Annotated in this window: 108 protein-coding genes, 1 tRNA gene and 2 pseudogenes (2 of these 111 only partly in view); 30 read left to right on the top strand and 81 right to left on the bottom strand. The window is 45.4% G+C overall.

Annotated features, from left to right (window positions below; all coding sequences use genetic code 11):
- Both NQ518_RS12580 and NQ518_RS12575 read left to right on the top strand, forming a co-directional pair.
- Positions 1–705, top strand: the 3' end of a protein-coding gene (locus NQ518_RS12580) for a T9SS type A sorting domain-containing protein (RefSeq protein WP_227961603.1). The gene continues 1,248 nt to the left of window position 1, outside the view; only the last 705 of its 1,953 coding nucleotides appear in the window; the start codon falls outside the window, past its left edge; the stop codon is at positions 703–705.
- A 268-nt stretch (positions 706–973) separates the two neighbouring features.
- Positions 974–4,279 (top strand): DUF2961 domain-containing protein, encoded by a 3,306-nt coding sequence (locus NQ518_RS12575; RefSeq protein ID WP_227961605.1) that lies wholly within the window; start codon positions 974–976, stop codon positions 4,277–4,279.
- 122 nt (positions 4,280–4,401) lie between these two features.
- On the opposite strand, the gene gpmI is transcribed toward NQ518_RS12575, so the two are convergent.
- From gpmI to NQ518_RS12555, 4 genes are all read right to left on the bottom strand, one after another.
- Positions 4,402–5,919 (bottom strand): 2,3-bisphosphoglycerate-independent phosphoglycerate mutase, encoded by a 1,518-nt coding sequence (gene gpmI / locus NQ518_RS12570; protein ID WP_227961607.1) that lies wholly within the window; start codon positions 5,917–5,919, stop codon positions 4,402–4,404.
- Between the two features lie 179 nt (positions 5,920–6,098).
- The gene (locus tag NQ518_RS12565) at positions 6,099–6,530 is read right to left on the bottom strand and encodes an Hsp20/alpha crystallin family protein (protein ID WP_004349309.1); all 432 of its coding nucleotides are present in this window, start codon (positions 6,528–6,530) and stop codon (positions 6,099–6,101) included.
- A 192-nt stretch (positions 6,531–6,722) separates the two neighbouring features.
- On the bottom strand, positions 6,723–7,175 hold the full coding sequence (locus NQ518_RS12560) for an energy transducer TonB (protein ID WP_227961609.1): 453 nt from the start codon (positions 7,173–7,175) through the stop codon (positions 6,723–6,725).
- A 2-nt stretch (positions 7,176–7,177) separates the two neighbouring features.
- A complete protein-coding gene (locus tag NQ518_RS12555; protein WP_227961610.1) occupies positions 7,178–7,633 on the bottom strand; it encodes a hypothetical protein in 456 nt (151 codons plus the stop codon).
- Positions 7,634–7,936: 303 nt separating this feature from the next.
- Here NQ518_RS12555 and NQ518_RS12550 point away from each other — a divergent pair, with 303 nt between their 5' ends.
- Positions 7,937–9,427: an emp24/gp25L/p24 family protein gene (locus NQ518_RS12550; RefSeq protein ID WP_227961612.1), complete on the top strand. Its 1,491-nt coding sequence runs from the start codon at positions 7,937–7,939 to the stop codon at positions 9,425–9,427.
- 476 nt (positions 9,428–9,903) lie between these two features.
- On the opposite strand, the gene NQ518_RS12545 is transcribed toward NQ518_RS12550, so the two are convergent.
- Positions 9,904–10,293 (bottom strand): hypothetical protein, encoded by a 390-nt coding sequence (locus NQ518_RS12545; RefSeq protein ID WP_227961614.1) that lies wholly within the window; start codon positions 10,291–10,293, stop codon positions 9,904–9,906.
- 315 nt (positions 10,294–10,608) lie between these two features.
- Between NQ518_RS12545 and NQ518_RS12540 the strand changes: the two genes are divergently transcribed.
- The 7 genes from NQ518_RS12540 (at position 10,609) to NQ518_RS12510 (ending at position 22,318) form a co-directional block, all read left to right on the top strand.
- Positions 10,609–12,060: a lipopolysaccharide biosynthesis protein gene (locus NQ518_RS12540; RefSeq protein ID WP_227961616.1), complete on the top strand. Its 1,452-nt coding sequence runs from the start codon at positions 10,609–10,611 to the stop codon at positions 12,058–12,060.
- Positions 12,061–12,130: 70 nt separating this feature from the next.
- Positions 12,131–13,957 carry an aminotransferase class I/II-fold pyridoxal phosphate-dependent enzyme gene (locus NQ518_RS12535; protein ID WP_227961617.1) on the top strand — a complete coding sequence of 609 codons (1,827 nt, stop codon included), beginning with the start codon at positions 12,131–12,133 and terminating at the stop codon, positions 13,955–13,957.
- Complete coding sequence (locus tag NQ518_RS12530) at positions 13,958–14,968, top strand: NAD/NADP octopine/nopaline dehydrogenase family protein (protein WP_227961619.1); 1,011 nt, start codon at positions 13,958–13,960, stop codon at positions 14,966–14,968.
- A 10-nt stretch (positions 14,969–14,978) separates the two neighbouring features.
- The gene (locus NQ518_RS12525; protein ID WP_227961621.1) at positions 14,979–15,812 is read left to right on the top strand and encodes a LicD family protein; all 834 of its coding nucleotides are present in this window, start codon (positions 14,979–14,981) and stop codon (positions 15,810–15,812) included.
- Positions 15,813–15,818: 6 nt separating this feature from the next.
- The gene (locus NQ518_RS12520) at positions 15,819–16,844 is read left to right on the top strand and encodes a hemolysin activation protein (RefSeq protein ID WP_227208160.1); all 1,026 of its coding nucleotides are present in this window, start codon (positions 15,819–15,821) and stop codon (positions 16,842–16,844) included.
- A gap of 48 nt (positions 16,845–16,892) precedes the next feature.
- Positions 16,893–20,099 carry a S41 family peptidase gene (locus NQ518_RS12515; RefSeq protein ID WP_227961623.1) on the top strand — a complete coding sequence of 1,069 codons (3,207 nt, stop codon included), beginning with the start codon at positions 16,893–16,895 and terminating at the stop codon, positions 20,097–20,099.
- Between the two features lie 275 nt (positions 20,100–20,374).
- Complete coding sequence (locus NQ518_RS12510) at positions 20,375–22,318, top strand: PKD domain-containing protein (protein ID WP_227208165.1); 1,944 nt, start codon at positions 20,375–20,377, stop codon at positions 22,316–22,318.
- A gap of 160 nt (positions 22,319–22,478) precedes the next feature.
- On the opposite strand, the gene NQ518_RS12505 is transcribed toward NQ518_RS12510, so the two are convergent.
- Together NQ518_RS12505 and NQ518_RS12500 are read right to left on the bottom strand one after the other, a co-directional pair.
- Positions 22,479–23,141 carry a SprT-like domain-containing protein gene (locus NQ518_RS12505; protein ID WP_227208167.1) on the bottom strand — a complete coding sequence of 221 codons (663 nt, stop codon included), beginning with the start codon at positions 23,139–23,141 and terminating at the stop codon, positions 22,479–22,481.
- Between the two features lie 7 nt (positions 23,142–23,148).
- Positions 23,149–24,252 carry a metallophosphoesterase gene (locus tag NQ518_RS12500; RefSeq protein ID WP_227208169.1) on the bottom strand — a complete coding sequence of 368 codons (1,104 nt, stop codon included), beginning with the start codon at positions 24,250–24,252 and terminating at the stop codon, positions 23,149–23,151.
- Positions 24,253–24,952: 700 nt separating this feature from the next.
- Between NQ518_RS12500 and NQ518_RS12495 the strand changes: the two genes are divergently transcribed.
- The 3 genes from NQ518_RS12495 to NQ518_RS12485 all read left to right on the top strand — a co-directional run bounded on the left by NQ518_RS12495 (position 24,953) and on the right by NQ518_RS12485 (position 31,206).
- A complete protein-coding gene (locus NQ518_RS12495) occupies positions 24,953–27,118 on the top strand; it encodes a helix-turn-helix domain-containing protein (protein ID WP_227205563.1) in 2,166 nt (721 codons plus the stop codon).
- Between the two features lie 183 nt (positions 27,119–27,301).
- The gene (locus NQ518_RS12490) at positions 27,302–28,219 is read left to right on the top strand and encodes an endonuclease/exonuclease/phosphatase family protein (protein ID WP_227205561.1); all 918 of its coding nucleotides are present in this window, start codon (positions 27,302–27,304) and stop codon (positions 28,217–28,219) included.
- 143 nt (positions 28,220–28,362) lie between these two features.
- Positions 28,363–31,206: a beta-glucosidase gene (locus tag NQ518_RS12485; RefSeq protein ID WP_374211121.1), complete on the top strand. Its 2,844-nt coding sequence runs from the start codon at positions 28,363–28,365 to the stop codon at positions 31,204–31,206.
- A 170-nt stretch (positions 31,207–31,376) separates the two neighbouring features.
- Here NQ518_RS12485 and NQ518_RS12480 read toward each other — a convergent pair whose 3' ends face one another.
- The 4 genes from NQ518_RS12480 to NQ518_RS12465 all read right to left on the bottom strand — a co-directional run bounded on the left by NQ518_RS12480 (position 31,377) and on the right by NQ518_RS12465 (position 35,892).
- On the bottom strand, positions 31,377–33,101 hold the full coding sequence (locus NQ518_RS12480) for an acyl-CoA dehydrogenase family protein (protein WP_227961625.1): 1,725 nt from the start codon (positions 33,099–33,101) through the stop codon (positions 31,377–31,379).
- Positions 33,102–33,232: 131 nt separating this feature from the next.
- A complete protein-coding gene (locus tag NQ518_RS12475; protein ID WP_227961626.1) occupies positions 33,233–33,628 on the bottom strand; it encodes an endonuclease domain-containing protein in 396 nt (131 codons plus the stop codon).
- 139 nt (positions 33,629–33,767) lie between these two features.
- Positions 33,768–34,790 carry an electron transfer flavoprotein subunit alpha/FixB family protein gene (locus tag NQ518_RS12470; protein WP_227961628.1) on the bottom strand — a complete coding sequence of 341 codons (1,023 nt, stop codon included), beginning with the start codon at positions 34,788–34,790 and terminating at the stop codon, positions 33,768–33,770.
- 232 nt (positions 34,791–35,022) lie between these two features.
- Positions 35,023–35,892: an electron transfer flavoprotein subunit beta/FixA family protein gene (locus NQ518_RS12465; RefSeq protein WP_227961630.1), complete on the bottom strand. Its 870-nt coding sequence runs from the start codon at positions 35,890–35,892 to the stop codon at positions 35,023–35,025.
- A 585-nt stretch (positions 35,893–36,477) separates the two neighbouring features.
- On the opposite strand from NQ518_RS12465, the gene dnaG reads away from it, so the two are divergent.
- The gene (gene dnaG / locus NQ518_RS12460; protein WP_227205569.1) at positions 36,478–38,457 is read left to right on the top strand and encodes a DNA primase; all 1,980 of its coding nucleotides are present in this window, start codon (positions 36,478–36,480) and stop codon (positions 38,455–38,457) included.
- A gap of 80 nt (positions 38,458–38,537) precedes the next feature.
- Positions 38,538–39,962 (top strand): cardiolipin synthase, encoded by a 1,425-nt coding sequence (gene cls, locus NQ518_RS12455; RefSeq protein WP_227962355.1) that lies wholly within the window; start codon positions 38,538–38,540, stop codon positions 39,960–39,962.
- A gap of 22 nt (positions 39,963–39,984) precedes the next feature.
- On the opposite strand, the gene rsmD is transcribed toward cls, so the two are convergent.
- From rsmD to NQ518_RS12440, 3 genes are read right to left on the bottom strand one after another with little or no spacing between them, the layout of a single operon-like run.
- On the bottom strand, positions 39,985–40,527 hold the full coding sequence (rsmD, locus tag NQ518_RS12450; protein ID WP_227961632.1) for a 16S rRNA (guanine(966)-N(2))-methyltransferase RsmD: 543 nt from the start codon (positions 40,525–40,527) through the stop codon (positions 39,985–39,987).
- Positions 40,527–41,345, bottom strand: a complete 819-nt coding sequence (locus NQ518_RS12445; RefSeq protein WP_227961634.1) for a DUF3822 family protein — start codon at positions 41,343–41,345, stop codon at positions 40,527–40,529. Before NQ518_RS12445 ends, rsmD begins: the two co-directional genes overlap by 1 nt.
- The gene (locus NQ518_RS12440) at positions 41,326–41,808 is read right to left on the bottom strand and encodes a hypothetical protein (protein ID WP_227961636.1); all 483 of its coding nucleotides are present in this window, start codon (positions 41,806–41,808) and stop codon (positions 41,326–41,328) included. Before NQ518_RS12440 ends, NQ518_RS12445 begins: the two co-directional genes overlap by 20 nt.
- 120 nt (positions 41,809–41,928) lie before the next feature.
- Between NQ518_RS12440 and NQ518_RS12435 the strand changes: the two genes are divergently transcribed.
- The 3 genes from NQ518_RS12435 to mutY all read left to right on the top strand — a co-directional run bounded on the left by NQ518_RS12435 (position 41,929) and on the right by mutY (position 45,397).
- Entirely contained in the window at positions 41,929–43,449 is a 1,521-nt protein-coding gene (locus tag NQ518_RS12435) for an ATP-dependent DNA helicase (RefSeq protein ID WP_227961638.1), read from the top strand.
- A gap of 302 nt (positions 43,450–43,751) precedes the next feature.
- Positions 43,752–44,237 carry a ferritin gene (locus NQ518_RS12430; protein WP_227205545.1) on the top strand — a complete coding sequence of 162 codons (486 nt, stop codon included), beginning with the start codon at positions 43,752–43,754 and terminating at the stop codon, positions 44,235–44,237.
- Positions 44,238–44,365: 128 nt separating this feature from the next.
- Entirely contained in the window at positions 44,366–45,397 is a 1,032-nt protein-coding gene (mutY, locus tag NQ518_RS12425) for an A/G-specific adenine glycosylase (RefSeq protein ID WP_227205543.1), read from the top strand.
- On the opposite strand, the gene NQ518_RS12420 is transcribed toward mutY, so the two are convergent.
- From NQ518_RS12420 to NQ518_RS12395, 6 genes are all read right to left on the bottom strand, one after another.
- Positions 45,398–45,808 (bottom strand): hypothetical protein, encoded by a 411-nt coding sequence (locus NQ518_RS12420; RefSeq protein WP_227205541.1) that lies wholly within the window; start codon positions 45,806–45,808, stop codon positions 45,398–45,400. It abuts the gene before it with no gap.
- A 125-nt stretch (positions 45,809–45,933) separates the two neighbouring features.
- The gene (locus NQ518_RS12415) at positions 45,934–46,857 is read right to left on the bottom strand and encodes a sugar phosphate isomerase/epimerase family protein (RefSeq protein WP_227205540.1); all 924 of its coding nucleotides are present in this window, start codon (positions 46,855–46,857) and stop codon (positions 45,934–45,936) included.
- Between the two features lie 12 nt (positions 46,858–46,869).
- The gene (locus NQ518_RS12410; protein WP_374211149.1) at positions 46,870–47,754 is read right to left on the bottom strand and encodes a 3-keto-disaccharide hydrolase; all 885 of its coding nucleotides are present in this window, start codon (positions 47,752–47,754) and stop codon (positions 46,870–46,872) included.
- A 22-nt stretch (positions 47,755–47,776) separates the two neighbouring features.
- Positions 47,777–48,619, bottom strand: coding sequence for a 3-keto-disaccharide hydrolase (locus tag NQ518_RS12405; protein WP_227205536.1), 843 nt, complete (start codon positions 48,617–48,619; stop codon positions 47,777–47,779).
- Between the two features lie 17 nt (positions 48,620–48,636).
- A complete protein-coding gene (locus tag NQ518_RS12400) occupies positions 48,637–50,121 on the bottom strand; it encodes a Gfo/Idh/MocA family oxidoreductase (RefSeq protein ID WP_227205534.1) in 1,485 nt (494 codons plus the stop codon).
- A gap of 42 nt (positions 50,122–50,163) precedes the next feature.
- Positions 50,164–51,240, bottom strand: coding sequence for a Gfo/Idh/MocA family protein (locus NQ518_RS12395; RefSeq protein ID WP_227205532.1), 1,077 nt, complete (start codon positions 51,238–51,240; stop codon positions 50,164–50,166).
- Positions 51,241–51,573: 333 nt separating this feature from the next.
- Here NQ518_RS12395 and rsmA point away from each other — a divergent pair, with 333 nt between their 5' ends.
- The 3 genes from rsmA (at position 51,574) to rsgA (ending at position 54,292) form a co-directional block, all read left to right on the top strand.
- The gene (gene rsmA, locus NQ518_RS12390; RefSeq protein WP_227205530.1) at positions 51,574–52,386 is read left to right on the top strand and encodes a 16S rRNA (adenine(1518)-N(6)/adenine(1519)-N(6))-dimethyltransferase RsmA; all 813 of its coding nucleotides are present in this window, start codon (positions 51,574–51,576) and stop codon (positions 52,384–52,386) included.
- 172 nt (positions 52,387–52,558) lie between these two features.
- On the top strand, positions 52,559–53,119 hold the full coding sequence (gene frr / locus NQ518_RS12385) for a ribosome recycling factor (RefSeq protein WP_227205528.1): 561 nt from the start codon (positions 52,559–52,561) through the stop codon (positions 53,117–53,119).
- A gap of 240 nt (positions 53,120–53,359) precedes the next feature.
- A complete protein-coding gene (gene rsgA, locus NQ518_RS12380; protein WP_227205526.1) occupies positions 53,360–54,292 on the top strand; it encodes a ribosome small subunit-dependent GTPase A in 933 nt (310 codons plus the stop codon).
- Positions 54,293–54,468: 176 nt separating this feature from the next.
- Here the strand turns inward: rsgA and ahpF are convergent, their stop codons facing one another.
- The 8 genes from ahpF to mnmA all read right to left on the bottom strand — a co-directional run bounded on the left by ahpF (position 54,469) and on the right by mnmA (position 68,179).
- A complete protein-coding gene (gene ahpF, locus NQ518_RS12375; RefSeq protein WP_227205524.1) occupies positions 54,469–56,028 on the bottom strand; it encodes an alkyl hydroperoxide reductase subunit F in 1,560 nt (519 codons plus the stop codon).
- Positions 56,029–56,184: 156 nt separating this feature from the next.
- The gene (gene ahpC, locus NQ518_RS12370) at positions 56,185–56,751 is read right to left on the bottom strand and encodes an alkyl hydroperoxide reductase subunit C (RefSeq protein WP_004349256.1); all 567 of its coding nucleotides are present in this window, start codon (positions 56,749–56,751) and stop codon (positions 56,185–56,187) included.
- A 953-nt stretch (positions 56,752–57,704) separates the two neighbouring features.
- Positions 57,705–59,018: a BACON domain-containing protein gene (locus tag NQ518_RS12365; protein WP_227205522.1), complete on the bottom strand. Its 1,314-nt coding sequence runs from the start codon at positions 59,016–59,018 to the stop codon at positions 57,705–57,707.
- Positions 59,019–59,028: 10 nt separating this feature from the next.
- Positions 59,029–60,639: a DUF4302 domain-containing protein gene (locus NQ518_RS12360; protein ID WP_227205519.1), complete on the bottom strand. Its 1,611-nt coding sequence runs from the start codon at positions 60,637–60,639 to the stop codon at positions 59,029–59,031.
- A gap of 11 nt (positions 60,640–60,650) precedes the next feature.
- Positions 60,651–61,574, bottom strand: a complete 924-nt coding sequence (locus NQ518_RS12355) for a zinc-binding metallopeptidase (RefSeq protein ID WP_040562665.1) — start codon at positions 61,572–61,574, stop codon at positions 60,651–60,653.
- Positions 61,575–61,600: 26 nt separating this feature from the next.
- Positions 61,601–63,178 (bottom strand): RagB/SusD family nutrient uptake outer membrane protein, encoded by a 1,578-nt coding sequence (locus NQ518_RS12350; RefSeq protein ID WP_227205517.1) that lies wholly within the window; start codon positions 63,176–63,178, stop codon positions 61,601–61,603.
- A gap of 12 nt (positions 63,179–63,190) precedes the next feature.
- Positions 63,191–66,502, bottom strand: a complete 3,312-nt coding sequence (locus tag NQ518_RS12345; protein WP_227961640.1) for a SusC/RagA family TonB-linked outer membrane protein — start codon at positions 66,500–66,502, stop codon at positions 63,191–63,193.
- Between the two features lie 594 nt (positions 66,503–67,096).
- Positions 67,097–68,179 (bottom strand): tRNA 2-thiouridine(34) synthase MnmA, encoded by a 1,083-nt coding sequence (gene mnmA, locus NQ518_RS12340; protein WP_227961643.1) that lies wholly within the window; start codon positions 68,177–68,179, stop codon positions 67,097–67,099.
- Between the two features lie 158 nt (positions 68,180–68,337).
- Here mnmA and NQ518_RS12335 point away from each other — a divergent pair, with 158 nt between their 5' ends.
- Positions 68,338–68,778, top strand: coding sequence for a hypothetical protein (locus NQ518_RS12335; protein ID WP_227961645.1), 441 nt, complete (start codon positions 68,338–68,340; stop codon positions 68,776–68,778).
- Between the two features lie 159 nt (positions 68,779–68,937).
- On the opposite strand, the gene NQ518_RS12330 is transcribed toward NQ518_RS12335, so the two are convergent.
- Both NQ518_RS12330 and NQ518_RS12325 read right to left on the bottom strand, forming a co-directional pair.
- On the bottom strand, positions 68,938–69,162 hold the full coding sequence (locus NQ518_RS12330) for a type II toxin-antitoxin system antitoxin (RefSeq protein ID WP_227961647.1): 225 nt from the start codon (positions 69,160–69,162) through the stop codon (positions 68,938–68,940).
- Positions 69,163–69,168: 6 nt separating this feature from the next.
- Positions 69,169–70,113 carry an SPFH domain-containing protein gene (locus NQ518_RS12325; RefSeq protein ID WP_227961649.1) on the bottom strand — a complete coding sequence of 315 codons (945 nt, stop codon included), beginning with the start codon at positions 70,111–70,113 and terminating at the stop codon, positions 69,169–69,171.
- Positions 70,114–70,366: 253 nt separating this feature from the next.
- On the opposite strand from NQ518_RS12325, the gene NQ518_RS12320 reads away from it, so the two are divergent.
- The gene (locus tag NQ518_RS12320) at positions 70,367–71,590 is read left to right on the top strand and encodes an acyloxyacyl hydrolase (RefSeq protein WP_227961651.1); all 1,224 of its coding nucleotides are present in this window, start codon (positions 70,367–70,369) and stop codon (positions 71,588–71,590) included.
- Between the two features lie 136 nt (positions 71,591–71,726).
- Here NQ518_RS12320 and NQ518_RS12315 read toward each other — a convergent pair whose 3' ends face one another.
- Both NQ518_RS12315 and NQ518_RS12310 read right to left on the bottom strand, forming a co-directional pair.
- Complete coding sequence (locus tag NQ518_RS12315) at positions 71,727–72,578, bottom strand: glycine zipper domain-containing protein (protein WP_227961652.1); 852 nt, start codon at positions 72,576–72,578, stop codon at positions 71,727–71,729.
- 397 nt (positions 72,579–72,975) lie between these two features.
- Complete coding sequence (locus tag NQ518_RS12310) at positions 72,976–73,179, bottom strand: hypothetical protein (RefSeq protein ID WP_227961653.1); 204 nt, start codon at positions 73,177–73,179, stop codon at positions 72,976–72,978.
- A gap of 54 nt (positions 73,180–73,233) precedes the next feature.
- On the opposite strand from NQ518_RS12310, the gene NQ518_RS12305 reads away from it, so the two are divergent.
- The 5 genes from NQ518_RS12305 (at position 73,234) to NQ518_RS12285 (ending at position 81,345) form a co-directional block, all read left to right on the top strand.
- Positions 73,234–73,374, top strand: a complete 141-nt coding sequence (locus tag NQ518_RS12305) for a hypothetical protein (RefSeq protein WP_227961654.1) — start codon at positions 73,234–73,236, stop codon at positions 73,372–73,374.
- Between the two features lie 429 nt (positions 73,375–73,803).
- Complete coding sequence (locus NQ518_RS12300) at positions 73,804–77,031, top strand: SusC/RagA family TonB-linked outer membrane protein (RefSeq protein WP_227961655.1); 3,228 nt, start codon at positions 73,804–73,806, stop codon at positions 77,029–77,031.
- A gap of 17 nt (positions 77,032–77,048) precedes the next feature.
- Complete coding sequence (locus NQ518_RS12295; RefSeq protein WP_227961656.1) at positions 77,049–78,659, top strand: RagB/SusD family nutrient uptake outer membrane protein; 1,611 nt, start codon at positions 77,049–77,051, stop codon at positions 78,657–78,659.
- Positions 78,660–78,690: 31 nt separating this feature from the next.
- Positions 78,691–79,539 carry a hypothetical protein gene (locus NQ518_RS12290; protein WP_004350221.1) on the top strand — a complete coding sequence of 283 codons (849 nt, stop codon included), beginning with the start codon at positions 78,691–78,693 and terminating at the stop codon, positions 79,537–79,539.
- A gap of 126 nt (positions 79,540–79,665) precedes the next feature.
- Positions 79,666–81,345 (top strand): C10 family peptidase, encoded by a 1,680-nt coding sequence (locus NQ518_RS12285; RefSeq protein WP_227961657.1) that lies wholly within the window; start codon positions 79,666–79,668, stop codon positions 81,343–81,345.
- Between the two features lie 195 nt (positions 81,346–81,540).
- Here NQ518_RS12285 and NQ518_RS12280 read toward each other — a convergent pair whose 3' ends face one another.
- The 43 genes and pseudogenes from NQ518_RS12280 to NQ518_RS12070 all read right to left on the bottom strand — a co-directional run.
- Positions 81,541–82,179 carry a hypothetical protein gene (locus NQ518_RS12280; RefSeq protein WP_227961658.1) on the bottom strand — a complete coding sequence of 213 codons (639 nt, stop codon included), beginning with the start codon at positions 82,177–82,179 and terminating at the stop codon, positions 81,541–81,543.
- Between the two features lie 257 nt (positions 82,180–82,436).
- On the bottom strand, positions 82,437–82,787 hold the full coding sequence (locus NQ518_RS12275) for a VPDSG-CTERM exosortase interaction domain protein (protein ID WP_227961659.1): 351 nt from the start codon (positions 82,785–82,787) through the stop codon (positions 82,437–82,439).
- A 21-nt stretch (positions 82,788–82,808) separates the two neighbouring features.
- Complete coding sequence (locus NQ518_RS12270; protein ID WP_227961661.1) at positions 82,809–83,165, bottom strand: cobalamin-dependent protein; 357 nt, start codon at positions 83,163–83,165, stop codon at positions 82,809–82,811.
- Between the two features lie 139 nt (positions 83,166–83,304).
- Positions 83,305–84,360 (bottom strand): IS5 family transposase, encoded by a 1,056-nt coding sequence (locus tag NQ518_RS12265; RefSeq protein WP_227960536.1) that lies wholly within the window; start codon positions 84,358–84,360, stop codon positions 83,305–83,307.
- A gap of 299 nt (positions 84,361–84,659) precedes the next feature.
- Positions 84,660–85,265 (bottom strand): 50S ribosomal protein L17, encoded by a 606-nt coding sequence (rplQ, locus tag NQ518_RS12260; protein ID WP_227961663.1) that lies wholly within the window; start codon positions 85,263–85,265, stop codon positions 84,660–84,662.
- Between the two features lie 172 nt (positions 85,266–85,437).
- Positions 85,438–86,430 carry a DNA-directed RNA polymerase subunit alpha gene (locus tag NQ518_RS12255; protein WP_004350213.1) on the bottom strand — a complete coding sequence of 331 codons (993 nt, stop codon included), beginning with the start codon at positions 86,428–86,430 and terminating at the stop codon, positions 85,438–85,440.
- A 12-nt stretch (positions 86,431–86,442) separates the two neighbouring features.
- Positions 86,443–87,048, bottom strand: a complete 606-nt coding sequence (gene rpsD / locus NQ518_RS12250; RefSeq protein WP_227961665.1) for a 30S ribosomal protein S4 — start codon at positions 87,046–87,048, stop codon at positions 86,443–86,445.
- 74 nt (positions 87,049–87,122) lie between these two features.
- On the bottom strand, positions 87,123–87,512 hold the full coding sequence (gene rpsK / locus NQ518_RS12245) for a 30S ribosomal protein S11 (protein WP_004350208.1): 390 nt from the start codon (positions 87,510–87,512) through the stop codon (positions 87,123–87,125).
- Positions 87,513–87,596: 84 nt separating this feature from the next.
- The gene (gene rpsM, locus NQ518_RS12240; RefSeq protein WP_004350207.1) at positions 87,597–87,977 is read right to left on the bottom strand and encodes a 30S ribosomal protein S13; all 381 of its coding nucleotides are present in this window, start codon (positions 87,975–87,977) and stop codon (positions 87,597–87,599) included.
- Between the two features lie 92 nt (positions 87,978–88,069).
- Positions 88,070–88,186: a type B 50S ribosomal protein L36 gene (gene ykgO, locus NQ518_RS12235; RefSeq protein WP_004350205.1), complete on the bottom strand. Its 117-nt coding sequence runs from the start codon at positions 88,184–88,186 to the stop codon at positions 88,070–88,072.
- Positions 88,187–88,199: 13 nt separating this feature from the next.
- Positions 88,200–88,418, bottom strand: coding sequence for a translation initiation factor IF-1 (gene infA, locus NQ518_RS12230; protein WP_004350199.1), 219 nt, complete (start codon positions 88,416–88,418; stop codon positions 88,200–88,202).
- A gap of 2 nt (positions 88,419–88,420) precedes the next feature.
- Positions 88,421–88,792: a M24 family metallopeptidase gene (locus tag NQ518_RS12225; RefSeq protein WP_227205487.1), complete on the bottom strand. Its 372-nt coding sequence runs from the start codon at positions 88,790–88,792 to the stop codon at positions 88,421–88,423.
- A gap of 14 nt (positions 88,793–88,806) precedes the next feature.
- Positions 88,807–90,144: a preprotein translocase subunit SecY gene (gene secY, locus NQ518_RS12220; protein WP_004350197.1), complete on the bottom strand. Its 1,338-nt coding sequence runs from the start codon at positions 90,142–90,144 to the stop codon at positions 88,807–88,809.
- Positions 90,145–90,147: 3 nt separating this feature from the next.
- Positions 90,148–90,594, bottom strand: a complete 447-nt coding sequence (gene rplO, locus NQ518_RS12215) for a 50S ribosomal protein L15 (protein ID WP_004350195.1) — start codon at positions 90,592–90,594, stop codon at positions 90,148–90,150.
- A gap of 22 nt (positions 90,595–90,616) precedes the next feature.
- Positions 90,617–90,793 carry a 50S ribosomal protein L30 gene (rpmD, locus tag NQ518_RS12210; RefSeq protein ID WP_023057720.1) on the bottom strand — a complete coding sequence of 59 codons (177 nt, stop codon included), beginning with the start codon at positions 90,791–90,793 and terminating at the stop codon, positions 90,617–90,619.
- Between the two features lie 12 nt (positions 90,794–90,805).
- On the bottom strand, positions 90,806–91,318 hold the full coding sequence (gene rpsE, locus NQ518_RS12205) for a 30S ribosomal protein S5 (protein ID WP_227961667.1): 513 nt from the start codon (positions 91,316–91,318) through the stop codon (positions 90,806–90,808).
- 6 nt (positions 91,319–91,324) lie between these two features.
- Positions 91,325–91,669 carry a 50S ribosomal protein L18 gene (gene rplR, locus NQ518_RS12200; protein WP_023057632.1) on the bottom strand — a complete coding sequence of 115 codons (345 nt, stop codon included), beginning with the start codon at positions 91,667–91,669 and terminating at the stop codon, positions 91,325–91,327.
- Positions 91,670–91,687: 18 nt separating this feature from the next.
- Positions 91,688–92,260, bottom strand: coding sequence for a 50S ribosomal protein L6 (rplF, locus tag NQ518_RS12195; protein ID WP_102697971.1), 573 nt, complete (start codon positions 92,258–92,260; stop codon positions 91,688–91,690).
- 14 nt (positions 92,261–92,274) lie between these two features.
- Positions 92,275–92,670, bottom strand: coding sequence for a 30S ribosomal protein S8 (gene rpsH, locus NQ518_RS12190; protein WP_023057706.1), 396 nt, complete (start codon positions 92,668–92,670; stop codon positions 92,275–92,277).
- Positions 92,671–92,756: 86 nt separating this feature from the next.
- The gene (gene rpsN, locus NQ518_RS12185; RefSeq protein WP_004350185.1) at positions 92,757–93,059 is read right to left on the bottom strand and encodes a 30S ribosomal protein S14; all 303 of its coding nucleotides are present in this window, start codon (positions 93,057–93,059) and stop codon (positions 92,757–92,759) included.
- A 6-nt stretch (positions 93,060–93,065) separates the two neighbouring features.
- The gene (gene rplE, locus NQ518_RS12180) at positions 93,066–93,620 is read right to left on the bottom strand and encodes a 50S ribosomal protein L5 (protein ID WP_102697973.1); all 555 of its coding nucleotides are present in this window, start codon (positions 93,618–93,620) and stop codon (positions 93,066–93,068) included.
- Position 93,621: 1 nt separating this feature from the next.
- A complete protein-coding gene (gene rplX / locus NQ518_RS12175) occupies positions 93,622–93,939 on the bottom strand; it encodes a 50S ribosomal protein L24 (protein ID WP_227961668.1) in 318 nt (105 codons plus the stop codon).
- A gap of 19 nt (positions 93,940–93,958) precedes the next feature.
- A complete protein-coding gene (gene rplN / locus NQ518_RS12170; protein ID WP_004350179.1) occupies positions 93,959–94,324 on the bottom strand; it encodes a 50S ribosomal protein L14 in 366 nt (121 codons plus the stop codon).
- Positions 94,325–94,326: 2 nt separating this feature from the next.
- Entirely contained in the window at positions 94,327–94,593 is a 267-nt protein-coding gene (rpsQ, locus tag NQ518_RS12165; protein ID WP_272878318.1) for a 30S ribosomal protein S17, read from the bottom strand.
- A gap of 2 nt (positions 94,594–94,595) precedes the next feature.
- Positions 94,596–94,790 carry a 50S ribosomal protein L29 gene (rpmC, locus tag NQ518_RS12160; protein WP_004350176.1) on the bottom strand — a complete coding sequence of 65 codons (195 nt, stop codon included), beginning with the start codon at positions 94,788–94,790 and terminating at the stop codon, positions 94,596–94,598.
- Between the two features lie 3 nt (positions 94,791–94,793).
- On the bottom strand, positions 94,794–95,222 hold the full coding sequence (gene rplP, locus NQ518_RS12155) for a 50S ribosomal protein L16 (RefSeq protein ID WP_004350174.1): 429 nt from the start codon (positions 95,220–95,222) through the stop codon (positions 94,794–94,796).
- A 14-nt stretch (positions 95,223–95,236) separates the two neighbouring features.
- A complete protein-coding gene (gene rpsC, locus NQ518_RS12150; RefSeq protein WP_227961672.1) occupies positions 95,237–95,968 on the bottom strand; it encodes a 30S ribosomal protein S3 in 732 nt (243 codons plus the stop codon).
- 8 nt (positions 95,969–95,976) lie between these two features.
- Positions 95,977–96,381 carry a 50S ribosomal protein L22 gene (rplV, locus tag NQ518_RS12145; RefSeq protein ID WP_227961674.1) on the bottom strand — a complete coding sequence of 135 codons (405 nt, stop codon included), beginning with the start codon at positions 96,379–96,381 and terminating at the stop codon, positions 95,977–95,979.
- A 33-nt stretch (positions 96,382–96,414) separates the two neighbouring features.
- Complete coding sequence (rpsS, locus tag NQ518_RS12140) at positions 96,415–96,681, bottom strand: 30S ribosomal protein S19 (protein WP_023057705.1); 267 nt, start codon at positions 96,679–96,681, stop codon at positions 96,415–96,417.
- Between the two features lie 22 nt (positions 96,682–96,703).
- Positions 96,704–97,528, bottom strand: a complete 825-nt coding sequence (gene rplB, locus NQ518_RS12135) for a 50S ribosomal protein L2 (RefSeq protein ID WP_227961676.1) — start codon at positions 97,526–97,528, stop codon at positions 96,704–96,706.
- Positions 97,529–97,536: 8 nt separating this feature from the next.
- Positions 97,537–97,881: a 50S ribosomal protein L23 gene (rplW, locus tag NQ518_RS12130; protein ID WP_227961678.1), complete on the bottom strand. Its 345-nt coding sequence runs from the start codon at positions 97,879–97,881 to the stop codon at positions 97,537–97,539.
- 15 nt (positions 97,882–97,896) lie between these two features.
- Positions 97,897–98,526, bottom strand: coding sequence for a 50S ribosomal protein L4 (rplD, locus tag NQ518_RS12125; RefSeq protein WP_227961680.1), 630 nt, complete (start codon positions 98,524–98,526; stop codon positions 97,897–97,899).
- Positions 98,526–99,140, bottom strand: coding sequence for a 50S ribosomal protein L3 (rplC, locus tag NQ518_RS12120; protein ID WP_004350161.1), 615 nt, complete (start codon positions 99,138–99,140; stop codon positions 98,526–98,528). The genes rplD and rplC overlap by 1 nt, the downstream gene beginning before the upstream one ends.
- A gap of 348 nt (positions 99,141–99,488) precedes the next feature.
- Positions 99,489–99,794, bottom strand: coding sequence for a 30S ribosomal protein S10 (gene rpsJ / locus NQ518_RS12115; RefSeq protein WP_004350159.1), 306 nt, complete (start codon positions 99,792–99,794; stop codon positions 99,489–99,491).
- A 94-nt stretch (positions 99,795–99,888) separates the two neighbouring features.
- Entirely contained in the window at positions 99,889–102,003 is a 2,115-nt protein-coding gene (gene fusA / locus NQ518_RS12110) for an elongation factor G (RefSeq protein ID WP_227961682.1), read from the bottom strand.
- Between the two features lie 23 nt (positions 102,004–102,026).
- Positions 102,027–102,503: a 30S ribosomal protein S7 gene (gene rpsG / locus NQ518_RS12105; protein ID WP_023057662.1), complete on the bottom strand. Its 477-nt coding sequence runs from the start codon at positions 102,501–102,503 to the stop codon at positions 102,027–102,029.
- Positions 102,504–102,756: 253 nt separating this feature from the next.
- A complete protein-coding gene (rpsL, locus tag NQ518_RS12100; protein ID WP_004350155.1) occupies positions 102,757–103,140 on the bottom strand; it encodes a 30S ribosomal protein S12 in 384 nt (127 codons plus the stop codon).
- Between the two features lie 352 nt (positions 103,141–103,492).
- A pseudogene (locus NQ518_RS12095) lies at positions 103,493–103,642 on the bottom strand (IS982 family transposase); the annotation flags it as partial.
- Positions 103,643–103,741: 99 nt separating this feature from the next.
- The gene (locus NQ518_RS12090) at positions 103,742–104,230 is read right to left on the bottom strand and encodes a PKD domain-containing protein (RefSeq protein ID WP_227961684.1); all 489 of its coding nucleotides are present in this window, start codon (positions 104,228–104,230) and stop codon (positions 103,742–103,744) included.
- Positions 104,231–104,244: 14 nt separating this feature from the next.
- A complete protein-coding gene (locus NQ518_RS12085) occupies positions 104,245–105,282 on the bottom strand; it encodes a hypothetical protein (protein WP_004350150.1) in 1,038 nt (345 codons plus the stop codon).
- Between the two features lie 237 nt (positions 105,283–105,519).
- The gene (locus NQ518_RS12080; RefSeq protein ID WP_004350148.1) at positions 105,520–105,978 is read right to left on the bottom strand and encodes a hypothetical protein; all 459 of its coding nucleotides are present in this window, start codon (positions 105,976–105,978) and stop codon (positions 105,520–105,522) included.
- A gap of 7 nt (positions 105,979–105,985) precedes the next feature.
- Complete coding sequence (locus NQ518_RS12075) at positions 105,986–106,135, bottom strand: hypothetical protein (RefSeq protein WP_227205471.1); 150 nt, start codon at positions 106,133–106,135, stop codon at positions 105,986–105,988.
- A gap of 54 nt (positions 106,136–106,189) precedes the next feature.
- A pseudogene (locus NQ518_RS12070) lies at positions 106,190–106,795 on the bottom strand (IS30 family transposase); the annotation flags it as partial.
- A 643-nt stretch (positions 106,796–107,438) separates the two neighbouring features.
- On the opposite strand from NQ518_RS12070, the gene NQ518_RS12065 reads away from it, so the two are divergent.
- Positions 107,439–108,878, top strand: coding sequence for a C69 family dipeptidase (locus NQ518_RS12065; protein ID WP_227205469.1), 1,440 nt, complete (start codon positions 107,439–107,441; stop codon positions 108,876–108,878).
- 250 nt (positions 108,879–109,128) lie between these two features.
- Here the strand turns inward: NQ518_RS12065 and NQ518_RS12060 are convergent.
- From NQ518_RS12060 to NQ518_RS12035, 6 genes are all read right to left on the bottom strand, one after another.
- A tRNA-Leu gene (locus NQ518_RS12060) sits at positions 109,129–109,210 on the bottom strand.
- 94 nt (positions 109,211–109,304) lie between these two features.
- A complete protein-coding gene (locus NQ518_RS12055) occupies positions 109,305–109,592 on the bottom strand; it encodes a hypothetical protein (protein WP_227961686.1) in 288 nt (95 codons plus the stop codon).
- 2 nt (positions 109,593–109,594) lie between these two features.
- The gene (locus NQ518_RS12050) at positions 109,595–110,668 is read right to left on the bottom strand and encodes a S41 family peptidase (protein WP_227961688.1); all 1,074 of its coding nucleotides are present in this window, start codon (positions 110,666–110,668) and stop codon (positions 109,595–109,597) included.
- On the bottom strand, positions 110,665–111,504 hold the full coding sequence (locus NQ518_RS12045; RefSeq protein WP_227961690.1) for a DUF3316 domain-containing protein: 840 nt from the start codon (positions 111,502–111,504) through the stop codon (positions 110,665–110,667). The genes NQ518_RS12050 and NQ518_RS12045 overlap by 4 nt, the downstream gene beginning before the upstream one ends.
- Positions 111,488–114,223, bottom strand: coding sequence for a DNA gyrase/topoisomerase IV subunit A (locus tag NQ518_RS12040; RefSeq protein ID WP_227961692.1), 2,736 nt, complete (start codon positions 114,221–114,223; stop codon positions 111,488–111,490). Before NQ518_RS12040 ends, NQ518_RS12045 begins: the two co-directional genes overlap by 17 nt.
- A 133-nt stretch (positions 114,224–114,356) precedes the next feature.
- Positions 114,357–115,118 carry a YaaA family protein gene (locus tag NQ518_RS12035; protein WP_227961693.1) on the bottom strand — a complete coding sequence of 254 codons (762 nt, stop codon included), beginning with the start codon at positions 115,116–115,118 and terminating at the stop codon, positions 114,357–114,359.
- Between the two features lie 154 nt (positions 115,119–115,272).
- Here NQ518_RS12035 and NQ518_RS12030 point away from each other — a divergent pair, with 154 nt between their 5' ends.
- Positions 115,273–115,343 carry the start of a glycine--tRNA ligase gene (locus tag NQ518_RS12030; protein WP_227961695.1) on the top strand. Its footprint extends 1,471 nt past the window's final position, so the window shows 71 of its 1,542 coding nt (coding positions 1–71); the start codon lies at positions 115,273–115,275; its stop codon lies beyond the right edge, outside the window.

Here is a 115,343-nt window from a genome sequence, read left to right as displayed (position 1 = left end):
GATTATGTCTATATGGGATTTAAGGGAGGTAACAAGAACATGCCTCCAACGGATAAATTAGATGTGAACTTTGGCGGCTGGACTCCAGGCCTCAACGATCCAAATTTCGTAAAACCCTTCGTTAAATTGAACGCACCGAGCAACCTAACAGCCACACAAGTTGCAGATGGTGAACAAGTGAAAGTGACGTTTGCTTGGAGTGAACCAGACAACATTGGTACGAAGAAAAGTGTGACTTACAACCTTGCTTTACGCAACAAGACAACTGGTAAATGGCTGTACAACCCAATGGCCATCATCGGTGGAGAGAAAGACGGTTTCAGACAGGTGGTGAAGATGGGCAACACCTATCTCAACAAATCATGGACACTAACCCTACCCAAAGGCGAATACGAATGGACCGTACAAGCAATTGACCCTGCAAGATTTGGAGGTAGCTTCGCACCAATGCAAACTTTAAGTGTTGCCACCAATGTACAAGATGTTACAGTAGCCAAACCTGTCATCACTACAGGGAAGGGATACATAGGCATCACCAGTCAAACAGCAAACGCCATGCAAGCTAAAGTGTACAGCACAACTGGTATCGAAGTGGAAAATGCGCTATTTGAAAACAGCCTGCGCATCACCGTTCCTACTGGGTTGTACATCGTTGAGGTAAAGAACGGTGACCAAGTTCTGCACCAAAAGGTTACAGTAAAATAAGGAAGCCGTCTTTAACAAACCACACAATGGCAGTTTTCCTCTAATCAAAGTGAACGCTATCACTAAACAATCCAGTTGCAGGAAAAGAATTCTTGCAACTGGATTTTTGATAATAGTATAGGTAACAGCCCTTTATCTCCCCCAAAATTTGTTCTCCAGAATCACCAAGTCAATGAAACATCATCCAGCATTTAGACTCCTTGCACTCACCTTGTTCAGTTTATGTTGTTTAGCGTTACATGCACAAAAAACAACATTTAGCTCAGAAATGGCACAATTGAGCCAAATTAACCTGCTGCCATCCTATCGGTCTCATACGACCATTGAACAAGTTTCCAGTTATGATAGGACAGGCGGTAACGATGATGGATTCTCTGGAAAGTATTCATATATCAGAAAAGAAGGCGACAAGTTGGTGTTAGCCGACCTATCTGGGCCTGGAGTGATTAATCGGATATGGACTGCTACGCCGACCAACGATTCCATTTCATTCTATTTCGACGGCGAAAAGACGCCACGGATAGCCATGAAATTTTGTGAACTTTTCAATCAAACCAAAGACCCTTTCATGGCTCCACTGGCCGACCATATTCTTGGAGGATATTTCTCTTACATTCCCATTCCCTATCAGAAGTCCTGCAAAATACTGTTCCATGGGCGGAAAATACAGTTTATTCATATTCAATACCGCAAGATGCCCCAAGCTGATGTGGAGAGTTACAGGGACAACTTCTCAATCCAAGACAGAATGACACTTCACCATACCCAAAAAGTATGGACGACTACCCACCCCACTATCGACCTTTTTACCACGGGGCGATCATCCAATCCCAGCATACACACCGAGCATTTTATTTTGAATGCCGGCCAGGAAAAAGTTTTCTTTGATACAAAAACTGGTGGACGCATTGTTGGATTAGAGATAGATGGTGGCGAATTATTTGAAGGAATTCATAAAGACATCATTCTCTCTGCGCATTGGGACCATGAGAAATTCGCTGCCATCCATGCACCCATCGCTGATTTCATGGGCTATTCTTACGGTAAGAGAAGCATGCAATCCATCGTCCTCGGCACGGTTCAGTCTAAGAATTACTGTTACCTACCCATGCCTTTCGATGAATCGGCACAACTAAAACTTATCTATAAGAAGCGTGATGATGCCCAACAGCCTCCCCTCTCCATTTCTGTCAAGGTTTACTATAATGACGTAGTGCGTATCCCTGAAGAAGAAGGAAAGTTCTATGCAGTATGGAAAAGAATCATCAATCCACCTTCAGGATGCTACTATGATTTTCTAAAAACCAAAGGAAAAGGCCATTATGTAGGTACCATTTTGTCTGCACAAGGTCTCAGACCCGGCGTCACTCTATTCTTTGAAGGCGACGATATCACGGAAATAGATGGAAAAAGAACCATCAATGGGACTGGAACAGAAGATTATTTCAACGGCGGATGGTACAACCAAAAAGGAAGATGGGACAGAGCATACAGCACACCCATTCACGGTTCATTGGATTACAATGCCGCCTTGTACAGAACAGGAGGCTACCGACTGTTCCTCGCTGATAAGATGTCGTTCGAGAAAAGCATTCGACATGCCGTCGAACATGGACCGGTTGGTAACGAATTTCCCGTTGATTACACGTCGGTAGCTCTCTTCTACAACTCTGAACCATTAACAGAATTGATGGAACCAACTGCACTTTTACGAGAAGTATACCTTCCAGGCAATCCTTTTTTACAGCCCGATACAAGAGAGTTCAGCACAACCATGCGGCCACAACATGGGGATATCCTCGCCTTTGATTGTGATGACGACCACAACCTGGACGTATTGCTGGCCGGAGAGCAACGCGACGCTCCATTTTTATTTCAAGGAGGACTGTTCAAGAACGACGGCAAAGGCCATTTCACACAACATAGCTGCCCCATTACTCCTGGCAAGATGGCCACCATGAATGCTGCCGACATTGATGGAGATGGTGACATCGATGTGATTTTCAATGGAGGAACAAACACGGGATGCACGTTTTCGAATGGCATTGCGTTGAATAATGGACAGGGAATGTTTACGTTGGGACCTACCCATCAATATCCCATGCCCCCCGGAAAGATTACCGGCAACGGGTTTGCCGACTTCAACAACGACGGAAAGATGGACTATCTTTGTGCCGGCAGCTATCCCGATTCATATATCGCCATTTATGTTCAGCAAGCCAACGGACAGTTCATAGAAGATAAGACTGAATTTTCCAACTATCGATTCATCAACCCACAGGTTCAAATCATTGATTATAACAACGATGGAAAGATGGATGTTTTCATCATGGCCTATTCTCCCTCTACACCAGAAGGCATATCTTCCCAACCGTTCACAGGCGTTTTCATGAATGATGGAACAGGCAGATTCACCCTCAACCCTACATTCCACATCAAGCAAAAATGCTTTGGTTCAGCCGATTGGAACGACTTGGATGGCAATGGATGGCTCGACCTCATCATCCATGGTGAAGGAAAAGGCAGCAGCGAACCTAACGACTGGACGACTCGCATCTATCAAAATTACAATGAAAAGATGACTGAAATATTCAAGTACGAACGATGTCGACAATTTTCAATGGGAGGATCCACCATCTTGCAGGATATCGATAACGATGGAGATGTAGACTTTCTGTTTGGTGGATATTGTGACCGACTGCTACCCTCACGACGACAGAAAACATTTGTATTTATCAACAATAACCGGGATGGGACGCTAGAATATGAAGACTTTAACGAACAATATTTCTTGAGCAATCAATATCTCCCAGGCATGTCAGAACAAGACTTCGAGATAGCCGACGTGGATGGCGACATGAAACCCGACTTTATCTATCAAGGGTTTGCGGAAGGATACAAAGATAATCCTTACCATCCCAACCGAGTCATCGCCGGATGGTCACCCAGTCCCACTCATCAGTCGTTCAAAGCCCATGCATTTGTACCATTGGAAGCGCCTCAAAACCTGAACGCCACTACAACTTTACAAGGCCAAACCTACCAAGTAACCTTCAGTTGGGACACTCCAAACAACGTTACGCACGAGCAAGGAATCACCTACAATTTAGCTCTCAAAGATGTCAACACAGGCAAATGGCTGTATAACCCTATGGCCGTGATAGGCGGCGAACATGACGGATGGCGGAAAATCAACCAACTGGGCAACATGTTTCTAAACAAACAAATTACACTTTCACTGCCTCTTGGAACCTATGAGTGGACCGTACAGGCCATTGATGCGGCACGCTTTGGCGGCAAATTCGCGCCCATCAGAAGACTACAAGTTAGCACAGGCATCAAAAACCATACATACGAAGCTGCTCAAATTACTACATCAGGTCAAACGTTGCACATCCGTATGGCTAGTCCCAATCGCACAAAGGTCAGCATCTATCATGTCATGGGACAAAAAGTCGTTGAGCGTATGTTTTCCAAAAGCTTCCATCAACGGCTCATACCCGGACTGTATGTGTTGGAAATCACCTCGGATAAGCAAACCACTCGCTCAAAAATCATCATCAAACGTGATTAACTTCTTGTGAATGTCAAAACAGCAATGACCCTCGAACGCTGCATATCAGCTTTCGAGGGTCATCGCTGTATTGTTTTCTTCTCCCTAAAATTCTAGAAGATAGGGCAATTGCACAATCTGGTTTAATCCACTATCAGATTTTCACCCGTCATGACTTCCGGCTGCTCCAAGCCCATGATGTGCAATATAGACGGTGCCACGTCAGCCAATCTTCCGTCCTTCACGGTGGCGCTGTTGTTGTTTGTCACATAAATAAATGGTACAGGATTGAGCGAGTGTGCCGTATTGGGCGTACCATCCTCGTTAATTGCGTTATCCGCATTACCATGGTCGGCAATGATGATAGCCTCATAATCGTTGGCTTTGGCAGCCTCTATCACCTCTTTCACACAATGGTCGATGGCCCAAACCGCCTTGGCAATGGCGTTATAGACACCCGTATGTCCTACCATATCACCGTTGGCAAAGTTCACCACAATGAAATCGTACTGCTGTGTACCAATGGCATCCACCAGCTTGTCTTTCACTTCGTAGGCACTCATCTCGGGTTTTAAGTCGTAAGTAGCTACCTTGGGCGAGTTGACTAAGATGCGATCCTCCCCCTTGTAAGGCTCCTCACGTCCTCCATTGAAGAAGAATGTAACGTGTGCATACTTCTCTGTCTCCGCTGTATGCAACTGTTTTTTACCCAGACTGCTAAGATATTCGCCCAATGTCATCTCTACATTTTCCTTCGGGAACAGCACATGAACATTCTTAAAGTTAGCGTCATAGGGCGTCATCGTGTAATACTGCAAATCCTTGATGGTGTGCATTCCCTCATCGGGCATATCGGTTTGGGTCAAAACCTGTGTGAGTTCTTTGGCACGGTCGTTACGGAAGTTGAAGAAAATCACCACATCACCCTCTTCTATCTGTCCTTGAACAGTAGCGTTGGTGATGGGCTTGATAAATTCGTCGGTCACTTCTTCGGCATAACTCTCATGCATCGCCTGCACCATGTCCGTTGCTTTCTTACCCACACCACTTACCAACAAGTCGTAAGCCTCTTTCACTCGATTCCATCGCTTGTCGCGATCCATGGCATAAAAGCGCCCTATGATACTGGCAATGTGCGCATCGTTCGTTTCACAAACATGCTGCAAAGCCTCGATAAAGCCAACTCCACTCTTCGGGTCTGTGTCGCGTCCGTCCATGAAACAATGCACATACGTATTTTTGAGACCGTATTTCTTAGAGATGATCAACAACTGATACAGATGATCTAAAGAAGAGTGAACACCACCATCGCTGGTCAATCCCATTAAATGAAGCTTCTTCCCCGTTTTCTGTGCATACGTATAGGCAGAAACGATTTCAGGATTTTGCAGAATTGACCCATCTTTACAGGCTCTGTTAATCTTCACCAAATCCTGATACACCACGCGCCCTGCACCAATATTCAAGTGTCCTACCTCCGAGTTACCCATCTGTCCATCGGGCAATCCTACATTCTCACCCGAAGCCTGCAACTGCGAATGCGAACATGTAGCATTCAGATAATCCAAATAAGGTGTAGGCGTATTGTTAATCACATCACCTTTACCCGTGTTTCCTATTCCCCATCCATCGAGGATCATCAATAAAGCTTTCTTTGCCATAATTATTGTTACCTGTCTAATATATAATTTTCCTTTTGGCAAAGGTACTGCAATTTTCTGACTTACGCATCATCTACACCTTATAAATACAAGAATACTTCACTATTTTCATCCACGCAAAAGCCCCACAATCCGTTAGGATTGCAGGGCTGCGGTTATATAGACACCTAAGAGATTGATTACTCTACGGTGATTTGCTTGCCTAATGTCTGTACGATTTCCTCACGTTTCGGCAAGGTTACTGTCAAGACACCATCCGACATTTTTGCGCAAATTTTCTCTTTGTCTACGTCATCTGGCAAAATCAGTGTCTGCTCAAAGCTCGAGTAACTAAACTCTCTACGCAAGTAGTGAGCCTTCTTGTCCTCTTCCTTGTTCTCCACCTTCTTTTCCATCTTGATAGTCAAATTTCCATCGTTATCGATATTCACGACAAAATCATCTTTCTTCAAGCCAGGTGCAGCCAACTCTACTATATAATCACCATCATGAGCGATGACGTTGATGGCGGGTGCTGTACTGTTCAATCTTGGTGCAAGACCTGTATCAAAAAAGTCATCAAACACACTTGGTAACCAAGAATTTCTGTTTCTTACTGGTAACATAATCATTTCCTCCTATTTTTATATTGTTTATTTTTATTTGCTCTTTCGAGTTCACTTACCATTGTTGCAAGGAGCGTACCAGTGAAGAAATCGCGCCATTATGACACATATTCCACTATTTAGCCCAAAAACCAAGTCATTATGTCAGCTGTTTGAGACTTTTTATCCAACTCAGTATCAGCGTTACGGACATGCAGATCAAGGCTTTTCCATGCGCTTCACCCTACATGTTTGCTTCACCTGCATTCTAATTCTCACGTTATAACGCATACTGACTGGTCTACCCACTAACATGCCAGGTGTCCAACGTTTCATGTGTTTCATTTCTCTAATAATGATTTTATCAAACCTTGGGCCTTTCGAACGATACACTTTGAAATCTTTGCAACGACCTTTTTTATCGATAACAAAATTCACCATCATGGTTCCCGTTAACGTAGAGTCAGCCTTCATCAGCTTAGGAATCACCCTATCGCTCACAAATGCCATCAACGCTTTTTTCCCTCCGGGATAAACTGGCATCACCTCGGGATCGGAAAATATCTTTTCCGACGGTTCAACATACTTCGATGAGCCCACACACTGTGCCGACATTGCCGCCCAAACAGCCATCATAAGCCAAAATAACAATACACTTCTTCTCTTCATCATATTTATTCTTTAGTTTTGGAAACAGTATTTTTTTCATTCTCACGCTCCCTCTTAATCGTGATAGGAAAGCAAAATTTTACAGGCATAGCCTTGCCTTTGAACTTACCATGGGTCCACCTCCGCATCTTTTTCAGTCCGTTTAAAAATAAGGTATCAATCTCGGGAGCCACCGATTTTACCACTTTAAAACTGTCACAAGCGCCATTTTCCAGAACGACAAACGAGATCAACAACTTTCCTTCTGCCGAGCTTTTAATACTGTCCAGCCCGGGAGCCACAGAATCAATCATCCATTGGCGTAAGGCGACTGTTCCACCAGGATAAACAGGTATGTCGTCAATGACAGACCAACATATGTTTCCATCTGGTCGTGGCAAGCTTTTCTTGTGACTTTGCGACCACGTCATCTGAAAAACGACGAAGCAAAAAATAACCAACAAAATACCATATTTCTTCATATCTTATCTTTTTTAAACATTGTTCCATCCTTTCAAAAAGTACATCCGCACCGTCTATGACCGAGGAAACCAAAGACAGGTGCGAACTGTACTTCAGATTTGCATATAGCTTTCACTGACAAAGATACAACTTCAGACTGCCCTTGTCAATAGACCGACAGACATTGACACACGAAGAAAGCGCAAACATCTGACTACCAGGTATTTAAAATACCCACAACATCTCTTTTGACACATCAAAGAACGAATATGAATTGTTTTTTATATCTTTGCCCTGAACAAAAAAGACCAAAACACAACCGTATGCAAAAGATATTCGTGATGCTGCTTTCTGCCACACTTCTACTCGGCGCATGCAACCCGAGCAGCCAAAAAAGCGCCCTCCCCGCACCCGAGCAACAAGCCCGCACCTACATTGACAGCGCCCTGCAGTATATCGACCAACACAACTTAAAGGCTGCCATGGTGCAACTGAAGCAAGCCGAGCGACTGGTTCCCGCACTCGACAGTGCCAAAACCATCTTCCATATTTACCAGTACATCGGGTGGATCAACGAGAACAGCGGTGCCAACGAACTGGCCCTGCAATACCAAAACCGCGCCCTAAAATATGCCATGACGTATGGAAAGCCCGAACATATCGTCGACGTTCTGGTGAACAAGGCCAATACATTTTTCAATATGGAGCTGCCCGACAGCGCCCGCAACGCCACCAAAACAGCCATGCTGTATTATCACAAGGTTGGCAGAGGACAGCAGTCGGTCATCCAAAAGCACCTGGCTCATTACGACCTACTGCGCGATTCGCTTGCATCAGCCGAGCATCACGCCTACCAGGCTTTCATGCTGGCGCAAGACTCGTCAGCCCTTGGCAACGCACTCACGCTACTCAGCCAAATCTACACTCGGCAAGACCAACCCGAGAAGGTAAGGCTCGTCATGTCGATGATGTCGAAAAAAAACAACTCTACCATGGCGTACAACCGACTGCTCGCCGAAACGCACTTGCACGAGACACACGGTGACTACCGCAAGGCATACGAATCGATGCTGCGCCTCAAAGCACTCGACGACTCGCTTTACTCAGAGAAAACGCACACCGACATCATCAAAGTGCAAAACGATTATGACAACGCCGTGCTACAATTAGACCGTGCCCGCCAACGATACCGCTACTCGGTCGTCATCATCGCCCTTTTGCTGCTACTGTTTGTCCTCTCCTACTGGTACTACCGGCGCAACCACCTGCTATACAAGCGATTCCAAGAGCAAATAGCCGACATCAAGGACGAACTGCACACACGGCTTTCGGCCAAAAACCTCACGATAGAAGAGATGAAACAGGCGATGGACAGCCGACTAAAAGAATTGGAGCAGTTGAAACACAAGCTGCCCCCAGCCATGCAGGCAGACCGCAATTATGAGTCGGTGGCACAGATCAAGCTGGGCATCGACGTGCTTGATGCCATCCTACACAATGGCAACATCAGCCAGTTTGGGAAGAAAGAGCAGGTTGCCGTGGCCAGCATCATGCCCAATATCGATGCCGAACTGGCTGAACTGCTCAACAACCAGTCACTGGCACTGACACCCAAAGAAACATTTTTCTGCATCATGGAGCGCAACGGCATGGCCGACAGCGAGAAAGCAAAGGCATTCTGCTGCTCAGAACAAGCCGTAAGGTCTACCAAAAGTCGGCTCACTAAAAAACTGCGCACTATGCCCCAACTGCATGGCATGACACCAGTGGCACGACCAACAAGCCCAGTACAACCTGATATGGAGAACCAATGACAAGGTGTGAAGCACAAGTTTTGTCCGTTTTTCTTCCCTAATTTTAACACTTCTGGAACCTCACAAATAGAAAAAATATAGGGCATTTTTAGGGTGTTCTGAACCCTTAACAGGGCAACAAACATGACTTTGATTGGTTAACTCATTGAGTTAACTGGCCAATATCAATGCAATAAGATGCCTAACCCTTTGCTTTTCCGACGCAAAACCATGGTATTTGCGGCCATTTCGCACCGTTTTTTCGGCTAAATAATGCTCCTGTTTTTGTAATACGCTGATTATCAACTATTTCTATTTTTCGCGTATTTGCGAGCAAGTATCCATCTCGTTACAAATATGCCCGTATTTAGAGAGCGTTTGTCAACATATTTCAGATTTTTTAAGACAATTTTTCATCCCAAAAAACCAACGTTTTTAGGACATCCTAAATAAGCGGGCTCGCTAAAATTTATCAAGGAATCCTATTCTCTTTTTCATCACTTTTTTCTTATATTAGATAATTTGACAAAATGCAAGAAGGGTACCACATAATCATCTGGAACATTACCACAAGTGCGAAATGGTTTATCTATAAAAATATCTCCGCTAAAAATAACTTTTTTCCCAGTTTTTCTAAAACTTAAAGGTAGTGAGTTGTGTTGAGGGTAAATATTTACAATACCATAAGGAAACTTGCATACAATGCAATAAACATGATACTCGGTATTAAAAACCACTTCTCCAGGACTGTCAGTTACGGTGAACCAAACTGTATCATTTTTACATACTGGGTAATTTGACGATTCTAATTCTTTTGAATCATCAGAGCTACAGCCAACATTCAATATAAGAAATAACGGCAATAATAAAAATAGTACTTTCTTCATCTCTTCTTTTTTTATGGTTTACGGTATATAGAAAAAATATAAACTAATAAAGGTCATCCAAAGATTGGGAATGAATAGATAATTTATCATTCGCTGTCACAGTGTACTGCTGTGTGCAAATATATACATTTAAGGAATATCAAACAAGCGTATTATTCGTTTTTTTATAAAAAGTTGTTGATTCAAAGGCACTAAAGTTTTCCAATCGTTTTTCCGATCATTATAATCCTCAAAAATTAAGTGAAACGTATCACAGCTTAAAAAACTTGTACTTCTGCCTAAAAACAAGTATTTTTGTAACCAAATTCGCTGCGGATGACAGAGACACTCAAAGAGAAAACGACAAAAGGTATATTTTGGGGGGCGATGAGTAACATCACCCTGCAATTGGTAGGCGTGGTGTTTGGCATCATGCTGGGTCGTATCCTGTCCGACGAAGACTATGGCATGATGGCGATGATAGCCATTTTTCAGTTGGTTGCTATTGCCCTTCAAAACAGTGGGTTCACGGTAGCCATCACCAATATGAAATCCCCTACCCACGATGACTACAACGCTGTGTTTTGGTTCAACATCTTGGTTGGCGGCACCTTGTACATCGTTTTGTTCCTATCCGCTCCTCTGATAGCCTCTTTCTACGACACGCCAGCCCTGACATCCTTGTGCCGATACAGTTTTTTAGGCATCCTCTTCGCCTCGTTCGGCACCGCCCAATCGGCATGGCTGTTCAAGAATTTACACGCCAAGCAACAAGCCAAAGCCAACATCGTTGCCGTATTGCTGTCGAGCATCACGGGAGTACTGATGGCGTGGGGCGGTTTTCGTTATTGGTCATTAGCCACTCAGAGTTTGGTGTACATCCTGCTGTGTACCCTCCTCTATTGGCATTATTCGCCTTGGCGACCCTCCGTACACCACATTTCGTTTGCTCCCGTGAGACGAATGTTCAAGTTTTCATTCAAAATCCTACTCACCACGCTCATTACCCAAGTCAACAACAACGTGCTGAACATTCTGTTGGGCAGGTTATACACCAAACACGACGTGGGACAATACAACCAAGCCTACCAATGGGACAGCAAAGGATTTCAGTTGGTGCAAAGCATGGTGAACCAAGTAGCACAACCTGTACTCGTTGAACTAAAGAACGAGGCTGACCGACAGCTGCACGCTTTTCGCAAGATGATGCGCTTTTCGGCATTTCTCAGTTTCCCCCTCTTGTTGGGATTGGGACTGGTATCGCGCGAATTCATCGTGCTTACCATTACCGAGAAATGGCTTCCAAGTGCCCAACTCCTTCGGCTGTTGTGCGTGAGTGGGGCTGTTTTTCCCCTCATCACACTGATGTCGAACCTCATCATCAGCAAAGGGAAAGCCAATATCTACCTTGGTTGCACCGTTGCCTTGGGCGTATTGCAAATCGTCCTCATGCTATTGCTGTGGCCATACGGCATCCGCAACATGGTTATTGCCTATGTATGCCTCAACGTGAGTTGGCTTTTTGTGTGGTTCTACTTCGTGAGAAAGTCCACGGGATACACGCTTCCGCAGTTTTTTAAGGATGTGTTGCCCTTTGCAGTCAGTGCATCAGGGGTCATGATTGTGACCTACTATGCCACGCTGAGCATCACTCATCTGCTCCCATTATTAGTCGTCAGGGTGATAATGGCTGCTGTTTTGTATTACGTCATCATGCGCATTGCCAAAGCAGAGATACTTCGCGAATGCCAGACAGCCATTCTTTCTAAATGGAAGAAAAAGCGCTAAGGGCATCCCCTAAATCCATATTTTTATGTATATTTGCTCATTATTGAAAATCAAAGCAGAAATTTAACACATGCAAGCCATTATATTAGCCGCAGGAATGGGGCGTCGCTTAGGAAGCTACACCAAGGAAAACACCAAATGTATGGTACCCGTTAATGGGGTAAGGCTCATTGACCGCGTGCTTACGCAACTCTCCGCATTGCATCTAAAGCGTGTATTGATTGTGGTGGGCTATAAGGGAAAAGAACTCATCCACCACATCGGAGAGCGATATGCAGACGCTCTAAAGATAGAATATGTAGAAAATCCTATTTACGACCGCACCAATAATATTTATTCATTGTCGTTGGTAAAGGAGCAAATGCAAGAAGACGACACGCTCTTGATAGAGTCGGACCTCATCTTCTCTGACCGACTTTTCTCCATGATTCTTGCCGACGAGCGTCCCAACATCGCCCTCGTTGCCAAATATGAAACATGGATGGACGGTACCATGGTGCGCATTGACGGTGATGGCAACATCGTAAACTTTGTTCCCAAAAAGGCTTTCAACTATCAGGAGGTTGACTCGTATTATAAAACGGTGAACATTTACAAGTTTAGCAAAGCGTTTTCGCAAACACAGTACGTTCCTTTTCTCGATGCTTATTGTAAAGCTTTGGGAAATAACGAATATTACGAACAGGTGTTGCGCGTCATCACGTTGTTAGATAAAACCAACCTCAAAGCACTTGACATTGGTAATGAGAAGTGGTACGAGATAGACGATGTGCAAGATTTGGACATTGCAGAAACCATTTTCGCTAAAGACGATGAGATGCTCAAGCGGTATAACTATCGCTATGGTGGGCATTGGCGTTTTCCAAAGATGCTGGACTACTGCTATTTGGTAAACCCCTACTTTCCTTGTGAGCAGATGAAAGCCGAAATGAAAGCCAACTTTGACACCCTGTTGACCGAATATCCTTCGGGCATGTACGTTAACTCGCTGTTGGCAGGCAAGTGTTTTGGCATCAAACAAGAATACATGGTGGTGGGCAACGGTGCAGCAGAACTCATCAAAAGCCTCATGGAAAACGTTAAAGGGTATGTGGGCATGGTGTTCCCCACGTTCGAGGAATATCCGCATCGACTGCGAAAAGAGCAGATAGTATCGTTTGTTCCGTCCTTGGACACGCTGCGATATACCGCCAAAGACTTGATGAATTTCTACAAAGACAAGTCCATAGACATGCTGTTGCTCATCAATCCAGACAATCCCTCGGGTAACTTCATACCCAAAGCCGACGTTGTGAGACTGGCAGCATGGTGCAAGGAGCGAAATATACAGTTAGTGGTTGACGAGTCGTTTGTTGACTTTAGTGATGACTTTCTACACAACTCACTTCTCTGTGATGAGACATTGGAAGCCTATCCCAACCTGTTGGTCATGAAAAGTATTTCAAAATCGTATGGCGTCCCCGGACTTCGGTTGGGCATCTTGGCTACCTCACAACGAGAAACCATTGCTCGCATCAAGCAAGACGTGTCAATATGGAATATCAACTCGTTTGCCGAGTTCTTCATGCAGATATACAATAAATATCAAGCACAATACGAAAAGGCGTGTCAGCAATTTATTGACGAGCGCAATCGCTTTGCCCTACGCTTGAAGGAGATACATTTTTTGCGTGTTCTGCCAACCCAAGGCAACTACTTTTGTTGTGAGGTAAAACCACCCTATACCGCAGCCGAACTGACCAAACAGCTGTTGGCGCGCTTTGACATCATGATAAAAGATTGCAACAGCAAGACATCGCTCAAAGGATTAAACTATATTCGCATCTCTATCCGCAACCAAGCGGACAACGACCAACTGATTACAGCATTGCTCAACCTACAAAACGAAACCATATAAATGAAAATATGTATTTGCGGAGGAGGTAACTTAGGGCATGTAGTAGCTGGTTTTTTGGCTGCACAGCCCACTCATCAGGTGAGTTTGTTGACACGACATCCTGAACGGTGGACGCATCATTTGCTCATTGACACCCCCAATGGAGAGGTGTTGAAGGGAGAGTTATGCCACATCAGTACGCATGCCAAAGAAGTAATACCTTCTGCAGAGTTGGTTTTGCTGTGTCTCCCGGGATATGCACTGCACGACACACTGGAGCAAATAAGTAAGTACCTGTCGCCCCACGTACCTGTGGGAAGCATCGTGTCGAGTACGGGATTCTTCTTTGAAGCATTGGACATATTGCCCGAAACCACACCTCTCTTTGGCTTTCAGCGCGTACCTTTCATTGCCCGAACCACTCAATATGGACATCGAGCATCGCTGTTGGGCTATAAACCTCAACTTAATTTAGCAATTGAACGAGGTGGCGAGGCTACCGAAGCATTAAGGGAAACATTGCAAGAAATGTTGCATACCCCCATCAGTCTGTTAGATAACTATTACGAAGCGAGTTTGACAAATAGTAATCCGCTGTTGCACACCGCTCGTTTGTACGAGCTATGGCACACTTGGCACAAAGAGATTGTATATAAAGAGGTGCCGCTCTTCTACACCGATTGGACCGATGAAGCCGCACAATTATACATCCAAATGGATGAAGAACTTCAAAATCTATTGAGCAAGTTAAAGGTAAAGCAGGGCGCAATACCCACTGTTCTCGACTATTACGAGAGTACGGATGCACATAGTTTAAGCAAAAAACTGTCGTCCATTACTGCCTTTCAAGGCATACCTGCACCCATGAAAGCCGTTGAAGGAGGTTATCAACCCGACTTTTCCAGTAGGTATTTCACAGAAGACTTCCCCTATGGACTGGCTATCATTCACCGATTGGCACATCAACACGGTGTAGAGGTTCCCCATATTGACAAGGTTTATGAATGGGGGATGCGTCAATTGTCAAAATAAAACAGCACTCATGAACACACCACTCATACCACACGAGGAACTGCGCCAACGATATAATCCCGACGGCTCGTTGCTGCGCCGCCAACAGATGCGCATGCTGCACATCCTTGTTGAGGTTGACAAGATATGTCAACGCCACAACATTCGGTATTGGCTCAGCAGTGGAACATTGATAGGTGCCGTTCGGCATGGCGGCTTCATCCCTTGGGATGACGACTTGGACATTGAGATGATGCGCTCAGACTACGAGCGACTTTTGGAAATTCTGTCTCACGAACTACCTGAAGATTTGGCATTACAAGCCCATAGCACCGACTCAAATTATTGTTACCATTACGCAAAGGTGCGCGACCGCTGTTCCTATATCGAAGAGAAGCCCAACTACGACCGCTTTTTTAAGCACCGTGGCATCTATATAGACATCTTCCCTTTGGAGAAGCAACACATGTGGACACACAAACTCTCGGAACTTTCCTTTGGTCATGCGTATAAACTCATGCGTACTTACAAGGGAAGCGACGAGGAGTGCATGAAAAGAGTGAAACGACTGTATGCGTGGAATGTAAGATTTATCTATCCATTACTGCGCTTGGTGAATCGCATCACGGGCGCAAAGACGATCACCAGCGGACTTGGGATTCCGTTTCACAATCCCCGATACGAAGAGGATATATTCCCATTGACAACCATTGTGTTTGAAAATCGTCCCTTCATGGCTCCCCATGACAGCGACAGTATGTTGCGACACATTTATGGCGACTATATGAAGCTGCCCGATTTAAGCCAACTGAAGCCTCATACAGGCAGCATTGAAATATACAATAACGAAACCAACAAACATTGATAGGACATGAAACAGCCTGCAAAAACAGACGTGGCGGTACTGATACTCTTCTTTAACCGTCCCAAGGAACTGGGCAATCTGTTTGAACAAATCAAACTGGCTCGCCCCAGCAAGTTGTATCTGTATCAGGATGGACCACGCAACGACAGCGACTTGCCACGCATGGAAGCGTGCCGAAAGCTGCTCGATGATGAGCAGATTGACTGGGAATGTGAAGTGCATCGCAACTACCAAGAGGTAAACAGGGGCTGCGACCCTTCCGAATATCTCTCTCAAAAGTGGGCATTTAGCCATGAAGACAAGTGCATTGTCTTGGAAGATGATAACGTGCCTGCCCTCTCGTTCTTCCCTTTTTGCAAAGAATTGCTTGACAGATATGCACATGATGAGCGCATCGGCATGATTGCGGGCATGAACTACGATGAAGAAACACAGGGAATTCCCGATGATTATTTCTTCACCACCACCTTTAGCATTAGTGGTTGGGCATCGTGGAAACGGGTAGTTGACAAGTGGGACGCTACTTATTCGTTCCTTGATGACAAGTACAATCGGCAGCAGTTGGAAGCCCTTATTAAAGAAAGGAAATACCAAAGCGACTTTATCGAGTTTTGCGAGTATCACCGTTCGGTGGGGAAAGCTTATTACGAAACGATTTTTCATGCAGCCATCTTCTTCCATTCACAACTCTGCATCGTTCCCCGAGTGAACATGATCAGCAATGCTGGAGCTACCGAAGACGGAGTTCACCTCAGTGGAAGCAATGACGACTTGCCCAAAGCCATTCGAGGAATCTTCACCATGCAACGCCACGAGCTGTCGTTTCCGCTGAAACACCCACGATACATCATTGAAAATGTGGGCTACAAGCACCGCATGTTCCGCATCATGGGCTGGGGACATCCATGGCTAAAGATAGGACGATCGGTAGAAGAGCTGTTCATCAACTTGCGTAAAGGCAACTTCAAACGCATCAAAGTGGCGATGGTCAATCGGATGCGGAAACTCTGTGGCAAATCCAAATGGGACTAACAATAACTTAAAAGAGAAAACATCTAAAACAATAAAAAACCTACATTTATGAAAAAAACACTCATTCTGGCTGCCCTCACACTATCTCTATCCGTGGCAGCTCAATCCAATCCATTGTGGATGAGACACACTTCTATCTCTCCCGATGGGCAAACTATTGCGTTTTCGTACAAGGGCGACGTGTTCACCGTACCCGCTTCAGGCGGTCAGGCACGACAGCTCACCTCAAATGCAGCATACGATTCCTACCCCATTTGGAGTCCTGATGGCTCGAAAATCGCCTTCGCATCGAGCCGTGAAGGTAGCTTAGATATCTATGTAATGAACAAATTCGGTGGCGAACCCAAGCGATTGACCACCCGAAGCACCAACGAAACTCCCATTGCATGGCGTGACAACGAGCATATTCTGTTCAGTGCAGCTATCATGCCAACAGCAAAATCCATCTTTTTTGCCAGCAGCAGTTTCCCACAAGTGTACGAGGTAAACTTGAAAGGCGACCGCCCAAAGCTCTTCTCGGTAGTAACCATGGAGGACTTGAGCATCAACCAAAAGGGTGAGATATTGTATCATGACAAGAAAGGATACGAAGATCCCTTCCGTAAACATCACCAATCGCCTATCACAAGGGATATATGGCTCAATCAAAATGGCAAGTTTAACAAACTTACGACTTTCAATGGTGAGGATCGTACACCACGCTGGGCACCCGACGGTGCATCTTTTTTCTACCTAAGTGAGGAAGATGGAACCTTCAATGTGTACAAGCGAGGGGTGAAAAGCGCAGACAAGACACAAATTACTCACCACACCAAACACCCCGTGCGCTATCTTTCGGTGGCACAAAATGGGCGGATTTGTTACAGTTACGATGGTGAGATATACACCCAAATGGGGTCGGCTGCGCCGCAAAAAGTAAACGTGAGCATTACTGCCGACCGTAATGACATCGACTTGAATCGACAGATAAAGACATGGGGAGCGACAGAGATTGCTCTTTCACCCAACGGAAAGGAAATAGGATTCGTACTTCATGGTGACGTGTATGTAACCAACATCGAATACAAAACCACCAAACAGATTACCGATACACCCGAACAAGAGCGTTCAATTGAATTCTCACCCGATGGCTTGGCCATTGTCTACGCATCAGAACGAGAAGGGTTGTGGCAGATTTACCAAACCACCATGAAGAACAAAGCGGAGAAACAGTTTGCGTATGCCACCGACTTACAGGAAGAACGCCTTATCCATTCGGCTTATACCTCTTTTCAACCGCAATACAGTCCCGATGGGAAAAGCATTGCCTTCTTTGAGAACAGGGGTACGCTCAAGGTGCTTGATGTAAAGAGCAAGAAAGTAAGAACCGTGATGGACGGTAAATATGTTTACTCTTATAGCGACGGAGATATTTGGTTTGAATGGAGTCCAGACAGCAAATGGCTCATCTCCAATTATATCGGAACAGGAGGATGGAACAACCAAGACATCGCCTTGATTGACGCAGAAGGCAAAAAGCCCATTTACAACCTTACACAAAGTGGCTACAATGCAGGTAATGGAAAATGGGTATTAGGCGGAAAAGCCATCATCTTCCAAAGCGATCGGGCTGGCTATCGCAGTCATGGAAGTTGGGGAACCGAGGACGATGTGTACATCATGTTCTTCGACTTGGACGAATATGAGAAGTTCAAGATGACGAAAGAGGAAAAGGCCCTCCTCGCCGAAGCCGAGAAAGAGAAGAAGAAAGCCGAAGAACCAAAGACGGTAGACGTGACGGTGAAGAAGAAAGAAAAGAAGGAAGAGCCTATCAAACTCGACTTGGACAACTGCCGCGACCGTGTGCTTCGGCTCACTGTCAACTCATGCCGATTGGGAGATGCCGTGCTAAGCAACGACGGAAACGCTCTCTATTATCAGGCTGCCTTCGAAGGTGGTTACGACTTATGGAAACATGATCTACAAGATAAGAGCACCAAAATTGTGTTGAAAGGTGTTGGAGGCGGTGGCATGCTGGCCGACAAAGATTTCAAGAATCTGTACCTGTGCTCTGGAGGGGGTATCAAGAAGATAGATATCGGTAGCAACTCGTCGAAGAATGTCACCTTTGAGGCACGTTTCAACTACAAGCCTTATCAGGAAAGGGAGTACATGTTCAACCACATCTGGCAACAGGTGAAGGATAAATTTTATAAGGTAGACTTGCACGGTGTCGATTGGGACGGCTACAAAAAGAGTTATACACGGTTCTTACCTTATATCAATAACAACTATGACTTCAGTGAAATGCTGAGCGAAATATTGGGCGAACTGAACGCATCACACACAGGTGCGCGCTATTTTGGCGGTGGTGCCAACCTTAGCACTGCTACCTTGGGTTTGTTCTACGACCAAACGTACGATGGAGATGGACTGAAAGTCGAGGAAATTATCAATCGTGGACCTTTCTCAGTGAAGAAAACAGGGGTTACGAAAGGCTGCATCATTGAGAAGATAGACGGTGAACCGATATTGAAAGACAAAGACTACTACTATATGTTGGACGGAAAATCGGGTCGCAATGTCAGGGTATCGGTGTACAATCCCGCCACCAAAAAGCGTTTCGACGTAACGGTTAAGGCCATCAGTAAAGGCTACCAAGATGAATTGCTGTACAAGCGATGGGTGGACAGGAACCGCCAAACGGTAGATAGTCTGTCGCATGGACGGTTGGCATACGTACACGTCAAGGCCATGGATAGCGAGAGTTTCCGCACTGTATTCCATGAATTGCTGAGCGACAAGAACAGAAATCGCGAGGCTGTGATTGTAGATGAGCGTCACAATGGTGGCGGCTGGCTGCACGATGACTTGTGTACGCTACTCTCAGGCAAGCAATATCAGAGTTTTGTCCCACGTGGACAGTTCATTGGCAAAGACCCTTGGAACAAATGGACTAAGCCTTCGTGCGTCATGGTGTGCGAAGACGACTACAGCAATGGACATGGATTCCCGTTCGTGTACAAGGAGTTGGGCATTGGAAAACTGATTGGTACGCCTGTTGCTGGTACTATGACCGCCGTTTGGTGGGAGACACTCATTGACAATACCATGGTCTTTGGCATCCCACAGGTAGGTTGCCGAGACATGCGAGGCAACTTTGGAGAGAACACACAACTCAATCCTGACATCGAAGTTTACAACACTCCAGAGGATTATATCAATGGCAACGACCAACAATTGAAACGAGCTGTCGAGGAAATGTTAAGAAAATAAGTCAGGATTTGACATGCAATATCCATAAAAGGCTTCCACTCTTGGAGGCCTTTTTTGTTGCTCATTTATGCATAAAGACAACATTATCGCTGATCAAAATCATGCAACAAAAGATGTCACATCGTGACTAAACAAATCATTTTTACTCTCAATATTTCACAAAAACAAAGACAAAACAAACAAAACAGAAAGTTTTTACGCATATTAGTAATCATTTTGATTTATTTTGTTTACTTTTGTAACCCTATACATTTACACATCAAAATGACATATCTATGAGAAAATTATTACTTAGTTTGATGAGTTTATTCTCCCTATGTAGCTTTGCTCAAGACGTAAAAGCCTCTTTCATGGCTGATGAAGCAGTGAAACCCTACTACCAAATGGGCTGGGACTCGGTTGATGAAGCAAACACATGGAAGTACTTACGAGTAAACTCCGGTGCCACATGGACCTTAATAGCCAAACCTCGGGTAAAAGGTTTGCCTGATTTTACTGCCTTTGACCCCAAGAGCAAGTATTCCTTATTCATTCCAGACAGCAATGGTAATCAAAACGAAACCACCATTTCGCCCGAAATAGAGATACTCCCTAATAGCAAATGCCAGTTTTACAGCTGTTTCAGTGGCATTTTCTTGTTCAGTGCCAGATGGACTCTTTCTATCATTGACGTAGCCTCTTCCGAGTCAAAAACCTTGCTTGATGCCTTCATGTGGGCGCAGGAAATGAGGTATGATGGCCCCAACTGGCAGAAATTTGACATTGATTTATCCGAATATGCCGGCAAAAAAGTGCGCTTCAGTTTCAACTATAAAGGCACACAGGGTGAAGATGTCTTGATTGACGGATTCAAACTGATGCAAACTGACTCTTCAGAAACCTCCTCTGTAACGATTAACGAAGGTGAGAAGGTACACTTTCAAAACACCTCAGAAGGCAACATCCAGTCATACAAATGGACGTTCACAGGTGGAACTCCATCAGAGTCGACAGACAAAAATCCCACTGTTCGCTACGACCAGGCAGGCACCTATCCCGTAACACTCACCGTCAGTGATGGCAAATCCACCAACACTTATACGCGTAAGGAGTACATCCATGTGATTACGGTTGCACCCAAAGCATGGATTGGCCTACCAGAAGAAGGTTATCAATCACCCTATACCGCTTGCTTTGTACCAACGGATGTCCCCGTACAATTCAAGGATTTATCTGAAGGAAGGCCCACGGAATGGAATTGGACGTTCAATGGAACAAACATAGAGAGCAGCACTGAACAGAATCCGGTGGTGAAATACATCAAACAAGGCGTGTTCAGTGTAGCCCTTAGATCTTTCAATAGTGCAGGCGTGAACACCGATATCTTGCAAAAAGCCATACAGGCTGGTGGCGAACAGTATGTCTGGAACATCTCACCGGATGAAAGCGAGAACTTGAAGAAAATAGCTCTTGGATATTATGGCAACTATGCTGGCTCCAATTTCCTTGGTATGAGGAAATTTGCAGAACATTTCCATCAGCCCCTGGTCAAGTCAACCATCAAGGAGGTAGGCATCTTCTTTGTGTCAACAACCAGCATCTCTCCCGACTCCATCATCACTGTCAGCATTGCGAAAGCTGATGCCAAGGGCATGCCAGGCCAAGTCTTGGGAAAGAGTTCACTGAAGGTTTCCCAACTAGCCCTATTCACAAACGACAATCCTGTGGCAACAAAGTTCAAATTTGAAACACCAATCGAGATTAATGAAGAATTCTTTGTAGTCATCGAAGGCATTCCTGGCGTGGCTGATAATAATGGAGTTGACGACATAGCCATATTGGCTCTCAAGCGTGATGATAACGGTAAGTCGACCACCTACCACGAATTGGCCGAAGAAGATGAGAAATATCAATATACAGGGAGATATTTCTGGTACAAGAGTGATGATACAAAAGTATCGCTGGGTGTATGTCCTCTCCTGACCTACACGAGTGTTCCGACAGGAATAAAGGCAGTCACGACCGATGCGTCTACCACCGGTTTACGCTTTGACGGCACACAACTATATCTCGATAAGCAATTCGACCGATTGGATGTGTATACGCTCAGTGGTAACAGCGTGCTGTCCATTTCGAATCCTAACGCTCGCCTATCCCTCCAAGCACTGCCAGCGGGCATGTACATCGTAAGGGGGATGTGCGACAAGAGCCCTGCTGTGTTGAAGATTGTCAAGAGATAATCTCTCGTAACACATAGAACAGACCCATCCCTATCACCGAACAATCGGTGCGGGATGGGTCTGTTTTCTTATATTGAATGAAAGAACAACGAACCAAACACAACCACGGTGTGTGTTGCGAACTGCGTGAGTAACACAAAAAAGGAAACGACAAAACAAATCAAACATCCTTCAGAGGTGTGAGTTTGGGGATGAGTTCGTTTCGCATTTCCACCGTTATCTTCCTGCCCCGAAGGCTTCTTACCACCGGAAAACTGTTAAAATAAGCATCTGAAGACAGGTACCATGCGTGCTGTTTCACTTCTGCCAGCCGTTGTAGTTCGTGTTCCATCACAGACGCGTACTTGGGGTTGACCACCGAAACGAAATGCCCGCGTCCCTGCACCTCGAGCAAAAGGATGAGCCGTGGCGTGGCTGATGATTGCACAGAGGCAGGCTTTGCCTCACTCATCCGAGAGCTGACGCTGATTTCCCAACCATACCTTTCATTCAAGTTTTTCATCATCTGACGAAAAACCTTACCATGCGGCGACGTGTCCGCGATGCCTTTGTAGGCGATGTAATAATGAATCATCTCGTGCAACAGCACATTCTGATACTGCCGTTCGGTCTGATTATAATAGATACTGACGTGAATGGCATAATGATAAGACTTGTAACCTCTCCAGGTAAGCTTATGCTTGCACGACATGCTGCCGAGCCTTGTACGCGACTGCGATAACGAAAGTCGGGGACGAGGCAGCTCATTGTCAAAATACAAGCGATTGAAAGTGTCAAAAGACGCATGCAACCAGGCTTCATCAATCATTACTGTATCATTCATGTTGACATCAATTTACTGCAACCGTGGACGTCAAAGTTACCACGAGATATTCGGATTGGGTGCCAATTCTGAACTTTCCTCCCCAAATACCAAGACCACTTGTCACGAAATATTGTGTCTTGCCTTTCTGCAAAGGCCCGTAGGCATTCTCGTAAATGCCCTTTTCCACCCACGACACCGGCCACACCTGCCCATAGTGGGTGTGACCACTCAACTGGAAATCTACGCCAGCCTTCTCGGCCTGATCAAGATGAAAAGGCTGATGATCGAGCAAGATGGTGTACCGAGAGCCATCAACGCTCTGCATCAATTCAGGCAAAGACTTTCGATGAACATTGAACCTGTCGTCGCGTCCAACAACCTGAATCCCATTGACCACCGTGACACTGTCTATCAACAGATGGATTCCTGCGTCACGATAGAATTGCAGTGCTTCTTCGTATTGGCTGTAATATTCGTGATTACCCAAACATGCATAGATGGGAGCCTGTAGCTTTTTAAGCTCCTCGTGCATTCTCTCTTCCAGCAGCGGTCGCATGCTGCGGTCGATGATGTCGCCACCAATCAAAATCATGTCAGGCTTTTCGGCATTCATCAGGTTGACCCACCGAGCCAATTCAGCCCGACGGTTGTGGTAACCCAGATGCAAATCGCTGACCATCACCATCTTCAACGGCCGTTCAAGCTGTTTTTCGGTCTTCAAATCTATGGCGACTCGCACCTTATGACGATAGTTGAAATAACCATAAACGAAGATGCCTACCATGAACCCACACACGCTCAACGTGCCTACCACGCTGTGATGAGTAAACGATTGGGGGATGAGATGCACCCATCTTCCCACATCCAGCACCAAAAACACCATGAAGAGATAAAACAAAATGATGAGCCATGACGTGCTGACATGATAAACCGTGGTGGCCAACCACATGGGTAGCTTGTCGATGGTGCCGCTGAAAGTGACGTAAATCAGCATGAATGCCAAAGCCATGAGGAGAAGTATGACCGTTTTGGCAAGCGTACAGAATGGCATGAGCTGCCAAGTTCGCCAAAAAACATAGGCACTTCCCAGCAAGGGAACCACCAGAAAAAGAATGCCCCAGAGTTTCATGAATGAAAAATAATAGTGCGTAAGAAGAGGGTGATCAGGCACGTTGTCCTCCACCCTTATTCGTAAGTAGACGTGATTTGCACTACAAAGGTACACAAAAAACCATGAAGCGTGAACTATTTTACATGCTTTTGTGCATGCATGGCCAACCTATCCAGTTGAGCGATACGAGTAAAAAGTTACTTGTATCGTCGTGTATTTTTACCAAATATCGCCACAAAAACGGCACATAAAAACTTTCAATTTAGAAAAAAACGATAGGCAAACAGGGAGCAAGACAGGAATTTAGTTGGCAAGATAAGACGAATATTAGCTATAAAGCATTGACTTTGCACTGCTAAAAGCATCCCTTTGGCACGCAATGAACATGGGTTTGCTGCGCAATAGCATGCATATTGCACCCTTAACTCAATGCTTTTCACGAATAAAAGTAGCAAAAGTAGGCATGCAGTGAACATACATTAACGTAAGACCCTATACACTAACAACTTACAAATCATTCTCATTTTGAGCGTATTTGCGACAAGACGCCCTCTTGTTCGCAAATTCTTCAATTATGAAGAGGTTCGTTGTCAAGAAAATTCATACAAATCGGAGTCTATCGATATAGCGTCGTAGCGGTTTGTTACTCATCGATTTTTTGATTACCTTTGTATCGTTCGTTGGGATGTCAATCAGCTTAATCCACGACAATTACGATATGGAACAGAACAGAGAACTGGAACTTGCGTGGGAATTTGTGGAACATACCGCCCAGTGCATCTTCCTCACGGGAAAGGCGGGAACAGGTAAAACCACATTCTTGAAGAAGGTCAAGGAACACAGTAGCAAGCGCATGGTGGTGGTTGCACCCACGGGTGTGGCTGCCATCAATGCCGGAGGCGTCACCATCCACTCGTTCTTTCAGTTGCCGTTGTCGCCCTTTGTGCCCAATGCCGTAGTACAGAATCGATATGATTTCGGCCGGGAGAAGCGCAAGATTATCCGTACGCTCGACATGCTCGTCATTGATGAAATCAGTATGGTGCGCAGTGACCTGCTCGATGCCATTGACGCGGTGCTCAGAAGGTATCGTCATCGCGACCGACCGTTTGGTGGCGTGCAACTCTTGATGATTGGTGACCTGCAACAATTAACACCCGTTGTCACGCCTGCCGATGAGGAGTTGCTGCGTCCATACTATGACACGCCTTATTTCTTTGGCAGCCATGCCCTGCAACAAACACCCTATGTCACCCTGCAGTTGCAAAAGGTTTACCGACAGCAGGATTCGGCTTTCTTGGACATCCTCAACCATTTGCGCGACAATCAGTTGACACAGCGTGACCTCGACTTGCTCAACAGCCGCTATAACCCAACGTTCCGCCCCCAGCAAGAGGATGGGTACATTCGACTGACTACGCACAACAGCATGGCCGACAGCTACAACAACCGTGAGCTGAACAGCCTAACTACCAAAACTTATCAATACAAAGCCACCGTCGAAGGCAACTTCCCAGAGTACTCTTACCCCACCAGCGAGTTGCTCACGTTAAAAGTTGGCGCTCAGGTGATGTTCATCAAGAACGACAGTTCGTTGGAACGACTGTACTATAACGGCCGCATCGGTCGCGTTGTGTATCTGGATGACGACCATGTCGAAGTGCTCTGCCCAGGCGATGAGCAGTCTATCTTAGTGGAAAGGCAAACGTGGGAGAACACCACCTACCAAATCAATGAACAGACCAAGGAGATAGAACCCAAGGTGCAGGGCACCTTCAGCCAATATCCCCTGCGCCTGGCATGGGCCATCACCATCCACAAAAGCCAGGGACTCACCTTCGACCATGCCATCATCGATGCCGCATCGTCGTTCGCCTCGGGACAAGTGTACGTGGCTTTGAGCCGCTGTAGAAGTCTGGAAGGATTGATTTTGGCATCGCCCATCCCCGCACATGCGGTGATGAACGATGAGCGTGTCATGTCGTACATCCGTCAGCAGGAGGATGAGGCCCAACGAAGCATCGAGCAATTGCCCCAACTCAAGGATGAGTACGAGCGTCATCAGCTCATCGAACTCTTCAATTTTTTAGACCTTTGGCGGGCCGAAGACATGCTGTGCCGCCTGTTCATCGAGTTCTTCCATGCCTATCCCAAGCTCACGTTGATACACAAGTCTACCGTCAAGGCCTTGCAAGACAAGGTGAACGTCATTGCATACAAGTGGACTTCGCATATCGGCCGATTGACAACAGCGCAACTGAGTGACCCTCAGTTCTTGGAAAGAGTGGTGGCGGGAGCCGAATATTTTCGCAAGACGTTGAAGCAGTATCTGGGCGATGTTCTTGAGCAGTCGCAAGATGTCGCGTCGAACAACAAACTGGCTATGCGCCGTTTAGACACTTATCTCACTGATTTGCGCGAGCTGTATCTATCCAAAATCTTCTTACTCGGGTACATCGTTGAAAACGGGTATACTGTTCAAGGCTATCTCAAGGCCAAACAAGAAGCACTCTTGACGGCCATGGACGAGCTGACACCGCATGCCAAAAGTCGGTCGAAGGCGCAAAAGGCACCCAAAAAGAAGAAAGAGAAAACGAAAGACATCACCTTCAGGCTCTACAAAAGCGGGCTGTCGCCTGCTCAAATCGCCACCGAACGCCAATTGTCCGTCGGCACCATATACACGCATCTGGGCCATTTTGTCCAGCAAGGCGACATCCAGTTGCTGCAATTGATAGATGAGAAACACCTTCAAAACATCCGACAAGTCATCGAGAAAGTTGGTCTTGACAATGGCAAGACGGCCATCAAGGCCCTCTGTTCACCCGACGTGACGTTCGAAGAGATTAACTTAGTGACGGCTTCGCTCAGAAAGAAAACGTGAAAACTGGCTGTCATGCCAGTTTAGCGGCGACAAGACATAACTACGACAACGGCATGTTGAATACATTACTATGTTGTTATCTGGTTTGATTTTCGGGTGAAAAAGCGTTAAACGTCTTGCCGTTTCCATGAATAATCTCTATTTTTGTACCACTTAGAAAATCATCTTTTAAATACTCAATCAATGAAAAAGTACACACTCACACTCCTATTTCTGGCAGTAACGCTATGCGTTAGTTCACAAAATCTGTTTGTTGGAACCTACAACATTCGCAATGACAATTCGGATGACCGTAAGGAAGGTAACGCATGGCCCAAGCGATGCCAGGTGATATGCGATATGATGAATTTTGAGCAGCCCGATATTTTTGGCACACAAGAGGTGCTCGTGGGGCAACTTCGTGATTTGAAACAAGGACTGGACGGCTACGATTGCATCGGCGTGGGACGTGACGATGGCAAAGAGGCTGGTGAGTATTCGGCCATTTTCTACAAGAAAGACAAGCTCAAACGTCTGGACTATGGTAACTTCTGGTTGAATGAAACGCCCGACAAACCCGCTTTAGGCTGGGACGCGGCTTGCATTCGCATCTGCACCTGGGGAAAGTTTCAAGACGTAAAAACCAAGTTGAAGTTCTATTTCTTTAACCTTCACATGGATCATGTGGGTGTCGTGGCTCGTAGAGAGGCCGCCAAACTGGTTGTAAGGAAAATAAAAGAGATTGCAGGCAGCAATGCACCCGTCATTCTCACCGGCGACTTTAATGTTGATCAGCATGACGAGATTTATCAAATCTTCACCCAGTCGGGCCTCCTGAAAGATTCATATACCGCCGCCAAAATGCGCTTTGCCGAGAATGGAACGTTCCAAGGTTTCAAGTCTTCCTTGCTGACAGACAGTCGCATCGACCACGTTTTTGTTTCCAACAAGTTCCAAGTGAACCAATATGGCATCCTAACCAATGGCTATTGGACCGAAGGAACCAGTCGTGAGGTAAGCAAAGAAGGTGCTGCGCCACAGGAGCTGAACTTCCGCCAGTATGTACATCGCTTGCCTTCTGACCACTATCCAGTGATGGTCAAGTTGAACTATCAGAAGTAATAGCCGTCTGCTGGGGTGTATATCACTGTCCCGCACACGATGATACCCCAGCTTGACGTTGTAAATTATCACAACCGAAGATACGTTTTTGAACAGATATATTCATATATTTGTAGAAACGTTTTACACCATAACCGTTTAATATGATGAAACACATACTCATTGTTCTGTTAGGATTGGCCGCATCATGTGGGAATGTAGCTTGGGCGCAAAAGCCTAATCAGTATAGTGCCAAACTGAAATTCTATAACCTGCCGAAAAACAAAATCTACCACAAAGGCTGGATAGACTACAATAAGAATGGCAAAAAAGATGTCTATGAGGACCCTACGGCCGGAATTGATGAGCGCATTGACGATCTTATTAGTCAGATGACGCTTGAGGAGAAGACCTGCCAGATGGTGACTCTCTATGGTTATAAACGAGTGTTGCAAGACGATTTGCCCAACGAAAGTTGGAAACAAAAGTTGTGGAAAGATGGAATTGGTGCCATTGACGAACACCTTAATGGCTTTCAAGAATGGGGTTTGCCGCCTTCAGACAACCCGTGGGTGTGGCCTGCCTCAAAGCATGCATGGGCCATTAATGAGGTTCAGCGATTCTTTGTGGAGCAAACGCGTCTTGGGATTCCCGTTGATTTCACCAATGAGGGCATACGAGGAGTGGAGAGTTTCAAGGCAACCAACTTTCCTACACAGTTGGGATTGGGTACGACATGGAACCGGAAGCTCATTCATCAGGTAGGCTATATCACAGGACGTGAGGCTCGTTTGTTGGGCTATACCAATGTTTATGCTCCTATCTTAGACGTGGGACGCGACCAACGTTGGGGGCGTTATGAGGAGGTTTATGGGGAAAGTCCGTTTCTCGTAGCCGAACTTGGCATACAGATGACACGGGGGTTGCAAACCAATTACCAGGTAGCCTCTACAGGCAAGCACTTTGCTGCTTATAGTAATAACAAAGGAGCGCGTGAGGGTATGGCTCGTGTGGATCCACAGATGTCACCCCGCGAGGTGCAGAACATACACCTATACCCATGGGGCAGGGTGGTGAGAGAAGCGGGATTGTTGGGTGCGATGAGCTCGTACAACGATTATGATGGGGTACCTATACAGGGTAGCTTTCACTGGCTCACTGAGGTGTTGCGCCAACAGTTTGGCTTTAAAGGTTATGTGGTGTCCGACAGTGATGCGTTGGAATATCTCTTTTCCAAGCATCGCACCGCTGCTAACATGAAAGAAGCCGTGTACAAAGCTGTCATGGCGGGTTTGAATGTGCGGTGTACATTCCGCTCACCCGATTCATTTGTTTTGCCATTGCGTGAGCTGGTCAAAGAGGGACGCATCCCAATGAAGGTCATTGATGAGCGGTTGAGAGATATTCTTCGGGTGAAATTCATGGTGGGTATCTTTGATCGTCCGTATCAAATGAATCTGCAAGCAGCTGACAAGGAAGTGGATGGGGAGAGTCATCAGCAAGTGGCGTTGCAGGCATCACGTGAGAGCATTGTGTTATTGAAGAATCAAAACAACACGTTGCCCTTAACCAAGGCGTCCATTAAAAAGATAGCTGTATGTGGGCCTAATGCCAATGACGCAACGTATGCGCTTACCCATTATGGTCCGTTGGCTGTTGAGGTGACAACGGTTTTTGAAGGAATACGCAACAAGGTGGGAAGTGAGGTTGAGGTGACTTATACCAAAGGCTGTGATCTTGTGGATGCACATTGGCCCGAATCAGAGTTGGTAGATTATCCCATGACGGCCGATGAGCAGAACGAGATTGACAAAGCCGTGGAACAGGTGAGGCAGAGTGATGTGGCTGTGGTGGTACTTGGTGGCAATTCGCGTACTTGTGGCGAAAACAAGTCACGCTCTTCATTGGAGTTGCCAGGCAGACAATTGCAACTGTTAAAGGCCGTTCAGGCTACTGGAAAGACGGTGATATTGGTGTTGATTAATGGCCGGCCGCTGTCTGTTAACTGGGCTGATAAGTTCGTTCCGGCCATTGTTGAGGCATGGTATCCTGGTTCACAGGGCGGAACAGCTGTCGCTGACGTGCTGTTTGGCGACTATAATCCTGGTGGCAAACTTACCGTTACTTTTCCAAAGACAGTGGGTCAGATTCCTTTCAACTTCCCTTCTAAGCCGGCTGCCTTGGTAGATGGTGGAAACAAGTTGGGGTTGCATGGCAATGCTTCGCGCACAAATAGTGCCCTCTATTATTTCGGACATGGTTTGAGTTACACGACTTTCAAATATTCGAACCTACGTTTGTCTGCGCAAAACATCAGTCCTACCGACTCGGTTGTGGTGAGCTGTGACATCACGAACACAGGCAAACGTGCCGGAGATGAAGTGGTACAGCTTTATATTCAAGATGTGTTGAGCACGGTGACCACGTATGAGAAGAATCTCAGGGGCTTTGAACGAGTGCATCTCAAGCCTGGTGAAACACGCACTTTGTCGTTTGTCATCAAGCCAGAGCATTTGCAGCTCATCAATGAGCAGTATCAATATGTGGTTGAACCTGGTGATTTCAAGGTGATGATGGGTGCCTCGTCAGAGGATATACGATTGGAAGATACGTTTACGGTCATCGAATCTAACGCTTCAATAGTTGCCAAGAATCGTGCTCATCGCCTGGATGTGGTGGCAGTTCCGGCAACTCCAACCGCCCAATATGCGGTGGATGGAAACACTTCCACTTATTGGCAAGGACAGACAAACGCCTCTCTGACGGTATCTGTGCCAGCCTCTGAGAAATTAGGATGTCTTACTATTGTGTTTGCGAAAGGCTGTTCACCTGATGCAGAATTCACGATTCAGCTATCGTCAGGTGGTGGTCAGTTCTTGGATGTCTTCACTGGAAAGGTTTCGGGACACGAACAAAAGCTGCAAATCAATCGGTCTGGGGTTAGTGACATTAGGGTACTTTGTCAGCAAGGCACGCTGAATATAGCCGAAATCAAAGTGGATAAGTAGCACGAGTGTGGGCGGATTGTCTGTCGTGACCAATCGAACATGACCTGTGTTTCGTTGCAAGTTGTCCATACATCTAATGCAAGAACCGTCCATGACATGATTGATAAATAATAATGGCTGTTCGAAGTAGACTCGAACAGCCATTGTTTTCTTGCCATCAAGAACAGGTTTTACTCTGCTTCTTGCTCCAAGGAGCGATAGTTGCTCAAGTCTTCAGCGCGGAAGTTCTTGATGAACATGTAGTGCCCTGTATTTTCTTCTTCCGTGTGACGCATGTAGACGTGTGCGCTCTTGGCAAACAATTCGGGTAAACGTGATGCATCATCAATGAGCAATACCGACATCAAGAGATTGGCTGTCATGTTATATAGGCGACGAGCTAAGAAGTCTTGCATCTCCTGGTTGTCAGCCTCTTTCACTATGTTGACAGCTTCTTCGTACTGCTTGGCCAGCACTTTCAAGCGGTCGTGTAAAGGCTTCCATGCGTCTTCAACCTCTTTGTCGAGCATTTCTTTCATGATGTTGAGGTAGGCACCGTTCATGATGTAGCGTATGGCGGCTACCACCTGCAGCTGTGTCGTGCCCTCGTAGATGGAGAAGATGCGTGCGTCGCGGAACAAACGCTGGCACTTATAGGCCATGATGAAACCCGAACCACCATGTATGCTGATGGCATCATAGGCGTTTTGGTTGGCATATTCGGAGTTCATGCCTTTGGCCAATGGCGTGAAAGCGTCAGCCAATCGGTTGTATTTCTTCATCTCCGCACGCTCTTCAGCACTCAGTTTTCGGTCGCGTTGGATGTCTTCCAATGCTTTATAGAGGTCAACATAACGAGCTGTTTGATACAACAAGGAGCGACCTGCATCGAGTTTGGCCTTCATGCGCGACAGCATGTCGTACACGGCGGGGAACTCTATGATGGCTTGCCCAAACTGTTGACGCTCTTTGGCGTATGCCAAAGCTTCGTTGTATGCCTCTTGTTCAACACCAACCGACTGTGCAGCGATGCCCAGGCGGGCACCATTCATCAGCGCCATGACGTACTTGATCAGTCCCATGCGCGTGCTTCCGCACAGTTCGGCTTTGGCATTCTTGTACACCAGCTCACAGGTTGGCGAGCCATGGATACCCAGTTTATTCTCAATGTGGCGCACATCCACCCCGCCATTGCGTTTGTCGTAGATGAACATGGACAGTCCTCGGCCGTCTTTCGTACCCTCTTCCGACCGTGCCAGCACCAAATGGATGTCCGAGTCGCCGTTGGTGATGAAGCGTTTCACGCCGTTCAGCCGCCAGCAGTCTTCTTTTTCATCGTAGGTAGCCTTGAGCATCACACGCTGAAGGTCAGAGCCAGCGTCGGGTTCGGTCAGGTCCATCGACATGGTGGCACCCTCGCAAACGCGTGGGATATACTTTTCTCGCTGCTCGTCCGAGCCGAATTCATACAGCGTGTCGATGCACGATTGCAGCGACCAGATGTTCTGAAATCCTGCATCTGCTGCGGCTATCATCTCCGACATCATCGAAAAGGTGACGTTGGGCAGGTTCAGTCCGCCATAACATCGTGGCATCGATACGCCCCACAGGCCTGCCTGCTGGGTTGCTTTGATGTTGTCAAGCGTTTTGCTGGCATACTTCATGCGCCCATTCTCAAGATGCGGACCTTCTTTGTCCACGTCTTCCGAGTTGGGTTCGATGATGTTTGCCGCCACGTCGCCAGTGATTTCGAGAATGCGTTTGTAGTTCTCGATAGCATCATCGTAATTTACCGGAGCATCATCATGGTGCTCTTTGTCTTGGTAGTTGCGCTCCTTGAGCTCAACAATTCGCTTCATCAACGGATGATCTAAGTGAAATTCAATCTCCGGATGGTCAGTATAGTAATTGGACATAGTTTGATAATCAGCCTCTCCCCCTTACCCCTCCCCAAAAGGGAGGGGAGTGATTAGTATGGCTAACAGGGAGATTTAGAGACCATTTTGTTTATTCGTTATTATTGTAATATACCATATTCACTTGTGGCTTACTCATCTTGCTCATCTAAGATATCATAGATTTCATCTACAACCCTATCTACATCGGTTATAATCTCTTCGTTGGTAAACCTTACAACCGTGTATCCCATCTTGCTTAAAGCATCGGTTCGCGTATCATCTTCTATCTGCTGTTGAGGCATGTCATGATATTTTCCGTCTACCTCTATGATGAGATGAGCTGACAGACAAATAAAGTCGACAATAAAATCATTGATAGGATGTTGTCTCCTAAAATGATAACCATCAAGCTGTCTAAGCTCCTCCCACAAAATAGTTTCAGCTTCCGTCATGTTCTTTCTCAGCTGTTTGGCGTATTCTTTCAGCAGCTGATATCGGTCGGGTGCTGCCGTAGCATATCCAAAATTATGCTTTTTATTGTGCATCGTTACACTATTATAAAGATGATATTCAACCTCTGAGCAAGAAATGAAACCGTAAAGGAGCAAATCAGCATCCTCTGTCAAACATGCTATCTACTCCCCTCCCTTTTGGGGAGGGGTCGGGGGAGAGGCCGCTCGTGATTTATTTGCTGTTCTCCTTATAATATTTAATCATTTTGGGCACCACCTCTTCTATCGAGCCAGTGATGACATAATCGGCCAACTGGTTGATGGGGGCGTCGGCATCGGTATTGATGGCGATGATGATGCCCGCGTCTTGCATGCCAGCCACATGCTGAATCTGCCCGGAAATGCCGCAGGCGATGTACACCTTGGGATGCACCGTAACACCCGTTTGACCAATCTGGCGGTCGTTCTCTATCCAACCTGCGTCAACAGCCGCACGACTGGCACCCACCTCACCGTGTAACACGTCGGCTAATTCGTATAAAAGATGGAAAGCCTCTTTGCTTCCTACGCCATAGCCACCAGCCACAATGATGGGAGCACCCGTCAAGTTGTGTTTGGCTTCCTCTACATGTCGTTCGAGTACCTTGACGACATACGATTCTGGGCTGACGTATTCCGTTACCATGGGATACACCACCTCGCCTTTCGCCTCACCCTCATAGAGAGCTTTTTTCATCACTCCCGAACGCACAGTAGCCATTTGTGGACGATGGTCGGGGTTGACGATGGTGGCCACGATGTTGCCGCCAAAGGCCGGTCTGATTTGATAAAGCAAATTGTCATAGTGCTTTTGGGCTTTGCGGTCGTCGTAATCGCCAATCTCCAGTTGCGTACAATCAGCCGTCAGTCCACTGGTGAGCGATGACGACACGCGCGGTCCCAAGTCACGACCGATAACCGTCGCACCCATCAGGCATATCTGCGGTTGCTCTGTTTGGAACAGTTTAACCATGACATCCGTGTGTGGTGCCGACGTATAAGGGTACAATCCTTCTCCGTCGAAGACAAACAATTTATCGACGCCATAAGGCAATATCTGGTTCTCAACGTTGCCCTTGATGCCCGTGCCCACTGCCAGCGCATGCAGCTCAACACCCAGTTGGTTGGCCAGCTTGCGCCCTTTGGTGAGCAGTTCTTGAGATACCTCGGCAACGGTTGTGCCTTCTATCTCGCAATATACAAATACGTTGTTCATATACATTTTGGTGTTAAAAAGCCTCTCCCCCCAAAAAGCCTCTCCCCCTTACCCCTCCCCAAAAGGGAGGGGAGTGATTAGACTAGTTGGTTGTAGGTGATGAGGATTTTCTTACTTATAATTCCTTGTTTTAATAATTATTGATTAAGTCTCCCCAGTCAACCTCTCTGTTAAAAGAAGGTAACTACTCCCCTCCCCTTTGGGGAGGGGTCGGGGGAGAGGCTCCTTTTATTTACCCAATAATCTTTTCTTCAATCAACTCTTTCATCAGTGCTTTCACATCCTCATCAGATGAGGTAAGCGTTTTGCTCTCCTTGGCTTGGAACACGATGTTCTGCACCGACTTCACCTTCGTTGGCGAACCCGAAAGACCACACTGCGCAGGGTCGCCGTCCACATCGGCCACCGACCATTGATTCAATGTGAGGTAAGGACGCTGCTCGTAGAGTTCGGTCCATGGCTCATCGCCTTTCCGTTCCATCGGACAGGTGGCGTACTTGTACTTCATCACCAGTTTGGCATGGCAAGGACGGCATGGGGCCGCACTTCCATTCACCGTGACAACCACGGGCAACGGAGCCTCTACCGTCTCGACACCGCCATCAATCAAGCGGCGAATAGTAGCCTTACCATCTTCTATCTTCAATATTTCTTCAGCGTAGGTCACTTGGTTGAGCCCTAATTTCTGTGCAACTTGCGGACCTACTTGTGCCGTGTCGCCATCGATAGCCTGGCGGCCTCCAATCACCAAGTCTACATGCCCTATCTTCTTGATGGCCGTGGCCAGCGCGTAAGACGTGGCCAGCGTGTCGGCGCCGGCAAACAACCGGTCGGTCAGCAGCCATCCGGTGTCAGCGCCGCGGAACAAACCTTGGCGGATGATTTCAGCTGCACGCGGTGGTCCCATGGTCAACACACCTACGGTAGAACCTGGATTTTGCTCCTTAATTCGCAGTGCTTGTTCCAGGGCATTCAAGTCTTCGGGATTAAAAATGGCGGGCAGTGCGGCACGGTTCACCGTGCCTTGCTCGGTCATGGCATCCTTTCCGACGTTTCTTGTGTCAGGTACTTGTTTGGCAAGTACAACGATTTTCAGTTTCATAGAATATATTCTGTGTTATAATATAATGGTCGTTAACAGATTCCTTTTAGGACTTTTGTCTGCTCGCAAATGTACTAACTTTTTGGTTCTTACCAAAAAAAATGGGTGCATAAATGCACTATCAGGATTCGGTTTCACATTCCTTATGCATCAAGGGCGGAACGTGCTAAATCAAGCCGCTATTTGCATGATTTCCAATAGCAATGACTTTGTGTGCCAAACCCATTGACTTTGATGCCCAAACTCATTGACTTTGACTGCCAAAGTCAATGAGTTTGGATTGGAAAGTCACGGCCAAGGGGAATGTATCAAGCAGGAAAACAAGATAAGTACTTCATTATGAATAAGATAAAGACATAGAGCGGTATCGCAAACCGCTTTGTAAGGGTGCCCCACTTGCGTGTTTTCAAGAGGCGTGATGACATGGTTGCCGGCAGCTCTTCATGGCAAAGAAATGGGGCGCAGCAAGCCCAGGATGGGCCATGACGTATGAAATGAAACAGCGGCAGACGCAGATAAATATTCTGAAAAATAGCGAAGAGAATATTCGGCACTTCATATTTTATTCGTTAACTTTGCATGACTATGATAGACAGAGCCACCGTTGAACGGATAAAAGACACGGCCAACATCGTGGATGTGGTGAGTGAGTTTGTGACACTTCGCAAGAGTGGCGCCAACTACAAAGGTCTTTGTCCGTTTCATAACGAGAAAACACCCTCGTTCATCGTTTCACCTGCCCGCGGTACCTGCCATTGTTTCGGGTGCGGAAAGGGTGGAAACGCCATCGGGTTTATCATGGAACACGAGCAGATGAATTATCCCGAGGCCCTACGTTGGCTGGCTCGCAAGTATCATATTGAAATCCGTGAACGCGAGATGACGGATGAGGAACGGCGCGAACAGAGCGAGCGCGAGTCGATGTTCATCGTCAACGAGTGGGCAGCGGGCTATTTCAGCGACTTGTTGCACAACCACCCGGACGGACAAGCCATTGGCATGCAGTATTTTCGCAGCCGTGGTTTTCGCGACGACATCATCCGGAAGTTCCAGTTGGGGTACGACTTGCCTGACCGAACGCGGTTGGCCAGCACGGCTATCGGCAAGGGTTATCAGGAAGAGTTCTTACTGAAAACGGGCATTTGTTATAAAACCGACCGCGGTGATTTAATCGACCGGTACAGCGGGCGGGTTATCTTTCCGTGGATAGGACTCAACGGCAAGGTGGTAGGTTTTGGCGGTAGGGTGCTCGACTCGCGAACCAAGGGGGTTAATCAGAAATATGTCAACTCGCCGGCATCAGAGATTTACCAAAAAGACCGTGAGCTATACGGCATCTATCAGGCCAAGAAGGCCATCGCGAAAGAAGACTGGGTGTACATGGTGGAGGGCTATACCGACGTAATCTCCATGCACCAGTGCGGCGTAGAGAACGTGGTGGCCAACTCAGGAACGGCGCTCAGCATGCATCAGATTCACATTCTGCACCGATTCACGTCCAACATTACCTTATTATATGATGGTGACGCTGCCGGCATCCATGCGGCCTTCCGAGGAATGGACATGCTCTTGAGTGAGGGCATGAATGTGAAGATACTGCTTTTGCCTGACGGTGACGACCCTGACAGCTTTGCACGAAAACATTCGGCCGATGACTTCAAGGCATACATCGACAAGCATCAGGTTGACTTCATACAGTTCAAGACCGACATGCTGGTGAGCAACGTCGCCGACCCCTTCAAGCGTTCGGAGGGCATCAACTCCATCATCAGCAGCATTGCCGTGGTACCCAATCAGATTTTGCGTGATACTTATGTGCAGGATTGCGCGCGCAGAATCGGGATGAGTGAGCAGACTTTGATTAACACCATGAATCGTTACATCCGAGAAAATCGAGGTGCCAGAACCACAGAGCAGCAAAGAACGGCCATGCAGGCGGCGCAATCCGTGCCCGTTTCCCACCCCACACCGTCTGCAAAACCCATGGCACAGGCTTCGAAGGTAGAACTGATGCTCATCCAACTGGTGATTAGGAAGGGCGAACAGCTGATTTACGAGGGCGTGGAAGATGATAATCACAACGTCGTAAACTTCACCGTGGCTCAATATATCGACTACATCCTGAATGGTGACCAGCTGCAATTGGGCAACGAACTCTACAGGCGCATCCTGTCAGAGGCTGTCAGTCACAGCGGAGAAGAAGGCTTTGTGGCTGAACAATACTTCGTGCATCATGATGATATTGAAATCAGCAAACTGGCCAGCAGGTTGAGCATGGATGCTTATCAGGTGATGGAAACACAAAAACCAGCATCTGAAACGAAATACGTCGACGAGGAACAATTGGCGAGAGAGGCGCAAGAGGATCTCCGAAACCATACCATCCACTTGGTGAAGGACTACCGCATGGACTATGTTGAACAGCGGTTGAAAGACCTGATGCGCGAGATAGCTGAGGCGTCGAACGACGCTGAACGCATGCAACAGCTCATGCTGGAATATAAAGACATGCACCAAATACGCAATACCTTGGCCAAACAGTTGGGCAACAACATCATCGTGTAACACCGAAAATGACACGCTGGTGCGACTTTGTCGTGCCAACCGACCGACAAATCGGACTTGCCTGCAGCATAAACAATACTATGGTTTACCTTCATTGGACGCTTATCTTGATCTATTTGATCATCATTATCGCCACCATTGTCACCGTCTTGTTGGACAACCGACAGCCGTCGAAGACAATGGCGTGGTTGCTTGTGCTCATTTTCTTACCCATCGTGGGCATCATTCTTTATTTCTTCTTCGGCCAAAACACACGCAAGCAGCGTATGATGAGTCAGCGAAGCATCGACCAACTCACCAAGCGTTCGATGTTGGAGTTTGCCGAACAGAAAGATTTGATGCTACCCGAACGGTATCAACCGTTGATTCAGCTGTTCGCCAATCAAAACATGTCGTTGCCATTCAAGGACAACGAGGTGGAAATCTATACCGAAGGGGCCGACTTCTTCCTGGGGTTACTCAAGGCGATAGGCAGTGCCAAACATCACATACACATCGACACGTACATTATTGAAGACGACCCGCTGTCGCAGTTGATTGCCGATGCCTTGATAGATAAGGCGCGGGAGGGTGTTGAGGTGCGACTGATTTACGACTATGTGGGTTGTTGGAAGGTTCCCGGCAGGTACTTTGAGCGGCTTCGCAACGCTGGTGTTGATGTGCGTTCTTTCATGCCTGTGCACTTTCCGGCATTCACTGGCAAGGTAAACTACCGCAATCACCGCAAGCTGGCCGTCGTAGATGGGCAGATTGGTTTTATCGGTGGCATGAACATTGCCATGCGCTACATACGCGGTTCGGCCAAACAGCCATGGAGAGATACGCACATGAAGGTGCGCGGGGGAGCTGTGTACGCCATACAGCGTGCCTTTTTGGTAGATTGGTATTTCGTGGATAGGACGCTCATCAGCAGTCAAAAGTATTATCCACCCTTTGAACAACCCATCGTAAACAATTGTCTTGCGCAGGTTGTGACCAGCAGTCCTATCTCGCCTTGGCCTGAAATAATGCAGGGATATGTGCGCATCTTGCTCGAAGCCCGCCATTATGTCTACATGGAAACACCTTATTTTCTACCCACGGAGCCAGTGCTTTTCGCCATTCGCACAGCGGCCTTGACTGGTGTTGACGTGCGACTGATGCTGCCAAGGCATGGGGACGTGAAGTTAGTTGAATGGGCCAGCAGGTCGTATATCCCTATCATGATTGAGGCGGGCGTGAAGGTTTATTTCTACAAAGCGGGATTCAATCATTCTAAACTCTTGGTGGCTGATGACAGTTTGTGTACATGTGGATCCACTAACATCGACTTCCGTAGCTTTGAAAACAACTTCGAGGCTAACATTTTCTTTTATGATGAGGAGCTGGCTTTGCGCATGAAGCAGGTCTTTTTGACCGATCAGGAATCGTGTGTGCTTGTCGACAGGCTGACAGATTTCATGCGTAGGCCGTTCTTAAACAGGCTTTGGGAGTCGCTGGTACGTCTGCTTGCTCCGCTTCTATGATGGCGCTTCCCTTCGTCAGCGATTACATGTCTTTGGATTGGAATATGGTAAAGTTGACGCTGCCGTAGTGTCTGTGTTCGACATATTGCGGCAATGTGCTGAAATCATTCTTCTTTCCGTGTTCGAATACGAATACGCCGTTTGGCTTCAGCAGGTCATATTGCAGAACAAGTGAGGGTATCTTCTCCAGTTCGGGTAAGGTGTATGGAGGGTCAGCGAAGATGAAATCGAACTGTTGATGGCAATTTTTCAGGAAGCGAAACACATCCCCTCGAATCAAAACATTCTTCTCTGTTCCTAATTTCTGCATGCAATGGCGAATCAAGTTGGCGTGGTCGCGGTCGGCTTCCACGCTCACTACCTGCTCACACCCACGCGACAACAGTTCCATGGAGATGCTGCCAGTGCCAGCAAAGAGGTCTAAAGCCATGGCTCCTTCAAAGTCAATGTAGCCGTTCAGCACGTTGAAAATGCTCTCTTTAGCATAGTCTGTCGTGGGTCTGGCTTTGAACGTGTGGGGTATGTCGAAGTGTCTTCCCTTGTATAAGCCTGTGATGATGCGCATTATTTTCCTTTCAAAAAGAGGGTGATAAGGTCGAATGTGATTCCTTTAATGTTGATGATGGGGGCACGGTTGAACTCTGCTGCGGGATTGATGTAATACACTTTTTGCAAATAGCGGTGAAGGTTGTCGGTCAACCATTTGCGTTCGGGAACGTCGCCCGCTATATGCAGCTCGTCTTTCTCGGTGTCCAAAGCCAGCAACTTCCATGCGTACAGCAGGAAGTAGATGGCATCTTGCGCACTTGCCGCATTGAACGTGTTGCAAAACTTGAAGCGGTTGTGTTGAAAACAGAACACGTCTACCTTCTTATCATGAAAGTATGCGTACAGTTTTTGGTGCGCTCCCGTGAAACTTCGCTTATGTAGATAGCTCCAAACCGACTGCAACATGGGGTGGAAGCGCACGTCGTTGAAGTGGTCTGTGATAACCAATTTCAGGTCTTTGTTCATGGAGAACACGGCCACAGCATTGAGATTGGGCAGAATGGCGTGCAACACTGCGCTGTCGCCATGCCCGATGAAGGTGTGATGGTAAAGGATTTCGATGACACTTTCATCAAATTCGTCAATGGGAATCATCAGAACAGGCGAGTCGACCATCACCTGTGCCCGTTGGTAGCCATACGAGAGCAGGTCGCTTTCTTCAAAGGCTTCGCGTAAATTGGCAGCCAACGAAATGCCACTCTTGAGGATATAAGGCTCGAAAGCCAATTGGCTCTCCGTGGAATTGTCTATCACGGAGAAACTCAAGGAGTGCTGACTGACTCTGAAAGTCAGCCTTGCTCTCTTTCTTTGTATGTCATTCCCAGTTTCCGGCATTGTTGTTTGAAGTGTTAAGGTCACCGATTTTCAGTCCGGGAAAGCGTCCCGCTGCATTCTCGTCGTCTATCAGTTGTTGGATGGCTTGTTTGTCCAATCCCTGTAAAAAGTCAGCATAATAGGCCCTGCATTCCATCAATGGCAGCTGTCGCCCCGACTTAGTGAGTTGCATGGCTGTTTCTATCTCGAACTGCTTGTGGTTGGTATGCGGAACAAACCGCAGAGAGTCGGTCAGCAAGCCCCGACGTATCAGGGTGTCGAAGCTGGCGGTATAGCCTCCCGTGGCCATGCGGTATTTCTCTTCGGCCAAGCGTATTTGCACCAAATGGTGCTTCACTTCCGTTTCTCGCTCTGTCTGTTGCTGCTTGAAGCGGATGGGACCGTAGATGCTCAAGATGCACAAGATGGCCAGAATCAAGACGCAGCAGGTTAAAAGATAATTATGCTTTACTTTGACTTTCATGACCGATTTTTGTTGTATCTTTGTGCGTATGGCGAATCATCTTACACTTGCAAAAGTACAAAATAGTTTCCAATAAACCGTCAAATCGGTAAATTTCTCATTCTATCTCTTTCTGAACACATGCTCACAGACGAACTTATCTTCCAAATCAAACGACAATTCGCGTTGGAACCCACAGCCGAACAGGCCGACGCTCTGCGCACCTTTGCCTGTTTCATGATGGATGACGACCCCCATGCGGTGATGATTTTGCGGGGAAGCGCAGGCACCGGGAAGACCTCTTTGGCTGCGGCCATCGTGCGAACCATGGTGTCACTGGGTCAAAAGGTGATGCTCTTGGCTCCTACCGGACGCGCCGCAAAGGTGTTTGCCATGAACAGCACGCACCCTGCTTACACCATTCATCACCAGATATACCGACAGAAAACCTTTGAAAGCGATGGTGGCGTGTTCAATCTCAACTACAACCGCCATGCCGACACGCTGTTCTTGGTTGATGAATGTTCGATGATATCCAACCGCGGCATGCCCGACTCGTCGTTCGGAAGCGGGTGCCTGTTAGACGATTTGGTGCAGTTTGTCTATGGTGGGCGCAACTGTAGGATGGTGCTTATCGGTGATCAGGCGCAGTTGCCGCCTATCGGTGAGACCGAATCCCCGGCTCTGAACGCCGACTTCTTACAAGGGTATGGACTGAAAATCTACGAGTGTACGCTCAGCGAGGTGTTGCGACAGAGCCGACAGAGCGGCATACTGTACAATGCAACGCTCATCAGGCAGATGATCACCCGTGACGAGTTGACCGAATTACCCCAGATTCATTTCCATGGATTCGCTGACATCAAGATGGTGCCGGGCGATGAATTGATTGAGACGCTCAATGACAGTTACTCGGAAGTGGGCATGGACGAAACCATCGTCGTAACGAGAAGTAACAAGCGGGCCAACATCTATAACCGCGGTATCCGTAACACCATCCTGGACAGAGAGGAAGAATTAAGCTCCGGTGACTGGCTCATGGTGGTGCGGAACAATTATTTTTGGTTGCAACAAGCCACCGAATCGCAGGTGAACGATGCGCCGCTTGCGAATAATGCCGCTGTCTCTTCGGCCATGCGAGAGGAGGAGAAAGATGGAAACGGCACCAACGGAATCTCCTTTTTGGCCAACGGAGACCGTGCCTTGGTGCAGCGGGTGAGGAATGTGCGCGAAGTGTATGGCTTTCGTTTTGCTGATGTTTGGCTGCAATTCCCCGACTACGACCAATACGAATTGCAAGCAACGGTCGTGCTGGACAGTCTTAACACAGAAGCACCAGCGTTGACACCAGCGCAAAACGAACGGTTGTTTCAGGAGGTGATGGCCGACTATGCCGACATTCCCTTGAAGCGGGAACGGCTTAAAAAGATGAGGCAAGACAAGTTGTTGAATGCCATTCAGGTGAAATACGCATACGCCATCACCTGTCATAAGGCGCAAGGTGGGCAGTGGGCGCATGTCTATCTGGATCAAGGCTATATGACCGACGACATGCTCACGCCCGACTATGTGCATTGGTTGTACACCGCTTTCACCCGAGCCACCGAGCGTTTGTATTTGGTTAATTGGCCTAAAACGCAAACGTACGATGAGGATGATTGAGCGTGGGCGGCCATTAAAAACCACCCACAGCCCCGCTTATTGCCTTTTGTAGACCATGGCATCGACCTTGATGTTATCACTTCCTACCCTCATCTGTGTCATGAGGCCCATCTTGTCGTTCACCTTTAAAACGACAGCATACGCTCTTTGTCGGGCATCGTGATTTACAATACCGGCTTTTGATATGTTTAGGTTTGGAGATTCAGACCGAAAAAATATTAAAAATAATGACAAAGACACTCTTTTCTGCAATTTTATTAGTATATTTGCATATAGAATGTTTCACTAAATAATTAAAGAAAATGATTTCAAACACATTGCAAGAAGCTTTCAACAAGCAGATTGTTGAAGAGATTTTTTCAGCTAATTTATATCTTTCCATGTCTTTCTACTTAGAGAAAGAGGGTTTTGACGGTTTTTCAAACTGGATGAAAAGACAGTCGGAAGAGGAAATGGATCATGCCTATCAGATGGCAAGCTACATCATCAAGCGCGGCGGTGAGGCCATCATCAACCAGATTCCCGCTGTGAAGCAGACATGGACCAGCCCGCTGGATGCCTTCGAGGACGCTTACAAGCACGAGTGCCACATCAGCCACCTGATTGACAAGTTGCTCGCCAAGGCTATAGAAGAGAATGATAATGCTACCCAGGATTTCCTCTGGCAGTTTGTACGCGAGCAGGTAGAGGAAGAAGCTACCGCCAGCGGTATTGTGGACCGTATCAAGCGTATGGGCGACACGGCTATCTTCAACCTTGACCAGCAGTACGGCTCACGCGTGAAGTAGACTCTAAACATGTAATGTAACATAGAAGAGATTATCAGCCCTACAGGGGGAAGATAATCTCTTTTTCCGTTACTTGGCTGTGGATCATCAAACCAAACCAACAGCAGAAATACAAAAATCACCAACAAATGAAGAAAGAAAACGACATGGGAAGCAGCCCTTTCACACTGGCCTTGCTGCGCTGGTTCAGCGAGAACGGGCGCAGTATGCCATGGCGCGAGACAACCGACCCATATGCCATCTGGATTAGTGAGGTGATTTTGCAGCAGACACGCATACAGCAAGGTTGGGCCTACTGGGAGCGTTTCATGGCTCGTTTCCCGAAAGTAGAAGATTTGGCGGCGGCTTCTGAGGACGAAGTGCTGCGGCTATGGCAGGGACTGGGCTACTACAGCAGGGCGCGAAACCTACACCATGCAGCCAAACAAGTGGTGGAGTTGGGACATTTTCCCAACACGATGGATGGGCTAAAAGCCCTGAAAGGCGTAGGCGACTATACGGCCGCAGCTATTGGATCGATAGCCTTCGGACTACCGGTGGCGGTAGTTGACGGAAACGTGTATCGGGTGTTGGCGCGTCATTACGGCATCTCTACGCCCATCAACACCACCGAAGGAAAGAAAGAATTTGCCGCATTGGCACAATCGTTGTTGCCCGCAGCTGAGCCATCGGCCTACAACCAGGCCATCATGGACTTCGGAGCGATACAATGTACACCCACATCGCCTCGCTGCTTGATATGTCCCTTGACGGAAACCTGCGTGGCTTTGCGGACAGGTAAGGTTGAGGAACTGCCCATCAAACTGAAAACTTTAAAGATTAAGACGCGAAAATTGGTATATGTGTACGTGCGCTGGCAAGGAAAAACAGCCATTCATCGTCGGGCGGCCGGTGACATTTGGCAGGGCTTATGGGAACCGTTGCTCTATGAAAACGAAGAACTACCAGACTTCCCCGGACAGCTTTTGCTGCTGAAAAAAGGTGTGAAGCACGTGCTGACGCATCGCATCTTGCAGGCTGACTTTTATCTTTTGGAAGCCAATGAACAACCGGCATTGCCCGATGACTACATCTGGGTGGAAGAAAGTGATCTGGACCAGTATGCCTTGCCGCGCCTCATCGAACTACTGTTGGAATCTCTTCCAGACAACGACATCTAATCATGGAGCCGCAACAGCAGTATCCATCTTGATTTCTTCTACCTGCTTAACAAGTTTTGTACTGTCTTTTCCCATCACAAAAACAATGCGAACCACGCGCCCATAGTCTGCACTACCCATTACCTTCAAAGGCCGTTTCTTGCCAAAGAACATGGTGTCGCGTTGCGAAGGATAAGAGATGAGTTGTAGTTTGTCACGGGTTGAGCCTTCACCGATGATGAAGATGTCCACACTGTCTTTTGCTTTCGACATTTTTTCTTTTTGCTGTTGCTTCAAAACGGTTGTGTCGATTGGTTCAAAAACCTCGGCTGCAACAGTGTCGCCCAACTCTTGTGAAGGCGCAAACTTGCAAGAAGTGGAGAATCCTAAGATGAATAGGAAGATGGGAAAAAAGAGTAATAGTTTTTTCATTTGATAAGAATGTGCAGGATAGAACATGTTTCAGCACCCGCAAACAAGTACAAACGCAAAGATAAAAATAAAATCCCGGATTCTCCATCGGATCCGGGATTTTATTGAATACATAACCAATTTGGTTATTGCTTTGTATAAGTTCTCTTGACGAATGGGGCTTTTTGAATGTATCGAGCGCAAAGTCTGACACCTTCCATGATATTCATTCCGCCCTCTGTTCCTTCCATTTCGACAACGAAATTTTGTAAACCGGCCTTGTCTGCGTATTTAAAGATACCGTCAAAGCCTACCATGCCACTCTCTCCGAGTACATACTTGTCTTTGATGTGGAGCATCTTAAAACGTCCTGGATGTTTTCGGAACCACTCCGTAGGACTTTGCTGCGCCATCATAGCCCAATACACGTCCATTTGGAAGAACACATATTCGGGGTTGGTGTGGCTCACAAAGTACTCGTACCAGTTCTGTCCTTCCACCTTGGTGAACTCGTGTGAATGGCTGTGATAACCATAAAGAAGTCCTGCCGCCCTACACTTTTTACCAATTTCGTTGTGATAATCACAAAGTGTCTGAGCATCTTTGAGTGTTTTTGGAACAGAAGCCCAAGGTGTTACGATATACTTCATGCCCGCAGCCTTATGGGCTTTGATTGCCTCGTCCCACCACTTCAGCGCTGCTTTGAAATCATGATTCTTCAATTCTTGGTCACTCAATGCACGAGTAGCATGCGAAGAAATGGGCTTAAGTCCTGCTGCCTCAACATCTCTGCGATATTGTTCGGGAGACACACCATAGAACTTACCATCGCCATAGTTAGCTGCTTCAACGCCTGTATAACCCATAGCCTTAAGACGTTTGAATACGTCAACATGGTTTTTGGCATACTTAGCGGCGTCACCGAGTACCTCACGAATGGAATAAAGCTGTAAAGCCATTTCTTTCTGAGGCAACACTCGACGCTGCATTCGGCCACGACGTTGTGCGAAAGTGGTGGTACTGCCGAGGAGCATCAAGGCAATGAGCGATAAAACTAACTTGTTTTTCATGTCGCTCTTGATTTAGTCTGTAATTTTAATGCGTACATTACGATACCAAACATCGTCTCCGTGGTCTTGGAACCCGATATAACCTTCATGCTTGTCACCACCCATATTCTTCAATAGCTTGTAAGCAATGGGGAATTCACCATCCTCTTTGAACTTGCTGTTCTTCAACATTTCGTTCCATTTTGGTGTCCACAAGTGGTATTCCACTACGTTTTCTCCATTCTGAGCGTGGATGACTGTACCCTTGAAGACAGTGATTTTACCCTTATTCCACTCACCAAATGGTTTTGCATTCTGTGGTTTTGCAGGAATCATGTCGTACAAGGAAGCCGACTGACGGTTGCCATCGACACCAAGTTTGGCATCTTCGTGGTTGGCATTGTCAAGTACTTGATACTCTGAAGCTGACTGCCAGATAGGAAGATATTCGTCCTTGCCGTCAACATTCGTCGTAACTTCTTGTGCCAAATAGAATACGCCAGAGTTACCACCCTTTGATATTTTGTATTCAAACTCAAATTCAAAGTTCTTAAACTTATGTGCGAAGATGAGGTCTCCTCCACCTTCCATCTGAGCTTCACCTGTGCCTGAACCCACCAAGTGGATAGCACCGTCTTCTACATTCCAGCTTGCAGGAGCCGTATCCTTGCCATATCCGCGCCATCCATTTAAAGTTTTACCATCGAACAGCGTGATAAAACCATCCTTGTCTACAGGATATTTACTCAAATCGACGTTCTGCTTGTCAGCTACTTGAAAGTCTAAAGCACCGGCAGCGACAGCCGTGGAATCGGCTTTGCCACAGCATTGCTTACATTCACAATTACACTTTTTATTATTTCCACAAGATATGAATAGCAAAGAAGCTATTGCTAATGTTGATAATGTGTATTTCATCATTCTGTATTTTAATTGGTTATTATAATTCTTTCACACGAATGTTACGGAACCAAACATCGTTTCCGTGGTCTTGTATGCCAATCAATCCTTCACGGTTAGCACCTCCACAGTCGTTGAGGAACCTGAAAGCAATGGGCCATGCCTTCTCACTAAACTTGCTCTTCTGCAAGAGTTCGGTCCATTCGGGTGTCCACAATTTGTACTGTAACACCTGAACGCCGTTTTGGAAATGCGTAACTGTACCGTTCAATACACGGATTTTTACATGGTTCCACTGTCCATAAGGTTTGGCATTCTGTGGTTTAGCAGGAATCATGTCGTAAAGCGATGAAGATTTGCGATTGCCATCTACGCCCAATTTTGCGTCTGGATGGTTCTCATTATCGAGAACTTGGCACTCGGGACAGGAGATATAGATAGGTTGCAACTCACCCTTCTCATTGACAGTTTCTTGTGCCAAGTAGAAAATTCCAGAGTTAGCTCCCTTTCCAACCTTCCATTCCATGTCCAACTCAAAGTTCTTGAACTTGTGTGCAAACACCAAGTCGCCACCTTCTTTGCCTTTAGACTCTGGACTCTCGTTGCCGATAAAGTGAATGGCACCATTATCAACAACCCAGCGTGAAGGCACGTATGTCTTGCCATAGCCACGCCAACCCCTCAACGTTTTGCCGTCAAAGATGTTGATAAAGCCTTTTTTATCGACCTTGAAAGTATGCTTTTCCCACTTCTCGGGGCCTTGAAAGCCTTGTGAGAAATACAATGTAACCGCTCCTTTGTTGGCATAGTTTGATTTTGGTGTTGCCGCCGAAGCGTTCAACACCAAAAAGCAACATGCAACAATACATAACAAATGTTTCATGTTTGATTCTGTTTCTTTTATACGTTAGGCATTTCAGGAAGTTTCCAACCCTGGCGATATACTGGTTTGATGAGGCGCTCTGCCCATTCATTAGCATTAACCGGTTTGGTGTATGTACGGTCGAATGTAGGATGACCGTCATGAATTTCAAACTTATCCTCAATGACACTACGCAAAGTTGCATTTGCCGGGATATTGGTGAAGCGCATGTTCCTTGCATCATACTTCAGCCACTGGCCAAGATCTTGCAGACGAACAGCAGCGCAACCCAAGACAATCGCTTCGTTCATAGGAGCCGCAAACTTGAAATCTGACTCGCTAGGAATACGGTTCTCTGGACTTTCTTTACAAGCTCTAATCCAGTCTTGCTGGTGATTATCGTTCTTAACGATGCGGTTTAGTTCGGGTACGACCGGCTTTCTGCCAGACAACAAGTAAGGTTCATAGCCGTAACACTCTGCAACCAACGTATCTTTAGAACCGTAGAAGATACAGCAACCGTCTGTCTTCAGCTTCTTTCCTTGAGGCATTCCATCAGGATATTGTGGAATCAAACCACCATCATACCATGCCAACTCAACCTCTGGGAGAGACAATTTAGGCATATTGTCACGAGCAGCAAAACGATATGTAATCTTTTCTGCAGACGGACAAGAGTCGGTCATCAACATGGTTGAGCTGCCAATCAATTCAGCAGGGGCGCCAAGGTTCAACCCCTTGAAGGCAACCTGCAGGATATGGTTAGCCATATCACCTAATGCACCTGATCCAAAGTCCCACCATCCACGGAAGTTCCATGGTGTATAGGCTGCATTGAAATCACGGTATTTTGCCGGACCGATAAAGGCATCCCAGTTCATGGTCGAAGGAATAGCCATCTTCTCTGTAGGAGTTGGCATGCCTTGTGGCCAGATAGGACGGTTTGTAAAGGCCTCAATGCGCCTTACCTCACCAATTTCACCGTTCCAAAGCCAATTCAATGCCTGACGGGCACCACTACTGGAAGCACCTTGGTTACCCATCTGGGTTGCCACCTTATATTTCTTTGCAAGCGCAGCCAGCAAGCGCGATTCGTAAGGATAGAGTGTCATTGGCTTCTCCACATACACGTGTTTGCCTGCTGTAATGGCATCGGCGCAAATAATGGCGTGTGTATGGTCAGCCGTTGCACACATCACAGCATCTGCACTTTTAAGCATCTCGTCGAACATCTTACGATAATCGTTGTAGCGCTTTGCCTTAGGATACTTGTCAAAGACATGCTTAGCATACTTCCAGTCAACATCACAAAGGCCAATGATGTTCTCTGTTTCCATGGCACTGAGGTCAGCGGCACCACGTCCTCCGATACCAACACCGAGGATATTCAGTTTGTCACTTGGTGATTTTTTTCCGCGTGCCTTACCCAACACCGTGTTAGGTACGATGTTTGGAGCCACAATCATTCCCGCCAATGCGGCGCTTCCTCTCTTAAGGAAGTCTCTTCTTGAAATGTCTGCCATAATTGTTTAGTTTGGTTAATATAGATATACAATTTACGTTGATTAAACTTCTGAGTTATTAGGTAGTAGTCCATATCCATCGGTCATGTGCCTTCTGCGGTACCTGATTTGTTCCAATGTTTCTAAATTTCCGATGGCTGGAAGGTCGTGTTTGGCCGCATCGTCCAGACAATTCCATGCGAATTTGGATGCGATGGCCGAATCTTTGAAGGTGGGTAGATGCGAGTCACGCACCCCTGTTTCTATCGAGTTGGCCATGCGCTCAATGAGCACATCAATATTCTTACCACCAAAAGGTTTTTCAATATGCAGTGTTTCGTTCACACCTCGCACGTCAACAACTGCTGTTTGGAAGTCGTGCGTCATATGAGCAATACCTTTAGTTCCAATAATGTCTATATAAGAATTGTGTGTCTGATCCTTCGAAAGCTGTCCGTAGACAAAACCTTGCGTGATGTCAAACACGATGCCGTTTTCAAAGGTACCATGTACCTGCAACCACCAAGGATCCTTGTAATCCCACATTCGAATGCCTTGGGCATGATAGGTCTTGAATTCGCTGCCAGCATACCATCGCGCCACGTCCACATAGTGCATACCACAGTCGTGAAAGCACGGTCCTTCCGACTCATGCCCTTCACCCGGAGCCAAGCCTGGCGTCATGTGACAAATACGGAGAATAGCCAAATCACCTAATTCACCGCTACCCACGATATCCTTCAACTCGCTGTGATACCATGAATTACGCAAGTACATGTTCACCGTACAGATGCCATCGTAGTTTTCTGTCATCTGCACACAGGCTTCTTCTGCTTCTACAGTGTCAGCAATAGGCTTTTCGGCAATGATATGTTTTCCCTTGGCGACAGCTAAGGCAATACGATCTCTACGATCACTCGCAAATGCGCTTAAAACGACCAGCTGTACGTTAGGGTCATCGAAAACCACATCGCTGTTGGTGATAACTTTTGAGCTTGGAGACAATTCACGCGCCAATTTACAGCAGCCTTCATTAATATCACAAATATATACTACGTCATACCGGGTGCTCTTTTGAAACTCCTGGAGGTAGAACCTTCCCATTCGACCGAACCCGATAATCGCGACTTTTATTTTCATCCGAAAAAATTACCTAAAGAATTTTGAGTTATTAAAAATTTAACTGTTTGCAAATATAGCTAAAAAATAACAGGAATGGGCTGTACTTTTGTAAAAAAATAGTTAATATTTGATATAGCACAAAACAAAGAAGACAACAAACAATCATAGCTATTCCCCTGTGAGTGAACCAATACGACTAACGGGGGTTTTGTTCTTTTGGGTGATATTTTCACGGTCGCACCTATATAATTCATTTTTAATATCTATCTTTGTCCTACTAAAGAGACATGCATGACGGTTCAAACGCAGAGAGTTGTAGCGCCATACCTGCCTACTGAAAACAACTGACCTATGAAGATAGTAAAACCAAAAAAGAACTTAGGACAGCACTTCCTGACCGATTTGAGCATTGCCAAGCGCATTGCCGACACCGTGGACGCATGCCCCGACATCCCAATCTTGGAGATAGGCCCCGGCATGGGCGTGCTGACACAATATCTTGTTGAGAAGTCTCGAGAAGTAAAAGCGGTAGAGATAGACCGCGAGTCGGTGGCTTTTCTTAGGGAGAACTTTCCCAAACTGCGTGACAACATTATCGGACAGGATTTCCTGCGTATGGACCTTCAACAGGTATTCGACGGCCGGCAGTTTGTCTTGACGGGCAACTATCCGTATGACATCTCCTCGCAAATCTTTTTTAAGATGCTCGACTACAAAGATCTCATCCCCTGCTGCACCGGCATGATACAGCGCGAAGTGGCACAACGCATCGCTTCTGAACCAGGCAACAAGGCGTATGGCATCCTGTCGGTCTTGATACAAGCTTGGTATCATGTGGAATATCTGTTCACCGTAGACGAACATGTGTTCAACCCGCCACCCAAAGTAAAGAGTGCGGTTATACGCATGACGCGAAACGAGGTGCACAATCTGGGTTGTGACGAAATGTTCTTCAAGCGAGTTGTCAAAACAGTTTTCAACCAACGGCGCAAGATGTTGCGGGTAAGCCTACGACAGCTGTTCCCAGGTGAGGATGCGTCCGCCGAATTCTATGCAGGTGAACTGATGACCAAGCGGCCCGAACAGTTGTCCGTAGCACAGTTTGTTGCGTTGACAAACCAGGTGGAAGCCGAGCTGAAGCGCATCCAGCAACAAGAATCATGATGAGCCAAAAAACCTTCAAACAGGGATAAAACGCAGTTCTACGGGTTGAAGAAAAACCAACAACACCACACCTCTCCGGCCCCATAACGTAAAACAATTTCCAGCAAACAGTTGCTTATTTCCTGGTAATTGCGTATTTTTGTACAATACTAACTCTAATGCAAGAAAAGATATGATTGACGTAAAATCTACATTACAAAGCGCCGAAGAGCGCATGCAGATGGCTACCACATTTTTAGAAGAGCAATTGAACCGCATTCGTGCGGGACGCGCAAACGTAGCTATCTTGGACGGAGTGATGGTCAGTTCGTACGGATCCATGGTTCCTCTCAACCAAGTTGCCAATGTCTCTGTACCTGATGCGCGCACCATCGCCATCAAACCGTGGGACAAAAAGGCTATCCGGGACATCGAAAAGGCCATCATGGATTCTGACGTGGGCATCACACCAGAGAACAATGGCGAGATTATCCGTCTGGGTATCCCCCAACCTACCGAGGAACGTCGTCGTGATTTGGTGAAACAGTGCAACAAGATTGGTGAAAAATCGAAGATTGAAGTGCGCAACGTGCGCTCTGAAATTAAAGACAAACTCAAGAAAGCCATTAAAGACGGACTGTCTGAAGATGCGGGAAAGGACGCTGAGAACGAGTTGCAAAAGATTCACGACAAGTTCATCAAGCAGGTAGACAGTCTGCTGGAAGACAAGACAAAAGAAATTATGACGGTGTAGGGAATTTGATTTGATGAGTTTGTAAGTTCATGAGTTGATGAGTTTATAAGTTTGTGAGTATATGAGTTTGTAAGTTGTTCAGTTTATTGAGTCACAAACTACTCGTCGCTCAAAATTCCAACTCTTTTGTGAAGAATGATAAAAGAGAAAGTCGCAAGACTATCCAACCATATAAGAGTCTATCCACTCCCCTCTCTTTTGGAGAGGGGCAGGGGGTGAGGCATTAAATTCCATTCATCCATGCACGGTCTCATTATCAAGAACACAGGAAGCTGGTACACCGTCAAGACTGATGACGGGCGTATCGTAGAATGCAAGGTGAAGGGTAACTTTCGATTGAAAGGTATCCGCAGCACCAGTCCTGTGGCGGTGGGCGACTATGTTGATATCATCATGAATGCCGAGGGAACGGCACTAATCAGTGCCATAGACGACCGCAAGAACTACATCATACGCAAGGCGTCTAATCTCTCGAAGCAAAGCCAAATCATCGCAGCTAATCTCGACCAAGCTCTCCTCATCATCACCATCAAGCAACCAGAAACATCCACTACTTTCATCGACCGCTTCCTCGCCGGAGCTGAAGCCTATCGGGTACCTGTGGTCTTGGTGTTCAATAAGACCGACTTGCTCAACGATGACGAACGCCGCTACCAACAACAAATGATAGAACTGTACGAAACCATCGGCTATCCGTGTATTGAGATATCGGCCGAAACGGGCATGAGCATCAATCAGCTGCAAACACTCCTAAAACAAAAGGTTACGCTGGTCAGCGGAAACAGCGGCGTTGGCAAGTCAACGCTCATCAACGCCATCATCCCACACGCCGAACAACGTACGGCCGAAATCAGCAACGCACACGGCACAGGCATGCACACCACCACTTTCAGCGAGATGATAGAACTGGCAGAGGGTGGTTACCTGATTGACACACCGGGCATCAAAGGCTTCGGAACCTTTGACATCGAGCGAGAAGAACTGACAAGCTATTTCAAGGAAATCTTCGAATTTTCCAAAGATTGCAAATTCAACAATTGTACACACACCCACGAACCAGGGTGCGCAGTGTTGCAAGCTGTTGAGAACCATTACATCTCCGTCAGCCGCTATCAGAGTTATCTCAACATGTTGGAAGATAAAGATGACAGCAAATATCGCGCGGCCTATTAGCATAGAGCCATCAGGACAAAATCCTCACACACGACCTTATAGACCGAATGGCACTCGCATGGAGTGCCATCCTATCTACACATGAAAAGCAAAACAAGCTGCTTTATTTGTATGTTCTTTTTAATTTAATCACATTTTGTCCTAAGAAGCAACAACTTCAGGAAACAAACGACAAACTATATTACGCCCCTAATCCTGTCGTCAAAGGCTGAAAGGGCCGCCTTGGCACCTTCGCCCATAGCAATCATGATTTGTTTATAAGGTACGTTGGTCACATCTCCAGCGGCATAAACACCAGATACGGACGTTCTACAATAGTTGTCCACCTCTATCTCGTGACGTTGATTTAACGGAAGTGCTTCACGGAAAGGGTCGGCATTGGCCGCCAATCCTATCTGTACAAAGATACCGTCTACTGCTATGTCACGCTCTTCATCGTTGTTGCGGTTCTTCACACGAATGGCGGTTACGTTCTGTCCGTCGCCCACGATAGCCGTAGTTTGTGCCATGGTGTATATTTCCACGTTATCCAAGCTCTTCGCTTTTTCTTGTAAAACGGTGTCAGCTCGTAGGGTTTCACCAAATTCAAGTACGGTTACCTTTTTGCAGATGCCTGCCAAATCGATAGCCGCTTCTACGCCAGAGTTGCCTCCTCCGACCACTGCCACATGTTTGTTTTTATAGAAAGGACCGTCGCAGTGGGGACAGAAGTGTACGCCATGCCCCATATACTTTGCCTCATCTTGTACGTTGAGCTTTCTCCAACTTGCACCTGTGGCAATGATGACCGCAGGTGATATAAATATTTCACCGCCTTTTACATGTACTTTTTTTAGTTTCTCGTTGAAAAACGCCTTGTCAACCCTTCTGTTGTCAAACACATCAATAGGGTATTCCTTGAGGTGGGTAAGGAGATTGTCAGCCATCTTCGCTCCTGTTGTCTTGGGAACAGAGATGAAGTTTTCGATACCAACCGTATCTTTCATCTGTCCACCGATGTTATTTGCAATGACAGCTACATGCAAACCCTTGCGTGCAGAATAAATAGCTGCCGACGCTCCAGCAGGACCACCTCCCACAACTACAACATCGTAATTGCGTTCCACTGGTTCTTGGCTCTCATCCTCTTCGCTACCAATCACATCTTCTAATTTGGTAAGCAGCTCTCCCAAGCTACCTCGCCCTATGTGCAGCAACTCTCCGTTGGCATATACCGTTGGCACAGCTTGAATATTCAGTTTGTCTACCTCGTCTTGAAACAAGGCACCATCTACCATTTCGTGCGTAATTTTTGAACTGGTCAGCGCCATGACGTTCAACGCCTGTACGATGTCGGGACAGTTGGTGCAGGTTAACGAAACGTATGTTTGCAGTTTGATATTTCCTTTAAGACGTTGAATACGCTTGCAAATCACCTCATCGGGCAGGTTCTTACCCTTGCCATCGGCATTCAAGACAGCCAAAAGAAGTGACGTAAACTCGTGACCGTTGGGTATGCCACGAAACATAACGCCTGTTTCTTCATTGTCTTTCAGCAGAGAGAACTGAATAGTCATGTCATCGGTCTCCGCAAATTGTGCCTTAAAAAGCTGGGATGTGGAGACAAAGTCGTTGATGAATTCTTTTAGTTCTGCGGCTTTTTCATGTTGCGGATTCGCCGTTACTTTGAAAGTATATTGATGGGTTAAGTCTTTGAAGACATCTTTAACCTGTTGTAAGATGGTTGAATCTAACATTGTGCTATAAATTGTTTATATATGGGTAATTTTTCATTATGTTTCTAACAGGAATGCAAAAGGAATAAAAAAAAAGCAGCTTGAGAAAGCAACGACGACACTTAGTTCGTAGGTGTTTTCTCTCAGCTACCTTTCAAGTTGGGTTCCTGTTTCTTTCTACAGTTTTCCTACCAAATCAATACTTGGCTTCAACGTTTCTTCGCCCTGCTTCCACTTCGCTGGACAAACTTCACCTGGGTGAGATTCTACAAACTGTGCAGCAGACACCTTACGTACCAACTCGTCAGCATTGCGGCCAATACTGTTGTCTTGAATCTCTGCAATCTTAATCTTGCCCTCTGGATCTACCAAGAAAGTACCGCGGTAAGCTACACCTTCATCCTCTTTGTACACGCCAAAGCCTTTTGCCAATACTGCCAATGGGTCGGCAAGCATGGTGTAGTTAATCTTCTTGATGCTGTCAGATGTGTCGTACCATGCTTTGTGTACAAAGTGGGTATCGCAGCTAACAGAGAACACCTCTACGCCCATCTTCTTTAATTCTTCGTACTTGCCTGCCAAGTCAACCAACTCGGTAGGACATACAAAAGTGAAGTCGGCTGGGTAGAAGAAGAAGATTGCCCATTTGCCTTTGATATCTTCGTTTGAAACTGTCTTAAACTCTCCTTTTTGGAATGCCTGAACCTTAAACTCAGGAATTTGTGCATTGATTATTGTTTCCATATTTATTCTATTTATTTAATGTTATACAATGAATGGACAACTTACCATTTGTAATTATTACAAAGTTAATCATTAAATGATAAAAACAAGAAACTTTTAACGACAAAAATGCAAATAATAACCATAATTATGGTTTCTTCTTCAATCTTAACAGATTTATAGCTACAGTCCTCCTTTCTAGTTGCTCCCCCGCATATAAGATCGGCAATCTGCCACAGCGTCGAGAGTCGCAACTTCCTTGCCCAAGCCATCAAAACAACCAACATCAGCAACGCTTACAGCACAAACATGTACACCACCTCATTCAGTAAGATGACAGAACAGGTTGAGGATGACTTCCTGGTCAACACATCAGAAAATATTATAAACAATGTGTAGCAACTAATGAACAACGAAATATTTTGACAAGCACCCTCAATACTCGCGTATTTGCGACCAACAGAAGGAGTGATTGAAAAAACGCAAATTTTGAGCGTTTTTCGTATCTCATTATCATATAATTTGTTACAGAATCTCAACAGTTATCACTTCTCAATAGTATTGCTTTTCTTCCTCAAAAGCATGCAGTTTGGCCCTCAAACTCAATGCTTTTAGGATGCTATTGCATGTAAATATGGAGGACAAATCATACAAACAGCACACTAAAAAGCATACAATGACCTCATTTTTTACTTGTTTTTTGCTTTTCAACGCTTCATAACAAGCTAACAGGCGTCCTATTTTTTCTATTTCACAACTTGTAAATTTTGAAATAAATTAACAGTCGTGTAAATCTTCGGAACATTTCTCCACGCTGCGCATAGTGACCCTTGGAGCAGAACGCTGGTGCAATAACAGAAACACAGATAGCCAATCTATGGACGGATTCAAGGGCGTTTACGGATGTAATCCAAGCAAAAAGCCTAGCTTGAACAAACTCAAGCCAGGCTTTCAATATACGTCTTACTCAACGACTACCTCAATACCTTACCAATTTCTGATGGAAGTTTACCAGAAAGTGGATGCTTATGAAGCTGCTTTCTCACTTTTTCGAGAACAGCCTGCTTAGATACTTCGTCTTGATTGGCAGACTTGCCAAATTCGAGAATGGTACCCTTGGCTGACTTTGGAGTAATCTCCAACATGAAAGGCTTATAAAAGAGAGATGCCACGCCCTGGTAACTTTTCTTCGTTACCTTATTGGAATTGAAGATAAAGAAGCCCAATGCATTGGCATCGTACTCGGCCGTCGGATCCTTCGTCAACTGCTTAATAAGGGCATCATTAAATTTGTTGTCACCCATAAAAGCGATTGTTGCGTTTTGTTTTTCACTATAGTCAAAGTATCCAGAGATACTCAACTTTGACTCTGCGCTTGCAAACGCAAAACTTATCTCGTTCTTCTCGAAGGAGGCCAGGTACGCATAATCAACTACACCTGAGAAAACATGGTAGTAATTGTAATACATACCCATGCGTTCACCTGCGTTAATATCGAAACTCAACGAACCTTCATCGAGCTTCATCGGTAAAATCCAGTTGGTATCAGGGAAATAAATCAGCAACTGCCCTTTCACTTCAGCCACCATCACCTTCACAACAGAGAATACTTCATCGATACTCTTCGTGTTCTCTGTAACCTTAGACAAATCGTAACCACCAAGATAGTAAGTCTTGTTAACGATGTCTTTCTTCTCTCCCTGACACACATAGATAGAGTCTGTATAAGGTCCTGTGGTGTACTTGATGAGGCCAGACCGGATATGTCCCGTCTTGTTCTCAGACAGTTTGATACTGATGGCCTCATCATTGATGCTTGCCTCAGCCCAATCAAGCCCCTTGATGGAGAGGTTAGACCCTTCGTTCTTCACTGGGATGCTAATGGTTCTGGCTGCATCGTTATAGATAAATTGAGATGTTTTACCACCGTATTTGAACATCATTCCACGTTGTTGAACGGTAACCTGCGTGGAATCACCACCACATTTGATAGTTAATAGTGCCGAACGCCCTTCCAACTTAGGATTTTTCTTAACGCTCACATCAACCTTGTTGCCGTTGACAACTGCCGAAGCCCATTGGGCATCAACAGACACCGTTGCTGTTGAAGGTGCTTCAAACACTAGCGTACCAGTACCGGCAGCTGCAGAAAACACAAGGTTAGAGCTGGTTACCTTGACAGTAGACGCGCGGGAATACTCGCTGCCAACTTGATCTTGATCGTCGCTACATGCACTAAAAGCCAATGTAAAGGCCGCAAGTAGCAGGAAACTATATATTTTCTTCATGTTGCTTGATTTATTTTTCAATCATTTTGATAGATGCTGGTATGGAAGAACGCTTTACCTGAGGCATTCTTTCTTCCAGACCATAGAAACTCTTGGCAGGCTGATCCTTGTTTTTCAACTTAACAATGATAGGCGACTCGAACCAGAATAGGAAGCCAGCCATATCTGACAAAGACTTTGGTGTCTCAATCTCAGAAGCAAAGAGTAGCAGTCCTTCAATGGGATAATCGTTAACCTTTCCTCCGAAGATGGCATAGGTACCATTCTTCTCGTCATGCTGGAACGGTGCTGACATATAGGCCCTAGGGTCCCATGTCCCCTGACTTCCTCCACCAAACAAGAGAACACCTATCATATAATAGGTAGAGTTGAACTTGCCCAGGTTTCCTCCTTGTATTCTCAACGAACCAGTAGCCTGGTCAAAGGCCACAGGAATGCTGTAAGTCTTTTTGTCCTCTGGGTCCATGAAAGCAAACTTCATTCCCTTGCCGGATGCAGAGAGCGATGCCTTTGTCACTTTTTCGTTTCCTTTATTGTCCTTATAAATGAATGCATAGTTGCCTGTCACATCGCCAACCTCACATTGTGTCACTACGAACGATGAATGGTAATTCCCATTCACAACAAAGACTTCGGCTGAGCGAACGTCACCTGTGGTATTTGGAGTCATACTAACAGTCAGGTCGTTTCCGTTGGTCGTCACGTTTACCCAGTCGGCACCCGTTACAAATTTGAACTCTCCCAGGTTGTCAATGTTGCGATAGGTTCTGCTGAAGGCCTCATCATCCGAACCAATGCTCTTAATCTCATCAACGACTGTCTGCGGATTCTGCCAGCCCTTGGCCAAATCTACCTTGTCAGCAGCCAATGAGAGTTTTTCCTTAGAGTAAGTCAACTCAGAAACAGATACGCCATTAACCATTAGTGGTTCGTACAGCCGCAACCCATTTTCGGTATAGTTGTAGGCCGTTTCAAGGGTGTCAGTATCCGTTATGATGGTAAGCTGGCGGGCAACAACATCATATTCAAAATGAGCCTTCTTGCCGCCGATAGTGCCATCAGAGCCAATAAGGTTAAAATTATCACCCACGTCTACCACTTTCTTCTGGTAGGCTGCGGCACTCTCTTTCAGGCGACGCATGTACATCACATTCTGCGATCGCTTGCCATGGAACTTGATGGCATCCTGCCCAATGCTGTCGATGACAAACTCAAAGTCACCGCCATAGGCTTCATTCAATTCAGACGAAGGCGTTGCGAAGAAGTGCATCATCGGACTGTAGGTATCAAAAGACAACTCCGGCCCATTGTTTGTCTTCATGGCATAGAGGCAAGTTTCCTTCGCATCTGGATTAATCTCGGATCTCACTTCCGCCTCATCCTTAGTAAACTTCAATGTATAAGTGAAGCCGCCATACTTGCGATGTGTCTCAGGATAATATTCAAGTACCCAGCCATTCTCCGAACTCATCAATACACGCTGTGCCTCATTCAGGTAGTTTTCCATACGAGCGGCTGAAGACTCGTCAAACACATCCTCCTGATCTTTCAAGCACGACTGGAACAGCAGTGCCGAAAGCATCAAGGTCAAGCCTGTCAATATCTTATTTGTTTTCATCATGATGGTCTCCTTTACTTATCTATTTTCAAATCGGTCAAGTTCACATATCCATTGATGACATCACCCTCACGACGCAAAATCTCATCGCGAAGCACATCGATATCAATGTTAAATTCGTCACGCATGTAAACCCTTACCATCTCTAATTTCTTGGCAATGTGTCCAGCACCTGGTGCTTCCACTTTGGTCTCAGGATCTTTTGCTCCTGCCTCTGCCATCCACTTCGCCCACTGCTCAGGTGTATTCGTGATGTACATAGACAACATCTCGGCAAAGTCTTCACGAGCCTCCATCTGCGAATAGGCAGAGATGAAGCCGCGCTGTAGATAGCCTGTCTGTCCTTCGGGTGAGCTCCACGCGTCGCCGATATACAGACTTCCGTTCACTTTCTGGTACTCAGCTGTGTAGTTCTTCGTCTGATTCAAAATGTGCGTGAACTCATGATGGATGGTACGCAGATAATACGTGTTCAAACTTTCAACCGTTGTAGAAAGTTTATTCAAATGATTTGTACCAGCCAAGAATATTTTCTTTCCGCCTTCTGCTGTACCCAAAATCATCGTACCGTTGTTACGATACTGGAACTCACCTGTTGCATAGAACAACTTGGGGAAGTATGTTCTGGTGAAATCCACTCCTGCCACTTGGTCATATGCCTCAATACTGGCATACTTCACGATGTGTGCCAGTTTCACAGCTTGCTCATAGTCGGCAGGCACATTGTAATAGTTCATGTCCGTTTCATTATGATCGTACCGGTACACGAACTGGATGTTGTAGGGATCTGTTAAATTTGCCTTGATCCACTTGTCGAAGTCGGTTTGCTTTACATTTGAGTCAACGATAACACTTTCTGCCTCGAGCTTGTCCTCTGAACATGATCCAAACCCTAAGCATACCAGGCAAAGCGATGCGCATACTATATATTTTTTCATATACATATTCGTTTTTATTGATTAAATTAACGTGGATTAGCCTCAACACCGGCCTGACGAATATCCAATGGTATCTGGACGGCACGGCGATTATCATCCTTCTTCAACACATCCGTCAACGTTGCTGGCTTTCCGTCAGCGCCCATGGTTCGGCGAACGATTTCAATACCATAACGCTTCACGTCAAACCAGCGCAATCCCTGATGAAGAGTTTCCATACGACGGAAACCCAATACACACTGCAACATCGTTTCCTGCACGGATCCTTCTGCGTCAATGGCGAATGCCGGATGCAGATGTTTCTTCACAGTTGACACCATCTTCGAAGCATCATCGTATGAATAGGGAACAGATTTATAGAAATTCTGTATCTTTTCTGGTGTCAACGTCACATCAGTTTTCACAATATTATGCATCCACATGTCAAGGTCGGCCGCAGCCTTATCGTATTGTTTTAGCATGATGTAAGCCTCTGCACGGTTCAGCAGCACTTCATCCGTAGTGAAAACCACGTTCACCGTATGGGGAAAACCGGTCCTCGCAACAGGGTCATCAATTTCGAACAGGTAAGGCAACTTCCATATTTGCACTACATCAAAGTTGTTACCTCTGCGTGAAAACGGTTTATAATAGAATCCACCTCTGCCCCAAACATTAGTTGCCTCGAAGTCTTCGTTGTTGGAAATATATGAGCCATGTGCGTAACGCTTAAAATATGTATACGGACCAAAGAATACACCCAGCTGAGAAACATGCGTACTTATCATCAGGTTGGCAGCGACATCTGCTGCAACATAATGCTGTGAGATGGCATCGAAGTCAGAGGTCATTTCGCTCATGGCTTTCCAGTCACGAAGAGTTGCTGCCGCATTGCTGCCCAAACACATGTCAGCATACTTCACAGCCTCGTTCCATTTCTCATAATAAAGATAGAAACGGGTAGCGAAGGCGTATGCCGCCCGCTTGTTGAAGTGGTACTTAGGCACGGTGTAGTTGTCCGTCACGATGGGAAGTGCCTCTTTCAAGTCTTGCTCGATACGCGCATAGACCTCAGCAACGGTACCACGATTGTGTTTCTCAGTGATGTTTTCCACCTTGTCAGAGTAATGTATACCCAAAGCCTTACTGCCCTCACTGTAGTTCATGCAGAATTCATTAACGAGCAAGAAGTGTGCGTATGCCCGGCAAAGTAATGCCTCAGCTTTGGAGGTCTGCAGTGCCTCTGTCATGGCACCACCCATCTCTTCAATGGATGCCAGTGCTTGGTTTGCGCTTGCGATGGCATCATAACAAGATAGCCAAAATCTCATGGGCGACTCATTATCACTCTCTGTCACGTCTTGCCAGAAGTAAACCTGGTCACCAAAGCGGTCACCGTTTGGATTTTTGTCGCCATAATAATCAGCATTATCCGACATCGTTTCGTTAATCAACAGATTAGAGGAATGAGGATAAGCAGACACCAATAGATTGGCCACCTTCTTCTCGGTATCAATGGTCGTACGGTTATCTGGCAAAGTGTCCAGATACTCGCCGCACGAAGACAATGTCAGGGCCGAGAATGTCAAGGCCAATGCTGTATATGTTATTTTTATTGTTTTCATCTTTGCTGTATTTTAGAGTCCTAATCTAAGTGTGAGTGTGAACTGCTTTGGTACCGGAACGGCCACACCACCTGTATTAAAGAATTCAGGATCCTGCCCGTTCAGCTTGCTGTCTGCATAGAGCAAGAAGAGATTGGTGGCCTGAAGTTTCAGTGAGAGCGTGTTTACGTTCAGGAACTGGCGTACGCTGTTTGGGAAATCATAGCCCAAAGACAATTCCTTCATGCGAATGAAATCTCCCTTGGCGATACGCGCATCCGAATAGTTGTATGCGTTGTAGGCATAAGACAAGTTTCTGTCGAATCTATTCTGCTGCGCACTTGCTATCACGGGGATGCTGGTTTTTCGCTCATCGCCAGACACTTCCCAGCGGTTACGGAACTCCTTAGGCATAGACGAGAGGTCGTCATATTCGTTGGAGAACACCGGATCCAGACGCACAACGTTGCCAAACGAATAGGTCAAGAACACGTTCAACGTCCAGTTTTTGTACCTGAAGATGTTGCCCAGCGAGCCCACGTCTGTAGGTTCAGCCGATCCTTCATATTTCAAGAACTTCACCTTTTCCGGATCACGTTCCTGGAAATAGATGCCCGTTGTAGTGACATTGCCATTTTGATCGAGGAAGGTTGGCAATCCTTCGCGGTTCAACCCGCGGAATGGAACTGAGAATACCGAGCGCACAGGATAGCCTTCCTTGGCAAAACCTGTTCCCTGCACCATGTCAATAACGCGAGACAGCGCATTGAGTTCGGTAATCTCGTTGTGCGAGTGTGAGTAAATCAAGTTGGTACTCCAAGTAAAGTCCTCCGTCTTGATATTGGTAGTAGAGAGCGAAAACTCCATACCATTCGACTTCATGGATGCCACATTGGCATACTGCGGGCCATACAACTCGGTGTTGGCAATACCAATCAAGTCGTAGTTGTTACGCCAGTAGAAGTCGGCACTCAGGTTGATGCGGTTCTTCAGGAAGCCCAAATCGAACCCAAAGTTCAGCTCATGCTTTTTCTCATAGGTCAACTCTGGATTACCCAACACCTGATCCAATCCCGGTTCCTGCACGTTGGTGAAGGGTCGCCATGGGTTGGAACTGCGGAAGATAGGCAGAGCGTTGGTGATGGCAGGACGGTCACCAGTCAACGAATAGCTCACACGGAACGTGCTGTGTGTTAGCACATCCTTAAACAAGCCTTCGTACCAACTTTCCTCATGTGCGTTCCAAGCACTCGAAAGGTTCCATGTAGGCATCCAGCGTGCACTGGTAGCCTTGCCTAGATAGTTGGTTCCCTCATAGCGAATGGTACCCGTCAATTGATAACGTCCTTTATAAGAATAGGTACCCGTACCAAAGAAGGCCGCACTGCGGATGTGGGTATTGTCCATCGTAAAATAATCAGAGCCGTTTTCCTGACCTTTTTTGAAAACCTGGTATGCATACAGTGGCACCTCGCCTTGGCTGTACTGCAAACCCCAACCGCGGAACCACGTAGACTTACGGTCAACCAAGTTGGTTTCCATACCACCGTAGACGTTCAAGATATGCGTATCGTTGAACACGTCATTGTAGCTGGCTGAGAGTCGTGTGTCCCATCCAAAGAACCTGTTGTCGCGACGCTCGTAGATACCACCGTAAGGCAACACGGATATAGGAAGCGCATAGATATTGTCTGGATCTTTGTACAAGAAGGGGTTTCTGTCACGAATTGCGGCCGTAGGCATGGCACGGTATGCCATAGCCTGGTTCGATTCGTCCAGAATGTTATGCTCCTGAGAGGTGGAAGAACTCTTAGCCGACCCCAACAGGGTTATCTTCAATTTCTGAATAGGCCTGTAGTCGATGCTGGCCTGTACACGGAAATCGGACACATGCAAATCCATATAGTTGTTATCCAACTCATGGAAGATGTTGAACGGTGCGAAGTTGCGAGTGTAATATTCGTTTGGATCTAACGTACGCGAGGTGTTCAACGCATAAGAATATGGGTTGATGTCGAAGTCGCGCTTCACCTCACCAGTCACCAAGTCAACGTCCGAGTTCAACGTACCCGGTGCCTGTTGCTTACGGTACGAGGCATTTCCAATCAAATTAATGTCAAAATGCTTGTTGAGGTTGTAAGTGGTATTGATGTTAGCCGTGTATCGTTGCACCCTACTCTGCTTGGTCCACCCTGGGTCAAACATGGCCGAGAGAGAAGCATAGTATTGCGATTTCTCCGTACCGCCCGAGATACTCACCGAGTGGTTGTGCATGATGGCTGTTGAGAACAGGTCCTTAAACCAGTTGGTGTTTCTAAATTCGGCCGCGCGCAGATAGGCGTTCTTTGCCTTCTCCGTATTGGCCAGGGCAAACTGACCTGTCTCCTTGTTGTATTCCGACAGCATTTGGTACATCTTACCATACACACCACTGTTCATGGCATTGGCCGTCTCAGCATAGTTCAAGAAGCCCTTCTTCTCCAACTCGCGGTAAATAGACATCTGGTCTTGCGAGTTCATGATGTTGAAGGTGCTGTAAGTTGGCCTAAGTCGCATGGTGTATTCACCGGTATAACTGATGTGCGACTGCCCAGCCTTACCCTTCTTGGTGGTGATGACGATGACACCAGCCATCGCACGTGCACCATAAATAGATGTAGCCGAACCATCTTTCAATATCTGGAAGCTCTCAATATCGTCTGAGTTCAGTCCGGCAATGGCCGATGAAATCAACGTATTGGCATCTCCCGATGACAAATCTTCTGCCGAAACATCCACCACGTCCTCCATAATCACGCCGTCTACCACCCACAAAGGCTTTGAGCTACCGTGAATAGAGGTGGCACCACGCACGCGAATCTTGGGCGCCGTACCAAACGTACCTGATACGTTTTGCACGCTGACTCCGGCCGCACGGCCCTCCAGCGAGCGGCTGATGTCAGCCATACCGCTAATCTTCGCCTCCTTGGCGTCAATTTTCGTAGCGGCTCCGGAAAACAATCTTTTGTCTGTACTGGTCATACCCGTAACAACGACTTCATCCAAGACCAACTTCTGATCGGGTCTCAGCGTCACTTTCATTCCATTCTTCGCCTTCAGCGTTTGGGTCTCCATACCCACATAGCTGATCACAATGGTTGTGCCTTCAGCTGTGTTCAAGGTGAAGTGACCATCAATGTCAGTGACCGTTCCGCCAACGGTAGTCCCTTTAATCAGCACCGACGCGCCAATGATGGGTTCACCGTCTTCACCGGAGATTACGGTTCCAGTAATTTTGGTTTGGGCAAAGACCATCCCTATGCATAGGAACAGGCCGACCATAACCATCCCAAGTCTTTTCTCCATAATTTCTCTCTTGCGTTAAAAATAATTATTTACTAAAATGAATCGCAAAGTTAGTACAATTTAACAAGAAACGCAAGAATAATATAGGAAAAGTAGGAAAATTAACATAAAAGAAAGAAGAAACAAGCAAAAACCTCACTTTTCTTGTTTACAGCTTACAAATCGACACAACTACCAGTATATTTTTTCAACTAACATGTTATAATTTTCTTTATTTTGTTGATTAAAATTCATAAAAATTTGCATCGGCGTAGCTCTTTATCTACACAATCATCTACCAAAATAATAAGGTTGTTTGCTTTCGTTTGGCTCATCAGAACGATGACGTCGTTATGCTGAAGAAAGCGTATCGACCAGTTAATGGAAATATTCCTACATCATGTGTCGCCCCTCACTCAAAACGAACAACAGAAGATGTCTAACTATATGAAAATCAACAACATTAACTTAGCCCTCCAAAGTCAATGCAATTGGCCTTCAAAGTCAATGCAATTAGCCTCCAAAGTCATTGCTATTGGCCTCCAAAGTCAATGTTATTGGAACGGAAGAGCAAAAAGCCATGTGTAACGAGGGAAAACCACAAGCCGTTTTACCCTACACGGTAATCTCAGCAGAACCGATGCAACGATGGTGCTGTTCATCGTATACCACGCAGAATTGTCCGGGTGCTACGCCGTGGATGGGCTGTGCGGCATGAACGGTATAGCAGCCTTCAGCCGTCTTCTCTATGGTTGCCGGATGATATTCGGGCGTATGTCTGATTTTAAATGTAATGTGCTCCATATCCAAAGGCTCGGTGAGGAAATGGAAATCGTGTACCTTAAAGTCCGACTTGTAGGCCGTCTTGGGGTCGTATCCCCTACTAACAAAAAGCACGTTGGTCTGAACATCCTTCTTCACCACAAACCAAGGACCGCCTCCAAAGCCCAGTCCATGACGCTGACCGATAGTGTGAAACCACAATCCGCGGTGCTCGCCAATCTTCTTACCCGTTTCTAATTCTATCACGTCGCCATGCTTTTCGCCCAGATAGCGGCGCAGGTATTCGTTGTAATCAATCTGTCCCAGGAAACAAATGCCCTGACTGTCTCTGCGTTTGGCGTTGACAAGATGCTCGCGTTCGGCAATCTCGCGCACCTCATTCTTTTGATAATGACCAATGGGAAACAAGGCCTTTTTGAGCTGCCAGTCGTATATCTGAGCCAAAAAGTCGGTCTGATCTTTCACGGGATCAGGACTGGTAACGAGCCACTTCTTACCATCAATCACCTCGGTTTGCGCATAGTGACCCGTCGCAATCAAGTCATATTGATAGCCAACCTTTGCATCGAAAGCGCCAAACTTGATGAGTCGGTTGCACATCACGTCGGGATTGGGCGTGTAACCCGCCTTAACTTTCTCCATGGTGTACTTTGTTACCTCACTCCAATACTCCTTATGACAATCAACAACCTGCAACCTGCAACCGTACTTCGCAGCCACTGCGGTGGCCATCTCCAAGTCTTCTTCCGACGAGCAGTCCCACTCTTCGGTTTCCTCGGGGCCTATCTTGATATAAAAACAATCGGGATGCAGTCCCATTTGCGCCAATTCGTATACCACAACCGAGCTGTCTACACCGCCCGAAAGCAGCACAGCGATTCGCTTGTCCTTGATATCAGCCACGTTGATTCCCATTTTTTGCCTCTCCTATGCTTAGTTTCATCGGCAAAGATACGCATTTTTGCCGGTATGGTTGGGTGGCTTTTCGTTTTTTACAAATATTACCACACGCAGCTGCAATATAAATGCAAAAAAAGAGTTATCTTTGTATCATTCTATAAACAAACTGAAATATGAAAAAGTTAGTATTTATGTTCGCTGCTGCAGCTATGTTCGCTGCGTGTCAGCAAAATGGTAAGAAAGCAGCCAATGCAGAAGGTACAGATTCTTTGGCAGCCGACACAATGATTGTAGCCGACACATTAGTTTATGAAGGTGAAGGTCCTGCCGCTGATGGCACATACCAGTACAGCCTTTCAATCTACGGAGACAGCATCAAAGAGTTTGCTTACGAGCAGGTTGCTGTTACCCCGAAGGGTACACAAACCATGGCTCGCACCACTGGTATAGCCAGACTGATTGAGAACAACGGCAAGAATTATGTACGCGTACAGTCAGAAAAAATGGATTCAGTGACCTTCCTTCAGTTGGACGATCAGACACTGCGTCTGGTATCCGACAAGTTTGAAGAAGCAGGAGAAGGTACCAATACCGACCTGAAGCTGAAGAAGTAAAGCATACGACACAAGCGCATTTAAACCAACATGCCGAAGAGGGTTTTCCTTCTTCGGCATGTTTATTTTCTCGAATCAGTCATTGCGTGTGAGCCTGTCCATGTTACAGATTAAAAATGAAGGTAAGAACATTCATCCATCTGCAAAGACATAAGATGCTTAGGTGGTAGGCTCTTCAGCGTTTTCATCCAGCTTATCTTCCTCCACCACCTGTAGTTTTCGTTTTTTTAATCGCCCATTCTTGCGTAAAGCCTCACTGATAATCCATTGCAGTTGGCCGTTGATAGACCGAAACTCGTCGGCAGCCCATTTCTCAACCGCATCCATTGTGTCTGAATCAATGCGCAGAATGAAACTTTTATTCTTGTTCTCTTTCTTTGCCATTCGCCCTTACATGTTCAACGTACCCGTGTTGACAACAGGTTGAGCCGTATCATCACCACAGAGAACCACCATCAAATTGCTGACCATCGCCGCCTTCTTGTCGTCATCAAGTTCGATAACGCCATCACTGGAAAGCCTGTCAATAGCCATTTTCACCATCGAAACCGCTCCTTCTACAATCTTCTCGCGGGCCATAATGACGGCAGATGCCTGCTGACGGCGCAACATCACGGCTGCAATCTCGGGCGCATAAGCCAGATAATTGATGCGAGCCTCAACGATTTCGATACCGGCCATCTCCAACCTTTCGGCCAACTTCATTTCCAATTCCTTGTTAATAGACTCATCACCATCACGCAAGGTCAGTTCCTCTTGATTGGACTCGTTGTTGTCATAGGCATACTGACCAGCGACTTGTCGTAGGGCAGCCTCACTCTGTATCATCACAAAGTTCTCGAAAGCCCGCATGATACTGCTCACATCCTTACCCACTGAGATGCCAAGACCTTGTGCCATGGTCTGCGAATCGATTTCGAACATCGCCTTATATGTATCCTTCAGCTTCCAAACCAGCACCAACCCAATCATCACTGGGTTGCCAATTTTATCGTTAACCTTGATGGGTTCGGCGTTTAAGTTCCTGGCACGAAGAGACAATTTCTTTGTACTGATAAAAGGATTGACCCAATAAAAGCCCACTTCCGAGAAGGTTCCACGATACTTTCCGAAGAACATCATCACCCGAGCTTCATTGGGTTCTATCTGCACAAAGCCCATCAACAAGATCAAGTCTGCGACGCAAAGACTCACACCTGCCCCGATGAGCCCATCCGAAGAGTCGACACCAGCCGATATAAGGAACACGCCCAAGGCGAAAATGGCTAAAAACACGAACAACATGACGAATCCGTTGACCTTCATTCCCTTAAAAGTAAACTCTTTGTTTTCCATAATTTTGATGATTATTGATATTATTTTGATATCACAAATATACGTATCAAAAAGCATATCCTCCAACTATTTTTCGTCATTTATGCTCTTAGTTAGCTTTATTTAACACGCCACACAAAGCCATCAGCAAAGCTACTACCGCCCTACCCTCCATTCATGTCGGAATTGGCTACGGCAGATTGATTTTTAATTCCATTCTATTGCCACAACCAATCATTTTCGTTACTTTTGTTCCTGTAATCATTATCGCATCATGAAACTCATTTTTCAGACAGGTACAAGGCTTTCATTGAGCATTCTATGGATTGCCCTTTTTGCCAACAATGTTCATGCAGAGAATGCTGACACCTTGCAAGTGCAGCAGAATACCATTCACCGACTGGAATGGGACGTTGTTCCATCGACCATTTTGCACACCAATCCGTACCTCAAAGGGGCTAACGATGAGCGACGAACCATGAACCACGCCTTCACCACTCGCCTGAAATATGCCTTTCAGACGCCACAGACCAGTGTGCAAGCACAGACGTACAAGGATGCTTACCAAGGCATTGGTTTGGCTTACCACAACCTGAATCCACAATTGGGGAACCCGCTGTCGGCTTTTATCTTTCAGGGTGCGCCCATCAAGAGATTCACCTCCAGCCTGTCGCTCAATTATGAATGGAACCTGGGGCTTACCTTCAACTGGCACCCATATAATGAGGAAACCAACCCACAGAATAAAGTTATCGGATCGAAAGTGACCGCCTATATCGACGCCGACTTCTATCTGAGGTGGCGACTCTCCAACCATCTGGACTTAAACGCAGGCATTTCGCTTTCCCACTATTCCAATGGTAACACCTCAATACCCAATGCTGGGCTCAACATCATTGGCGGACGTGTCAGTCTGGCCTATTACCTAAACCGTAAAAATGACAATCTAATTCCCAAGAGAGTCATTCCGCCGTTCAACAAACACATCAGTTACGACCTCCTGGTTTATGGTGCTTGGCGCAAACAAGGCATCTATTTGGATGGCAATCCCGTGGCTTTGCCAGACAGATACGGCGTGATAGGTTTCAACTTCACCCCGCTCTACAACCTGAATCACTGGTTTAATGCCGGCATTTCACTGGATGGCGTGTACGACAGCAGCTCGAACCTGTACATAGAAGATTACCTTGTGGAAATTGGCGGTTCGCACAACGACCTGGATCATGTTGTGAGTCCCTCCGCCATCCGACAAATGTCTCTCGGGCTTTCTGCCAGAGCTGAGTTTGTGATGCCTTATTTCACCATCGATGCGGGCATTGGAAAGAACATCATCAACGCACATGCTGAACTGAAAGGATGGTATCAAACACTGGCCTTGAAAGTTGATGTAGCACATTCTGTTTTCCTCAACATCGGTTATAGCTTATACGACTTCAAAACACCCAATCACCTCATGTTGGGCGTTGGCTATCACTTTCATCACAAACGAGGCCGTTAGTGCGGTTTCTTACCCTCATTAAAAATGCCGAACAACAATTGTTGCCCAGCATTTACTTGGCCCGCATCGGGCTAATTTAAGTATGTTGTCTAACTGGAAGAGAGCAGCAATGGTGCGATAGATGACTGGCTATCTATTATTTCTTCGTCGGAATATTAAACTCGCAAACCTTCGAGATGGCTTTGTTTCCCTGTACGACAGACACGCAAATCTTAGCCGTTCCCTTTTTCAACTTATTGTTGGCGCGAACCACTGCCGTGTACCGAATGCCTGTACCCGGTTCAATTTTCTCCACATGCAGACTGGGTGAAATAGACAGATGCTTATTGCCCGACATCTCTACCACCGTTGGTTGGATGTCGTACAACGTCTGAGTGCCACGATTGTACACTTCAAAAATCACCTTACAGATTTCACCACGTGAAATAACATTATCTTGATTGTCGTCTACAAAGCGAGCGTTACGAATCTCGATGGCCGGGGTATAACTGAGTCCCTTGGCCAATTTTTCCACACTTGACGACTCGGGTAGATGGGTGGTGGGCTTCTGTGCGCTGTAATCACCCGTGTAATCACTGCCCTCAAAATCGTACAAACGGTCGTCACCACTATTCGTCTCATCGAAGCCGCTGTTCGCTTTGCCCTGCTGCTCGTAATTAGAGCTGCGGTCGTCGCACTGTTCATTTTGTCGCTGTCGGCGCTGCTTACGCTGATAAGCGCGTTCCTCCTTGTCGCGTTGATATTGTTCCAGATCGGCTTGACGCTTCTTGTCGGCCTGCGCACCAATGGCGCCACCCACGATGGCACCACCCGCCATACCGACAATCGTGCCGACATCACTGCCGCGGGCACCATTACTAATGCCACCAATAGCACTTCCCAATACGGATCCAAGGGTGCTGCCCGTATAAGCACCGCTACCCGTATAAGTGCCGCAGCTACTCAACAGCACCGTGGCACAAACAGCTGTAACCAAACCTCTTCTCATGTTTCTTGTATTTATAAATCCGAATTTTCGTCTGTCAAGCATACCCAACAGACCTCAGCTTAACGCCATGGCATGACCCGAACAATATCGTCACGCCCGTTTTCCAGCACTACAAAGATAGCAAACAAAACTTTCATGCAGCGGGGATTTTCCCGATAAAACCGTAGGGAAAACCCTATTCTAAAGGACCCCATTACCTAACGAAATCCAATAGGCGACACCTTCGTTTACAAAGTCATAGAATTTAGCGTCCAAAGTCATTGAATTTGAGGTTCAAAGTCATTGAGTTTAACGCCCAAAGTCAATGCTATTGAAAACGAATAATTAACGCATTTATTATCGATGTATTACAAAGACGAACAACAGCGAAAACCAACCTTGCCAAAAAGGCAAACCGTTAGATGGCCTCAAAGCCTTTGATGCTGTTGGTCTTCAGAATATCCCTCAGGCTCAACTCGCCATCCGAGGCGTGTGCGGCGCTGTTAAACGCGTCCTCCTCATCGGCTGTTGGGCAGTAGTTGAACCATTTGTCGTGCAGTACGCCACACCCCCAACCAAAGAGGGCAATAGCTATAAACACCAATAATGCTATGATTTCCATACCTTATATATTTAATTGTACCTTGCAAAAATAGGAAATAAAGATGAATCGGCCATGGATTCTGTTGAAAACATTCGACGTGGCCGCCATTTCACCCGCACATACATCGAGCTGACCATCCACACGAGAGGAATCACCCAGAGCGAGCGACGACGCGACGAGACATTTTCTTCCCCACAACATCATGTCACATAAAAGGGCATGTTTTGCCATCGTTGCCTCACATTGAAGCACAGGATGAACATCATCCAACAACTTTTTTTTGAAAAAAACGTTTTTACGCATTGCATTGAAAATAGGAAGAAGAATGTCAAATCGTCACCAATGCGCAGCAAATAAAAATAAAGGTGACTAAATATGACACTTGTCATTGATGAATTGCGCGACTGCCGAAAACAACATGGCACATGTTGCGTGATTTTTTTCCTTGTTTTTTTTTGTTTCCTTTGGCGAGAATTGATATATTTGTAGCGGTTAACAACCTACTACAATCTACAACCCAACCGCCACCAGCCCTTGAAAAGTGCGAATGCAAACCACTATTGGCAACTGACAAGGGTAAGTATGCGGGTACGTGCGCAGCACGAGTGAACAAGACTATATTACTAACCTAATTCTATAAATATGAAAAGACGATTATTCTTGATGATGTCGTTCCTTCTCTTCATGATAGGAACTGCATTTGCACAAACTGATGTGTCAGGAACCATTATTTCAAAAGAGGATGGACAACCCGTCGTGGGAGCTACCATCCAAGTTGTTGGTTCTGGCACAGGAGCTATCTCGGACATTGACGGTAAGTTTAAGCTAACCTTGCCACAAGGAAAACGAACACTGCGCATTACCTATGTAGGCATGGAGCCGCTGGACGTTACGGCCAAAAACAACATGCGAATAGTGATGGAGCCAGTGCAGAAAAGCATTGACGAAGTGATTGTTGTAGCCTATGGTACTGCCAAGAAATCAGCCTTTACCGGTTCGGCAGGCGTACTGAAAGAAGATGAAATTTCTAAGGTACAAGTAACCAACCCTGTAGACGCATTGCGCGGAAAAGTATCTGGTGTACAGATGACCAGACAGTCAGGACAGCCTGGTGGATCTTCTCCTGCTATCCGCATCAGGGGTATCAGCTCCATCAACTCGGGCAACGCACCATTAATTATTCTCGACGGTGTGCCATTTGACGGCGACATGAACTCTCTCAACCCCGCCGATATCGAAAGTGAAACGGTGCTGAAAGACGCTGCCTCAGCTGCATTGTACGGTGCACGTGGTGCCAACGGTGTGATTATTATCACCACCAAGAACGGACGCAAAGACCATGCTTCCATCACATTTGATGCCAAATGGGGTTCAAACAGCCGAATGCTGCCCGACTATGAGTATATCAACCACCCTGCCGCATATTACGAAATGTGGTACAAAGGCTTGTACAACTACGCCATTGACAAACGCGAATCCTCTCCTTTGGAAGCCTATAGATTTGCCAATGAGAACTTAACCTCGAACACCAGCTTTGGCTTAGGATATAATGTTTATAACGTCCCCGCCAATGAATATTTGATTGGTAAGAACGGAAAGTTGAACCCTAACGCTACGTTGGGCAACGTAATCACGGCTCCTAACGGTACCAAATACATGCTTTATCCAGACAACTGGATTGACGCAATCTACAAGAACAGTATGCGTCAGGAATACAATTTAACTGCAAACGGCAGTACGGATAAATCAACCTTCTTTGGTTCGGCAAACTATCTGAAATATGATGGTATCTCTCCCAACTCTGATTACACCCGTTTCTCTGGACGTATGAAAGCAGATTATCAAATTAAACCTTGGCTGAAGCTCGGTGGAAACTTCAGTTACTCGCACTACGAGAGCAACTCGTTGAGAGACGGAGGTAACGGTGGTGCGCCTGATAACGTATTCGCCATGGCTACCATCGCTCCTATCTACCCGCTCTATCTTCGTGATGAGAATGGCAATATCATGACCTTCGCTAATGGAGGAATCCCCGCATACGACTACGGTGATGGCCAAACATTAGGCATACCAAGAGCTTTCTTGCCCAACGCAAACGGTCTTTCAGACAACTTGCTGAATCAAAACGGCGAAGAGGGCAACTCGTTCAGCGCGATTGGTACTGCTGAAATACGCTTCCTCAAAGATTTCAAGTTCACCACAACCAACAGTGTTTTCGTGGATGAATACAGAGGAATCACTACACACAACCCTTGGTTGGGTCACTATTCCGCCCAAAAGGGTGCCGTACAACGTTCACACAAAAGAACATGGAGTTACAACTACCAACAATTGCTCAACTGGCATCACGAGTATGGCGCACATGAGGTTGAGGCCATGTTGGGACATGAATATTACCGTTCACGTGGTTACAACATATTTGGCGAACGCCAAAAAACCTTCTCAAACGAAAGTAGCGAGATGAACCAAGCCATCTTGGTTATTGACACGGGTTCTTCTATGGGCGACTACAACACTGAAGGATGGTTCGGTCGTGTTCAGTACAACTATGACCAACGTTATTTTGGTTCGATGTCCTATCGTCGCGACGCCTCCTCTCGCTTCCATCCCGACCATCGTTGGGGTAACTTCTGGTCTTTGGGTGGTGCCTGGTTGGTAAGCAAAGAGTCTTGGATGAAGACTAATTGGATTAACGAATTAAAATTGAAAGCATCGTACGGAGAGCAAGGAAACGACCGAATCGGTAACTTCCGATATACTTATATGTACAACATTGTGAATTCTAACGGTGAAGTTGCCATTACACCAGCAACGGTAGGAAACGAGGATATCACTTGGGAGAAAGGTGGAAACTTCAACACCGGTATTGATTTCACGCTCTTCGGCAGCAGATTAAGTGGTTCTTTGGAATACTTCTACCGTACCACAACAGATATGTTGGCATGGTACACACTTCCTGGAACGACAGGTTACACTGGCTATTACAAAAACATTGGTAACATGGCCAACAGCGGAGTTGAGATAGAACTCAACGGAGACCTCATCCGAACCAAAGATTTCACATGGTCGGCACACCTGAACTTTACAACTTACAAAAACCGTATCACCAAGCTGGCTAAAGAAAGCAAGAATGCTGTAGTAGACGGTGTTGAAGGTTATATGTCTGGTGGTTACTTCTATGGCGAGGATCAACCCCTCAACGTATTCCGTATGTATCGCTATGCTGGTGTTGACCATAAAACGGGTGAAGCCTTGTATTACAAGAACGTTTACGAGACCGATGCCAATGGCAAGCGTGTGTTGGACAGCAAGGGGCAACCCGTTGTGAAAGAATTAACCACCGTAAAGACAACAGGCGAGGCTGACTATTATCTCTGTGGCACCTCACTGCCAGATGGTTATGGTGGGTTTGGAACATCCTTTAACTTCAAAGGCTTTGATTTCTCTATTGACTTTGCTTATCAAATTGGCGGTCAGTACTACGATGGCACCTATGCCAGCGCCATGTCGCTCAGCCGTGGATACGCTTTCCACGTAGACATGTTAAATGCTTGGTCGCCAGAAAACACCGAATCGAACATTCCACGCATCCAGAGCAATGACGAGTTCTCGACAGCTTACAGCGATCGCTTTTTGATGAACGCATCAAGTCTGTCACTGCAAAACATCACCCTGGGATACACACTTCCAGCAAAGTTAACCACTTCATGGGGTTTGGAAAAGATACGCATTTATGGTGTTGCTGACAATGTGTGGCTGTGGTCAAAGCGCCAAGGCATGGACCCAAGACAAAGCATTGACGGTACTGGTAACAATGTGAACTATTCACCCATTCGTACCATTACAGGTGGTATATCGATCACATTCTAATTTAAACAAATAAGAAGATGAAACTAACAAATATAATCACAAAAGCATTTGTGGGCACGTTTATCTGTTCTTCGCTGCTCACAAGCTGTATAGATGAGACCTTCCCTACGTCTCAAGCTACAAAAGACCAAGTTGGCAAATCACCCACGGCAACCGAGGCGATGGTTAACGCCATCCCTGCTTATGCCAAAGCTGTATGGTGGTCATGGGACATTTCATACAGTTGGGGGTTGGGAGCCATGATGCACATCCGTGACGTCATGACCGAAGATTTGGCCACCGTGGACAATGAGTTCGATTGGTTTTGGCCGTGGGCAAACTGTACTGGCATCGGTCAAGACCGCCTCGCAACGCAATTCCTGTTGCAATATCCCTACAAGTATATATTGAACACGAACAATATCATCGGAACCATCGACCCCAAAAACGCTACTGATGAGCAAAAAGGATATTTAGGCGTGGCGCAAGCCAACCGGGCCATGATGTATTTGGATATCGCTCGTATGTTCGAGTTCTTGCCAAACAAGGTGACAAGCAACATCAATGCAGACGGGAACGACGTTACTGGGCTAACCGTTCCTATCATCAAACCTAACATGAGCAATGATTCCGCACGTGTGAATCCTCGTGCTACAAAGGAAAAGATGACTGCATTTATTCTTGAAGACCTGAAAAATGCAGAGCAAAACATCATTCATTTGAAGAGCACCCGCGGACAAACACTTCCTGATCTGGCTGTTGTCTATGGTTTGGAGGCACGCCTCTATCTTTGGATGGGCGACTATGCCAATGCTGAAAAGGCGGCTCGAAACGCTATCAACAAAGCAAGCGTGCAACCTATGACAGAAAAAGATTGTCTAGACCCAGCAAAGGGTTTCAACCAAGCTGACAAATGGATGTGGGCTGTTCAATACACCAAGGATGATGAAGCGGTTAAAGACGGATGGCTGAATTGGACGTCATGGAAGAGCAACGAAATTACATACGGATATCTCCAAAATCCATGTAAGCAAATGATTGGTAAGAGCGTTTATGATAGAATCGGTGATACCGACTTCAGAAAACTGATGTGGAAAGCTCCAGACGACTCACCTTTGGCCGCTAAAAACGTCTATGTTGACAATAAGTTTAAATCTATTCTTCCCACATACGCTTCCTTAAAATGGAGACCGGGAGAAGGCCGATTTGATGACATGATTACTGGAGAGTCTACCGCTTACCCACTCATGCGTGTTGAGGAAATGTATTTTATCGAAGCCGAGGCAGCCGCACATCAGGATATGGCAAGAGGAAAGAAGCTCGTAGAAGACTTCATGCGCAACTATCGTGATAAGCAATATTCGGCCACAGCATCCACGAAAGACGCTTTGGTAGAGGAAATTGTTTTCCAAAAACGTGTGGAACTTTGGGGCGAGGGACAAACATTCTTCGATGTAAAGCGTTTGAACTACTCTGTTAAACGTGGCTATCCTGGCACAAACTTCTATGAGAGATGCAGATTCAATACCGACGGTCGTCCAGCGTGGATGAACATCGTGTTTGTAGACCAAGAGCAAATTAACAATAAAGCGCTTGTAGGATGGAACAACCCTGACCCATCCAACAAATACACGCCATGGGTGAAGTAATTAATATTGTAACATCATATCATTAGAAATTATGAAAAAGACATATCAAACCATGAAGGCTATTCTACTGTTTGTGAGCGTAGCACTTCTCGCTTCTTGCGTAGAGGAGTACGAGTATGAGCCTGCCACAGCTGATAGTAGCGTTGCCACACAAAAAGCATATATCCTCACTGCAAAAACAGTCTTAGACTTGGAAAACAGCGAGCCACAAAAACTTGAGTTGACGGTGGGACGTCCTGACGGTTCTGCAGCTGCGACCATTCATTTAATAACCAACAACAGCAAGTTCAAAGTGCCACAAAGTGTGGAGTTTAAAGCTGGGGAAAAAACAAAGAAGATCAACGTCAACTTTGACATGCAACCCGCAAGCACTGAGAAAGTAAACATCAAGGTGGATGATGCGCAAGCTTACGATTATGGTAACACCGAGCTTGATATCACCGTGAACCGATACATCCTGCACCATGCCAATTGGGACAGCTGGTATTATGGATGGATGTTTAAGAATATTGATGTCATGGAATTTCCTAAGGGAACTTACACCATCAAAGGTCTACATGCAAAGGCTGAATGGATTGACAGCGACATGGGAACCATTACTTTCTGGAAAGATAGTGAAAACATACTTCACATGAAACCCCAGTACATCCATACGCAGAAATGGAACAACGATGGCATGAAAGATTTTTGGATTGTTGGTTTATATAGTGATAGCGAGAAACTTTGGAAGAAGGCAGACATTGACGCTTTGACCAAAGACGAATGTGGCAAATATTATCCAGATGATGACACCTTTGAGTTGTGGCTACACTGGTACTCGCCTGATTGGGGATGGTGGACCAACAATGGGAATCCAGAATGGATTGCGCTTTTGGACTAAAAAATGAACGAACAATAAAAAGATAACACACACTGTGTTGTCATCAATTGCAACCCAATGGGCGGTGGGAGAACTCTTGCCAATGCCCATTGGGTTTTTCTATCAACTGTAACAAATATGTATATAATGAGATTCAGATTATTTACTACTTTTTTCCTTAGCTTGCTGCTTAGTCTTTCGTCATCGGCAAAGCCTCGCACCATGGCACAACTCAAGGCCATTGCTGCTCGAGAACTTTCAGTATCTACGACTATCGAAGATACGAGAGCCACAAACACCGGCAGTATGGCTACGCTTCAGCAACTGTCAGACTTAACCGTGATTGGCAACCGCCATGTGGGTTTTGTGGTATTGGCCAACGATGACGCCATTGAAGCCGTTGTCGGTGTATCAAACAAGCCATATACCACCGACACAAACATCAATCCCTCCTTTCAATGGTACTTACGGGCAGCCAACGCAGCCATTGCCTCGCGTATAGCCAGTGGACATGGCTACAGTGGCGCCATCGCACCATCAGCACCCCTACCCGACCATGTAGAACCACTCATAAAAACCAGATGGCAACAAGAAGCCCCCTTCAACAACGATGTGCAAAAGGATGATAAAGGCAAACCTTATCTTGTGGGATGCGTAGCCATCACCATGACGCAGATTATGCGCTATTACAAGTATCCCACGGTGGGCAAAGGGTCGAACAGCTATTCGATGAATGGTGAGACACTCTCCGCCGACTTTTCCGCATCCCCTTATCAGTGGGACAAGATGTTGCCTATCTATGAAAAAGGAAAATACACTGACGAAGAGGCCAAAGCTGTGTCAGAGCTGATGCGACAGGTGGGCATCTCCGTCAATATGGATTATAAACCAGGCTTCAGTTCCTCATACACCATGTCAGCACAAAACGCATTGATCAACAATTTCGGCTACAATCCCAACATGAACCGCTACACCCGCAACTACTATTCTGAACAAGAATGGATGGACATGGTGTATAAGGAGTTGTCTGAGCAACGCCCCATTTACTATTCGGGCAACGATAGTAACTGGAAAAATGGCCATGCCTTTGTTATTGACGGCTACAACAAAGACGGCAAAGTGCATGTCAACTGGGGCTGGGGAGGTTATCAAGACGGCGACTTCGACATCGGCATCCTGACACCTGCTCGCAGTAACTATAGCTACTACCAAGACATGATTGTTGGCATTCAACCAGAGCAGCAAGGAGCGTGGAAGAGTCACCTCACCCTGTATTATGGCAGCCAGCTCACCATCGAGAAATTCAGAAAGCAAGCTATCAGAATGGGTGAAGCGAAGGTTTGGAACGTGAGCAGCACTCCTGTCAATGGTACACTGGCTTTAGTTATCGAAGGCAATGGACAACAACGCAACCTTAAGACAACAAACTATCAAGCCGATGACAGCCAGTGGTACTCAATTTCGTGGCAAAACATTAGACTTCCTAAAGACCTACCCGATGGCGATTATCAAGTCTATCTACGTTTCAAGGATGATCGCGATGCCAACTGGCAAGTGGTAAGATCAGAGTATGGCAAACCCAACAGTGTGGTGATTAACATCGCCAATGGCACCTTCACTATCAAGGACAACCGCACCAATTACGACTGGGTAACAGCCATTGAAGCACCAACGGTAAGTGATACCGAAGCACCTGTCAGCGTGTACGACTTGCAGGGTCACAAGCTATTGCAACTCCCAGCAGCAGCCTTCTCTGTAAACCAACTGCCCATGCATGGCCTCTACATTGTCAAGCAAGGTAAAAAGACCATGAAGATAGTGAGGTAGGAATCGTTTTTCCTCTTGACTTCTTCGTTGCGCCACCCGGTTAGATTCAATCGCATACTGCCTCTGGCGGTGTACGATGCGAATGTTGATCGAGATGACGACGGGCTGAAAGCCCATAAACACGTTAGCCCAGGGCAGATGCCCTGGGCTAACGTGTTTACAACTCCACCTATCCAGTTGGTAGAGCTTCTGGAATTACAGCCCCAGTCCTTTTCGGATTTGCCCCCTGGCATGGTTTACTTTCTTGTTGGCTTCCTCTGCGCTTTTGTCAAGCGCCTTGCCGGCTTTGTCTTTGGCCTCATTCATTTTCGCATTGGCCTTGTCAGTGGCTTTCGTGGCTTCCCGCTTGGCCTTATCAATGGCCTTGTTGGTTTCAAATTCAGCCTCTTTCATCATTTCCTCCGCATTGTTTTTTACAGCTGCCTCAGCCTGTTCGGCTGTTGCTTCTGCTGTTGTAGGAAGGTTCTGAATGCCCGATACAAGCGCAGCAATAGTGGCATTGTTAGCTGTGGCAGCCTTGATTTTCTCTGCATTGTCGTTCAAAAACTGCTGAATCTTGGCGGCATAGGCCTTGGCCGTGTCCAGCTTGCCAGAAGCCACCAACTCAGCATACTTGTTTTGCAACGATGTCAAGGTAGCCTGAACGGCATCCGTGTTGTTCTGCGACAATTGTGTATCAAGTTCAGAGGTCAGGGAGTCGGCGGTTGCGTCTGCACTTTCATCCATCACAATCGTAGTGTCTGCCTGATTGTCGTTAGGTGATGTCTTCTTGTCTCCGCAGCCCGCAAAAATAAACGCTATGGCTGCCATTGCCATCAAAAATACTTTCTTCATCTCAAATAATTGTTTGGTTAGTCAAATTTATTGTTGGTAAATATAGTATTTTTCGCAACATGCTGTGCCGATTGTTGGGAATTATTAACAGAAACTTTGGATTTGGTAACTATCAACGACACCTTATCACTATCTTTTATATTCCGCAAGATGCTCCCCAAAAATTCTTTGAAAAAGCGGTGTGAATTCTTATCATTGGGTAACGCCTCAAACCTGTAGGTTTTAATTTACTAAATCACCTTCTATTATAGGAACCGTCATAGGTAAACCGCGGTTACTTGTATAGTTATAAGTTCCAATCCTCTGAGGTTTTTTATTGTAACCACTTGGTCAGTATAAAAATCCTTGCCAGTAAGCACAACCGTATTGCCAAGATACAAGTCTGATTGTTTATCGGAAAGTTCATCTGCTAACGCAGCATCTTCTCCAATGACTTGAAACACTTTGAAAGACGTTTCGTTTTTGTTTTCATAACTCACAGGTTTCTCAATATACTGTATAGCTTCGTCTTTACTTTCCTTTTGAATAAAAAAGTTTACAACATAAAGTGCGGCTATGGTCAAGACTACTCCTGACAACATACCAATTAAAAAGGGTTTTTTGTTCATTTGTTATTTATATTTTTAAATTTAAGTTTCGGGAAATGCTTCCTCCCCTGGACCTAATAATATGGTATCAGCATGAAGTGATGCTTCATCAGGAAGACTGGTTACATGTAGACCACCCAGAGCTACAAATACCCCTCTTTGTCGATAACTATCCGCAATCTTATAGGCACGATAGGCATTAGTAACATACACTTGTATACAAACCAAATCAGGCGTGTCATCAAGGACCAGTTTCTCAACATGCTGATCTTGAATCACCACATCGTCATCATAGGAGAAATAGGCAGCGAGTGTTGCCAGTCCCAAAGGGGGAAAAAGTGAATACTTTATAGGTCGCCAATAAGGACTTTCTGCCTCCTGCAATGCAGGTAGTATCATCTTAACTCTCATTCTGAGACCTCTGCAAAACCTTACCCCATTCTCTATCATTCTTGTTTTTGAGCACTATTGGCTCACCTGCAGTCTATATTTTTGATTTTTATGCTGTATATGCTCTATTTCATCTCATATTCTCCCCTTATTTGAGAGAATTAGACACAATTATCCCTGGAGTTCGATATAAATTGTAGGCAATAGCCTCCATGATGTGTTGTGCGTGAGTCTTATCTAAACCTACATATCTGGCTATGCCACCATGAAACCATCTGTGAATAGATCCAAAGGTACGTTCCACTTTGTACCGTGTCTTGCTGATGGCTACATTAATACGCTGCTCTCTTTCCGTTAGCTTACGCCCCCTTACTCCTTTGTGCATGATACGACTCTTGAGCTTCATACGTTTAAGTACATCCTTGTTTGCCGTGGAATCATAACCCTTGTCGGCATAAACAGGTGTACCTTGTGGAAGTTTAGCTTTTTCTAATGGCTTTTCCAAATGTTTGATGTCACTTTCGTTAGCCGGTGTGGTTTCCTCGGCTATCACCAAACCGTTCTCATCTGTAACCGAATGTCGCTTGTAACCGAAGTGTAGCTTCCCCATCTTCTTTACCCAACGTGCTTCTCCATCAACATTGGGCTTGACGATCTCTTTAACCATTGCCTTTTCTGCCACATCCCTGCCTGATTCCTCATTGCGATCCTCAACTACTTCGTATTCCTTACGGCCGCGAGGTCGACGAGGACTATCCGTGATACTTGCATCAACGATGGCACCACGCTTAATCAAAACACCAGCCAACTCTAACTGGCGATTTATCTCTTGCAGCACATTGTCGTAAAGGTCGGCTTCAACCAAAATGTTACGGAAACGGCATACAGTTGTACTATCTGGAGCGCAGTCATCCAATCCTAAACCAACAAAGCGACTGAAGGACAGACGGTCATTTACCTGCTCTTCGACCTCGCCGTCACTCAAGCCATACCATGTACGAAGAAGCTCGGTCTTGAACAACACAAGACTGTCATAGCTTGGACGACCAGTGGGACGGTTGCCTTTGGTGTAAGCAATTTCAATAAGTCCACGAATGGGATTCCAGTCGATTATCTGATCAATTTGAAAGAAAAAGGTCTGTTTGACCTTACGATGACCAACTATTAGGTCAGCAAAACTCGGAGAAGAAGGACGTTGTTTCATACTATAAAGGTACAAAAATATGATGAAATGAGCAAATCTTGAACAAAGAGTTTTGCAGAGGTCTCATTCTATCTTTTTTTTTAAGATGCTATGACAATAACGCATGATTATCTGAAAAAGTATACGGAGAGCGATAGAAGGACGACTAAATAGTCTTCAAGGTACGACTATGTAGTTTCTGCCACAAGGACTTAATCGGGACTTACCCATTAGATAGTGCTGATGCCGAGTGTACTTATAAAAAACGCTCTCAACCCAATTGGATGAGAGCGTTTATATTGAAACCAATATGGTAAAATTTACTTAGCTTCCTTTTCGTCTTGTGCCTTTGCTTCAGAAGCATCTTCTTTAGCTGTTGCTTCAGAAACATCTTCTTTGGCTTTAGCTTCAGAAGCCTCTTTCGAAGTTTCTTCGGCTGTCTCTGCCTTAACAACATCGTCTGTTTCAACAGCACTTTCAGCCTTAGCAGCTTCATCATTCTTCTTACCTGAAGAACGACGGCTACGACGAGTTTTCTTAGCTGTTTTCTCAGTCTTTGCCATATTGTCATCAAAATCAACTAACTCAATAAAAGCAATCTGAGCAGCATCACCTTGACGAGTACCCAGCTTGATTACACGGGTATAACCGCCTGGACGATCACCTACTTTTGGAGCTACAGTCTTGTACAGTTCTGTTACAGCTTCCTTTTTCTGGAGGTAGCGGAAAACAACACGACGCGAATTGGTCGTATCGTCCTTTGAACGGGTAATCAGTGGCTCTACATACTTTTTTAAAGCCTTTGCTTTTGCGAGGGTCGTAGTGATTCTTTTGTGCATAATCAGGGATACTGCCATGTTAGCAAGCATAGCATCACGATGAGATGCAGTACGACCTAAGTGGTTGAATTTTTTATTGTGTCTCATTTTTTGTTTTGTTCGTTTTGGATGAGAGTGGATTTACTAATATAGACGTTATAGATTCAAGTAGATGGAAGGTTTACTCATTCATAGTTCTGACTATTGATTACTCAATACATCCAAACCTAAACTTCTAAACTCAACTACTTAAAAACTTAATAACTCACATACTAAAACCTTACTCCTTATCCAGTTTATACTTTGATGTATCGGTTCCAAATGATAGATTCAGACTTTCGAGCAAATCATCAAGCTCTGAAAGCGATTTCTTTCCAAAGTTGCGGAACTTCAATAAGTCTGTCTTGTTGTACTGCACCAAGTCACCGAGAGTTTCAACTTCAGCTGCCTTGAGGCAATTGAGTGCGCGAACACTAAGGTTCAAGTCAATAAGTTTCGTCTTTAGCAATTGACGCATGCGCAACACTTCCTCATCAAACTCCTGGTTGTCGTCTTGATCTGGATTTTCGAGTGTTATCTTTTCATCCGAGAACAACATGAAGTGATAGATAAGAATCTTGGCAGCTTCTTTCAGTGCATCCTTTGGGGATAGGGAACCATCCGTGGTTACCTCAATAACAAGCTTATCATAGTCGGTTTTTTGTTCAACACGATAAGGCTCTACTGAGTATTTAACATTACGGATTGGGGTGTAGATTGAATCGATTGGGAGGACATTGACATCCGTGCAGAATTGACGGTTCTCATCAGCGGGAACGTATCCACGTCCTTGATTGATGGTCAAGTCTATCTGCATGGAAGCTTTAGCATCTAAATGACAAATCACCAAATCAGGATTTAACACTTCAAATCCAGTCAGATACTTACCGATATCGCCCGCTTTGAACTCAGTGGAATTCTCTACGGTGATACTAACTTTCTCATTCTCGAATTCTTCTACTACTTGCTTGAATCGAACTTGCTTGAGATTCAAGATAATGTTGGTAACATCTTCCTTTACACCAGGTACTGAAGAAAACTCATGCTCAACACCAGCTATACGGATGGTATTGATAGCATAGCCTTCAAGTGATGAAAGGAGAATGCGGCGCAATGAATTACCGATGGTAATACCAAAGCCAGGCTCAAGTGGACGGAATTCGAATTTACCGAACTTGTCGTCAGCCTCCAACATTACTACTTTATCAGGTTTTTGAAATGCTAATATCGCCATTAATTTAATGATTTATTTAGAGTACAACTCAACGATTAACTGTTCCTTAATATTCTCAGGGATGTCAGCACGTTCTGGCAGATGCAAGAACTTACCACTCTTTGAATTCTCATCCCACTCGATCCAAGGATATTTACTATGGTTGAAACCAGCCAGAGAAGCCTCGATGACCTCGAGAGACTTCGCTTTCTCACGTACACCAACAATTTGGCCTGGCTTAACGGCATAAGAAGGAATATTGACAACTTTTCCATCAACGACGATGTGCTTATGCCCTACCATTTGACGAGCTGCGGCACGCGTTGGGGCAATACCCAAACGGAATACAACATTGTCAAGACGGCATTCAAGGTTCTGAAGGAGAACCTCACCGGTAATTCCATCAGACTTTGCAGCCTTCTCAAACATATTACGGAACTGGCGCTCAAGCACACCATATGTGTACTTTGCCTTTTGCTTCTCTGCCAACATGGCACCAAACTCAGACATCTTCCTGCGTCTGTTATTACCATGCTGTCCAGGAGGGAAGTTTCTCTTGGACAAAACTTTGTCAGCGCCGAAAATTGGTTCACCAAATCGACGTGCAATTTTAGATTTCGGACCTATGTATCTAGCCATAATATAAAAAAAATAAACTTATTCTAGTGATAATATCAGGAGCCTGACAGTTAAACCAGGCTCAAGATAAGAATTTATACCTTACGTCTCTTTGGTGGACGGCATCCATTGTGTGGCAATGGGGTTACATCAATAATCTCTGTAATCTCAATTCCTGCAGCATGAACCGCACGAATAGCCGACTCACGACCGTTACCAGGCCCTTTAACAAATGCCCTAACCTTACGCAATCCCAAGTCGAAAGCGACTTTAGCGCAATCTTCACCTGCCATCTGTGCAGCGTAGGGAGTATTTTTCTTTGAGCCACGGAAACCCATCTTTCCTGCTGAAGACCAGGATATAACCTGACCTTCGCTGTTAGCCAATGAAACGATAATATTATTAAATGAGCTGTGAACATGCAACTGTCCCAGTGCATCAACTCTTACATTCCTCTTCTTTGAAGCTGTTGTTTTCTTTGCCATAATCTTTTTTAGTTTAAAAGTTAGGAGTTTAAGTTTTAATGTATTGAGAAAAATGTATTCTCAACCCTCAACTCTCAACTAAATTTACTTAGTAGCCTTCTTCTTATTAGCAACAGTCTTCTTTCTACCCTTACGTGTACGAGCATTGTTTTTGGTGCTCTGACCACGAACTGGAAGACCATTACGATGTCTAACGCCACGATAACAACCAATATCCATCAGTCGCTTGATATTCATCTGGATCTCTGAACGGAGATCACCTTCTACTTTGAATTCAGCACCGATAATTTCACGGATCTTGGCTGCTTGATCGTCAGTCCATTCACTAACCTTCAAGTCACGGTTTACACCAGCCTTATCCAATATCTTTGCTGAACTACTTCGACCAATACCATAGATATAGGTCAATGCGATTTCGCCACGCTTATTCTGGGGCAAATCTACTCCAACAATTCTTATTGCCATTTGTTGATAAAATTAATAAAATAAATAACTTTAATTGGATTTGAGCTGTACACTTCAATTCTCATTGAAAGATATACAACACTTCATCTTCTTTAGCCCTGACGTAATTTAAACTTCGGGTTTTTCTTGTTAATGACGAACAGGCGACCTTTACGACGAACTATCTTACAGTCGGGTGTACGTTTCTTTAATGATGCTCTTGTCTTCATATCTTATACTTGATTATTTATATCTGAAAACGATTCTGCCTTTAGTCAAATCGTAAGGACTCATTTCGACCTTCACCTTGTCACCAGGCAGGATCTTGATATAGTGCATTCTCATTTTTCCTGAGATATGTGCTATAATCTCCACACCGTTTTCAAGCTCTACGCGAAACATTGCGTTAGATAAACTCTCCACGATGGTTCCGTCTTGCTCTATTGCGGACTGTTTAGCCATAATTAATTATTTCTTTCTAAAAGTTCAATATTCTTAAACGTTGATAAAATCTCCACTTGGCCATGATGAATGGCAACTGCGATTGGGCTGATGTCACCCTCACGCAAAATGGTTTGCTCGTTGGAATGCCATGTGCAACTACATAATTGACAGAGGTATAGGTACTTCCCCGAAAAAAAATCTCCAAAACTTGAAAATTCAGAAAGCTCGGGGCAACCATGGTCTCTGATGAATTTGTGTGCAAAGCAATCAAATGAGGGGTAGTGACCACCTTCTTTAATGTGCTTGCCAACTTCAGCGAGCGTTGCTCCTACCGGTTGGTTCGTCTCATACATCAAGTCAATTTCATCTTCAGTCTTTAAGAATATATTCACTCTCAGACTAAAGATTAGTAGGCTGATACATGATTCCCTCTAGTGTGTCCCACGTTTAGCAGTCCATCGTAATGACGCATCAATAAGTGGCTCTCTATTTGCTGCAGCGTATCTATAACGACACCAACGAGAATCAAGAGAGATGTACCTCCGAAGAACTGTGAGAAACCTTGCTGTACGTTCAACAGACCAGCTAAAGCAGGCATAATCGCTATAAAAGCAATGAACAACGAGCCAGGGAAGGTCAAGCGAGACATAATCGTATCAATGTACTCGGCAGTATCCTTACCAGGTCTAATCCCCGGAATGAAACCATTATTGCGCTTCATGTCTTCTGCCATCTGAACAGGATTCAAAGTAATGGCCGTATAGAAATACGTGAATGCTATAATCAGAATCACATAGATGACATTATACAACAAGCTGTGAGGGTCCATGAGAGAACGAACTATCGGAGATGCATTATCAGACTGATACTGAACAATAGCCAAAGGAATGAACATCAATGCTTGAGCAAAGATGATAGGCATTACGTTGGCCGCAAACAGTTTTAATGGGATGTACTGACGTGCACCTCCATATTGCTTGTTGCCCACCAGACGTTTGGCATATTGCACAGGAACTTTACGTGTTCCCTGTACCAGCAAGATTGCAGCACAGACCACGCCAAAGAGAATCAGCAACTCAACGATAAACATGATTAATCCACCACCGCTGATGGCTGTTAAGCGTGAACCTGCCTCTTGAACGAAAGCCTGAGGAAGGCGGGCGATGATACCAATCATGATGATTAATGAGATACCGTTACCAACACCCTTATCTGTTATCCGTTCACCTAGCCAAAGGATGAACATGCTGCCTGCAGCCAAGATAATGGTAGCCGGAATCATAAAAACTGTCCATGAGATACCTGTAGCCAAAGCCTGTGAAGCCTGATACTTCAGGTTCATCAAGTAACTAGGAGCCTGCAACAGCAAAATGAATACTGTCAGATACCGAGTGTACATGCTAATCTTCTTCCGACCACTCTCACCCTCGCGTTGCATCTTTTGGAAATAAGGTACAGCAACAGCTAGAAGTTGCATAACGATAGAAGCTGAGATATAGGGCATAATCCCAAGTGCGAATATGGACGCATTTGAGAATGCACCACCAGAGAACATGTCAAGCAGCGACATCAAGCCGCCTTCAGTCTGCTTTTGGAGTTGTCCTAACGAAGCAGGATTAATACCCGGCAGTACTACAAACGAGCCAAAACGATAGATGGCCGTAAACAGAAGAGTTATGAGGAGACGCTGGCGCAAATCCTCAATCTTCCAACAGTTCTTTAGTGTCTCAATAAACTTTTTCATTACTTAGATTCTAGTTGTGTTACCACCTACTGCCTTGATTGCCTCTTCAGCAGTTTTTGAGAATGCATTTGCTTCTACATCAATTTTAGCTGTCAGTTCACCGTTTCCTAAGATTTTTACAAGCTTCTTGCCATTGGTTAGGCCAGCTGCCACCAACTCGGCGATACCAATCTTGGTAAGGTTCTTTTCTTCTGCTAATGTCTGGAGTGTCGACAAGTTTACAGCGAAATATTCCTTGCGATTGATATTCTTGAAGCCACCTTTGGGTACACGGCGTTGAAGTGGCATCTGGCCACCTTCAAATCCAATCTTCTTTTTATAACCAGAACGAGATTTTGCTCCTTTGTGTCCACGGGTAGAAGTTCCGCCAAGTCCAGAACCTGGACCACGACCAATACGACGACGTGAATGAGTAGAGCCTTCTGCTGGTTTCAAATTATATAATTTCATGATTTTACTTCTTAAAAGATTACTATTCAACGACGGTTACCAAATGATGTACCTTCCGAATCATACCACGCATACTTGGAGTATCCTCGACTTCAACAATCTGAGAGATTTTATGAAGTCCCAGTGCCAGCAGCGTTTTCTTCTGGTCCACAGGAGCACCAATTTTACTCTTGATTTGCTTTACTTTTATTGTTGCCATTCTTCAGTTTCCTTATCCGTTAAATACCTTATTCATATCGATGCCACGTGCGCCTGCAACGGTGTATGCATCACGAACCTGACTCAACGCTAAAATCGTGGCTTTAACCAAGTTGTGAGGGTTAGAAGATCCCTTCGACTTAGCCAACACATCTGTAATACCAACACTATCCAACACTGCGCGCATAGCACCGCCGGCAACCAGTCCTGTACCAGCAGCAGCCGGACGCAAGAATACGCGTGCACCGCTATAACGTGCTTCTATCTCATGAGGAATAGTACCTTTCAATACCGGAACCTTCACCAAATTCTTCTTGGCAGCTTCAGTGCCCTTGGCGATGGCAGATGTTACTTCACCAGCCTTACCAAGTCCGTAGCCAATAATTCCGTTGCCATCACCTACGACGACAATAGCAGCAAAAGTGAATGTTCGGCCACCTTTTGTCACTTTTGTAACACGGTTGATTGCAACCAAACGATCTTTTAATTCTACGTCGCTATTTATCTTTACTTTATTCATTGCCATAACCGTTTAAAAATTAAGTCCACCCTTGCGAGCAGCATCAGCCAACTCTTTAACACGACCATGGTAGAGGTAACCATTACGGTCAAAGACAACAGCTTCTATTCCAGCTGCTTGAGCCTTTTGTGCAATGAGTTCACCAACCTTCTGTGCCTGTTCATCCTTTGGCATCTTTTCTAAGCCTAAAGAGGAAGCAGAAGCAAGAGTTGTACCAGTTATATCATTAATTACCTGAGCGTAAATCTGTTTATTAGAGCGGAAAACACTTAGACGTGGGCGCTCAGCTGTTCCGTTTACATTCTTACGAATACGGAACTTTATCTTCATTCGTCTTTTTTCTTTCTTTGTTGTCATAATCGTAAAAAATTAAAATTACTTAGCCGCAGCTGTCTTTCCAGACTTTCTACGAATAACCTCTCCCTTGAAGAGAATACCTTTTCCCTTGTAAGGCTCAGGCATACGGAAAGAACGAATTTTAGCACAAATGAGACCTAACAGTTGCTTATCACACGACTCTAACTTAATGAGCGGATTTTGGTTTCTTTCTGACTTAGTTTCTACTTTCACTTCACTAGGAAGCTGGATAAAGATTGGGTGAGTATATCCGAGAGAGAACTCTACAAGGTTACCTTGATTGGATACACGGAAACCAACACCGATGAGTTCGAGTGTCTTACTATAGCCTTCGCTTACGCCAACGACCATATTGTTGACTAAAGAACGATACAAACCATGGTAAGCTTGCTTTTGCTTATAATCTACCGGACTTTTCTCATCTACCTCGAAAGTAATTTGTCCATCGCTAATGGATGGTTTGATAGAAGGATTTATCTCCTGAGACAATTCACCTTTGGGTCCCTTGACGGTAAAGACATTAGTCTTCTCGTCGAAATTCACTGTTACTCCTGCAGGAATACTAATTGGCAATTTTCCTATTCTAGACATATTCTAACCTCCAATTAATATACGTAGCAAAGAACCTCACCGCCAATTTTTTGTGCGGTAGCTTCCTTGTCAGTCATTACACCCTGAGACGTAGATAATATTGCAATACCTAGTCCGTTAATTACTCTCGGCATGTCTTTGTAACCGGTATACTGGCGCAAACCGGGTGTAGACACTCGCTTCAATTTCTTGATAGCGTTCTGCTTTGTAGTAGGATCATACTTCAAAGCAACTTTAATTGTTCCCTGAGGACCATCTTCAATGAACTTATAGTTCAAGATGTATCCCTTCTCGAAAAGGATCTTAGTAATCTCCTTTTTCAAGTTAGACGCAGGAATCTCAACGACACGGTGATGTGCCATAATCGCATTTCTGAGTCTTGTCAGATAATCTGCTATTGGATCTGTCATTTTATAAAAGTTTAATTAATCGGGACTACCCCGACAATATTAAATTAGCATCTTTTTGATGTATGGTGTCAGTATTGCGTTAACAATTACCAACTAGCCTTCTTAACGCCCGGAATCAATCCTGCCGAAGCCATTTCTCTGAATTGAATACGAGAAAGGCCGAACTGGCGGATATATCCTTTTGGACGTCCCGTTACCTTGCAACGGTTATGAAGGCGGATAGGATTCGCATTCTTAGGAATTGACTGCAATTTACGAGCAGCCTCGTAAGCTTCTGCAGGATCCTCTGTTGTTGCAATAACCTTTTTAAGAGCTGCGCGTTTTTCAGCGTAGCGAGCTACTAGCTTCGCACGCTTAATTTCGCGAGCTTTCATTGATTCTTTTGCCATATTCTTTTAATCGTTTTTTGCGTTCTTAAATGGAAGACCGAAACCTTTGAGCAATGCATATCCCTCTTCATCAGTCTTGGCAGACGTGACAAAAGTAATGTTCATACCCTGTATACGATCAATCGCATCGATATTGATTTCCGGGAAGATGATTTGTTCTTCGATACCCAGCGTATAATTACCGCGTCCATCAAACTTGCTTTCAATACCTTTGAAGTCACGAATACGAGGCAAAGCTACACGTACGAGTTTTTCCAAGAACTCATACATACGCTCGCGACGTAAGGTTACCATCACACCAATCGGCATTTTCTTACGAAGTTTGAAGTTTGCAATATCCTTCTTAGAATACGTCGTAACAGCTTTCTGACCGGTAATAGATGAAATTTCATTCATCGCAACGTCAATAATCTTCTTGTCCTCAGTTGCATTACCAAGTCCTTGATTGATGACGATTTTTTTGAGAACGGGAACCTCCATGGTTGAAGAGTAGTGAAACTGTTCCTTCAATGCTGGAGCGATTTTCTCTTTATAAGTTTTCTTGAATTGCGCTGTATCCATATTATTTGATTTCCTCCCCTGATTTTTTGGCGATTCGTATCACTTTCTTTCCATCTCGTTTGATAGAAACACGAGTAGCCTTGCCACTCTTTGGGTCAATTAAACTCAAATTAGAAATATGTATAGGTGCTTCCTGCCTAACAATGCCTCCTTGAGGAGTCTTAGCAGAAGGTTTAGTACTTCTGGCTACTATATTCACCCCCTCAACGATGGCACGTTCTTCGTCGACCAACACTTTGAGCACCTTTCCAGTCTTGCCTTTATCCGAACCGGACAGTACAATCACTGTATCGTCTTTCTTTATATGTAACTTACTCATTTGCTTGTTATTTTAATAATTAAAGAACCTCTGGTGCCAAAGAAACCACTTTCATATTTATTGCACGCAGCTCACGAGCGACAGGACCGAAGATACGGCTTCCTCTTATCTCCCCAGCATTGTTCAACAAAACACAAGCATTATCGTCGAAACGAATGTATGAACCATCCGGACGACGAATCTCTTTCTTTGTACGAACGACTAAAGCCTTAGATACTGCACCTTTTTTCAAATCACTTGATGGAATTACGTTTTTCACTGAAACAACAATAACGTCTCCCACACTTGCATAACGGCGACCGGTACCACCGAGAACACGGATGCAAAGAGCTTCACGTGCGCCGCTGTTATCACATACTGTAAGTTTTGATTCTGCCTGTATCATAATTACTTAGCTTTTTCTACTATTTGAACTAATCTCCATCTCTTTGTTCTTGACAAAGGACGTGTCTCCATAATGAGAACTGTATCACCTACATTAGCCTCATTCTTTTCATCGTGTACATGGTATTTTTTTGTTTTCTGAACAAACTTACCATATATAGGGTGCTTCTCCTTGAACTTTGATGCAATGACGATGGTCTTATCCATGCTGTTGCTAACAACGACACCCTGTCTTACTTTTCTTAAATTTCTTGTTTCCATCTGAACCATTGTTATTTATTAAGTTCTCTCTGCTGCAGTTCAGTTTTCATACGTGCGATGTCACGACGAGCTATCTTAATCTGAGATGGATTCTCCAAAGGAGATACTGCATGATTTAGCTTCATCTGATTGTAAGCTGCCTCTGCATTCTCTAGCTTCTCTCGCAAGTCCTTTTCAGCGAGTCCTTTTAATTCTGTCATCTTCATAGCTTAAGCGTTTTTATCGTAATCACGTCGTACAACAAACTTTGTCTTCACAGGCAACTTCTGAGCAGCTAAGCGCAGTGCCTCTTTAGCTACATCAAAGCTTACACCTTCTACTTCAAAGAGGATACGTCCCGGCGTAACCGGAGCCACCCATCCCATGGGATCACCTTTACCTTTACCCATGCGGACATCGGCAGGCTTACGAGTGATTGGCTTGTCTGGGAAGATTCGTATCCAGACTTGTCCTTCACGCTGCATGTAACGGTTTACTGCTACACGTGCAGCTTCTATCTGTCGGCTATCGATCCATTTGGGCTCAAGCGTCTTGATACCGAACGAACCGAAAACGAGCTGTGTTCCTCTGTGGGCGTTTCCTTTATTTCCACGTCCATCTTGAGGTCTTCTATATTTTACTCTTTTTGGCTGTAACATGATAACTTTTTCTTTTAACGGTTATTGTTTCTTCTACGATTACCACGACCACCGTTACGGCCACCGTTTGGACGACCATTATTCGTCTTATCCTGTGTGAAGTTTGGTGTCAATTCTTGCTTACCATAAACTTCTCCACGACAAATCCAAACTTTGATGCCAAGCAAACCTACTTTCGTAAGCGCTTCTGTCTGGCAGTAATCGATGTCAGCACGGAATGTATGCAAAGGTGTACGACCTTCTTTGTACATTTCCTTACGTGCCATTTCTGCACCATTCAAACGTCCAGATATTTGGACTTTAATACCCTCTGCACCTGCGCGCATGGTATTTTGGATGGCCATCTTGATAGCACGGCGGTAAGCGATTTTACCTTCTACTTGACGAGCGATATTGTTTGCTACAATGTTGGCGTCGAGCTCAGGCTTCTTCACCTCAAAGATATTGATTTGAATTTCTTTATTGAAAAGATTCTTCAATTCTTCCTTAAGTTTATCTACATCTTGACCACCCTTACCAATGACGATACCAGGTCTTGCTGTACAAATAGTAATGGTAACGAGCTTCAAGGTACGTTCAATGATAATGCGTGAAAGGCTTGCTTTAGCCAATCGCTCATTAAGATACTTGCGGATTTTCCTGTCCTCAACAAGGTTGCCTCCGAAGTCATTACCACCGAACCAATTTGAATCCCAACCACGGATAATTCCAAGTCGATTGCTTATTGGATTAACTTTCTGTCCCATTCTATTTATTATTTTTCGTCATTAGTTTTGGCATCAACAAACAAAGTAACATGGTTACTACGCTTACGAATTCTGTACCCACGACCCTGCGGTGCCGGTCTCATACGCTTCATCGTAACACCTTCATCTACGAAGACACGGCTGACGAATAACTCTCCATCTTCAGCCTTACGATCATTCTTAGCTTCCCAGTTAGCAATTGCAGAAAGAAGTAACTTCTCTATATCTTGAGCAGCTTGCTTATTTGAGAATCTCAATACTCCGAGAGCGCGGTTTACTTCCATTCCTCGGATCATGTCTACTACATAGCGCATTTTCCGGGGTGATGAAGGAACACCTTTGAGCTTTGCGAAGTATAAATTTTTGCGGGCTTCTTTTAATTTTTCAGCCGCTATATGCTTTCTTGCTCCCATTATTAATTTTACTTTTTAAATGGTTTGTCCCTATTATTTCTTGTTACCAGCGTGGCCACCAAAACGACGAGTTGGAGAGAACTCTCCCAACTTGTGTCCAACCATGTTTTCTGTAACGTAAACAGGGATAAATTTATTTCCGTTATGGACTGCAACAGTGTGTCCCACGAAATCAGGGGAAATCATTGAAGCTCTTGCCCATGTCTTAACAACGCTCTTCTTTCCACTCTCATTCATAGCGAGAATTTTCTTTTCCAGAGCTACGTTGATATACGGACCTTTCTTAAGTGAACGACTCATATTTTACTCTTAGTTTACTTGATTATTTGTTAGCTCTTTCAATAATGTACTTGTTAGAATGCTTCTTAGGTGCACGAGTCTTGAGACCCTTAGCATACAAGCCCTTGCGTGAACGTGGATGTCCACCACTCTGACGGCCTTCACCACCACCCATTGGGTGATCAACAGGGTTCATCACTACACCACGGTTGTGTGGACGACGACCTAACCAGCGTGAACGACCAGCTTTTCCTGACTGTTCCAATGCATGGTCAGAGTTTCCTACACTACCTACCGTAGCCTTACAAGCACTCAATATCTGACGAGTTTCGCCAGAAGGGAGCTTAATCACACAATAACTGCCCTCACGAGAAGTCAACTGAGCAAAATTACCAGCCGAACGAACAAGCAAAGCACCCTGTCCTGGACGCAATTCAATGTTGTGAATCACTGTACCAACAGGAATGTTTGCTAAAGGAAGTGCGTTACCAACTTCAGGTGCTGCATTTGCACCAGACATCAGCGTAGCACCTACCTGTAGTCCATTAGGAGCAATAATGTAACGCTTTTCACCATCTGCGTAAAACAACAAAGCGATGCGAGCCGAACGGTTTGGATCGTATTCGATTGTCTTTACTACAGCTGGAACACCATCTTTCTCACGCTTGAAATCGATAAAACGAAGTTTTCTTCTATGACCTCCACCTATGTAGCGGACAGTCATCTTTCCGGTGTTGTTTCGACCACCTGAAGAGCGTTTACCGTAAACGAGAGACTTCTCTGGCACGGATGCAGTAATATCCTCGAACGTGCCAATAACCTTGTGTCTTTGTCCCGGAGTTACCGGTTTAAATTTACGTACTGCCATTTTTTATTTTAAATATTGCTGTAAAAATCAATTGTATCGCCCTCTTTCAGAGTGACGATTGCTTTCTTGAACGCAGCTTTCTGACCTTTCACAAGTCCAGCGCGAGTATAGCGGCTTGAGCGCTTCCCAGCATAGCGAGCTGTGTTCACATTTATTACTGTAACGTTGTACAGACTTTCAATCTCTTTCTTAATTTGGAGCTTATCGGCTTCAGGACGTACGATGAAACCATACTTCAGTTCTGCAACCTTAGTGCGGTTCTCACCTTTCACCTTATAAGTTTTTTCAATAGAAGACTTGTCTGTAATCTTAGTCATCTTCTCAGTGACCAGTGGTTTAATGATATATGCCATTTTCTATTGTCTCCTTTATTTAATTAAGATATTGTCGATCACCTTCAACGAGTTTTCTGTCACAACAAGAACATCTGCATTCAAAACTTTATAAGTATTGAGTGTAGATGCCGTCATCACTTCTGCTTGTTGCAGATTACGAGCCGACAAATATACATTTTTATTTGCTTCTGGCAAAACCAGGAGCGACTTCTTGCCCTCAACTTTAAGATTTTTTGCAATATTTACGAAATCTTTAGTCTTTGGGGCATCCAAAGTAAAGTCCTCCACGATAACGATTGCGTTCTCCTGCGCTTTGTATGACAAAGCTGATTTACGAGCAAGATTCTTTACTTTTTTATTCAATTTAAAGCGATAGTCACGTGGTTTTGGACCAAACACGCGAGCGCCACCAACAAGTACTGGCGAGTTGATGTCACCACGACGTGCTCCACCACCACCTTTCTGGCGACCAAGTTTGCGAGTAGAACCACTCATCTCACTTCTCTCTTTCGACTTGGCTGTTCCTTGACGCTGATTGGCAAGATACTGCTTTACATCAAGATATAGCACATGGTCGTTTGGCTCTATTCCGAAGATAGCTTCGTTCAACGTAACCTTTCTTCCAGTTTCCTGACCATTGATATTTAATACGCTAACTTCCATTATTTCTCAATTAAAACAGTTGAACCATTGCATCCAGCAAACGAGCCCTTGACAATCAAGAGGTTCTTCTCTGGAATCACTTTTAACACTCTCAGATTCTGAGTTGTGACTCTGTCACCACCCATCTGGCCGCCCATGCGCATGCCCTTAAACACTTTAGCTGGATAAGAACATGCACCAATAGCACCCGGCTTACGAGCTCGGTCATCCTGACCGTGTGTACGCTGACCAACGCCGCCGAATCCATGACGCTTAACTACGCCCTGGAAGCCTTTACCTTTAGAGGTGCCTATTACGTCAACGAATTCTGTATCGTTGAACAACTCAACTGTAATAGTGTCACCCAGGTTATACTCCCCATCAAATTTGAACTCGACCAAGTGCTTTTTAGGTGTTGTGCCGGCTTTCTTGAAGGTTCCCAACAAAGGTTTGGTTGTTCTCTTTTCCTTTGCTTCTCCGAAACCTAATTGAAGAGCCTTGTAACCATCAGTTTCTTCTGTTTTTACCTGGGTTACAACACAAGGACCAGCTTCGATAACAGTGCACGGTATATTTTTACCGTCGGCACTGAAAACGGATGTCATTCCGATTTTTCTTCCAATTAATCCTGGCATTTCAATAAAATTATTAGTTTATGAGTTTTTTAGTTTATGAGTTTTTTAGTTGACGAGTTTATACTTCTAAAGTATTTATCTCATGCGAACAAGATAATAATGCTAAAGAAGACACGACAAAAATGTATATAAGTTATATTTCACTTCAGTACTTTAATCACTATATAGATAATAGAAGCAAGCAACACTAGAGAAGATTCTATAATACCACTTACATTGCGATTTTTTGGTTTTTGCAACTCGTTCCATAATCTATAAATAGAAATAGGTGTAAGCACAATCCAAAAAAAACATCCAAATAAATGGATTCAAAAAGCCCTCTATGTCCATTGCACGACCATATCACCTTTACACCTTGATTTCAACCTCAACACCACTTGGCAAATCCAACTTCATCAAAGCATCTACAGTTTTGGCTGATGAGCTATAGATATCTATCAAACGCTTAAAGTTTGAGAGTTGAAACTGCTCACGTGCTTTCTTGTTCACGAAAGTACTGCGGTTCACGGTGAAAATTCGCTTGTGAGTAGGCAATGGAATAGGACCACTGACAATGGCACCTGTCGCCTTTACTGCCTTCACAATTTTCTCGGCTGATTTGTCAACCAACTGGTGGTCGTAAGACTTCAGCTTAATTCTAATTTTTTGACTCATCTTTGATATTTGTTAGTTATTTATTAAGAGGAGAGAGATACACGTCTTAAGAGTCATACGCTAAGACGTGATTCTCTTTCCTGATTTTGATTTCTTACAGAAGATCTGCTTTACCATTAACCTCCTCAAGCACTGTCTTCGCAATAGAAGTAGAGACGGGTGCATGATGGTCATATTCCATCGAACTGGTTGCACGTCCTGAGGTAATGGTACGCAATGCGGTTACATAACCAAACATCTCTGCCAATGGCACCATCGCTTTAACGATACGGGCACCACTGCGTGCTTCATCCATGCCTTGTACAAGACCGCGGCGCTTATTCAAGTCGCCAATTACGTCACCCATGTTCTCTTCTGGTGTCACCACTTCCACTTTCATGATAGGCTCCATCAAAACAGGACCAGCCTTCGGACAAGCATTCTTGAACGCATTGTGTGCGGCAAGCTCGAAAGACAATTGGTCAGAGTCAACAGGGTGGAAAGATCCATCTGTTAACGTAACCTTTAAGCCAGTAACAGGGAAACCACCCAAAACACCATTCTTTAGGCAATCTTGGAAACCCTTCTGTACAGAAGGAATAAACTCCTTAGGCACGTTACCACCTTTTACCTCGTTAACAAACTGCAAGTCGCCTTCGGTATAATCCTCATCCTTAGGACCAACAGTAACGATAATGTCGGCGAATTTACCACGACCACCACTCTGCTTCTTGTAAACTTCACGCAAGGTTACATCCTTGGTGATAGCCTCCTTATAGTTAACCTGTGGTTTACCCTGGTTACATTCAACCTTGAATTCACGCTTCAAACGGTCAATAATGATATCCAAGTGCAGCTCACCCATACCAGAGATAATCGTCTGACCACTCTGCTCGTCGGTACGAACGGTAAATGTTGGGTCTTCTTCTGCCAACTTGGCCAAACCGTTATCCAACTTAGCGATATCTGCCTGACTCTTGGGTTCAACGGCAATCGATATCACGGTATCGGGGAATGTCATAGACTCCAATACGATAGGCTTAGCCTCATCGCACAAGGTGTCACCCGTACGAATATCCTTGAATCCAACACCGGCGCCGATATCACCCGCATCAATCGAGTCCATCGGAATTTCTTTATGAGAGTCCATCTGGAACAAACGACTGATACGCTCTTTTTTACCTGTGCGAGGATTGTAGACATACGATCCTGCTGTCACTTTACCCGAATATACACGGAAGAATACCAAACGTCCCATGAATGGGTCCGTCGCAATCTTGAATGCCAAAGCAGCTGTCGGCTCTTCTTCAGAAGGCTTACGATCCTCTTCCTCATCTGTATCAGGATTAGTACCTACAACAGCCTCAGTATCCAAAGGTGATGGCAAGAATGCACAAATATAATCCAATAAAGGCTGAACACCCTTGTTTTTATAGGATGATCCCAGTACCATCGGAGTCAGCTCCATGGCACAAGTTCCCTTACGGATTGCTTTGATCAACTGCATCTCATCGATTTCCTGACCTTCAAGGTATTTCTCCATCAAGTCATCGTCAAAACTTGCAGCAGAATCTAACAATTTCTCTCTCCACTCGTTTGCTTCGTCCACCAATTCAGCAGGGATATCAGCTATGTCATATTCAGCACCCATGGTTTCGTCGTGCCAATACATCGCCTTCATTTTAATAAGGTCAACTACACCCTTGAAGTTTTCTTCAGCACCGATTGGTATCTGAATTGGACAAGGATTCGCACCCAAGATGTCTCTCATCTGCTGAACCGTCTCGAAGAAGTTAGCACCAGAACGGTCCATCTTGTTCACATATCCTATGCGCGGTACATTATATTTATCAGCCTGACGCCACACTGTTTCCGACTGTGGCTGAACACCATCAGCTGCAGAATAGGTTGCTACTGCACCATCCAGCACACGCAATGAACGTTCTACCTCAGCGGTAAAGTCGACGTGTCCCGGAGTATCAATCAGGTTGATCTTGAAATCTTTGCCCAAATATTTCCAGTTACAGGTTGTCGCAGCAGAAGTAATGGTAATACCACGCTCCTGTTCCTGGGCCATCCAGTCCATGGTAGCTGCTCCATCATGCACCTCACCAATCTTATGAGTCTTTCCTGTATAGAACAAGATACGCTCAGAAGTTGTTGTTTTACCGGCATCGATGTGGGCCATGATACCTATGTTACGTGTTAAATGTAAATCGCGATTTGCCATTGTCTTTTTACCTTATTATATCATTAAAATCTGAAGTGAGCGAATGCGCGGTTTGCCTCAGCCATACGGTGCATATCTTCTTTACGCTTATAAGCGCCACCCTGGTTGTTAAAGGCATCCATAATCTCTGCTGCGAGCTTATCCGCCATGCTCTTTCCGCCACGCTTCCGTGCGTACTGTATCAAGTTTTTCATCGAAACACTCTGCTTACGATCAGGACGAATTTCCGTTGGAACCTGGAATGTGGCACCACCGATACGACGGCTTTTCACTTCCACCTGCGGAGTGATGTTATCCAACGCCTGCTTCCAAATTTCTAATGGAGACTTCTCTTCATTGCCCATCTTAGCCTTTACGGTGTCCAGAGCTTTGTAGAAGATTTCGTACGCTGTATTTTTCTTTCCATCGTACATCAAGTGATTGACAAACTTAGATACATTCTTGTCATTGAAGACTGGATCTGGCAAGATCACACGCTTCTTTGGTTTTGCTTTTCTCATTTTTACTTAATAAAAAATTGTGTCTGCGGAGGCTGTTATTGTTTTGATCTTCAACACTCACTCTTGAGCATTTACTCAACCTTGATAATAATTCTCCAGCAAAACGATAAATATTATTTTAATGGGATAAAGAAAAGATTCTAAGTCACTGGGCTCTTGAGCCATTTTCCAATCTCCGGTTCTGAAGTCATGTATCACCTACATTCTTACCAACCACAGAACCCACTGATTTAGAATCTTTCTTGTATTCAGCTTACTTCTTAGCTGCCTTAGGACGCTTCGCTCCATATTTAGAACGTCGCTGTGTGCGGTTTGCAACGCCGGCGGTATCCAATGTTCCGCGAACGATGTGGTAACGCACACCAGGAAGATCTTTAACACGACCGCCACGAACCAGCACGATACTATGCTCTTGCAAGTTGTGTCCTTCTCCTGGGATGTAAGAGTTTACTTCCTTTTGGTTGGTCAAACGAACACGGGCGACCTTACGCATCGCCGAATTAGGCTTTTTAGGAGTGGTTGTATACACGCGCACGCATACGCCACGACGCTGAGGACAGTTGTCCAAAGCCGGCGACTTGCTTGAGCTTTCAATCACCCGTCTGCCTTTTCTTACTAACTGTGAAATAGTAGGCATAATTTTACTTTTTAATTTTATATATTATTTTGTATATTATCGAAGCAATATCGAAAGAGGACACAGTATCCCCTTTAATGAATTGGATACAATGAACCTTTTCGGGCTGCAAAGGTACAAATAATAATTAAAACTCGTACAAAATAATAAGTTCAATTTTTCACGAGCTTGAAAATTTAACAAAATATAGCATTCGTTTCAATAATTTACGTCGAAAACAAATGTATATCAACATCACTTATCGTTCGTGAAGGGCGCGAAAAGAATCCGTAAAACGTACTCTCGTGTATTATATTTTATACCCCAATTCGGGTTCATCCCGACCTTATTCTGACAAGTTAAGCGTAATGTTCATTGCTGAGTCAACAAATGTAACACCTGCACATCTTCCAAATGCACGCAGATTAAGAAAGAACATAAGAGGGAAAAACGCCCTACATTCAAGTTCAACAAAACGGTTGTAAGAAACAGCGTTAGGGAAGTACGACTTAAAAGTCGGCTTGAATTGGAGGTTGTAGGGTTAGCACCTTAGTACGTTCCTCGTTTTTACTGCCATTGAATACTCTTAGGTGAATCTTATGCTCACCACCGTCCGCAAAGGTCATCGCGCCAGGATGCTGTCGGTTGGATGTAGAGGGAATGCTACCTTCAAATGCCCACTCGTATTGGCTTCCACCTTTGCTTTTGTTGATGATGGAGACAGTTCCCGGAGCACATTGATTGCCACGGTAAAATCAAAGTCTATCGTCATGGCGGAGTCAACTCTGAGGGTCTGCTGACTTGTCTTTTCCTCTACAGCATTCCAGACTCGTAAGGTAATTTTGTGCTCACCTGCCTGTGTGAACACAACCTTACCCGGACTTTTGTCCGTAAAACTACCAGGCTGTCCTCCTTCAAATGTCCATTCATACTCATCTGCCCCATAACTCTCGTTTTTTAGTTGAATAGTTACAGGTGAGGTCTTATCTTCTGATGTCTCTATGGTGAATGCCGATTCGATAGGAACAGCAGTCTCCTTGAGACAGGAAGAGACTAAGAAAGCAAACATAAATATTAATTCATTCCTATTCTGCATCTTAATTTTCTTCATATTTTCTGTTATCATCAAATATCTTCTCGTTCAAAGATGTGTAAAGTATTTTTAAAGTCCTTTATGTATAATTTATTGCCTATCATATACAAAGGCTTGGAAGGCACTAAGTGGTTACGTGTTTGTTCGTATTCATCTATGCTGATGAGTTCATATTCCCAAACCAGCTTGCGAGCTTTATAATCGAAAATGCCGATCCGACGCATGTTGCTACCGAAGTCCTCCTCTTTCTCACCCAAAAAGGTAAAATAGTCTCCTTGAAGCATCGGACTGAATACTCTTCGGTATGTTCCTATACCCGTGGGATCAGTTTCAAGGAAATCATACCGTTCTATAACTGCTAACTTTTCCGTGTCGATTATCGTAATCACATTTGATGAAATTGCAAATATGTTGTTTGTTCTTTTGTCTAAATAGACACCAAAGCAATCAAATGAATATACTTTGTTTCCCGTTTCCAAGTCCAAAGCTACCAATCTATAAAAATCTGTATAAAACCAGATGTTCCCGTGAATAACTCCCAATATCTTGTCTATTTTGTCGGTTCCGTCAGGTTCATATTCCGTCCCTCCCAATAAAGAAAGAGGAAATTGCCAGAGAGTTTCGATTTGAGTATTTATTCGCTTGAACTCTCCGCTAAAATTATCATAGGCGATAATTATATCATCTTCCACATACAGCATGTACGGAATAAACTCAGGCAATATCAGTTGTCCATCAATTGGAGATGCGAAGTTATAACCCTGTCGAAAAGGATTAAATTCCTCATAGGTCTTACCTATATATTGAGTTTGCTCATTTAGCAGAATAACATTACGTTCTATACTGTTCAAAAGTGTGTGCCCCTCGTATAGTTCAAGACTCCCCAAATGACTATACCATACATACATATACTTACCTCTAAGAGAAAGCTCTAAAGGTGCATCATCTTTTTCTAAAAGCACGCCATCGATATACAAATAACCTTTCTGCTCTTTGGTATAGGCATAGTCCCCATTACTGGGACAGAAGCTTTTGACATTTTCTATTTTTTGTGACTCAATATATCTCATACTTGAAACTATTTTGTTGTTAATATGATGTTTCTGAATAATCGGTATTCAGGGTTTTGGGATAATTCGTGATAGACTCAGCGAGTCTTCTGCCAGATTCTGTATCTGAATACCATATGAAATATGATGAGTTACTTTCTATATACTTCACCCATTTATTGTAGTCTAATGCTTGTAATCTTGAACGATTAAGAGTACTAAACTTATTTATTGTAATATACAAATTTCTCATTGCTGTCATTTTTTGCTGTTGTATTCCAACTCCTCGATAATCTTTTCATCTATCTTTTTTTCTCCCCTGTATAGGAGCATAGCATCTAAATATTTTGCCATGTTTAAAAATAGTCTAATCTCCTCTATTTGAGGTCTTCGCTCAAAGGTGATAGTTACTCTTTGGCTTTCTTCGGAACATCCTACACTTATATCATAATAATTCTTTTTGCTATTAAATTTAGCAAAACACCGCACCTTATTCAACAAAGCAAGAGCATGCTTTTGAAATTCCTCTGGAACATCTTTAATGTTTTTTAAGATATTTTTTCCATCTTCTGTATCTTCATACCATACAAATAGTCCCTGATTTTTATCAATGTATTTTACCCATTTTTGATAATCTATAGAGCCTTTAGTATCTGTCACAAAACTAAAACTCTTTTTATCTATATTCAAATATGTCAATTTCCCTATAGTAAACATACTACCATTATTTTATATAATCCTCCAATATGTGAATTTCAAACTTTATTTTGGGATGAATGGCATCAAGTTTGTTATGCCATTCCTTTTGCAAATCAGCAGTTGCATTCTCTTTAGGCATATAGATGTGTACTTCTGCCTTTTCTGTAATTTTCATTACATGCCCATTACTTGTCATACCTTCATGTAGAGTCAACCAGCAAGTGCAAAATTACAAATCGTGTTTGAAGAATTCTCGTTTTGGTGTAGAAAAGTTTAATTTTTCTCTCGGTCTTTCGTTCAGTTTCTTTTGTATCGACATAATTCTCTTGTCTGTGTAATGTTCAAACGAATCCTTTTTCGGTATATATTGTCTGATCAGCTTATTTGTATTCTCAATCGCTCCCTTTTGCCATGAGCAATATGGATCGGCGAAGTACACAGGTACGCCTAAGTACTTGGTAATGTCCTTATGTGCCGCAAATTCAGGCCCGTTGTTTGTTGTAATGGTCTTCAGACTGTCCTTGTATGGTAACAGCAGTTTCCTGACCACCTTTGCCAGGGGCTTTGACTGCTTCCCGAATGGCAGTTTCTGCATGAGCAGCATATTGGTGGACTTCTCCACCAGCGTGAGTATGGCGTGCTGGTCAGGGTCTACTATCAAGTCCATCTCAAAATCTCCGAATCTCTTCCCGTCAACTTCCTTACTTCTTTCATGGATACTCAACCTGTCTTTGATTGGAAGATGTCTGCCCTTGGGACGATGCCTGTACTTCATCTTATGCCTTGTGTGCTTGGCAAGTTCCCCTGTTGTGTCATTGTGGATGATGTTATAGATGTAGACATCGCTACTTGTATGTATTAATAAACCTTTCGTTTGTTAAATCGATTCGTTTTCTTTGACAAAACAAAATTGCGAAATAGATAAAATAGGGAGATGCTTTAGGTGTTCAAAGCCATGAAATCACCATCTTGTACCACATTCACAAAGAACAAATCGGCAATATGCATGCTTTTTCCTTACAATAGGTATGCTCTTGGCGCTTAATGTGCATGCTTTTAAGTCCCAATTTACATCCTATAGCCGGCCTTTTTGTACTAAAAGAAGGTATCTCACATTCAAACCACTTCACCTTTTCATGGTGTTTTAAGTTTTCAAATCGCATAATCATCTAATAATCAGCAAAATAACAAAACGCCTCTATTTTTCGCATATTTTCACCGAGTGAGCAAGTTGGTTGAAAAAACACCCAGCATTTGTGTTAAAAAGTTGTTGCAGCGGAAGCCATTTCATCGAAAAACGTTTCGATTGATAGGCTACAAACGCAAACCGACATTATTAAATGAAAAAGCCGTGTAATTCTGGAAAAATTTACAACCCTATTGATACATCATCCAAAAAATATTCATAAATTTGCAAGTAGCGGGGACTAATACCGCACAACATCATCATTCAAATCATAATATCACACACAGCAACTATGAAAAAGAAGAACAACCAAGTAAGTGAATTACCATCAGAATGTACTACCATCATAGTAGGTAGAGAGATGACAGCCGACGGTTCCATGATCGTAGCCCGTTCGGAAGACTGGGATGCCATGGAAGCCAAAAACTACGAACTGTACGAAGACACAAAAGAGGGACCGAAAGAATTTATCGCCTTGGACAGTCCGTTCCGCTGTGAACTGCCCAAAGAAGCATTGGGTTACAGTGCATTGGCACCCTTCAACCTACCACGCCACTGGGGAAGCGCAGGATTCAACACCGCCGGCGTGGGCATGAGTGCAACTGAAAGCATATTCAGCAGCGATGAGGTGTTAAAACATGATCCGTTGGTTGAAACGGGTTTGGCCGAAAATGCCGTGTTCAACGTCGTACTGCCCTACGTTCACACCGCGCGCGAAGGCGTTGAGCGCTTGGGCATGCTCATCGAGAAACATGGTATCGCAGAAGGTTTCGGCATCGGATTCGTAGACACACAAGAAATATGGTACTTGGAAACGGCCTGCGGACATCGGTGGTTGGCTTGCAGAATGCCGAAAGAGCAATATTTCGTCACGGGCAACCAGAGCCGTTTCCGCCAGTACGACCCTAACGACAAAGAAAACTATTTGGCATCTGCCGACTTGATTGAATTTGCCGAGAAACATGGATTACACGACCCAAAGAAGGGAGAATTTGATTTCCATGTATCGTATGCACGCGATGTCAAACTCGACACTACCTATAACTATCCGCGCGTATGGGGTCTGCAAAAGATGTTTTCACCAGCGATTAAGAATGACGTAACCAAAAATACATTCCCTGTTTACGCCAAAGCCGAGAAGCCTATCAGCATCACAGATTTGCGTACAGCATTCCGTTTCCACTACGATAATACCGAACACGACCCTTATCTACATAGCAATCCAAAAGAGCCTTATCGCCCGGTATCTATCTTCAGAACCACACAGACCCACATCCTACAGGTGCGTCCCGAACTGCCTCAGGCCATTGGGTGTGTTGCTTACGTTGCCATGGGCATGGCCGACTTAGGTTTGTTCTTGCCGCTGTATCAGGGCATCAGCTCATATCCAGTTGAATATACGCAGGGAACCGACCAGTCGAGTGCCGATTCTGCTTATTGGAAATTCCGTAAGGTGATGACGCTGGGTATGGTGAACTACAACAAATATGCGCCCATGATTAAAGAGACGTATCGCAAATTTGAGGAGGAAACCGACCAACGGCAACGTGAAATGGAAGAAGAGTATTTGCGTATATACAAAACACAGCCGTTACGTGCGAAAGATTTGCTGCAAGAATTTTCTGACAAGGTGTTGACTCGTGCGCTATGTGTAGCCGACAAACTGCAAGAGCGGTTGTTCACAGAGCTCACCAAAGACATTCAAGCCGAATATCTGTTCCACGGTGCTTAATTGAACCGCGAGGTTTATTTGAACCATAAATAAAACCTGATGAAACCAATTCTCCTATCTTATGTTAAGACAGAGCTTTTGGTTTCATCTGGTTTTTTCCGTGGCTCACCACCATACCCACGGCTTTATCATCTAAAAGGAATGTTGTTGAACAACTAATGTTGTAGATATACTATCGAATCTAAAATTCAAAAAAGCGCGAATGAAAAATCCTAACCGCTCATGTTCAAGCAGTTAGGATTTCATTAAGTGCGCCCGATAGGACTCGAACCTACACGTCGCAAAACACTAGATCCTAAGTCTAGCGCGTCTACCAATTTCGCCACGGGCGCTCGGGCGGATGCAAAGGTAATGAATAATATTCTATTTTAGTTTGTTTTGAGCTGTTTTTTTGCTTTCTAACGAAATATCCTTCATGTGCAGGTCTTATTCTTGTGGCGTTCGTGGCTTTTTGTTCTCATTGTGATGACCGAATTTATTCTTCAGTCGTTTGTAGCCATCCACTCCAAGAATCGTAAGGCCACCATATTGGAAGGTTTTGGCCAATCCAAAGAACACCACCCACAACGCACCTTTGGAGGCATGACTGATGGGAAGCAGCATCTGGGCGAAAGAGAGAATGTAACAGGGGATGCAGATACACAGCACTATCACGCCTGTGCGGAAAGACAGTCCTTGCAGCCATTGTTTCGTGTGGCTAACTATTTGTTTCATTGTCAATGTCTGGTTATAGGATTGTTACGACCCATTTGCTCTTTGTAAGCTTTGGCATGGCTTGTTATTGTTGTCTGCTTGTCGTGTGCGCTGAGAATGCGGCGGGCGAACTCAATGATGGTGTCTTTTCCTCGTAGAAAGTCTTCATGGGAGATGTCCACGCGATAATCGGGATCGATGCCAAACTCCGTACTCTGTTTGTTCGCATCGTACATGGGACAGGCGGAGAAACGAACGCCCCAGCCGTTAGGCAGCTCACTGGAGAATGGAAGTCCGGCTCCTCCGCCTGTACGGTCGCCTACAATCGTGACGTTTGGACACTCCTTCATGTATTTTACAAACTCGTTGGCCGCACTGAACACCTGTCGGTTGGTCAGCACCACCACGTTCTTCTGCCATCTCAATCCTTTGCTCGGCTTGAGTCGTTGTTCCCGTAGTTCGGAGAAATCCCGATGGCCTTTGCCCGTCTTGTGCTGCATGAAGCCCACCAGCAGCTCTTTGTTGGTAAATCGTGCGGCCAGCTGTTCGGCCGATGTCAGCATGCCCCCGCCATTGTTGCGGATGTCAATGATGAGACCGTTGCACGGTGCCAGGTGGTACAACACATTGTCAAGATTGCCCGCACCCATGCCGTTGCTGAATGATGCCAGGTAAACATAGCCAATATTGTCGTCCAATATGCGGTATCGCATGCCCGTGGCGATGCGGTAATCGGTGCCGAGATATTTGTTCAGCAGGGTATCACTGAAGTTGGATGGGTAGTTTTCGTGCCACTTCCAATAGCGTCCATGGTCAAAACTGGTGTAAAGGTTGACGTGTCCATCCTTCAGTTCGGCCAGCATGTTCGACAGCACTTCAAACTGTTGCTCTGGTCCCATGCGTTCTTCCATCTGCTTAGAATAACGCTGATACACCTCTTGCCAATCAATGTTTTTGTATTCAAAAAAGCAGTAATGCTCGTCGATGATGCGCCACAAGGCTTCCATGTTGCCCCGAGGAGTGTCTGGCAACTGCTCTTCGTCGACGCAGCCAATTAAACAAAAACAGGCCATCAATAGGTAGAACAACTGTTTCATGGGCGGAGATGGTTTAAAGTGAATTTCTTCACAAGGCCCAATACGAGCACGTGCGAATAGGTGTGGTATCTCAAATGGTTCACATGGGCTTGCTGATAGTCACCCAGATAACCTATCCTAAACGTGGTTTTGTATAATGAGAAGTCGAGTGTGAGCATCTGTCGTAGTGAAAGAGCGTTGACTGGATGAGTGACAACAACGTTGTGATCGTAATTTCCTTCTGAGAAAATCTCGTAATATGACTGCCCGTAGTTGGGCGAAAACATCATGCCCAACAGTGGTGCGTCAGCCTCATAGCGCACCGTCAGCGGCTTGTTCTTGATGCTGAAACGATAGCTTGCCATGACTGATAGAGCCACGTTCAGCCCCACTTTCGCCTGCATGGGATTGTTTGAGTTGCGGGTATTGTACAACATGCCAAGGTGTGTGTTGAGCATGCCGCCGGCCTTGACGTTCAAACGTCGGTTCAATAAGTGCCAATTGTAATGCCAGGCGTATGCAAAATGGTACATCGCCTGCATTTCGTTTGCGTTACCTGCCCTGTTATCGGCGTGTGCAAAACTACCTTGGTGCACGCTCAATGTGCTGATGCAACGGTCTTCGCGCTCGTGCAAGGTATGCGATAGATAGTTGACTTGCCAACCCTTATAGCGTTCTGGAGATAGATAAGTGTCGAGCATGTCCACATAGCCCCAGCCAATCATCTTGGCATTGGTGGTTATTTTGTCCAACGGTGTGGCGCCTGTTTGCGCCGCCATGCTCATTGACCAACATAGCATTAGTGCGATACACGCCCACTGCCATGTTGGCTTCCTGTGATTATCCCAAGTCTTCATCGCTGAACAGGTTGAGTTGTCCCGATATTTCGTCAATCACCTGCTGTTGACTTTTTCCTGCATCCGGGTCGAGATTTTCTTCGTTTGCATCAGCATCCTCTTGGCCTTCGCCCTCTTCCTCCGGGTCGTTGTCGCGTTCGTCAGCCGGTGGTTCGGGGAAACGTGTGGGTTCAAGTTCTTCAATCTTGTTCACTTCCCATGTGGTGATGCGCTTGCCTTTGGCCTTGAATCCTTTGACGGCAATAAACTCTTCCACGTCAATTTCTTGTGCAGGGCGCGTGGCATCGTTCCCACCGAAGGTCACCAACAGCCTCGGATAGACCACGTCGGTGAGAAAGACCAGCTTGCTGTCTGGATTATCTCCGATGTAGTTCTGCTTTTTCTTGGTCGCTTCCATCGTGAATCGCTTGACGTATGGATAGCTTTGGTTGTCGGCATCGAACAACACGGCGCTCCATACCTTACGCTCGTCCCATTTCTCCAGCACCTGGATGTTGTCCTCGTAGTGGTTGTTGGGATCAAAGTTGGTGATATAGAAGTCACCATTGGTCAGCACAACCAGTATCGCATCATCGTCGTTGAACTCGCCCAAGAACCGTCCATGCTCTTCGTAATTGATGCGGTTGACATCGGGATCGAACCAAACTTTTCGGCCACCAAGCGTACTGTGTCCATGACTCTTCAGGCCAATGCGATGAACAGCCTTCTTAGTCAGGATGTTGCCTTTGGCTCCTCTGCCCTTGATAAGTATCTCAGAGAAATCTTTTTCCAAGAAGATGTTCTGCTTTTTCTTCTTCGGGTCGGGGTCCAGCGTCACCTTGATGGTTTCGGCCTCGCCATTCGGATTGGCCGTGAAATACATCACTCTCGATCCAGGCTTCCCCTGTGTCAGGTCGTAGTCCCGGTCTCGCGTGATGCTGGTCACGTTGAAACGCTTGATGAAGTAAGTGCCTTTTTTGCCATCTTGGTACACTACATTATAAATAGTGCGCTTGTCATTCTTCTTGAACACCTGCACGTGAATCACGTTCTTGCCCACAAATATCTTGTCGGCCACCCTGATAATCTTGAACTTTCCGTCCTTATAGAAGATGATGATGTCGTCGATGTCGGAGCAGTTGCATACAAACTCGTTCTTTTTCAGTCCGGTTCCCACAAATCCTTCTTGTCGGTCGATGTACAGCTTCTCATTAGCCTCCACTACCTTGGTGGCCTCGATGGTTTCAAAACTCCTGATTTCGGTCAGTCGGGGATGGTCTTTTCCGTACTTGTCACGGATGAATTCGAACCAATGGATGGTCACGTCCGTCATGTGAGCCAAGTCGTGGTCAATGCTCTTGATGTCGGCTTTCGTGCGTGCGATGAAGTCGTTGGCCTTGTCTTTGTTGAACTTCAAGATGCGGTTCATCTTGATTTCCAGCAGTCGCAAGATGTCATCGCGGGTCACTTCGCGGATAAAGTTGGGCTTGAATGGCTCCAATCTGTTGTCTACATGAGCCACCACGGAGTCTAAATCCTTGGCCTCTTCAAATTTCTTGTCTTTGTAAATACGTTCTTCGATGAAGATTTTCTCCAACGAGGCGAAGAACAATTGTTCCAGTAATTCGTTCTTACGTATTTCCAATTCCTTGCGAAGCAGTCCCATGGTGCTGTCCACGTTGTGCCGCAGCACATCACTGATGGTCAGAAAACCAGGCTTGTCGTCCTCGATAACGCAACAGTTGGGTGACACGTTGATTTCGCAGTCGGAGAAAGCATACAGCGCATCAATGGTCTTGTCGCTGCTCACTCCTGGCGCCAAATGCACCTGAATTTCCACCTCCGCAGCCGTGTTGTCGTCCACTTTCTTGGCCTTAATCTTACCTTTATCTATCGCTCTCAGTATCGAGTCTATAAGGGTGGTGGTGGTTTTGCTAAACGGAATCTCCCTGATAACCAGCGTCTTGTTGTCCAGTTTCTCAATCTTGGCCCTCACTTTCAGCGTTCCGCCACGCTGTCCGTCGTTGTATTTCTCCACGTCAATGCTGCCACCCGTGGGGAAGTCGGGATACAATTGGAACTTTTCGCCTCGGAGATAATGTATTGCAGCCTCGCAAATCTCATTCAGGTTGTGTGGCAGAATCTTCGAACTCAGTCCTACGGCAATACCTTCCGCACCCTGCGCCAACAGCAAAGGAAACTTTGCCGGCAGTGTGATGGGCTCCTTGTTGCGCCCGTCATAGCTCAGTTGCCAATGGGTGGTTTTGGGATTGAACACCACGTCGAGTGCGAATTTCGACAATCGTGCTTCGATGTATCGGGGTGCGGCGGCGCGGTCGCCCGTGAGAATGTTTCCCCAGTTACCTTGCGTGTCTACCAAGAGGTCTTTCTGTCCCATCTGTACCAAGGCGTCTCCGATGGACGCATCGCCGTGGGGATGAAACTGCATGGTGTGTCCAACAATGTTCGCCACCTTGTTATATCGGCCGTCGTCCATGCGCTTCATCGAGTGCAGAATGCGCCGCTGAACAGGTTTCAGGCCATCTTCGATGTGTGGAACGGCACGCTCTAAGATCACATACGAGGCATAATCCAAGAACCAATTCTTGTACATCCCACTCAAATGATGTACTGCCGAGGCGTCAAATCGGTCGGCTGGTTGGTAATCAGAATGCTGGTCGGTCTGCAACTCGTCGTCTTCTGTTTCCGGGTTGTCTATATCTGTTGTTTTATCGCTCATTATCGTGAATTAAAAAGAGGATGAAAAGTCAATATGCAAAAGTAAGAAAAATAAGCCAAATGTGCAAAAGACAGCTCGCTTTGCTGCCGAAATGTCAGCACAACGGGGTAGATGTTAAACCGCACAGCTGACCTTAAAGCATGGTGAACACCCAATGATCACCTTTGCTTTCTTGCTCATCGTATGCAAATCCTTCATATTCAAACGCTTTGAGTGCGTTGGGGTTGTGTGTTTGTTGCACGATGACATGGCGCGCCATGGCTCCCCGACACATCTTGGTATACACCACGACGGTGCGCAGTTTGTCACCTTTGCGTACCTTGAAGGCTGGCTCAATGATGCACACCGCCTTTCGAATGCGCTTCCAGTCGAACAGATTCTTCATCTCCCCGCTCGCCAAGTTCAGCAAGATGCCGTCATCATCGAGAACCGATTGGATGAGAACATCTGTCAGACGCGGTTTCCAAAAGTCAAACATCGTCTGGTCGTCGTATTCGGGTAGCCGCACATTGCCTTCCAGTCGGTAGTTTTTGATGCCATTGAGCGGGCGGAGCAATCCGTACAAAAACGAGGTAATCCATAGGTGGCGTTCGGCGAAAAGCAGTTGTTCGGCAGTCATGGTGGCGGCATCCAACTTCTTAAAGGCAATGCCGTGATAGGCCCATGCGGCCTGAAGAGTAGGACTGGGATCTAAGAAATGAGCATAACGCAGTTTGTTGAGCGCCGCCAATTGTGGATTGACGTGCAACATTTCAGCCAGCTCTTCAGCGCTGTATCTCGTGAGTTGCACGGCCGTTTGCTCGGCTTCTCGCTGAAAGATGGGCTGTGTGGTGCCCAAGTCTGTGGCGGCAGCGGTATCCGTCATGTCCTTGGCGCACGAAAGAAGTATTTGCATAGGACGATTCTTTTTGCTTACAAAAATACAAAATGATTGGTAGAAACTCGCTTAAAATGACACGAAACACAAAGAATTACAGGCGAGATGTCCACTTACTCGAAAATAATCAGTACCTTTGCCAGACATTATAGAATCATAAATAGAAATAGATATGGCACAGGAAGATGTTTTCAAAAAGATTGTGAGCCACTGCAAGGAATACGGTTTTGTGTTTCCCAGCAG

Source organism: Hoylesella buccalis ATCC 35310, assembly GCF_025151385.1.
GTDB classification, from domain to species: domain Bacteria; phylum Bacteroidota; class Bacteroidia; order Bacteroidales; family Bacteroidaceae; genus Prevotella; species Prevotella buccalis.
Note: the sequence above shows the minus strand (reverse complement) of the source record. Positions and strands in the feature narration are given on the sequence as shown.

What these genes read in the sequence shown, in the direction of transcription:
- mnmA (WP_227961643.1), bottom strand. Translation starts at nt 68,179, where the DNA reads ATGGGAATCAACGTGGCTGATATCAAGGACAAGCGAATCGCTGTGCTG.
- NQ518_RS12040 (WP_227961692.1), bottom strand. Translation starts at nt 114,223, where the DNA reads ATGAGCGATAAAACAACAGATATAGACAACCCGGAAACAGAAGACGAC.
- rplB (WP_227961676.1), bottom strand. Translation starts at nt 97,528, where the DNA reads ATGGCAGTACGTAAATTTAAACCGGTAACTCCGGGACAAAGACACAAG.
- rplE (WP_102697973.1), bottom strand. Translation starts at nt 93,620, where the DNA reads ATGGATACAGCGCAATTCAAGAAAACTTATAAAGAGAAAATCGCTCCA.
- NQ518_RS12535 (WP_227961617.1), top strand. Translation starts at nt 12,131, where the DNA reads ATGCAAGCCATTATATTAGCCGCAGGAATGGGGCGTCGCTTAGGAAGC.
- rpsL (WP_004350155.1), bottom strand. Translation starts at nt 103,140, where the DNA reads ATGCCTACTATTTCACAGTTAGTAAGAAAAGGCAGACGGGTGATTGAA.
- rsgA (WP_227205526.1), top strand. Translation starts at nt 53,360, where the DNA reads ATGCACGGTCTCATTATCAAGAACACAGGAAGCTGGTACACCGTCAAG.
- NQ518_RS12560 (WP_227961609.1), bottom strand. Translation starts at nt 7,175, where the DNA reads ATGATGAAGAGAAGAAGTGTATTGTTATTTTGGCTTATGATGGCTGTT.
- NQ518_RS12540 (WP_227961616.1), top strand. Translation starts at nt 10,609, where the DNA reads ATGACAGAGACACTCAAAGAGAAAACGACAAAAGGTATATTTTGGGGG.
- cls (WP_227962355.1), top strand. Translation starts at nt 38,538, where the DNA reads ATGGTTTACCTTCATTGGACGCTTATCTTGATCTATTTGATCATCATT.
- rsmD (WP_227961632.1), bottom strand. Translation starts at nt 40,527, where the DNA reads ATGCGCATCATCACAGGCTTATACAAGGGAAGACACTTCGACATACCC.
- ykgO (WP_004350205.1), bottom strand. Translation starts at nt 88,186, where the DNA reads ATGAAGACAAGAGCATCATTAAAGAAACGTACACCCGACTGTAAGATA.
- mutY (WP_227205543.1), top strand. Translation starts at nt 44,366, where the DNA reads ATGAAGAAAGAAAACGACATGGGAAGCAGCCCTTTCACACTGGCCTTG.
- NQ518_RS12310 (WP_227961653.1), bottom strand. Translation starts at nt 73,179, where the DNA reads ATGGAAATCATAGCATTATTGGTGTTTATAGCTATTGCCCTCTTTGGT.
- NQ518_RS12445 (WP_227961634.1), bottom strand. Translation starts at nt 41,345, where the DNA reads ATGCCGGAAACTGGGAATGACATACAAAGAAAGAGAGCAAGGCTGACT.
- NQ518_RS12050 (WP_227961688.1), bottom strand. Translation starts at nt 110,668, where the DNA reads ATGAAACAGTTGTTCTACCTATTGATGGCCTGTTTTTGTTTAATTGGC.
- infA (WP_004350199.1), bottom strand. Translation starts at nt 88,418, where the DNA reads ATGGCTAAACAGTCCGCAATAGAGCAAGACGGAACCATCGTGGAGAGT.
- NQ518_RS12575 (WP_227961605.1), top strand. Translation starts at nt 974, where the DNA reads ATGGCACAATTGAGCCAAATTAACCTGCTGCCATCCTATCGGTCTCAT.
- rplN (WP_004350179.1), bottom strand. Translation starts at nt 94,324, where the DNA reads ATGATACAGGCAGAATCAAAACTTACAGTATGTGATAACAGCGGCGCA.
- rplW (WP_227961678.1), bottom strand. Translation starts at nt 97,881, where the DNA reads ATGGCATATATCATTAAACCACTGGTCACTGAGAAGATGACTAAGATT.
- NQ518_RS12510 (WP_227208165.1), top strand. Translation starts at nt 20,375, where the DNA reads ATGAGAAAATTATTACTTAGTTTGATGAGTTTATTCTCCCTATGTAGC.
- NQ518_RS12430 (WP_227205545.1), top strand. Translation starts at nt 43,752, where the DNA reads ATGATTTCAAACACATTGCAAGAAGCTTTCAACAAGCAGATTGTTGAA.
- NQ518_RS12545 (WP_227961614.1), bottom strand. Translation starts at nt 10,293, where the DNA reads ATGAAGAAAGTACTATTTTTATTATTGCCGTTATTTCTTATATTGAAT.
- NQ518_RS12325 (WP_227961649.1), bottom strand. Translation starts at nt 70,113, where the DNA reads ATGGAAAACAAAGAGTTTACTTTTAAGGGAATGAAGGTCAACGGATTC.
- NQ518_RS12490 (WP_227205561.1), top strand. Translation starts at nt 27,302, where the DNA reads ATGAAAAAGTACACACTCACACTCCTATTTCTGGCAGTAACGCTATGC.
- NQ518_RS12055 (WP_227961686.1), bottom strand. Translation starts at nt 109,592, where the DNA reads ATGAAACAAATAGTTAGCCACACGAAACAATGGCTGCAAGGACTGTCT.
- NQ518_RS12270 (WP_227961661.1), bottom strand. Translation starts at nt 83,165, where the DNA reads ATGATACTACCTGCATTGCAGGAGGCAGAAAGTCCTTATTGGCGACCT.
- NQ518_RS12345 (WP_227961640.1), bottom strand. Translation starts at nt 66,502, where the DNA reads ATGGAGAAAAGACTTGGGATGGTTATGGTCGGCCTGTTCCTATGCATA.
- NQ518_RS12350 (WP_227205517.1), bottom strand. Translation starts at nt 63,178, where the DNA reads ATGAAAACAATAAAAATAACATATACAGCATTGGCCTTGACATTCTCG.
- NQ518_RS12410 (WP_374211149.1), bottom strand. Translation starts at nt 47,754, where the DNA reads ATGAAATACACATTATCAACATTAGCAATAGCTTCTTTGCTATTCATA.
- NQ518_RS12405 (WP_227205536.1), bottom strand. Translation starts at nt 48,619, where the DNA reads ATGAAACATTTGTTATGTATTGTTGCATGTTGCTTTTTGGTGTTGAAC.
- NQ518_RS12520 (WP_227208160.1), top strand. Translation starts at nt 15,819, where the DNA reads ATGAAACAGCCTGCAAAAACAGACGTGGCGGTACTGATACTCTTCTTT.
- NQ518_RS12075 (WP_227205471.1), bottom strand. Translation starts at nt 106,135, where the DNA reads ATGAAAATTACAGAAAAGGCAGAAGTACACATCTATATGCCTAAAGAG.
- fusA (WP_227961682.1), bottom strand. Translation starts at nt 102,003, where the DNA reads ATGGCAAATCGCGATTTACATTTAACACGTAACATAGGTATCATGGCC.
- NQ518_RS12365 (WP_227205522.1), bottom strand. Translation starts at nt 59,018, where the DNA reads ATGAAGAAAATATATAGTTTCCTGCTACTTGCGGCCTTTACATTGGCT.
- NQ518_RS12550 (WP_227961612.1), top strand. Translation starts at nt 7,937, where the DNA reads ATGCAAAAGATATTCGTGATGCTGCTTTCTGCCACACTTCTACTCGGC.
- gpmI (WP_227961607.1), bottom strand. Translation starts at nt 5,919, where the DNA reads ATGGCAAAGAAAGCTTTATTGATGATCCTCGATGGATGGGGAATAGGA.
- rpsS (WP_023057705.1), bottom strand. Translation starts at nt 96,681, where the DNA reads ATGAGTCGTTCACTTAAGAAAGGTCCGTATATCAACGTAGCTCTGGAA.
- dnaG (WP_227205569.1), top strand. Translation starts at nt 36,478, where the DNA reads ATGATAGACAGAGCCACCGTTGAACGGATAAAAGACACGGCCAACATC.
- NQ518_RS12565 (WP_004349309.1), bottom strand. Translation starts at nt 6,530, where the DNA reads ATGATTATGTTACCAGTAAGAAACAGAAATTCTTGGTTACCAAGTGTG.
- NQ518_RS12315 (WP_227961652.1), bottom strand. Translation starts at nt 72,578, where the DNA reads ATGAGAAGAGGTTTGGTTACAGCTGTTTGTGCCACGGTGCTGTTGAGT.
- NQ518_RS12090 (WP_227961684.1), bottom strand. Translation starts at nt 104,230, where the DNA reads ATGAAGAAAATTAAGATGCAGAATAGGAATGAATTAATATTTATGTTT.
- NQ518_RS12435 (WP_227961638.1), top strand. Translation starts at nt 41,929, where the DNA reads ATGCTCACAGACGAACTTATCTTCCAAATCAAACGACAATTCGCGTTG.
- rplF (WP_102697971.1), bottom strand. Translation starts at nt 92,260, where the DNA reads ATGTCTAGAATAGGAAAATTGCCAATTAGTATTCCTGCAGGAGTAACA.
- NQ518_RS12415 (WP_227205540.1), bottom strand. Translation starts at nt 46,857, where the DNA reads ATGAAAAACAAGTTAGTTTTATCGCTCATTGCCTTGATGCTCCTCGGC.
- NQ518_RS12530 (WP_227961619.1), top strand. Translation starts at nt 13,958, where the DNA reads ATGAAAATATGTATTTGCGGAGGAGGTAACTTAGGGCATGTAGTAGCT.
- NQ518_RS12085 (WP_004350150.1), bottom strand. Translation starts at nt 105,282, where the DNA reads ATGAGATATATTGAGTCACAAAAAATAGAAAATGTCAAAAGCTTCTGT.
- NQ518_RS12255 (WP_004350213.1), bottom strand. Translation starts at nt 86,430, where the DNA reads ATGGCGATATTAGCATTTCAAAAACCTGATAAAGTAGTAATGTTGGAG.
- rpsE (WP_227961667.1), bottom strand. Translation starts at nt 91,318, where the DNA reads ATGGCAATGAATAAAGTAAAGATAAATAGCGACGTAGAATTAAAAGAT.
- ahpF (WP_227205524.1), bottom strand. Translation starts at nt 56,028, where the DNA reads ATGTTAGATTCAACCATCTTACAACAGGTTAAAGATGTCTTCAAAGAC.
- rpsJ (WP_004350159.1), bottom strand. Translation starts at nt 99,794, where the DNA reads ATGAGTCAAAAAATTAGAATTAAGCTGAAGTCTTACGACCACCAGTTG.
- rpmD (WP_023057720.1), bottom strand. Translation starts at nt 90,793, where the DNA reads ATGGCAACAATAAAAGTAAAGCAAATCAAGAGTAAAATTGGTGCTCCT.
- NQ518_RS12555 (WP_227961610.1), bottom strand. Translation starts at nt 7,633, where the DNA reads ATGAAGAAATATGGTATTTTGTTGGTTATTTTTTGCTTCGTCGTTTTT.
- NQ518_RS12465 (WP_227961630.1), bottom strand. Translation starts at nt 35,892, where the DNA reads ATGAAACTGAAAATCGTTGTACTTGCCAAACAAGTACCTGACACAAGA.
- NQ518_RS12495 (WP_227205563.1), top strand. Translation starts at nt 24,953, where the DNA reads ATGGAACAGAACAGAGAACTGGAACTTGCGTGGGAATTTGTGGAACAT.
- rpsM (WP_004350207.1), bottom strand. Translation starts at nt 87,977, where the DNA reads ATGGCAATAAGAATTGTTGGAGTAGATTTGCCCCAGAATAAGCGTGGC.
- rpsQ (WP_272878318.1), bottom strand. Translation starts at nt 94,593, where the DNA reads ATGGTTCAGATGGAAACAAGAAATTTAAGAAAAGTAAGACAGGGTGTC.
- rpsC (WP_227961672.1), bottom strand. Translation starts at nt 95,968, where the DNA reads ATGGGACAGAAAGTTAATCCAATAAGCAATCGACTTGGAATTATCCGT.
- NQ518_RS12355 (WP_040562665.1), bottom strand. Translation starts at nt 61,574, where the DNA reads ATGAAAAAATATATAGTATGCGCATCGCTTTGCCTGGTATGCTTAGGG.
- rplR (WP_023057632.1), bottom strand. Translation starts at nt 91,669, where the DNA reads ATGACAACAAAGAAAGAAAAAAGACGAATGAAGATAAAGTTCCGTATT.
- NQ518_RS12335 (WP_227961645.1), top strand. Translation starts at nt 68,338, where the DNA reads ATGAAAAAGTTAGTATTTATGTTCGCTGCTGCAGCTATGTTCGCTGCG.
- rplQ (WP_227961663.1), bottom strand. Translation starts at nt 85,265, where the DNA reads ATGAGACACAATAAAAAATTCAACCACTTAGGTCGTACTGCATCTCAT.
- NQ518_RS12320 (WP_227961651.1), top strand. Translation starts at nt 70,367, where the DNA reads ATGAAACTCATTTTTCAGACAGGTACAAGGCTTTCATTGAGCATTCTA.
- NQ518_RS12080 (WP_004350148.1), bottom strand. Translation starts at nt 105,978, where the DNA reads ATGTTTACTATAGGGAAATTGACATATTTGAATATAGATAAAAAGAGT.
- rplD (WP_227961680.1), bottom strand. Translation starts at nt 98,526, where the DNA reads ATGGAAGTTAGCGTATTAAATATCAATGGTCAGGAAACTGGAAGAAAG.
- rpsH (WP_023057706.1), bottom strand. Translation starts at nt 92,670, where the DNA reads ATGACAGATCCAATAGCAGATTATCTGACAAGACTCAGAAATGCGATT.
- NQ518_RS12505 (WP_227208167.1), bottom strand. Translation starts at nt 23,141, where the DNA reads ATGAATGATACAGTAATGATTGATGAAGCCTGGTTGCATGCGTCTTTT.
- rpsK (WP_004350208.1), bottom strand. Translation starts at nt 87,512, where the DNA reads ATGGCAAAGAAAACAACAGCTTCAAAGAAGAGGAATGTAAGAGTTGAT.
- ahpC (WP_004349256.1), bottom strand. Translation starts at nt 56,751, where the DNA reads ATGGAAACAATAATCAATGCACAAATTCCTGAGTTTAAGGTTCAGGCA.
- NQ518_RS12035 (WP_227961693.1), bottom strand. Translation starts at nt 115,118, where the DNA reads ATGCAAATACTTCTTTCGTGCGCCAAGGACATGACGGATACCGCTGCC.
- rpsD (WP_227961665.1), bottom strand. Translation starts at nt 87,048, where the DNA reads ATGGCTAGATACATAGGTCCGAAATCTAAAATTGCACGTCGATTTGGT.
- NQ518_RS12295 (WP_227961656.1), top strand. Translation starts at nt 77,049, where the DNA reads ATGAAACTAACAAATATAATCACAAAAGCATTTGTGGGCACGTTTATC.
- NQ518_RS12420 (WP_227205541.1), bottom strand. Translation starts at nt 45,808, where the DNA reads ATGAAAAAACTATTACTCTTTTTTCCCATCTTCCTATTCATCTTAGGA.
- NQ518_RS12290 (WP_004350221.1), top strand. Translation starts at nt 78,691, where the DNA reads ATGAAAAAGACATATCAAACCATGAAGGCTATTCTACTGTTTGTGAGC.
- NQ518_RS12300 (WP_227961655.1), top strand. Translation starts at nt 73,804, where the DNA reads ATGAAAAGACGATTATTCTTGATGATGTCGTTCCTTCTCTTCATGATA.
- rplV (WP_227961674.1), bottom strand. Translation starts at nt 96,381, where the DNA reads ATGGGAGCAAGAAAGCATATAGCGGCTGAAAAATTAAAAGAAGCCCGC.
- NQ518_RS12440 (WP_227961636.1), bottom strand. Translation starts at nt 41,808, where the DNA reads ATGAAAGTCAAAGTAAAGCATAATTATCTTTTAACCTGCTGCGTCTTG.
- rpsG (WP_023057662.1), bottom strand. Translation starts at nt 102,503, where the DNA reads ATGAGAAAAGCAAAACCAAAGAAGCGTGTGATCTTGCCAGATCCAGTC.
- rplP (WP_004350174.1), bottom strand. Translation starts at nt 95,222, where the DNA reads ATGTTACAGCCAAAAAGAGTAAAATATAGAAGACCTCAAGATGGACGT.
- NQ518_RS12525 (WP_227961621.1), top strand. Translation starts at nt 14,979, where the DNA reads ATGAACACACCACTCATACCACACGAGGAACTGCGCCAACGATATAAT.
- rplX (WP_227961668.1), bottom strand. Translation starts at nt 93,939, where the DNA reads ATGAGTAAGTTACATATAAAGAAAGACGATACAGTGATTGTACTGTCC.
- rpsN (WP_004350185.1), bottom strand. Translation starts at nt 93,059, where the DNA reads ATGGCAAAAGAATCAATGAAAGCTCGCGAAATTAAGCGTGCGAAGCTA.
- NQ518_RS12065 (WP_227205469.1), top strand. Translation starts at nt 107,439, where the DNA reads ATGAAAAAGAAGAACAACCAAGTAAGTGAATTACCATCAGAATGTACT.
- NQ518_RS12515 (WP_227961623.1), top strand. Translation starts at nt 16,893, where the DNA reads ATGAAAAAAACACTCATTCTGGCTGCCCTCACACTATCTCTATCCGTG.
- NQ518_RS12470 (WP_227961628.1), bottom strand. Translation starts at nt 34,790, where the DNA reads ATGAACAACGTATTTGTATATTGCGAGATAGAAGGCACAACCGTTGCC.
- NQ518_RS12400 (WP_227205534.1), bottom strand. Translation starts at nt 50,121, where the DNA reads ATGGCAGACATTTCAAGAAGAGACTTCCTTAAGAGAGGAAGCGCCGCA.
- rplO (WP_004350195.1), bottom strand. Translation starts at nt 90,594, where the DNA reads ATGAAATTATATAATTTGAAACCAGCAGAAGGCTCTACTCATTCACGT.
- NQ518_RS12485 (WP_374211121.1), top strand. Translation starts at nt 28,363, where the DNA reads ATGATGAAACACATACTCATTGTTCTGTTAGGATTGGCCGCATCATGT.
- rsmA (WP_227205530.1), top strand. Translation starts at nt 51,574, where the DNA reads ATGAAGATAGTAAAACCAAAAAAGAACTTAGGACAGCACTTCCTGACC.
- NQ518_RS12275 (WP_227961659.1), bottom strand. Translation starts at nt 82,787, where the DNA reads ATGAACAAAAAACCCTTTTTAATTGGTATGTTGTCAGGAGTAGTCTTG.
- NQ518_RS12360 (WP_227205519.1), bottom strand. Translation starts at nt 60,639, where the DNA reads ATGATGAAAACAAATAAGATATTGACAGGCTTGACCTTGATGCTTTCG.
- NQ518_RS12480 (WP_227961625.1), bottom strand. Translation starts at nt 33,101, where the DNA reads ATGTCCAATTACTATACTGACCATCCGGAGATTGAATTTCACTTAGAT.
- frr (WP_227205528.1), top strand. Translation starts at nt 52,559, where the DNA reads ATGATTGACGTAAAATCTACATTACAAAGCGCCGAAGAGCGCATGCAG.
- NQ518_RS12395 (WP_227205532.1), bottom strand. Translation starts at nt 51,240, where the DNA reads ATGAAAATAAAAGTCGCGATTATCGGGTTCGGTCGAATGGGAAGGTTC.
- rplC (WP_004350161.1), bottom strand. Translation starts at nt 99,140, where the DNA reads ATGCCAGGATTAATTGGAAGAAAAATCGGAATGACATCCGTTTTCAGT.
- NQ518_RS12285 (WP_227961657.1), top strand. Translation starts at nt 79,666, where the DNA reads ATGAGATTCAGATTATTTACTACTTTTTTCCTTAGCTTGCTGCTTAGT.
- NQ518_RS12265 (WP_227960536.1), bottom strand. Translation starts at nt 84,360, where the DNA reads ATGAAACAACGTCCTTCTTCTCCGAGTTTTGCTGACCTAATAGTTGGT.
- NQ518_RS12045 (WP_227961690.1), bottom strand. Translation starts at nt 111,504, where the DNA reads ATGAAGACTTGGGATAATCACAGGAAGCCAACATGGCAGTGGGCGTGT.
- NQ518_RS12330 (WP_227961647.1), bottom strand. Translation starts at nt 69,162, where the DNA reads ATGGCAAAGAAAGAGAACAAGAATAAAAGTTTCATTCTGCGCATTGAT.
- NQ518_RS12280 (WP_227961658.1), bottom strand. Translation starts at nt 82,179, where the DNA reads ATGAAGAAAGTATTTTTGATGGCAATGGCAGCCATAGCGTTTATTTTT.
- NQ518_RS12305 (WP_227961654.1), top strand. Translation starts at nt 73,234, where the DNA reads ATGGATTCTGTTGAAAACATTCGACGTGGCCGCCATTTCACCCGCACA.
- NQ518_RS12500 (WP_227208169.1), bottom strand. Translation starts at nt 24,252, where the DNA reads ATGAAACTCTGGGGCATTCTTTTTCTGGTGGTTCCCTTGCTGGGAAGT.
- NQ518_RS12475 (WP_227961626.1), bottom strand. Translation starts at nt 33,628, where the DNA reads ATGCACAATAAAAAGCATAATTTTGGATATGCTACGGCAGCACCCGAC.
- rpmC (WP_004350176.1), bottom strand. Translation starts at nt 94,790, where the DNA reads ATGAAGATGACAGAATTAAAAGGACTCGCTGAAAAGGACTTGCGAGAG.
- secY (WP_004350197.1), bottom strand. Translation starts at nt 90,144, where the DNA reads ATGAAAAAGTTTATTGAGACACTAAAGAACTGTTGGAAGATTGAGGAT.